Origin of the sequence: Thalassospira lucentensis (assembly GCF_001613805.1) — a bacterium.
In the GTDB taxonomy this organism is placed as follows: domain Bacteria; phylum Pseudomonadota; class Alphaproteobacteria; order Rhodospirillales; family Thalassospiraceae; genus Thalassospira; species Thalassospira lucentensis_A.
In genome coordinates this window covers 342,770-456,782 of record NZ_LPVY01000021.1, presented here as the reverse complement: position 1 = coordinate 456,782, position 114,013 = coordinate 342,770, and the positions used below count along the sequence as shown (strand labels likewise).

The following is a 114,013-nucleotide window of genomic DNA, read 5'->3' as shown; positions in this document are numbered from 1 at the left end:
GATCGAGTTGATATCAAGAACCTGCAGATCAGTAACAGCCGAGCTGTTCGAAGAGGTAACAACACCGTTCCGGTTCAACAGCTGACCGTCACGGTCAGTTGCCCAGCCCTGAACGTAGTAACCTGCCGTGTTGCGCAGGAAGCCGTCATCATCCGGCTTGAAATCGCCAGCACGGGTAAAGAACAATTCGTCATTGGTTCCAGGTGCGGCGGTATCGCGCACGATGAAGAAGCCGTCGCCGGAAATTGCTGCCGCTGTGTTGGACGAGGTTGCCTGCAACAGGCCCTGTTTGCTGATCAGGGCAGTCGGATGGAACCGCACACCCCCGGGGGTGTATCGGGTGTCGGTTGCGGATTCAGTAACAAGCGTCGAGAAACGCCCAATTGTACCCTTATAACCGATCGTGTTGAGGTTCGAGATGTTATCCGAAATGACGCCCAGGTTTTGCGACTGGGCATTAAGGCCGGATACACCGGAAATCATTGCACCAAAAAGGCTCATTTTTATTCTCCTGCACTTACAGGGTGTTGATCAAAATCCGGATGAGAGCCTTCAGGCTGCTTCGTCCTGTTCGTCAGTTCCGGGATTATTATTGTCGCCATTATTCTCACCGGTCTCGGTTCCGGTATCCGTGCTGTTCGCGCCAAGCTTGACGTTAGTCAGGGTTCCAAACGGCACAGAAACGTCACCGATACGCAGATAAATATCGTCATCACCAATATCGACACTGTCGACATTGCCAATGATGCCAATCGCCATCGAGGCGGGTTTGCCTTTTTCGTCCTTGAAGGTATCACCGTTGGCAGCCATCGGTTTAAGCACAAGGGTGTAGGCTCCCTCGGCCTGTGCGACGCCACTATTGTTCTTGCCGTCCCAGGTAAAGTTCTGGAGACCGGAAACGTCGGTGAGATCTTCGGAATAAACCGTCTTGCCGCTTTGATCCTGGACCTGCAATTGCAGGCGCGGAACTTCCGGCGAGATGTTGTATTTGTATTTGAGCTCGCCACCATCTTCGAGCCAGTTGGTGTCGCCAACCGCTTCGATCTCTGCCCCAACATATGACAGGGCGGAAAGCTGACGCTGCTGGCTTTGCATCGCAAGCAGGTTTTCAAGGTTCTTGTTGCTCTGAATCCCTTGTTCGACCTGGGCGAACTGGCTCAGCTGGTCAGTGAATTTGTCACTTTCCATCGGCGAGGTCGGATCCTGATTCTTGAGCTGGGTGGTCAACAGCGTCAGGAATGTGTCGAAGTTCTGGGCCAGCTGGCTGGCGGAGCTGCTGGAGGCAGCATTCGTATTGTTTCCAGCCACGCCAATATTGGTAGTTGATGAAACGGTCACAATCCTGTTCCTCTACCTTTCCTAAATCCGGATATCAACGAGGCCGTTGGGATTGATCCCGTAGCCAATCGCGACATGTTCTGCGAGTTCGGCACCGCTCATGACGTCACCTTCGTCAGGCGTGCTGCCAGAATTGTTTGCCATACGGGATTGGCCGTTGCCTTCTTGGCTTTGGCCACCTTCGTTCCGATGTTCGAAGGTAAAGCTTTGGCTATCCGCATTCAGACCTGCATCTTTGAGGGCCTGCTGCAAAGCACGTGAATCCTGTCGCAGCATATCGAGAGTTTCACGGGTATCTGCCTGGATAACTCCCTGAACGCGACCGTCATGGCTGATTTCCAGTTTCACATCGACCCGGCCAAGATGTTCAGGGCGCAGTTGAACAGAAATTTTGTCCACACCCTCGCTGGCGGCATTGCGGATATGCACCGCGACCTGCTGCTGCACCTGTTGGGCGGGGGCATGGCGTGCTGTATGTGCTGTCTGACCAGCGGCATTGCCCTGGGTCAGGGTGTTGTTGCCTGCAAGCTGGCCATTACCAGCCTGCACAGTGCCATCGGTCGTCCCGGTTGCACTAACGATGGACGTTGCCTTGCCGGTGGTTGCAGTTTGAGGTTGGGCACCTGGCTGCATGTTTTGCAGATTGGCCGCGCCGGCCATGGCCTGCTGTGCTGCCTGATTGGTTGTGGCTGTCGGGTTTGCATTCGCCGAGGTTTGGTTGCCGGTACCTGAATTGGCATTCGCAGTATTGTTACCGGTCGTACCCTGTGCGGTTTCGCTAACCGATTTAACGGTGCGTTCACCACTCATGGAGTCAACGATCTTCGAGAGGAAACTGTCGTTATCTCCGACACCTTCGGTGCTGCCATCAACGCCGTTCAATGCCGACTTCGCTGCTGCACCTGCCGCCGGTTGGGAGAGGGCCGTAGAACTCATCAGGCCGTCGGTTGTTCCGTCGGTATTCTGTGCGGGCGTAGCAGAACCAGGCTGAGTAGCAGCCTGTGCTGCCGAGGCTACGACCGCGCCAGTTTGAGTTGCCAAGTTCGGATTGGCTTGCTGAGCCGCCGGATTTATAACGGGGATAGCTGCCAAATCAGGATCAGCGGCTTTATCACCTTGTGGTGTTTCTACTGCGGTATCATCTTTCACTGCAATTTGTTCACCGGAGGTGACTTCTTCTTCCGGACTTTGGGCAGATTCGGAATGATCATTCGGGGATGTCATATCACGTTCGTTCCGGTCATCCATTGCCGGATCGCTATCTGCCACGTCAGCACTGTCTTTTGTGTCATACGCATCGTCATGCTTGTCTGCGGCATCCCGGTGATCATAATGGTCATCGTGATCGGTGCGTGTCTCGTTCCGCGGGCTATCGGGCTTGCTGTAATTGTCGCGCGATGACGAATTTGCTGTGTCGCTGCGCTTTGCATCCTCGTCATGACGGATTTGTGTCTGGGCAGTTTTTGCCGCGTCATGACGGATTTGGGAATTGCGTTCTGCCCAGTTGTCTGTGACCTGATCCATCACGTCGCCAAAGGACACATCGCTGCTGACAGACGCGGTCTGGCCCGGGATGGATATGGTAGGTGATGCCGATCTGATAATCGCAGAGCTGTTCATGACATGGTCCTTCTCAAAACAGTGTCAGAACATTTGCAAAAGGCGGGCCAGTTTTGAGTGTTCCGGATTCATGCAGGGAATCAGATGTTTAGTTAGTCGGTTTAGTTTAAGGGTATTTTTTGCCGAGTAACTAATGGAGAAACACTCTATTTAACCAACGGCCAAGAAAAACCCCCGCTGCTGCGGGGGGGATTGTTAAGCTAGAACCATCAGGCAGATATAGATACCCCAGGTTTCGTAGGCTTGTCGTCGGTTTCGAAGGAACCATTGGTATCTGACGGAGGTGATTTGTATGTCGAACTATTCTGAGTATCTTGAGCAACTTGTATTGCCTGGCGCAATTCGCTCTCGCTTTTTTCAGACAGTCTGGCCCAAGAGTCCCGCAGCGGGCTTAGCAAGTCGATAACCTCTCTCGCCGCCTCGGCATTGTTATGTCGGTCGACATCCATCAATCGGATCAAAGAAAAACTGTAAATGCTCTCAAGATTTGCAGCAATCTGGCCACCCTGTTTCATATCCAAAGTATTTGCCAGATGCGCAATAATTTCTTGGGCTTTGCAATTAGCATTACATCGTGCCTGAATATCACGCTTTTCGACTGCGTAAATTGCTTCCTGCAGGCAGGAAATGGTTTTCTCATAGAGCATGAAAACCATTTTAGCCGGTGAAGCCGTGTTTACCTGCTGGTTGCCATATGCACGTGCTGCATGCTCGTTCATGCTACACTCCTTGGTATAAAATACGTCCCACCAGTGTGCATGCTTAGCAAGAAAAAGTTAACTATCCTCTTTGCCTGCTGCCATCAATTCATCGAGAGAACTCTGTATGTTCTTCATTCTAGCCAAAGCTGTTTCCATGGCAATGAACTTGTCCATAAGAGTTTCCCGCTGGCCGACCAGACGCTCGTCAATTCGATCAACTTTATCCTGATAGGCTGTATTTTGCTGCTCTAGCGTCGAGATTTCTTGCGTCAATGTACCTGTGTCGGTATCGAGAGCTTTATTCAGTTCAAAGAAAAACTGTGCGCCAACACCAACACTTGTGTTCACAGTCGCAGTTTCATTCGTGTTGCCTGAGCCACTGTAGAACAGTTTGAGGCCGTTTTCAGTAGTGATATAGTTACCGCTTACGGTTGCTGCAACATTCTGTGCGCTTGCATCACCGGTTATAGAATATGTTACACTGGTAATTGTTCCGCCAGATGCCTGAATATCGAATACGTACTCACCTGCTTTAGTATTGTTGGTGAAGTTTGTCATCGACACATTGGGATTGTCGCTGCCCCCTCGGAAATTGAACAATTCCATCACTTCGTCCGGCTCGGTCAGAAGTGCCTGATTCAATTTTGCATCATCAATTTTCAGAGTGTTAAGCAGTTTAGGGTCTGAGACTTCAGCATTCGGAAGAAAATTGATCCCGATTTCAGCAAGCAACGAATAGTCAGTTTTGTTCGCTATATCAGTGACGCCGTTAGCTGGTGTGCCAATGAGTTGACGTAATGCGGACTCGACGCTTTTAACTGCAGAGTTACCAAGCAGTATCGCATCTTCGGATGCCTTGCTCGTGGCTGAATCAACATAGGTCTTTTCGTTGATGAAGGTTTGCAGAGCGTTATATGCATCAACAAAACCTACAATTGCTTCTTTTGCTTGGTTTAGATCCTGTTCGACTTCCAGTGCGATCGTAGTCCCAGGTTCTGCAGCAAACAGACTGAAGGTGAGACCATCGACGAGGTCTGTCACCTCGTTTGAGCTTCGTGTAATTGTAACTCCGTCCAATTTGAATTGCGCGTCGTTACCAATATCCACTTCATTTGTCACATTAATGGTTGTCGCATCACTGAGAATTCCGAGGTTTTGCAATACTGATCCACTGTCATCAGACAACGTCATTCTGTTTGCTGCACCCTCTTTGGTCGAAGTCAGGATCAGCGACGTTTGGCCATCTGCTACCTTGACTAGTGAAGCTTGAATCCCTGTGTTTCCCTTAAGAGCATTTATTTGGTCTCGGATGTCCTGCAACGAATCACCGGCTGAGACGGTAATTTGTGCGCTGCCGATTCCTCCGCCGATAGTAAATTGTCCGGTTCCGATCACACCCGTTGCATCGTCAGCTGGGTTAGCTGCAATCACATTCCCGGCAACTTTATGTTTGGATGCGATTTGATCAATTTCGAGACTGTAGCTACCAGCTGCGGCTGCATTTGTCGCCGTAACTCCGACGAGCTCCGCTGCTGAAGATGCGGATCCGCCACCGTTTGAAGATGTGGCGTAGACCTGTTTCGATTCAAATATGTCTTTGGATTTATCGAAGCTTGTTGCACCGTAGAGTTTCGACAGAGAGTCTTTCATGGCTGTTACGAGGTCTTGCATCTCGCGAAGCGCTGCAAGTTTCTCGTCGTTTTTCTCGATACGGTCTTCAAGTGTAACGGCCGGAATGCGGCGTGCCGCAATCATCTTGTCGACAACATCGACGAAGTCAATGTTTGAAGATCCACCCGAAAGTTGAATCCTGCCATTATCTCCGACATAGATATTGTTAAGGTTCACGCCGCTCATTTGTCTAGCTCCCTGGGCACGTCGGTAGGCAAATATTTCACTGCTTGCCGTGACTGGAAATCATTACGCAAGAAGCATGCCTTGTCCGGAAAGCCCAATCGCTTGATTAAACTTCTTCGTCAACAATACTGCCTAGATATTCTCGGATTTGAGAGAATAAGTGCTGCAACTCTTTTGACGGAATCTCACGAAGAACTTCACCATTTGAACGATCAGTAACTTTAGCTATAACGCGACCTGTTTCCTGATTGAAGTTCAGTTCAATACGGGCATTACTGTCCGCGAGTTCAGGAATGTCAAGTTTTGCAAGTGCTGCTTGAAGTCTGTGACCTGCATCAGCTTGGTCTGCGCTGCTGTCGCTTTTGGATGAAGATTTTACAGAAATTTGTGAGCCAGCGGCATTGCTTGACGTAGACGATGCGGAACTTGTTGTAAGTCCGGTTGCCTTTTGACTTTGATATGCGCTTACAATTTCCATCTGACCCTCCTATGCCGCTTTTGCGGCAAAGGATAATCCGGATGAAGGATGGGAGGCTAACTCCCATCCTTCCTCGGATATCCGGATTACTGCAGGAGACGCAGCAAGTTCTGCGGCATCTGGTTTGCCTGAGCGAGCATTGCTACGCCCGACTGAACCAGAATCTGCTTCGAGGTGAAGCTGGTCATCTCGGCAGCAACGTCAAGGTCCATCAGCGTAGAACGAGCCGCTTCGTTGTTTTCCTGCGAAGATGCCAAGTTCTGAGCTGCGAAGTCAAGACGGTTCTGACCTACACCAACGTTGGAACGTGCGGTCTGCAAGGTATCAATTGCAGTGTCAATACCTGCAATTGCAGCCTGTGCACCTGCCAAGGTGCTGACATCAAGTGCCGCGACACCAAGAGCAGCCGAACTTACAGAAGTCAGGCTGAAGGAAAGACGGTCAACTGCGGCCGAGTTGCCCGAGCCAATCTGGAATGTCAAGGAGGTCGGGCCGGCAGTTGCCAGAGCATCAAAAGTGTTGTTGGCGGTGATGTCCGTGCCGAAAGCAAACGCCGAGTTCAGAGTAAGAGTAATACCCAATGCGCCGAATTCAACGTCCGCGGTTTCCGCACCGGTCAACGCGGTAATACCGAGATCATCAAGGTCAACTGACTGCGAGAAGTTCGCAGCGTTGGTGTTCGTCAACGTCATCGTGTTGGTGGCGTTGTCAAACGTGATGCTGATAGTGTCGTTGGCCGTCAAGCCAGCGTCATTTGCTATCTTGATTGATGCGAAGCCATCTGCGGCTTCGATGTTGGTGCCAACCGCTGCCGGGTCAACGCCAAAGGTGGTCTGTCCAGAGAGAAGTCCGATACCGTTGAAAGTGGTCGAAGACGCAACGCGATCAATCTCGGCATCAAGTGACTGGAATTCGTCGTTCAGGAACCCACGTTCAGTGGTGGACAAGTTGTCCGAAGCAGCTTGAACTGCCAAAGTCTTCATGCGGGTCAGAACGTCGTTGATTGTACCAAGGCCGCCATCTGCAATTTGAAGCATGGAATTGGCCTGGCCAACGTTCACCGTCGCAGTTTTAAGTGCCTGAACCTGAGAGTTCAAACGTGCACCGATTGCCATCGAGGCGGCATCATCACGTGCAGAAACAACGCGAGTACCGGACGACAGTTTTGCAAGGGAACGGGTCGCCATCTCATCCGAATTGCTCAGGTTACGGTGAGCAACGTTAGCGGCGTAGTTGGAAATGATATTAAGAGCCATGATGTAATCTCCTACTTGGATAGCTCAGAATGGCATCCTGCCATTCACGATCTGGCAATATCGCCAGCTTTGCCTTTCGCATTCATCCTGAATTAGAAAGGCGGTTTTCACTAAGTAAAAATATACATACGTATGGTTTTTCTGTCTAGCGAAATTTGCAGAAAATTAAATTGTTTAAAAACATGCATTTAGTTTATGAGGCGGAGTTTTTTGAGGCGAATATTTTCAACTTCTGTGCGATTAATTGGTTCCGATAGCAGGATTCGGACCTTCCATTTTGGAATCGGAACGGCGAGCGGATTTAAGGGCCAGACTAAAAATGGGTAGCGAACTGATTGTGTTCGCTACCCAAACTTTCATGATGTACTTGGAATTCTATCCTTGAAGTAGTCTTAGCAAGTTCTGCGGCATCTGGTTGGCTTGCGCCAGCATTGCCACGCCAGATTGAACAAGGATCTGCTTGGAGGTGAAGCTGGTCATTTCGGATGCGACGTCAAGGTCAAGAAGTGTCGAGCGTGCAGCTTCGTTGTTTTCTTGGGATGAAGCCAAATTCTGAGCTGCAAAGTCTAATCGGTTTTGGCCAACGCCAACATTGGAGCGAGCTGTCTGCAGGCTGTCAATGGCAGTGTCAACTGCGTCAATACCTGCTTGTGCGCCCGCAAGTGTACTAATATCGATCGCCGCAACGCCGAGGGCGGCTGAACTTACAGATGTAAGATTGAAGGTCAGGCGGTCGACCGCTGCCTGATTGCCTGCGCCGATTTGGAAGGTAAGGGAGGTTGGACCGTTTACCGCTAGTACGTCAAAGGTGTTGTTGGCGGTGATATCGGTACCAAATGCAAACGCCGAGTTTAGAGTAAGCGTAATCCCTAGTGCGCCGAATTCAACATTTGCTGTTTCTGCGCCAGTCAATGCGGTGACGCCTATATCGTCGAGGTCTATTGACTGGGCAAAGTTTGCAGCATTGGTATTCGTTAACGTCATAATATTGGTGGCGTTATCGAACGTAATGCTGATGGTGTCGTTGGCTGTGAAGTTGGCATCGTTCGCAATTGAAATTGCAGCAAAGCCATCTGCAGCCTCAATGTTTGCGCCAACCGCTGCCGGATCTACGCCAAAACTCGTTTGTCCAGCAAGCAGTGCGACACCGTTGAAGGTTGTTGAAGATGATACTCGGTTTATCTCGGCGTCTAGTGACTGGAACTCGTCATTGAGAAAGCCGCGTTCCGTTGTGGAAAGGTTGTCGGAAGCTGCCTGAACCGCCAAGGTTTTCATACGGGTCAGAATATCATCTATTGTGGCTAGGCCACCGTCGGCGATTTGGAGCATCGAGTTCGCTTGGCCAACGTTGACTGTGGCTGTTTTCAGCGCCTGAACTTGGGAATTCAAGCGTGCGCCAATTGCCATTGACGCGGCATCATCCCGCGCGGAGACGACGCGTGTACCAGAAGACAGTTTTGAGAGAGAGCGGGTGGCCATTTCATCTGAGACGGCCAGGTTACGGTGGGCAACGTTTGCCGCGTAATTGGAGATAATATTTAGAGCCATGTCATACTTCCTGCATCAGTTGCTCGTGTCGGCATTCCGCGCCTGTGCTGGAAATGCCAGGGAGCCTCTCCAAGATCCCACTTGAGTCTTCCAGATTAGAAAAGTGGTTCCCTGGCGGGCTAATACTACCAAACTCTTGAGCAAAAGGTATGCCAATATGACTGATTGAGTATTAAAAATAGTGCGTTATCTCTGGTTGTTGCTGTCTGGTTTTTGGCACCAAAATTGGTACATGCCCCGAAATGTTTCAGGAAAACGCGCTTCGTAGTCGTTCCAGCGCTTTAATATCAGAGACTCTGGGCAGCCTGCATTCTCATTCCGGAAACGTGTGAGTGTTTGGGGGCTTTGAGTTTCGAAATCGATGAATTTTAGATTCAACTTCTTTAAAGCGTCCTCAATCTGAGGGATGGTGAAGCGATGTTCTTGAATGTGAAATATCAGATCTCTGCATGGGCTCAAACTATAGAAGTCGGCTCTCATGCAAAGTTGAATCAGTGCCTGATCTCCTGTTTCTGCGGCTGAAATGATTTCTTGCCTGCATCTGCGCATGTCATCGGCCGAAGTTGTGTAACCGTGCTTTTGAATAAAGCTTCTCGCAGCTATTACATCAGGGCGTCCAATTTCACTGTAAAGTCCGATCTTCATCAGTCCACCTGGTTTGAGCAGTCTGTTCAATACGGTCCAGCCTTCTAAGGGATCAGCCATATGATGAAGTACACCGCCACACTCAATAATGTCGAACTGCCTATCAAGCAGATCCAGTTTGAGAATATCCCCTTGCAGATACTGAATGTTTTCAATTCCCATCTCTTGCGTTTTACGCCAGGCATAGGAAAGGCTGCTGCGGCTGAGATCAACGGCGATTACTTTTGCATTTTTGAATCTGGTTGCGGTTTGTAACGCGTGTTGACCGGTTCCACAGCCTGCTATCAGGATTTCTGGAATTTCAGGTGACGAGTAATTGCCCAAATTAAAGTTCAAAGGTGCCGAAGTTAGTACATCTTTGATCGTTCGAGAGTCAGTGAAAACCCCTGCTCTGATCCAGCGAGGGTAAGGGTTTTCCTCATATTGTGCCTGTACAGCACGGGACGTGGCATCTTGCACGCCAGTTAGGGCGTGAATTGCCTTTCGTAAGATAAATTCTTGTTCTGGGTCTGTAATTTGGCGTTTAATAACATCGGCAATTTCTTCCGGGTCTATCTTTTCTATGGCAGGCTTTGCCCAGTCAAACTGGTGGAGAGGCAGATAACAACCAATCAAGCTCAGCAAGTAAGGAGGTATTGTTTTTTCAGCCTGAGTTGCCTTTTGAGAAAAGTCGGTCATTTGCCTGAGGAGATATTCCTCTTCCGGGCTCACCGCGTAGGCATATTCGTTGGCGTAGCATTGAAGGGCTAGAGAATTTAGAAAGCCTTGCAACTTTGACAGTTCATTTCCTGCTGCTGCGTAGATCAACAGGTTGCTACGTATATTGGTTAACATGCGCTCAATGCGAAGGTCAGCAACAGGTACAAGTTCGAGCAGGCTTAGAAATAGAGGCAATTTCGATAGTATTTCAGCTGCTTCTAAACAGGCTTTAGTGTCGTCTGAGATTCCTCCGCCAAGCTTGTTAATTATTTCAGAGAAATCTTTACGATGAAGCAACGCGCTAATTATTGGAAACATAATTGACGCCGGGCGATTGTCGCGGCGATTCATTAATTCCAACAGAGCGGTTTCGAGGCTTTCATTCGTGCCTGAGAATGACATGTTTTTTACGCAGTCGCCAAATGCAGTCCAGTGCCTGTTTGCTCCCGGAGCCATGCTAATGGCGCGGCTATGATAAGTTAGCGCTTCATGCCAGCGAGATAGATACTGCAGCGCGATTCCTGTGTCGGTCTGAAGGTCGGCATCAAATGGTTTCAGAGCCAGTGCTTTCAAATAGCTTTCAATTGCGACGTTTGGTCTTTGTTGATTGATCAGAATGTCGCCAATTGCCTTATGAGCTTCAACATTGTTTGGGTTGAGCATTACTGCTTGGCGATAGCAGTCCAGTGCGTCATTGAAATTTTCGATTGTGGCAAGGATTGCGCCAAGGTTTTTATGGGCTTCTGCATATTGGGGATTGTTCTTAATCGCTTTGCGGTAGCAGGAAATGGCGTCTCCAGTACGTCCCTCGGCATTAAATACCACACCAAGGTTGTTGTATGCTTGCGCATAATGCGGAGCAACATTGACGGCTGTTTCCAAAAGTTCAATAGCTTTTGAGTTGTTGCCAGTTTGGTGGAAGACCATTCCCAATAAGTGTAGGGCGATGGGCTGATTTGGTACTTCGGTCAGGATTTGGTGGTATATGGCTGCTGCATCTTGCAGACGACCTGCCCCGTGATGTGTTGTCGCTAGTTTAAGTGCATTTTGCAATTCGTGGGGGAGTGGTGATTCGGGAGTTTTACCGTCAAGAAGATGCTGCTTCTCAGAAAGCGGGGTTTTCTTCATAATTCGGTTATTTTTTCTGCGTTCCGACCTGTTAGCCACCCCAGCATTCCCCGTCAAAGTTTAACGCTTATCCAGTTTTGCCAAGCAACTAAGTTTTGCAGACAAATGTTTTTTCTGGATGTGATGTTTTATATCTTTGTGTATTCAAATTCTTTGATGTCTGGGGCGCGTTAAATATCTTGTTGTACTGGATATTTATCATTTCTCATTATGTATTGCCACGCTACTTGACGCTCAGTATCAACAATTATTGGAGCTTGTAGATTTACGGACATTTTGACGCCACCTTCCCCGTTTGATCGAATGGTTACAACCAAAAGAATTGTCATATGCTCTATTGGGACGGCCACACCTTTGGAGGCGACTTCCAAGTCGTGGTCAGAATACACCCCACTTCTAAGGTCGTAAGGTGAAATAATAAAGGACATGTGTGCATCAGTTAAACTTTGGTAAAGTTTGAACTGAACGTCGGTTTGCCCGGGTATATTGGCTAGTCCAAATACATGATGCTCTGCAAAACCCAACAGACCGATGGGCATGTAGATTGCCTTGTCCCAAGCGAACTCTATATCTCCAAACCGCGTTTCAACTATTACGTTTTCCGGTTGGTTTTCTTGCGCGTTTTCGCTCTCAGTCATATTATTTCCCCGAAAGGCTCTATCAGTAATTAAACCGATGTAACGTTGTCTTGATAAAAATATTCTAAATTCACGAGCCTGTTAGCGCAGGAAGTTGACAAGTGACAACTCTGAAGAGCGTGAAATTGACATAAAGCTCGCCTGAAGTGCTGTTTCATACTGGGAAAGTTCTGCCAATGTCAGGGGTACGTCAACTGTTTCAATGTTCGAAATCGCATTGGCGGCAAAAACGGCAAAATCCTTATGCTGGGTCTCTTTGCGTTCAATCGTAGAAATATCAACGCCAATTTTTGCTTGAATGTTTGGAAGCTCGTCCGTGGCTTCGTTAATTAAGCCCAAAGCAATGTTTAAAGAGGTTGAGTCCTGCGTGGTGGACATAATTTTGAGGCTGCGGATCAGTTTTTCAAAAGCAGGAGCATCAGCTCTTACGCCATATTCAATAGAGTAATCGTCATCTATTCTAGCGGTTAACTGCTGTTGGTCGCCTTTGTAATACGAAACGTCTGCGCGTGGATTTGGGGCATTGAGAGGAGCAAGGACGTTGAAAAGATTTCCTGTAGATAGACCTCCTTCAGCAAACGCGAGTGTTCCGCCAGAAAGATCTTCAACTACGAGCCTGATTGTGCCCGTCCCTGGGTCTGAACGCAGTGACGCGTTAGCGGGAGGGAAGCCGTTAATTGCGGCAATTAGATCATTAACTGTATCGGTTGTCTGGTAGTTGACAGTGTTCCCGTTTACGTTCAAATCACCATTCGCAGTGACGCCCAATGACGCTAGGGTCGCCGTACCTGTCATTGCACTGTTCGTCGAATAATAAGTGTCTGGGATTTCCATGGACGCAATATCAACTGCATTTTGGTTAGTGCGTCCACCTGAAAACAGCGATCTGCCGTCAAGTTGAGTGTTCAGAAGTGACTCAACTTGAGCCAGAGCTTGATTGGCTTCGTTTGCCAGATTGATGTCACCAGCAAGATTGTTGTTTTGTGCCTGAATCAACAGTGATCTCATCTTCACTGTCAGATCACTCATGGTGTCGACGGAAGCTTCCATGTTTTCCAGGCGCAATTTTGCTTGTGTTGCGTTGCTAAGATATTGGCTCGTTTTTCCGTATTCGGACTCAAGGTTCAGAAGTCGTTGCGTGCTATCGGATATACCTGCATATTCACGCGACTTTTGACCGCTTGAGGCTTGGGTCTGCAAATCGGTCACCTTTGCTGCGTTTTGCAACGCTAGGTTTGAGAGCAGCGAGTGGCTGGTATATGTAGCAACGCGGGTTACCATTTTTTCGTCTCCGTGTTCTGCGTCACTTTAAACTGCATTCAGCAAAGCATCAAACAGTTCATCAACGGTCGAAATTACACGTGCTGACGCGCTGTAAGCACGTTGGAAAATTATAAGATCTGACATTTCTTCATCAAGGTTCACTCCTGCCTCATTCTGAATCCTGGTCGATAGATCTGTAACTAGGTTTGTTTGGAAAGAACTGTTGTTCTCCGCGACTGATGCTTTTGTTGCTGCGGTTGCAACAATACCCGCTGCAAAGTCAATCAGCGATGTTCTTTCGGGAGATAGTCCTCCCGCAGCTTCGAACCCAATGTCGGTTCGCGAGAAAGTGTTGCTAAGCGCCAACGCTGCACTATTATCACCCTCGTGAACGCCATAATTGATGCCAAGCCCAAGAACTGTGCTTAAGCTATCTGCTGCATTGCCTCCGCTATCCTGGAAGAAGAAAGCGTCGCCATCAGAGTCTGTTACACGTAGTTTATAGCCACCAAAATTGCTATCAAACACAACCTCGGCTGTGATGTTATTGTCGGTCAAAGTTGCACTATTGTTGATCGCGTTCACGATGTCCTCTAACGAGGAGTTACTGTCATAATTGATATTCACACTTGTAAAATCGCCTGAAATTGTAAGGGTGTAATTCAGTGGGGGCGGAACAAGTGGACCGAGATTTGGAATATCGGTAGCAGGATCGCCAATCGCAGAAGATGATTCATACACATCAGCATTGAGCTGTCCTCGAACAATGCGTGCAGGATCATTCTGAATATTATTAGCGACTGTCATGTTTCCAGCAAGTGTTGGCATATCTTCGGTCATGCCGATTGTACTGGCCATGCTGCCGGAGTCGGTAATGCTCATGTTCGCGGTGTAGCTTATGACAAGCCGAAACCGGTCGCCATCTTCAACCAGATATGCTGTTTCGGCGGCGTCGGCGGCAGTCATGCCTGCGCCTTGCAAAGCCGTCCGTATCGCATCACGAACATCAGTCAGGCTATCTGTTGCTGTATAATTGACCGTTATGCCGGGGGGCGTCAATACACCGCTACCAGCACTAATCACCATGGAACTCGCTGTGACTCCGAGTGCTGACGTAGCGCTACTTTGGGCGGAAGATGTCAAAGTGTCCGAGCGTTTTACTGTAGCAATAAAATCGTTTAACCCAAAGTAATGCGACATGCCTTGACTTCGCCCATCACTGGTGGTGATAGAGCCTGTCATTTCGTTGATTGAAACGCGATTGCCATCAGTACCTTCGATTACAAGTTTGTCGTCAATAATTGATGCAGAAAGATACGAGCCTGCATCCGAAGCGTTAATTGCATCTACAATCCCCTGAACTGTAGCGGGGGTTGTTGGTAAAGCAATATCAGACCAGCTATCTGTGGCTACAAGTTCGCCAGCAGCATTCAAGGCGGCGATACGGAATGTGCCGTTAGCTGTAATTGGATCAGAGCCGTTGATTATGCGATTTCCAGATAAGTTTGCAGGGGGCGGATAGGCCGTCCCTTTGTTGTGTTCTGCATTTATGGCATCGCGCAATTCTCCTGCAAGCTCGACGATTTGATCGTTGAGTTGTGGCAGCTCCGTGTCCCGCATCTCAAAAAGACCTTTCAAAGTCCCTGTTTGGAGAATATCGGTGATATCCTCTCCATCGAGAGTAACGCCCGACCCACCTGTGCCCGGTTCAAAACCAGAAGTCTGATTAAATGCAAGTGTGGCAGGGGAACGGTCTAGCAAAGTGCGGTTGCCATTTGCGGTGAAAAGAACCATCGCACCATCGCTTCGGGTATACGTGGTCACATTCATGATTTTTGACAGGTCGTTAACACGCTGATCACGTTGATCAAGCAACTCTGTCGTTGGCTGATCAAGATTTTTCAGTCGAATAATATTCGTATTGAGTTCAGCGATCTCGCTGAGAAGAGTGTTTGCAGATGCTACTTGCTCAGTGATCTGATCGTCGATGTCATCGCGCATGTCTTGAACCTGGCGTGATAGATTCTTGAAAGAATCCATTACTTGCAGTGCGCTCTCGATTACTTCGACTTTAGGAGAATTTTGCTCGGGGCTGTTACCCATTTGTTCGAAGGCATCAGCGAGATCGCTTATGCGCTGACTGATCGCAGCATCAGATTGGGGGGTGCCAAAGAGAGTCTGAACGCGTTGAAAAAACTCGAAACGTACTTCTTCGCGGCCAGCTTTACCCAATTCATTGCGCATTTCACGCACGAGACCATCATTGACGTTGCGATAAATATCGCCAATTTGCGTACCTGCACCAACCCCGTCGAGCACCAGAGTTTCCTGGCCAGCGATCTTCTTCGAATAGCCGGGGGTATTCACGTTCGAGATATTCGAAGAGGTGATGGAAATGCGGGCCTGTGCGGTATTGAGGCCGGAAATTGCGCTGTTAAGTGCCTGGGTCAGTGACATGATCTTCGCCTTTACCCCTAGAGCGTTTCGTTAACGCTGTAAGACGTGCCGGGTTTGCTGGTCGGGCGGCCGTAGCCACCAAGGGATGCCTTGCCGGTCTGGCCAGAACGGTTATAGGTCGTGCAGTCTTCCTTGGCCTTATCGTTCACCGCACGAACGATGGCATTGACCATGCGTTCGTTGGTGGCCTTGGCTGCCTGGAGGGCGGTCATGTTGCGGCGGGCGGCCTGCTGAAATTCGGCTTGCAGGTCTCGAAGCTCAGCCTTGTCGTCCTCGGGCAACTGGCGGAGCTCTGACCCGCGTGCACGCAATTTGACGACAAGCTGTTCGTACTGCATCGACAGGGCAGATTTTTCCGACACGAATTGCTCATACTCGGCAATTTCGAGCTTGCGCAGCCCCTGGGTTTCACGCTCCAGCAGGGAAATAAGGTCATATGTGACGCTTTTAAGCTCGATAACCATCTGTTCGGTGGTCATGGTCATTATCCTTCCTGCACCTTGAGAATTTCGCGTGTAACGGCATCTGCAATTCCGATGCCACCTGCGCGGGTCATTTCTTTGGCGTATTCGTCAACCAGCAGGGAGCGCATCATGGTCTCGCCGTGACCGCCACCAAACATTTCGTTGGTTTCGATCCCGGCAAACATGTGGCTAAGCATCTGGCCAAGAAACATGGACTCAAATTCTTCACCGGCTTTACGGGCCTGTGCTTCGGTTTTGATGTGACCATCCGTCAACTGGCTGGCACGGCTGGTTACGTTATTCTGTGCGCCATACTGGGCGGAGGCCTGGGCTTGCGCCATCAGGGCGCTGGTGCTGTCGATCATCATCACATCACCTCGATTTCGGCCTGGAGGGCGCCGGACGTTTTGATCGCCTGAAGGATGGTGATCATGTCGCGCGGGCCAACACCAAGACTGTTCAGGCCGTTGACCAGTTCCTGCAGGCTGACGCCACTTTCAAGCACGCCAAGCTGGTTATCCTCGCCTTCATCCACTTCGATATTGGTCCGGTCGACAGTTTCGGTCGTGCCGGTTTGGGAGAACGGGGAAGGTTGCGATACCTGCGGGGTCTCGGTGACACGGATGGTCAGATTGCCCTGTGCTATTGCAACGCGGTTGATGCGTACATTTTCGCCCATCACGATCGTGCCGGTGTTTTCGTCAATGACGACGCGTGCGATCTGATCCGGTTCGACGCGAAGCTGCTCGATGTCGGTCAAAAGAGCCACAACATCCTGATTGTAGCGTTCCGGAATGTTGATGCGAACGGTGCCCGGGTCGCTTGGACGGGCTGCGACTTCACCAAGATAGGCATTAACGGCTTCGGCGATGCGGCTGGCCGTTGTGAAATCTGGGTTGCGAAGAACAACGGACATGTTCTGCATGGAATTCAGGTTGAAGTCGATTTCGCGCTCAACGATACCGCCATTGGCGATGCGTGCTGATGTCGGAACTCCCTTGACCACAGTCTGCGCATTGCCGCCGGCAGAAAATCCACCAACTGCAAGATTGCCTTGGGCAACAGCGTACACTTCGCCATCGGCGCCCACCATTGGGGTGACAAGAAGCGTTCCGCCCTGAAGACTTTCGGCGGTGCCGATTGCACTGATGGAAACATCAAGGCGCGAACCCTGACGAGAGAAGGGGGGCAGGGTGGCGGTGACCATTACTGCCGCGATATTTTCTGAATCAATGTCGTCGATCTGACTGCGTACATTGATACCAAGGCGTTCAAGCATGGCCACAAGGCTTTGGCGGGTGAAGTCGGCATCGCCAAGGTCGTCACCTGTGCCGTTCAGGCCGACAACAAGGCCGTAACCGACCAGCATGTTGTCACGAACGCCTTCGAAGTCCGCGATATCCTTGATACGCGACTGGGCATTCGCCGGAGCAACCTGCATCAGGGCAACCATGCCAAGAATGCCAAGTACTGCTGCCTTCACTACATATTTGCCAAGACCTGTGATCATATTCTTTGTTCCGCTTCCGGGGATGGGAGCCATCCGATACAATTCGGAAACCACTTCTGCGAAAACCGTGCCAGATGACAGAAAGCGGTCGCTTTGGATCGTGGATTGCGCAAGTTGCCGGAAAATCGGTGCTTGTTTGATGCGCAGAAGAGCTGCACGGCGATAGAAGCATGACGACCCGGCATTTTTTTCCCGTTGCGCCAGGCTGCGCTTTGGGGGAGACTCGATCCGGCCCGGTTCACTGCCAAAAGGCTATCCGGATCGGGCCTACGAGCTTTGCAGTGTAGATTGACATTATCAAGGCTGCAGGTTCGACCCGGGAAAGCTTACCACATAGCAGGCGGAAGTTAAAAATGAAGGTCAGCGGATCCAAGGCAACAGGTACAAACAGCACGTCACGCAAGAAAACATCTGGCGGTGGCGGTGCTGGTGGTTTTGCCGATGCCATTCGCTCCCTCGATTCCAGCGGCGGAGCAAGCGGAGCCGGTGGTGTGCATAGTGCGGGCACTGTCAGTGCGCTTGATGCCCTGCTGGCTTTGCAGCAAAGTGGTGATGCGCTTGACTCCCCGAAAAAACACGCGGTTCTAAGGGCTGAAAGCCTGCTTGAGCAGCTTGAGGGAGTGCGTGACGCGCTGCTGAGCGGGGCTCTGCCTGCCAACCGGTTGCGCCAGCTTGTCGGGCTGCTGGATCAACAACGCGAAAACATTTCCGATCCTGCTCTTTCTTCTGTGCTGGACGAGATTGATCTGCGTGCGCAGGTGGAACTGGCAAAGCTTGAGGTTTCGGGATTAGCTTGAAATCAGCGGTTTCGAGAATGATTTTGGTCGTGAAACCCAAGGTTTCGAAGGCTTTCTCACTAATTCAGATTTATTTGTTCAATCAGCTTGCACCCATTGCGCGCGCCCTCTATATTGCCGCGCGTTCGATGAGTCCTGTATAGAGGGCGTACATGACTATCACGCTACCACCAGACTATCGTCCTGCTGAGGACGAAGAGTTTATGAACCCGCGCCAGCGGGAATATTTCCGGCAGAAGCTTTTGGCCTGGCGGGCTGAACTGCTGCAAGAATCTTCGGAAACATTAGCGAGCCTGCAGGATGGCGGGGGACTTCAGGAACCGGATCTGACCGACCGTGCTTCGGCCGAAACAGATCGGGCCTTGGAACTCCGCACTCGTGACAGGGCGCGTAAGCTGATTTCAAAAATTGATGCTGCTTTGCGTCGAATTGAAGACGGATCATATGGTTACTGCGAAGAAACCGACGAGCCGATCAGCCTTAAAAGACTTGAAGCTCGTCCGATTGCGACCCTGAGCATTGAAGCCCAGGAACGCCACGAACGGATGGAGCGCACTCGCCGCGACGACTGATCGCGTCGGGAACAAACAAGGGTCGCGCTTGCGTAGATCCGGCCAAAAGGCAAAAGCCAAGGCTCTGTGGGGGAATACTGGTTAGGGATAACCAAAATCAAAGGTCCGGTTGCGATGCGCAGCCGGACCTTTTTTCTTTTCGGCATGTCTGGGAACAATAAAACCGGCCTTCGGGAAGGCCGGTTTTGATTGATGGTGACTGCCTGCGGAAACCCAGGAAAATGCAGGCGATCAGGTTTGGTCAGAAGGGCAGGATGACATCCATGATTTCGCTGCCGTAGCGCGGCTGTTGAACATCGGAAATCGTACCGCGCCCACCGTAAGAAATACGTGCTTCGGCGATTTTGTCATATTCGACTTCGTTAGCTGAGCTGATGTCGGCTGCGCGGATAACGCCCGCGATCTGAACTTCGCGAACTTCGCTGTTCACCCGGATTTCCTGACGGCCATGAATGACATAGTTGCCGTTCGGAAGAACCTGAATAACGATGGCTGCTACACGCAGATCAATTGCTTCGTTACGGTCAAGCGTGCCACTGCCCCTGTTGGATGTCGCGCTGTCCATATCAAACATTGACGACGGGTTGATCGTTTCCGGCAATACTTTGGTGAATTCAGACTCGAGGCCGAAAAGGTTCGGTACTGCAAGGTCCTCGCTATTGGTGCGCGACCGTGCGGTTGTGTTGGCCAAGGCGGCACTATCCTGCATGTCTACGACAACTGTCAGGATGTCACCGACCTGGTTGGCGCGCTGATCCTTGAAGAATGAGCGCGCACCGGACCGCCAAAGCGAGTTCGGGTTGCTTTCCGCGACCTGCGGGGCCGGCATTGGCAGGCTCACCGGTCGGTAGGTCTCGGATTGGGTCGGGTTATCGATTGCCGACAGTTTTGGTGCTTCGCCAACTTCGGAAAGACGCTTCATGGCATTGCAGCCGGAAAGCAGCGCTGTTGCACCAACCAAACTGGTTACGAGCACCAGACGGCGCATCGAAATCTGGAAATGATTACCGGGCATTTATTCCTCCTGGGATTCCTGTCGGTAATTACGCAATCCTCATGCCAGATTTCTTGGGTGATTAGGGCAAAGCTTGCCGGGTGTGCAAGTCTTTGAATTTGATTGGGATTGGTTGGTAATTATCTCGTTACTGCGACATTGCGGGCAGGGCGCGAACCTCATTCTCGGCAACAACTTCCACCTGAATGGTTTTGTTGCTGGTCATGTTCATGACGCGAATGACTGATCCTTTTGCACCATCTTCCAAGGCCTTGCCCCGCGCCGTCAGGGACATATTTTCTGTCACCAGCCGGATTGTGACCAGTGCCCCGCGCCTGACCAGGATCGGGTTGGAAAAATCGCGAAACATCAGGGGTTCGTCGGGTTTGACCGGGCGTAATGCTTCCTTGCCGACGACATCATCAATGTCACTGATGGTACCGGCGGGAAGACGTTCAGTCCGGATATTCCTGTATTCAACCTGATCGGGGCGAACGACAGCGCCCCGCCGGATTGGTTCCACAACAACCGGTATCTGGGCCAGCGGGAAATATCTGCCGCTCATACGGTAGGTACGGCGCTGTGCGGTTTGCGAACCGGTTGTGACATTCGCGATAAACCGGTTGGTTCGCTGATTGACATCCAATCCGGTAATTTCGACTGCGGCCGGGACGTCAACAGGCAGGTGGATTTGAAATGTTTCGCCCGAGAGGTCAACATTAAAGGGGGGCTTTATACCGTGATCAACGAGGGCATCTTTGATGGCATCGGCAATCTCGTCTATCGAGATTGTCTGGCTGGCACGTGTGATCACGATCTGGTCGGCTGCTGTGCGCGGGCGCCATTGCACCTTGTGCCGTTGGGCAATTCCATAAAGCCAGCGATAATCAAGAACGGTTTGACGTCCCGGTTGCGGAGAGTGGGCGACAGGAATGTCGCTTTGTTCAAGGTCGATGCCGCTGAAAATATCCCCCAGGGTTACATATTGCCCCTCAACGATCGCATCCGGACGCAACAGGATATTTACATCCATTTCCCGTGTGCCAGATGATGATTGTGCGTGCGGCTGTCCGGGATTGCTAAGCAACACCGGGAGCAGCAATGCAAGGATAGGGAATATTTGCTGTATTTTCATGCGACGACCATAGCACGGAACTGTGTAAATCGCGTAAATGCAGTTTGCGGGCAACCGGTTTTTCGGTAACCCGCGCAATTTCTGTCCGAACAGTCCTGTTATCCCTGAGACGAACCGAATTAACGCAGGTTACTGACCGCGCTCATCATTTCGTCGGTGGTCGAAATCGATTTCGAGTTCATTTCGTAAGCGCGCTGTGCCTTGATCAGGTTGGTGATTTCCTGAACCACGTTGACGTTTGACGATTCCAGATAACCCTGTTGGAGGGTGCCAAAGCCAACCCCGCCGGGAACACCGGTTGCCGGGTTACCGGAAGCCTCGGTTTCAAGGAACAGGTTGTCACCCAAAGCATCAAGACCTGCCGGATTGATGAAGGTGGCAAGCTGGATCTGACCTAGGTTCTGAAGTGCAACCTGACCATCGATTTCTGCAAATACTTCGCCAGATGTATTGATTGTGACAGAGGTTGCATTGTCCGGCACAGTGATGCCGGGCTGCACGGCAAAGCCGTCTTTGGTGACGAGCTGGCCATCGGCGTCGAGTTTCAGTGTACCATCCCGGGTATAGGCCGTTTCACCGCTTGGCAAATCAATCTGCAAATAGCCGCGGCCCTGAATGGCAACATCAAGTTCGTTTTCGGTGAGTGTCAGTGTGCCTTGTCCCATATAGCGGCCAATTGCGGCAGTTTTTACGCCGAGACCAACCTGGATGCCAACGGGTACAATTGTACCGGTATCCGACGATGGAGACCCGGCGCGACGCAGGTCCTGATAGAGCAGATCCTGAAATTCGGCGCGCTGGCGTTTGTAGCCGGTTGTGGTCATGTTGGCGATGTTGTGCGAGGTCACATCCACGTTGGTGGACTGTGCCTGCATGCCAAGGGCTCCAATATCAAGTGACCGCATCTTCTGTCTCCTGGGTCTGCGCCGATGGCGCATTTGAATTCTTTATTTCGGGGCGAGGTGCCCGGTTAATCAGGCGCGAACATCGCCCAGTTTGCTGATCATGTTGCGTTGACGCTCGTTCTCGCTCTCGAGCGACCGCGTCACTGACTGATAGGTGCGCAACACATCAATCATCTGGGTCATCGAACTGATCGGATTGACGTTGGATTTTTCCAGAGCACCCTGAACTACGCCGGGATTGTCAACCGGCTGGGCGCCATCGGGATCATTCGGATTGTCCTTGACGACGCTGTAAAGCGAGCTGCCGGTTACATTCATTTCCTGAACGTTGTCGAAAGTAACGACCTGCAGCTTGCCAATCTGGCCGATATCGGTCGAGATGCTGCCGTCACCTTTGATTTCGATCAGATTGTCGGCTTCGTTAAAGAAGATCGGTTGACCGGCATCACTCAGGACGGGGTACCCTTCATTGGTAATCAGCTGACCGCCCGGATCGAGGCTGAAATTGCCATTCCGGGTATATTGGGTTCCGCTTGGTGTCTGGACGGCAAAGAACATATCTGGCTGGCTCAATGCGACGTCCAGCGGCCGTTCGGTATTTTCAATGTTACCCACGCGTGTATCGCGGAATTGCGCGATATCCTGGACAAGCGAGATTTCACGCTCGCCCCGGAACGGCGCATCCTTGTTCTTCGCGATCCAGTCCGTGAACATCATTTTCTCTTCCTTGTACCCGGTCGTGTTCATGTTCGCCAGGTTCTGGGAGATGTTGTTCATCATGCTGCGAAGCGTCTTTTGGCGCGACAAAGCGATGTAGGTAACGTTTTCCATATTCTCAGTTTCCCAAATCGGGTCAGTGATCTGGGCAAGCTATTTGCGAAAGGTGTGCCAGTTGATATAACATGTTGAAATTATGTAAATAATTTGGGGTCGGCATTTGTTGCCCTGCGGAAAGGTTGGGCTTTTTGGAAGAACTTGCCGTGCTATCAGGTCGGGTTGGTCCCCTGAAGGGGTGGCAACCCTAGGTCCGTATATTAGATTGATAACTATGCCCGCTATTCTGTTGGATGCGGGAAACGGAATTTTAACGTCGAGGCGTTATGCCTCATCATTCCGGCATAGTGTTTGCTGGACATTGTAACGGGTGTGAAGACGGGATAGTGCAGGCCGATGGGTGATGATGTCGACGAAATAGAAATGGATGGTGGCGGCGGGCGCAGTAAAAAGCTGCTCGTTGTTGTTATCTTGCTGGTATTATTGCTTTTGGGTGGTGCTGCGGCTGCGTATTTTACCGGGCTTTTGCAGCCGGTGATTGATATGCTTACCGGTGGTGGAGGCACGCAGACCGAGGAAGTCATTTCGGAAAGCGCAATTGAGGAAGCACCGGGAGTTCCGGAAAATGTTGGCTTTGTTGATCTTCCTGAAATTCTGGTGAACCTCAATGCCGGTGGTGGCAAGCAAAGCTATCTTAAAATACGTGTCAGTCTGGAAGTGGCCGATCAGGCCATGTTGCCGCAGATCGAACAAATGATGCCGCGTATTGTCGACAACTTTCAGGTTTATCTTCGCGAGTTGCGCCCGGAAGACCTGGCCGGATCCGAGGGGATGTTCCGCCTGCGCGAGGAATTGCTGATCCGGGTTAGTGCCGCCGCCAAGCCGGCAAAAATTAACGACGTTCTGTTCAAGGAAATGCTGGTACAATAGGGTGCCGGCGACAATGCCAGAGCTACCATCAAGAAGGCAACGGGCCAAAGAGCCAGGGACAAATCGCCGATGGCAGATGAAGATGATGATGATGCACTCGCCGCCGAATGGGAAGCCATGGCCGGTGGTGACGAGGATGGAGATGACGGCGGCGAGGATATGGCCGCCGAATGGGAATCCATGCTTGGTGACGAAGATGGCGGTGGCGAAGACGAAGATGTCGGCCCCGGATCCGCGCGTGTTCTGAACCAGGACGAAATTGACAGTCTTCTGGGCTTTGATGACGGATCAGGCTCAGGCGACCAGTCAGGTATTCAGGCGATCATCAACTCATCAATGGTCGCCTATGAACGTCTGCCGATGCTCGAAGTTGTTTTCGACCGGCTGGTCCGCATGATGTCAACTTCGTTGCGTAACTTTACATCGGATAACGTCGAAGTGTCGCTCGATAACATCCTGTCGCTACGCTTCGGGGACTATCTGAACTCGATCCCGTTGCCCGCGATGCTGGGTGTTTTCAAGGCCGAGGAATGGGATAACTATGGGCTGCTGACGGTCGATTCTGCGCTGATTTATTCCATCGTGGACGTGTTGCTTGGCGGGCGTCGCGGGACCGCAGCAATGCGTATCGAAGGCCGTCCCTATACCACGATTGAACGCAACCTTGTTGAGCGCATGATTCATGTGGTTCTTGGGGATCTGTCGGCTGCGTTTGATCCGCTGAGCCCGGTGACGTTCCGGTTCGAACGCCTTGAAACCAACCCGCGTTTTGCGACCATTGCACGACATGCCAACGCCGCCATCGTGGCGAAGCTGCGCATTGATATGGAAGATCGTGGTGGTCGTCTGGAGCTGCTGATCCCATATGCAACACTGGAGCCGGTTCGTGAACTGCTGCTTCAGATGTTCATGGGGGAAAAGTTCGGTCGTGACTCGATTTGGGAAAACCACCTGGCGAACGAGTTGTGGCAAACCCACGTCAACCTTCTTGCCGTACTTGATGAACAGATCATGTCGCTGGGTGATGTGATTAATCTGGAAGTTGGCAACCGTTTGGTTCTTAATACCAGCCCGACGTCGCCTGTCGAGGTACGGTGCGGCGATGTGCCCCTGTTCAAGGGGATGATGGGGCGCAAAGGGGACAGGATCGCGATCCAGGTACGTGACCGGGCGCGGCATAATGAGGAAGACAGTTGATGGACTATGCCATCTATCTTGATCTGGTAATGATTGTCCTGCTTGTGGCAACAATCATATATGCCATGATCCTCAGCCGTCGTTTGGCGGCCTTCCGCCGTAATCGTGAGGAAATGCAGAATTTTTTGACGGCTTTCAACGCTGCCAACGAACGTGCCGAAATATCGATCCGCGCATTAAAGGAAATGGCAGAGCAATCCGGTGAAAAACTGCGCGAGGATATTGAAAAGGCAAATGCGCTGAACGAAGATCTTTCTTTCATGGTCGACCGTGGAGAAAGCATTGCCAACCGGCTGGAAAAGGCGGCAAGCGATGCCAATGCAACCCGGCGTGGCGGCGGCGGGGCAAAGTTTGCCGGGGCAGGAAATTCCGCCGGACATGAACGCAGTGATATGGTTGACGACCGGCAGGGTGTCGAAACCCGTGCCGAAGAACTTGCCGCCCGTCTGATGCGTGATGTCGAACGCGGCACGGGGCCGACAGCGTCTTCGCCAGCCGAACCGTCAGGTGACAGATATGGTTCAGGTGCGCGTTCTGGCGGATCATCCGTACCGGAAACTGAGACCGATCCTTACGGGCAGGATGAGGATGCGGGGCGGTCGGAAGCCGAACGCGAACTTCTTGCAGCGTTGCGTTCTGTTCGGTAAGGGCGCATCTGTGTCGAGAAACGGATAAGATCGTTATGTTTGCTGAAAAACAGGATTGGCGTCTTTTTTCGACAAATTTGGTACCTACCTGTTAGTATATGATTTGAAATTCAATGTGGACGCGAAAGCGTTCCGTCTACCGGGTGAATGAATGTCTGCTGTGCGTATCCTGCCGTTGGTGGTCGTAGTCGGTTTTATCGTTTTGACGGTCAAAATCGTCGGACTGTTTTCGGATGAACCGAAAGGCAATGATGCCACTGATGCTTCCGGTGTCAGTGTGATGCAAGTTGCGCGTGCGCAGGCCCAGGAGCAGCCGGCACCAGCAACCGACCCGGCGACCACGGAAGGGACTCCGGGCCCCGGACTGGACGATCCTCTGGGGATGATGGAAGGCGACGATGCTTCCGGTCTGCCTGAAGATGCGGGTGATACTCCGCCGATGCTTGGCGGGGACCCGACCCTGTTTACCCAGGAAGAGATCGATCTTTTGCAGAACCTGTCCGTCCGGCGTTCAGAGCTAGATCGCAAAGAGCAGCGCCTTGATGAACGCGAGAGCCTGCTGGCAGCCGCCGAAGCCCGGATTGATGCCAAGATCGAGGAAATGAAATCGCTGAAAACGGCCATCGAAGGTCTGGTCGAGACGAAGGAAGAGCAGGAAAACGAACGGATCACCAAGCTGATCAGCGTTTATGAAAAAATGAAACCAAAGGATGCCGCTCGCATCTGGAACGATCTTGATATGGATATACTGTTGCAGGTCGCACTTGGCATGCGCGAGGCAAATACTGCCGCTGTTCTTGCTGAAATGTCCGCAGACCGCGCCCGTGCCCTGACAACAGAACTGGCCTACAAGCAGGATATCAACATGTTGCCGCTTCAATAATACCTAATATGCAGCTTCGGGTAAAATCCCGTCTGTATCAAAGGCTGTCAGCCGGGGGATTATTCAAGCATCATCAACATGATGGACGTTATTAGGGAATTGTGAAAAGCCTTGATTAACCATTGTTAAATAGGTACATCACGATTATAGGGGCCTTACCCTTATGCACAGGGAATACAGGGGTAAGGGTGAGAGATTTGATAGCATGATGGAGTGGTGAATGGCCGTCGATCCGAATATGCCGATCCTGATTGTGGATGACTACAAAACCATGTTGCGTATCATCCGCAATCTCCTGCGGCAGCTGAACTTTACCAATATCGAAGAAGCGACGGATGGCAGCATGGCGTTGCGCAAACTGCGCGAAAAGCCGTTCAGCCTTGTGATTTCCGACTGGAATATGGAGCCGATGACCGGTCTTCAGCTTCTGAAGGAAGTTCGCGCTGATACAAAGCTGAAGGATCTGCCCTTCATCATGATCACCGCTGAGGCGAAAACCGAAAACGTTGTCATGGCAAAAAAAGCCGGCGTTTCGAATTATATCGTCAAGCCGTTCAACGCAGAGACGTTGAAGGGCAAACTCACCACCGTTATCGGTGAGTTCTGATTAGGGGCGCGGGGCATTAGTCCCGCGATACCATGATGTCCAAAACGTCCAAAGACGAACTGCGGCAATTGTTGCTGGACCTGAAGGCGCGCCTTGATGGTGACGAGCTTAAGGTCGAACAATTGTCCGATCTGATGGATCAGCTTTCCCGCTTTGTGTCGGAAGGTGACAAGCCATCGGATGACCAGAAACGCCTGTTTGGTGAACTGGATGAACTTTCGGGCATCATTCGCAAGATGAAATCCGAAATCGCATCTTTGCGGCCGGACGATATCAAGGCGGAATATATCCCCAATGCCACGGACGAGCTCGACGCGATTGTCGATGCGACAGCCGGGGCAACGCATGAAATCCTTGATGCGATGGATACGCTTGAGGAGTTCGCGGCAACTCTCCCCCCCGAGCAGGCGGAAATCGTTACCAGTGCAACGATGCGTGTTTACGAAGCCTGTAACTTCCAGGATATCACAGGTCAACGTACCACCAAGGTGATCAAGGCCCTGAAATCTATTGAGGAACGGGTCGAAGGACTGGTCAAGGCATTTGGTGACGAGATTGCCAAATACGCCGCGTCCAATCCCCGGAAGAAGAAGGAACCCGAAGGCGAAGCGGCCTTGCTGAACGGGCCGCAGCTCGACGGTAAAGGTGTCTCGCAGGCTGACATCGACGCGATGTTTAGCTAAATGGGACGGTTATGGCGGAAATAGAGGACGACGGACCAAGACCCCCAAGCCCGCCTACAAACGGGGCGGTTGCGCTGTTCCTCGCTCTCTATCTGCTGCTGCTGGCTTTCTTTATTCTGCTTAATACCATTTCGACCTTCGAGGAAGTCAAAACCCGCGAAGTTCAGGAAAGCCTCTCTTCTGCCTTCGCCGCCATTCTGCCACCGACCACCAGCCTGCAAACCGTCACCTCAATCGAGGGACCGGTTGTTGCGGCCGAAGATACCCAGGACAAACTGGGTTCCCTGTTCCAGACTGCAATCAAGGTTGTTCGTGTTCAGGTCATCCAGCCGGGCACGCTGATGGAAGTCATCATGCATGTCGAACAGCTGTTTGATCCAAATTCCATTTTGATCCGAGAACGTCAGAACGAATTCATGGACCAGCTTGCAGAAGTGCTGGCCGATGAAAGCGGTTATGCGTCTTATGAGATGGAAATGGTGATGGGCAGCGAAGTCGGGTCAAAGGGGACCGTCGAGATTGAAAACAATCTTCAGATCGGTCGCGCAGGGGCGTTTGCCCGGGACCTGATTGATCGCGGTGCACCTGAAAACAATCTTTATGTCGGTATTGATCCCGGGGCTGATCCGTTCATCGTCACCTTCCGCTTTTTCTGGGATTTCGGCCCGAAAGAGCCACCTGTTCCGATCACGACACCGGCGCAATCGGATAGCACGGATAACGGCGCGATACCTGCACCGGCATCAAGTGGCACGGGGAATGGAAATAGTGGCAAAATGCTGATCCCGCTTCCGGGGGGCAATCGACCGGGAATTAATGCGCCCATTCCGTTGGCCCCGCAAACGGGGGGGAATGGCTGATGGACGAGATGAAGCGTAATGATAGTCCGAAAGGGCCGCCGCCTTGGATGCTAAGCCTTGCGGATCTGATTTCGCTGTTGCTGACATTCTTTGTGATGTTGTTCGCCATGTCCAAGGTCAAAATTGACCGTTGGGACGAGGTCGTCGACTCTTTGTCGCAATCAATCAAGCCATCCCCGGTCGAAGAGAGTGATGAACCAACCGCGCAACTGAACATTCCGCGGGTCTATCGCAAACCTGCGATGAACCTTGATTACCTCAGCGCCGTGATTGATGACGCGATTGATGACAACGATGTTCTGGGTGACGCCACACTTAGTCGTGATGCTGACAAACTTGTCATTTCTTTGCCGGGCGATATCCTGTTCATCAGTGGTAGTTCCGATATGACGGATAAGGCCCGTCAGGCTTTGTTTGTTCTAGGTGGTGTCCTGAGGAATATCGGAAACCGGATTGGCGTTCAGGGGCATACTGATCCCCGACCGGTCAGCGGGCGGGGCCTTTATGCCTCCAACTGGGAACTTTCCCTTGCCCGTGCTGCTGCCGTTGCCAACGAACTTAAAAGATCCGGTTACACGGATTACATAAATATTTACGGATTTGCGGCATCAAGATACGACCAGCTTCCGATTATGGCAGACGAGCAAGCACGTTTTACAATGGCTCGTCGGGTCGACATTGTGATTGAACCCCATAGCGGAAGCGGGATCGGAGGTTCGTAAGAATGCTTTTGGTCGTAGCGCGTCTCCTGCTGGCTGCCGTTATTGTGGTAGCCGGTCTGGCAGTATTGCCGGTCATGGTAACGCGCCCCGCACTCGCCCAAGCGGCAGATCCGGTGATCATCCGCTCGGGCGCACATAGTGGCTATGGACGTATCGTTCTGCAATGGAACAAGCCCGTCAATTACACCGCTGAAATCATCGGTGACCAACTTGTTGTGCGTTTTGACCAACCGCTTGTTGCCTCAATGCGTGGGGTTCTCGGACCCGTTTCCGACTATGTGAGTGACGGTTTTTTTGATCCTGACGGACGTACTGTTGCTTTTGTTCTGCGTGACGATTTTGAAGCCAGGGTTTTCAATGTCGGGAACAATGTGGTTCTTGATATTCTGGATAAACCATCCCCAGCCCCCGTACAGCCTGCATCGTCGGAACCGACACCACCCCGTCCGGCACCCAATCCCCCGGCCGAAGTTGCATCCGAACCGTTGCCCACGCCGCAAGCCCGACCAAACACGTCATCGGCACCAGAGGCTGCGGTCACACCGGCTGCCGCCACACCTGACCTTGAAGTCCGGGTCGGGCGGCATCCAACATTTTATCGACTGGTCTTTGATTGGCCCAATCGTACCGACTACGCGTTAAATGGTGATCAGGGTAACCAGACACTGGCCTTTACCAGTCCTGCCCGTATTGATGCGACTGGCGTGACACGCCGTTTACCCGAAGGGGTCACGCTTCGCCAAAGTGCAACAGATCCCTTATCTGTTGGTATCGAGACCAATCCGCCGCGCGCGTTAAGGCATTTCAGGTCCGGCAACAAAGTCGTCGTTGATTTGATGGGCGTTCAGGGTGATCCCGCCGATACGGGAGGCCCCGGAACAACGACGGCGACCCGGTCTGCCTCCCCGACGCCATCTGCCCCGGTGGCACCTGCGGCACCACCATCACCAAGCCAAACTGCATCCGATGCACCATCATCCGTTGGTTCACCGAGTTCCGGCGCGGCTTCAGAAAGCGCATCGGTACCTTCGCCGACCGCACCAACGGATGACCCGATTGCACGCGGACTTTCGGAGCAGGCCGGTACCCCGGTTTCACCAGAGGCCGTTGCACCGGCGCGCGAAAGCATCGGGACTTTGGAAGTCACGGTGACACAGGACCCGACGAGACTTACACTTGGCTTCCCGTTCGGGCAGCCGGGTGGAGCCGCAATTTGGTCGCGTGCCGGTTTCCTGTGGATGGTGTTTGATGTGCGGGCAAATCTTGATCTTGATGCCGTGCGTCAGGATGCAGCCCAAATCGTCGGGGTTATAGAGCAGATCGACAGCCCCTATGCGACGGTGTTGCGCATGACCATCCCGGAAGGGATTGGGCTTTACACCACACCTTCTGAAAACGGCGACTGGAACGTCACCCTTCAGCAAGGAACCATGCAGCCGATAGAACGGTTAGGCCCGTCCATCGAACTGGATAATCAAACACGTGCCCGTCTTGTCGTGCCGCTGATCAATATCAGCCCGACAATTCCAATCGAAGATCCGGAAGTCGGTGATTCGCTGCGTGTCGTGCCAACCCGCGAGATGGGTTACGGTATCGAGACAGCATTGCGCTATCCCGATTTCGAAGTTCTGCCGTCCGTCCAAGGGGTGGTTGTTGCTCCGGTCAACGAAACCGTCCAAGTTACCAATCGCGATGATGGTCAGGCTGTTGTGGTGACGGCGGCGGATGGTTTGAACATTTCGCCGGAAGGTGCCCGTCTACTGGCTTCTGCGACCGGTGTGCGTGCCCGTGCGGGAGAGGGCCGCGAAGGTCTGATTTTCGAGCTTGATGACTGGCGTCGCGGTGGTCTTGATAATTACAACAAGGCGATCCATCAATTGCGTCGGGAACTGGCGCAAAGCGGTGACGAACACCGCAACAAGGCCCGCCTTGAACTCGCGCAATATTACATGGCCAACGGGTTGGGCCCCGAAGCCGATGCGGTTGCTTCGACCATGGAAGATGACGACCCGCTGATCGCACAGAAACTGCAATTCCGCGCCCTCAAGGCGGCGATCAAATTCCTTGATCGAGAATATGATGAGGCAGCTCGTCTGCTGGAGGACGATCGCCTTCCCGCCATTCCCGAAATGCAATTGTGGCGAGCGGTCACATCGGCCGCACGCGGTCGACCGAACGATGGTGCGCGGGACCTTCTTGAAAGCGTGCATATTCTTGATAATTATCCGCCGGAACTGCTGTCGCGACTGGGGCCACTTGCTGCGGAACAGGCTCTGATCGTCGGCAATCCCGAAGCAGGCATGGACCTGATCGAAAAAATGCTTGTGGCCAAGGGGCTTGGTGAAAACAAGATAAAGGATGTCGAATATCTGAAAGGCATCTTTGAAGAAGAAGCCGGCGAGTTCGAGCAGGCCGTCGCTACCTGGGACGAGGTTGCCGAAGGCGACAATCGCAAGGCACGCGCGCATGCCATTTTTGATCGCACCGAACTTTTGATGCGTCTTGAACGTTTGACCCTTGATGACGCCATCGAGCAACTGGAAAAGCTGCGCTTTGCGTGGCGCGGGGATGGCTTCGAAATGGCGCTGTTGCGCCGTTTGGGCGAATTGCAGATCAAAAACAAGCAATATCGCGAAGGGTTGAATACCTTGCGTCAGGCGGCAATTTTCTTCCCCAATAGTCCATCGGCGACAGAAGTTACCGACATGATGCATGACACGTTCGAATCGATTTATCTTGGTGACGAGATCAACAATATTTCAGCTATCAAGGCGGTTGCACTGTATGACGAGTTCCGCGAACTGACACCGGCGGGTGAAAAGGGTGATGAACTGATCCGTCGGCTGGCCGACCGTATGGTGGATGTTGAATTGTTTGACCGGGCTGAAACCCTTTTGGAACATCAGGTTGATTTCCGCCTGAACGGCACGGAAAAGGCGCGTGTCGGGGCCAGACTGGCGCTGGTGTATCTGCTTGACAGTAAGCCCGAAGAAACCATTCGCGTGCTTGATAACAGCGAGGTGGCTGGCATGTCTGACGAGCTGGAAACGCAACGCCGGCATCTGCGCGCACGTGCCTTGCTTGATACTGATCGCGGTCCCGAAGCCATGGCATCCCTTGAAGGCGATCTTTCGAAGGATGCGGAATTGCTGCGTGTGGAATATTACCGGGACACCCGTGATTATCTCTCGGCGGCCGAAACCTTCCAGCGTCTCGTTGGTGAAGATCAGGGCAATATGATCGAGAATTTTGGCGACGAACGTGCTCGCTATGTCCTGAACTGGGCAGTTAATCTTGCGATGGGCGGGCAGGAACGAACGCTTAATATGCTCAAACGCCGCTATGGCATTGTCATGGCGCAAAGCCCTTATGCCGAAGCATTTAGTCTGATCACGTCGAGTCCGTCTCAAGGTTTGATCGACTACCGGACCCTTGCAAGCAAGGTTGACGAGGTCGAGAGTTTCCAGGGATTTTTGGGCAATTATCGTGATCAGTTGGAAAAGTCGCAGCTTAGTGCTATAAACTAACAGTCATATTTATGTTTTGATTGGATTGGTGCGCCTTTAAGGTGTGAAAATTCAGTCTTTTTCTATTGGTGGAAGCAGTGCTGTGATGGATCGTGCACTTAAAATGGTCTATTACGATGAGGCGAAGGTTGAGCGTGATATCTTCGCGCAGCTTTCGCTTGCGCTCAGGCATTTTCGTGGCGTTGGCATGCCGCGGGATGAGGGCGCCACGCGCAAGATACTTGACCAGATTCACCGTCAAAGCCGAGCCTTTGCTGCCATCTGCTATGGCTTCATGCGTTCCAAGGGGATCGGTGTTGCCGAGGATCAGGGCGAAGGTGATCAGTGGTACCGCGAGGCAGCCTACTGGTTCCGCGAAGAGGCACTCGGCGGCGAAGGTATTTCGGCCAACAATCTCGGCTATCTATATGCCAAGGGGCTGGGGGTGCCGGAAAACCCGGAAACTGCGGCCGAATGGTTTGAGCAGGCATCTGAAAACGGATCAATCGCAGCCCTTTATAACCTTGGGGTGTGTTACCTCAATGGATGGGGCGTGGATCAGAGCGACGAGATGGCGGTGGAATATCTGCGCCGCGCGAGCGAAGCGAATGATCCCTCTGCTGCCAGTGTACTTGCCTATCTTTACCTTGAAGGGCGCGGTGTAAAACGCGATCCGTCAAAATCGTTTGAATATAATCTGCGCGCGGCCCGTGCCGGCAGTGTCGAAGCGGCATCTGCTCTTGGCTATGCCCTTGGTGTTGGCTTGGGGGCAGAACGCAATATTGCCGAAAGCATCAGCTGGTTTGAAATGGCAGCGAACGAGGGCGATACCTATGCCCAGGCCAATCTGGCAATGTATTTCTGCCATTCATCCGATTTGAAGCTGTTTAACCGCGGCTGGACAATGTTGATGAATGCGTGTGATCAGGGCGATATTTCTGCCAAATACCAGATGACGCAAATTCTGATCTTTGGTGTTGCGCATCGCGAACCCGATTATGCTGCGGCACTCGATCTTGCGATGGATTTGGCCGAACTCAGCCATCCGGGCGGATATCACCTGATTGGTGTGATGTATGAACATGGCCTTGGCGTGCCGGTTGATATGGTCCGTTCAGCAAGCTGGTATGAACGGGCGGCGCGTAAGGGATCAGCCAATGGACAGGCTGCCCTGGGACGGCTTTACGCGATTGGTAGCGGGGTCGATCAGGACAATATCATGGCCTATTACTGGCTCAGGATGTCAGCGCCGTCGGCGGGAAGCCAGGCATACCGAGAAATGGAAGCTGTGCGGGCACGTATGAATGACCGTGAACGCCAGCAGGCCGATCGTTATGTTGCGGATAATCCTGCACCACGTCGTGGCGGCTTTGGCCTGAAGCCGCTTGAAAAGAATGTTTTCAAGACGGGTAGAAGGCCAGTCTGACCTGAAAGCCGTGATAATCAGAAAAGCCGCCTGCTTATGCAAGGCGGCTTTTATTTTTGGAGTTTGCGCTAAAGGTCGCTAACCGCCGAAACTCTCTACCAGCGATCCGGATATCAGATACCATCCATCGACCATCACAAAGAAAATCAGTTTGAATGGCAACGAGATGATCACCGGTGGCAACATCATCATACCCATTGACATCAGGATACTGGCAACCACCATGTCGATGATCAGGAACGGGATAAACAGCAGAAAGCCGATTTCAAACGCACGGCGCAATTCGCTGATCATGAAGGCTGGGATCAGTGCGCGCAGCGGGATGGTTTCCGGGCCGGTTACCTCGACATTGGCAAGATTAACGAACAGCTCAAGATCGCGGTCGCGCACCTGCGTCATCATGAAATCATGAACCGGTCTGACGGATCTTTCCATGCCTTCGAATTCGTCGATATCACCGTTGATCATCGGCTGCAGGCCTTCGTCCCAAACGCGTTCCATCGTTGGCATCATAATGAACAATGTCAGAAACAGCGCCAGACTGACCATGACCTGGTTGGGCGGTGATTGCTGAATGCCAAGGGCGGTGCGCAGCAGGCTGAGTACCACAACAATCCGGGTAAAGGACGTAACCATCATCAGGATGGCAGGGGCAAGGCTCAGTACCGTGATCAGGCCAATAAGCTGGATCATCCGACCCGATGAAGTCACGCCGGGTCCTTCGCCAAGATCGAAATTGAATGTTTGGGCATGGACAGTGTCGCCGCCAAATCCGATAGCGATCAGTGGTACCAGCGACCACACAGCCGATAGTACCAACCAGCGCGGCACGTTACCATTGTGCGCGGTTTGTTTATGCCTGACCTGTTCTTGTCGGGAATGTGAAGCGGGCGCGATGCTCATGCGGGTTGTTTCCCGGTGGTCGAAAGCGGTGTTTCTTCGGAGAGGCCATCATCGCCGTGAATGCGCATATCGTTACCAAGTACTTCGGAAAAATGTGTGCCGATATTGCGCTCTATCACGCAATCGCCGGCAGGGCCCAACAAAACCAGATGTTCCGTATCGTCACGTTTGAAAAGAACCAGTCGACGTTTGGTATCAACCGGAACGACTTCGACGATTGAAAGTCGGCGTTCCTTATTGCGGCGATTGATGTTTCGCGCGCCGGGAATAAAACGCCGTGCAACCAGCGCTAAAACCCCGATCATGCCCAAGACAAAGACAAGGGCAGCCACAAACCGGAAATAAGCGCTAAATTCCATCAGGTTACCTTCCCCGCGACGGACCTGTGATGTTGCCCGGTTTTATGATCCGGACCCCGTTCTGTTTACCGTGCACAGGCGATACAGGCAAGCCACCATCCGATTTCGCGATCCGGCGTTGCGCCGCAAAACGGTGTGACGGAACTTGCTCAGCGGGTGGTCCGGGCTGCATGCGCATAGGCATTGGTTGCCTGTGCGTTATTGCTAAGACCGCGCAACTGGCGTTGCAGTTCGGAATATTCCTTGTGCATCGTGGTTTCGAGACGTGCCAGATCGTCGGTCAGAGCCGCCAGAAGTGGTGCGACCTCGCGGCGCTGTTCACCATTCATGGCACGTGCCTGCACACACAGATCGGAAATTTTGGTTTCCAGTGTATTCAGCTCGACCACTTTGCCGTCATCGACAAATCGCTGACTGGCCGTGATCAGGGATAAAACACGCTTGAGATCTTTTTTGAACTGATCGGGTTTGAATTGTTCAGGGCTCATTTGGATCTTCCCGGTTGCGATCTGCAAAACTGTTTGCCGACACTTGGTCGATATTCGACGTTGTCGGTCGTTTCTTCGCCGGATCACCGTAAATCCGGTTGATACGGTATATATAGTTCAGAATCTCGGCGACGGCAGCGAACGCTTCGAGCGGTATCTCGCTATCGACGTCCACAGCCATCAGAATTTCTGCAAGATCGCTGTCTTTGCGGACTTTGATCCCGTTGGCAAAAGCGAGTTGCAATATCTGTTCCGCAACACTGCCTTCGCCCTTCGCGCTTAATATCGGCGCGTTATCCCTGCCATGGGCATAGCTTAACGCCACGGCTTTTTGGTCGTTGGAACCGGGCGCGGCAAGATTTTCCGTGCGGATTTCGCGCGGATCGGTGATGTCGACCTTGGGTCGGTTACCGGTCATTCTTGCCCATCTCGTCAAGTTCCCGCGTTTTGTGCGGCTCTATCGCCCTTCACAAGCCTCGACCATAGCCAGAAGATGGTCAACAAATCGTTGCCGTCACCTGCAACCGGTCAGAATGTTGATGATGCTGTAACGGAGCAGGTAGGGGCCGGCACATGCAAATCCGACAGATGGGGTCAATATCCCGGCTACCTGCCAGGAGGATGACGAGATTGCCTGTCGTATGTCGGTGGTCTTGCATCCTCGGCCCATGCCGGTGATTGCGCGACCGAAAAATCAGTCTTTACCGTCGTCTTTGTCGGCGTCAGGACTGTTTTTCATATTGTCGGCAACCGCATTGGCCACCTGCCCCAACTGACGCACAAGATCCGCACTGGCCGCAGCCGAACGGTTTTCTTCCTGAATGCGATCATAAAGTTCGCGCCGCAGGACCTGCACATCTTCGGGAAAGGTGAAGCCCAGCTTCACGGTTTTGCCGCGAACCTCAACGACGGTAACTTCGATGTTGTCGTCAATAACAACGGAGTCGCCAACTTTTCGTGTGAGATAGAGCATGAAATGTCCCGGTTTCGATAGATGGCGAAAGAAATTCGCCAGACGCGACACAATATGCCCGCTTTGTCCGTCGCGGTCCAGTGCCACCGATAGTAACCCGGCCCGGCATTGTAATTTAACGCTTTTCCGGCTTTTGGCACGCCTCATGCAACGTAGTTTTCAGGATCGAGCCGGGCGGCAAAAATCACCTTTCGCGAGATCTGGGGCCCGATCCGGGCACGGCGTTAACTTCGACTTTACCGGCCCGCCCAATACTGGGGTCGCGATAACAGGAGCAGGCAATGGATATCGGCAAACTTGGCATGTTCGCCAATCTGAAAGAAAAGATGGATTGGCTGACGCAGCGTCAGGAAGTCATCGCGCAGAATATTGCCAACTCCGATACGCCGAATTACCGCGCCAACGACCTTAAAGAATTCGACCCGAAGACCATCGGTCGCGACCGCCAGTTCATTCTGGCGATGCAGGCAACCGCACCGGGTCACAGTCAGGGCCTGCACAAACCGCAGAACTTCAAGGACGAGGAAGTGCGCAAGAACTATGAGGTCGCGCCCGGCAAAAACGCAGTCATCCTTGAAGAGCAGATGGTCAAGATGAACGAAAACCAGGTCGATTATCAGACCATGACCCGACTTTATGCCAAGCATAAGTCAATGATGATTTCGGCTTTGGGCCGCGCATAAGCAGCGTTGAAGGAATAAGCGATCATGGAACTTTACAAAGCTTTTAAAATTTCCGCTGCCGGCATGCGTGCACAGGGTACCCGACTTCGTATCGCGGCTGAAAACGTTGCCAACGCAGACAGCCTTCCGACCGCACAGGGGCAGGACCCGTATCGCCGCAAGCTGCTGACTTTCAAGAATGTGATGGATCGCGAAATCGGCGTCGAGCTGGTCAAGGTCAATAAAGTCATGACGGACAAGTCCGATTTTGGTATGAAATACGAACCGAGCCATCCGGCCGCCAATGATCAGGGTTATGTTCAGACCCCGAATGTTGAAACGCTGGTCGAAATGATGGATTTGCGCGAAGCACAGAGAAGTTATGAAGCCAACCTCAATGTGATACAGTCTTCGCGCAGCATGCTGCTAAAGACCCTTGATATTCTGCAGTAAGTCACAAAATATCAGGTCTGCGAACGCCGCTTTAAGGATACGAACCGATGGTTGCCAGTTTCAACGATGCCATTTCTGCCTACCGTAACGCTGCAAGCGGTAAAACCGCGAGCGTGGCCGAGCGTGTTGGCGGTAACGGTCAGACCGTCAACCCGGGGGAAAGTTTTGCCGACATGGTGAAGGGGGCGGCAATTGATGCCCGTGCAACCATGGTGAACAGCGAACAGATGACCCAGAAGGCCATCGTTGGTGACGCAGAACTACATGAAGTGGTGACCGCTGTTTCGGCCGCCGAAGTCACGCTTCGTACTGTGGTCAGTGTTCGTGACAAGGCCGTTGAAGCCTATCAGAGTGTATTGAGCATGCCGATCTGACGGTTGATTGAATTGTCAGATGGATGTTTTGGACAAGCCGCACGATATTCGTGCGGTTTTTTGTTTTTGCGGCGACCGAATTGAAATTGCAGGAAATCATGGCCCATCACCGGTCTTATCCTGTATGAATGATGTAACGTGACGGAAGACGAGGCAGGAAGACCAGATGGATCAAGCGGAAATCATGGACGTGGCCTATGATGCCGTATGGACTCTTCTGAAGGTCAGTACACCCTTGATGCTGATTGCATTGGGGGTTGGTTTGGTTATCGCGCTGTTTCAGGCTTTGACCCAAATCCAGGAAATGACCCTGACTTTTGTACCCAAAATCCTCGTGATTTTTATCGCGCTGCTGGTGCTTTTGCCGTTCATGATGACGGAAATGACCGAATTCATGGGACGAATGGTCGATCACTTTATTGGCCTGCCGAATTAGCGAAACAAACCCAATAACAGGACATCCTGAAAGAAGATGAATCTCGATGATCTTCTGACACTTAATGTCTATGTGGTCCTGATGAGCTTTGCCAGGGTCGGGGCGGCCTTTGCCTTTATGCCTGGAATCGGGGCAAGGGTTGTACCCGCAAGGGTTCGGCTGGTTTTTGCTTTTTGGGTGGCAGTGGTGATTTCACCGCTGGCGGGTCCGTTGATCCCCGAACAGCCTGCTGATGCGCCGACGCTTTTTGTACATCTGGCCTATGAACTGACCATCGGAGCATTTTTTGGTTTGTTTGGGCAGGTCATGATGGCGGGTTTGCAAACGGCCGGTTCGATTATTGCCTATAGTTCTTCGATGGCAAACGCCTTCAGCGGTGATGCGCTGTCGGGGGCGCAAAGTGCGGTAACAGGCAACTTCATTACGCAGATCGGCATGGTTTTGATTTTTGTAACCGGCCTTGATCATCTGATGATACAGGCCGTGTTTGAAAGCTATTCCCTGTTTCCGCCGGGTGGCGCCTTGCCGGTTGGTGATATGAGCGAATTTTTCGCACGTGCGATCAATGAGAGTTTTGTCATCGCGATGAAAATCTCGGCTCCGTTCCTGATCGTTGCGATCGTGCTGCAGGTGGCGTTGGGTATTTTGAACAAGCTGATGCCCCAGTTGCCGGTGTTCTTTGTCGCCATGCCGGTTCAGATCGGGTTGGCTTTTGTGCTTCTGGCACTGGCATTGCCGACCATGATGATGGTATTTTTGGAATATTACGAGAACGGGTTGGAAAGTTTCGTCAACCCCTAGGGACCGCCAACCTTTCGGCATAATGCCGGGCAATCCGGAATGGTATGGGAATGGCCGACGAAGACGACAGCCAAAAGACAGAAGACCCCACAAGTAAAAAGCTTGAGGACGCCCGAAAGAAAGGGCAGGTACCGGTTTCCAAGGAAGTCGGTAACTTCATGTTGCTATTTGGTGGTGGTCTGGTGATGACCATGATGGCGCCCGGTATGGCGCAGTCCGTCCGGGATCTTGCGGTTGGATTTATCGAACATCCGCATATGTATGATGTCAGCCAGGCAGGCCTGCCGGTGCTTATGAAGGATGTGCTGTTGGGAATGCTTTATGTGTTGGGCATTCCTTTTGTTCTTTTGATGTTTTTTGCTGCTGCCGGGCATTTGCTGCAAAACGGCCTGGTCATCGCCGTTGAGCGTATTTCTCCCAAACCGGATAAACTTAACCCTCTGAATGGGGCGAAGAACCTGTTCTCGATGAAGAACATGGTCGAGTTCGTCAAAAACGTTTTCAAGATTGTTCTGGTCGGTGCAGTCTTGGGGTTTGTGATTGTTCCCGAACTGATGGATGTTGAGCTTTATCCTCAGATGCCGATCGAAATGGCGCTGGAACGGCTTTACGATATGATCATTATTCTGATGATCGCTGCCATTTCGCTGACGGCCGTGATTGCGGGGCTCGATTTTGCCTATCAGCGCTATGAATTCACCAAGCAGATGAAAATGTCCAAGCAGGAGATCAAGGACGAATACAAACAGACCGAGGGCAGCCCGGAAATCAAGGCCAAGGTCCGCCAGATCAGGATGCAGCGCGCCCAGCAGCGCATGATGCAAAATGTGCCCAGTGCCGACGTCGTGATCACCAACCCGACGCACTATGCGGTGGCGCTGAAATATGATGTCGGTGTAATGGAGGCCCCGATGTGTGTCGCCAAGGGGCAGGACAATATCGCGCTTAAAATCCGTGAAGTGGCTGAAGAAAACAACGTCACCATTATGGAAAATCCACCAGTTGCGCGTGCCCTGTTTGCAACAGTGGAAGTCGATCAGGAAATCCCGCCCGAACATTACAAGGCGGTTGCCGAAATTATCTCGTTCGTTTTCCGCCAGCGCGGCAAGAAGCTGGGCTGAGTGCAGGCCCAGATGGCCACTCGCAAGTTCGACCTTTCGACATTATTGCGCCAAAATTCGGCCGTTAATCCCGGTAACAAGCAGCCTGCCTCGTTATCTGTTTGTTTTTGTTTCCGGGAAGTCTGCAAAATATGTCTGCGTTTAAAAAAGCCGTTCTGGTAACTGCTACCGTTCTATCGTTGCAGGTGCCGTTCGGGATGCCGATGGCTGCATCGGCTAATGATCGCCTGACGGATGCCATTCACGCGGTTGAAACCCGGCTTGATGCGCGGGTTGGCGTCAGTATTCTGAATGTGGAAAACGGCCGGGAATGGCAATATCGTGCAGATGAACGTTTCCCGCTGACAAGCACGTTCAAACTTCTTGCCTGTGCGGCGATACTCCACAAGGTCGACCTTGGAACAGAAACGCTTGATCGCCGGATTATCTACGGCGTCGAAGATCTGGTGACTTATTCACCGACAACCGAAAAGCACGTTGATAGCGGGATGACGATCGGGGAATTGTGCGAAGCGACCCTGCATCTGAGTGATAATACAGCAGCCAACCTGATCCTTGATGCTTTGGGCGGGCCGGATGAACTTACCGCCTATTTGCGTGATATTGACGATGATGTGACCCGACTTGACCGGATCGAACCCGATCTGAATACCGCAAAACCGGGCGATCCGCGCGATACCACAACCCCCGATGCCATGCGCGCTTCGCTTGCCTATCTATTGCTTGGCGATGCCCTGTCTGCAGATTCCCGGCAGCTTCTTGAAGACTGGCTAACGGGTAATCAGGTCAGTGGTCCGTTGCTGCGGGCCGGTTTACCCGACGACTGGAAGATTGCGGACCGAACAGGGGCAGGCGGGTTCGGATCGCGTGCGATTGTGGCAGTGATCTGGCCGCCGGAACAAAAGCCGGTGATTGTTGCGATCTATATAACCCAAACATCTGCATCAATGGATGAACGCAATGCTGCGATTGCCGATTTGGGGCAGGAAATTGCGGCTGCGATCATGCGCTAGGCCTGGGGTCCGGGCAGAGTACATTATGTCTTCCGACTAATGTAAAACTTGCCGGTAGCCAGTCAGCCCAATAGCAGCTAAAAGTATAGAGCAATATTGTAAGTTATTGGCGTTAAAGGCGGTCGCGTGCTGTTTCGGGGAATTATCCTTGCTGTAAGTGTCGCATTTGTCGCTTTTGTTTATGTCCTGTTGCAGGTCATGGCAAAGGCTGGCCTTGATGTGCGTATTATGTGGATCATCGGGTCCATGGTAACGGGGGTGGCGATCGTTGCGGTGGCCGCCCTGTCACTGTCTGCACGCTGGCGATCTGCCGGAGATCGTGGTCTGGCACCATTACTGAATGGTCTGGCGCATTCCGATATTGGTGTTGCTCTGATCGATGCCTATGGCCGCACGCTTTATGCCAATCCTGCCTTTCCCCGCAAACTCGGTATCGAACCGGGCGAAGACATGCTTGCCGCACTTGAGGCACGCCTGAGCTATCTGGATGTCGGCAGTTCCGAACTGGCCGATTTGCGTACGCGTGCAATGCGCGGCGAGGCCGGTGAGATTTATGTCGATTTTTCCCAGTCCAAAAAGCCCGAGCAACTGGCGCTTGCGGCTCCTGCCGAGCCTGCGGACAGTGACGCAATCGGGAATGATACCGGTAACGACGACGCATCGTCAGAACACATTGCTGAAGAAACCTACGAAGCCGGAACGGCCTGTCTTCGCATTTCAGTGACGGCGGCAAATGCCCGTGCGGGTCAGATGCTTTGGACTGTTGACGGTATTGATCCCTCCGCCATGCCAGAACCGGGTCGTTCACTTGTTATTGCAGAACAGTCTGCTGCTTTTGGTACGTTTGTTACCGGTTCGGATGATGAAATGACCGTCGGCGGAGTGGCCTCGCGGATGGCTGATGGTGCCGGAAGCGAACAGGCCGACCAGATGATTGAACGTCTGCCTGTCGGTGTCTGCGGTCTGGATGAAGAAGGCCGCATTCTTTACCTGAACCGGCGTCTGGCAAGCTGGCTTGGCGGTGAACCCGAAGATTTTGCCAGCGGCACGCTGGAACTGGCTGATCTTATTGTCGGCGATGGCATGAATGGCGAGGTAAAGCTCAAGGTCAAGGGGGGCGAGCCCATCAAATGCTTTGTCACCCATTCGATCAATGCACCCGGCACCGGCCCGATCCGAAGCCAGGCGGTGGTCTTCCCTGATCCGATGCCGGCTCATGAATGGGAACATGCGCTTGCGGAAACAGAACGGCGGGTGCGCTGGTTCTTTGATGACAGCCCGCTTTCGATTGTTCTGGCTGATATGTCCGGTACCGTCACCGACGCCAACCGCGCCTTTATCGAGACGGCGGGGCAGCGTCATGAACGGGTGATCGGTCGATCCATTCTTGAACTGATCGTTCCCGAGGATCGTGACGAGGTCGCGCGCTATCTGTCCAAGGCTGTCATGGGTATGGGCAAGGGCGGTCAGATCGAGGCCCGTCTGCAGGGTTCGCGCGGGGTGGCCGCACAGATTTACCTGCAGCGTGTGGCCGGACGCTCGGGCGAAGCAGGTGCGCTTCTGCTGAACTTCCTTGATACGACCGAACAAAAGAACCTTGAGGAACAATTTGCCCAGTCGCAGAAAATGCAGGCCGTCGGCCAGCTTGCGGGCGGGGTTGCGCATGATTTCAATAATCTGCTGACTGCGATGATCGGTTTCTGCGATCTGTTGCTGTCGCGGCATGGGCCGGGTGACCCCAGCTTCGCCGACATCATGCAGATCAAACAGAATGCCAATCGTGCTGCCAATCTCGTCCGGCAGCTTTTGGCGTTTTCGCGCCGTCAGACATTGCAGCCGAAAATCATCAATATTACCGATGCACTGGCAGAAATGTCGAACCTGCTGCGTCGCCTGATTGGTGAAAAGATTGATCTGAAGGTCAGTCACGGGCGCGATATCGGGTTGGTAAAGGTTGACCCGGGGCAGCTTGACCAGGTGATTATCAACCTTGTCGTCAATGCGCGCGATGCCATGGCGGCCAATGGTGGGACATTGACGGTTCAGACCGGTACCGAGATTGTCGACGAGGCGCGTAATACCGGCACCGAACTGATCCCGCCGGGGGATTACATCCGGATCGAGGTTTCCGATACTGGTATCGGTATTCCCAAGGATAACCTGACGCGTATTTTCGAACCCTTCTTCTCGACCAAACAGCGCGGTGAAGGAACGGGGCTTGGTCTTTCGACCGTTTACGGGATCGTCAAACAGACCGGTGGTTTTGTGGCCGTTCAGTCGGAACCCGGTGTTGGCACGACCTTTACGATCTATCTGCCGCGCTACGAAGCAACCGAGGAAGAACTGGCCGAAACCCGTGCGGTGGCCGAAGAAGCCCCGTCACGCGATCTGACCGGCACCGGTGCGATCCTTCTGGTCGAGGACGAGGATGCAGTGCGGACATTCGGCGCCCGCGCACTTCGCGGCAAGGGTTATGACGTGCTTGAAGCCAATAATGGCGATAACGCGCTTGAGGTTCTGGCCAAAACCGACAAGACCATCGATCTGGTCATTTCCGATGTGGTGATGCCGGGGATCGATGGCCCGACATTGATCCGGATGCTGCGCGAAAAGCGTCCGGATTTGCGGGTCATCTTTATTTCGGGCTATGCCGAAGATACCTATCGTGACGAACTTGACGAAGAAAACGGTGTTCACTTCCTACCCAAACCCTTTTCGCTCAAGGATCTTGCGACCAAGGTCAAGGAAGTCCTGTAATCGATATTCCGTTGGCTTGTTTACACAGTCTTTTGGTCTCAGAAGTGAACAGCTGAGTATTCCTCGGCGACCATATCGGTGAACAGGCGTACTTTTGATGACAGATGCCGGGTCGGCGGATAGATGACCTGCAGGCAAAGCTTCGGCAGTTCGTAATCCTCAAGCAGCTTGACCAATCTTTTGTATTTGAAAGCATCGCGAAGGGCATATTCCGGAAGCACGGATATGCCCAGACCGTTTTCGACCCAGACCATCAATGCTTCCATATTGTTGGTCTTCATCGCAGATTCTGCTTTGATTTCGACCCGGCCATTGGCTGTCTGATAGACCCAGTTCCGCATGCGATTGCGGTTTGCGTAGACAATCAGCTTGTGATTGCGCAGATCGGCTGGGGTTTGTGGCATTCCGTATTTTCGAACATACATCGGCGCCGCACAGGTGACATATTTCAGCGTCGCAATGCGGTGATCAACAAGATTGGTTTCTTCATCCGGGCGGGCGATTCGCACGATCAGGTCATAGCCTTCCGATACCGGGTCGACCAGTCGGGTTTCCAAATCCATTGAAACCGTCATATCCGGATAGACTTTTACAAAATTCGCCACGGTTTGGGCGAAGTTGATGCCCTGAAAGGGCAGGGGCGCACTAATGCGCAAATGTCCTGACGGTGTCGAAGACGTTGTCGTAACGGCAAGGTCAATCTCGTCAAGATCATCAAGCACCTGCCGGGCACGTTCATAATAAACCTGACCCGTGCTGGTGGTTGCGACACTTCGTGTCGATCGCTGAAGAAGCTGCGTATTCAACCTTTCTTCAAGACCCATGACCAATCGGCTTACCGTAGACCGGGGCAGGCGTGATGCCCGTGCCGCTGCGGTAAAGCCGGAATTCTCAACCACTGCGACAAAAGCGCGCAGTTCAGCAAAACGATCCATCGTTAATTTGTCTCAAATTTGGGATAATTTGTCTCAAAATAACAGAATTGTTCCATTTTTAAAAGATGTCATTATCTCCTCATCACCCGAGCACAGATGAAAACGGGTGGGGATCAACAGGCAAGACTTACGTCATTAACAGGAGAATTATCATGTCAAAGCTCGAACTTCTTACTCCGAAAAATTCGCAGATCATCTTCATTGATCACCAGCCGCAAATGGCATTCGGTGTTCAGTCGATTGACCGCCAGGTTCTGAAAAACAACACCGTTGGTCTGGCGAAGGCTGCCAAGATTTTCAACATCCCGACTACGATCACGACCGTCGAAACCGAAAGCTTCTCGGGCCATACCTATCCGGAACTTCTGGCAGTATTTCCTGAAAATCCGCTTCTTGAACGTACCTCAATGAATTCCTGGGACGATCAGAAAGTACGCGATGCACTGGCGGCAAACGGCCGCAAAAAAGTGATCGTTTCCGGCTTGTGGACCGAAGTCTGTAACAACTCCTTCGCGTTCTGTGCAATGCTTGAAGGCGGTTATGAAATCTATATGGTCGCCGATGCATCCGGCGGTACGTCGGTCGATGCGCATAATTATGCGATGGATCGTATGGTTCAGGCCGGTGTCGTACCGGTCACCTGGCAGCAGGTTCTGCTGGAATGGCAGCGCGACTGGGCACACCGTGAAACCTACAACGATGTAATGGCACTCGTGAAAGAACATTCCGGCGCATATGGCATGGGCGTCGATTATGCCTACACCATGGTTCACAAGGCACCGGAACGTGTCGAACACGGTCCGCGCCTCGCACCGCAGGCTGCTTCCTGATGTGAGGGCACGACGGAAAGGGGATCTCCGTCGTGCCTTTTCTTTTTGGCAGTGGACCGGTCAATCGCTTGTCTCAGGCTGCCTTTTTTGCAGGGATCAAATCAATGAAACGCCGGACTTTCGTGAAAGGTGTTGCCGCCACGGCCGCCTTGTCGACTTTGCCGATTACAGGGATCAGGAGCCAGCAAATGAAAGACACCGCCGACACCATCATTTACAACGCCAAGGTCACGACACTCGACCCAAAGACCCCGGAAGCCGAAGCCATCGCAATTGCCGATGGCAAGGTTCTTGCGGTCGGTGACGAAGCCGGGATACGCAAACTGGCCGATCGCAAAACCAAAATGATCAACGGCGCGGGACGCCGGATTATTCCGGGGCTGAATGACAGCCATACCCACCTTATTCGCGGTGGTCTTAACTTCAACATGGAATTGCGCTGGGAAAACGTACCGTCCGTTGCCGACGCGCTACGCATGCTTAAAGCGCAGGCGGCTGTCACGCCAGCCCCGCAATGGGTGCGCGTTGTCGGTGGCTGGTCGGAATTCCAGTTTGCCGAACGCCGGATGCCAACCCTTGATGAAATCAATGCTGCCGCACCAGATACGCCGGTCTTTATCCTGCACCTTTATGGGCGTGCTTTATTGAACCAGGCCGCAATCAAGGTTCTTGGTTTTGATAAGAACACGCCAAACCCGCCCGGTGGCGTGATTGAAAAGGATGCCAAGGGTAATCCGACCGGACTCCTGGTCGCCAAGCCATCCGCGCTGATCCTTTACTCCACGCTGGCCAAGGGTCCCAAGCTTCCGATTGAGGATCAGATCAATTCCACCCGTCACTATATGCGCGAAATGAACCGGCTTGGCATCACCAGCGTCATTGATGCTGGCGGCGGCGGACAGAATTATCCTGAAGATTACGATGTCATTCGCCGTCTGCATGATGACGGGCAGATGACCGTCCGCATCGCCTATAACCTGTTTGCGCAAAACGCCGGGAACGAGCTTAGCGATTATGAACGCTGGGTCGGAATGACCGAACCGGGTGCTGGCGATGATATGTTGCGGATGAACGGCGCCGGTGAAAACCTTGCCTGGTCGGCAGCAGATTTTGAAAACTTCCTTGAACCGCGCCCCGATCTGGCGCCGGTCATGGAAAGCGAACTCGAACCCATCGTCGAATTGCTGGCTGAACGCGAATGGCCGTTCCGCATTCATGCGACCTATGACGAAACCATCGACCGTTTCCTTGGTGTGTTCGAACGGGTGAATGGCAAACAGCCGTTCAAGACGCGGTTTATCATTGATCATGCCGAGACCGTTTCCGAACGCAATATCGAACGGATCAAGGCACTGGGCGGCGGGATCGCGATCCAGCATCGCATGGCATTCCAGGGCGAATATTTTGTCGACCGTTACGGCAAGGATGCCGCCATGGCGACCCCGCCTGTCTCCAAAATGCTGGAATATGGTCTTCCGGTCGGGGCGGGAACGGATGCGACCCGCGTTGCATCCTATGACCCGTGGGTCGGTCTTTACTGGCTTACTACCGGCAAGACGGTTGGCGGTATGTCGCTTTACGACAATGACAACGTTCTTGATCGTGAAACTGCGCTCATGCTGTGGACAAAAGGGTCGGCATGGTTCTCGGGCGAGGCGGATGTCAAAGGTACGCTGGCACCTGGACAATATGCCGATCTGGCCATCCTTTCCGCTGACTATCTAAGCGTCCCGCCCGAAGAAATCCGCCGGATTAACTCGGTCATGACCATGGTTGGCGGAGAAGTGGTTTACGGCGAAGGAGGGTATCAGTCCCTGTCGCCGGAAATCCCGCCAGCATCTCCGTCGTGGAGTCCGGTTTTGCATCAACAAAGCCCCGGACAGCGCCCGGAATCCCATGCTCATCACGCGGAGCGCGCATGCCATGACGCATGTAATCATGGTTGCGGTGTCCACGGACATGATCACGGGATTGCCTGGAATAATCCTGTGCCGGTTGCGGATGCTAAATCGTTCTGGGGCGCGCTGGGTTGTTCCTGCTTTGCAGTCTAGCGCCGTTATGGGCCGGGCGGGTCACGTTACCCGCCCGGTTCACTGAAAGACAAACAGGCAGGGCTTCGATGGGCCGGATGCCGCAACGGATTGAAAACCATGAAAATCGTATTTGGGCTTTTGCTGGCGATCCTGATTGGCATCGGTTGCCGGGTGATCGATATCCCGGTTCCTGCCCCGCCTGCCATGACAGGTGCGCTTCTGGTACTTGCCATGACGATTGGCTATCTGGCGGTGGATCGCTGGTTCCCGCATCGTCGCTGCGACAATCGTAAAAATTGCGCTGGTCCGATTGGACACGTGCCCAAGGCTGGAGAGTAGGACCATGTGGCAACTTCTGACCGGGATTGGACTGGGACTTGCGATTGGTGGCGGATGTCGCTGGCTTGATTTGCCTTTGCCGGCTCCTCCGAAAATTGTCGGCGCACTTTTGGTGGTAGCGATGACGGCTGGGTTTGTGATTACCGATCACATCCTGACCGTGCAATAGGGGAAGCTTAAGATGAATACGCAAAAATCAGAAAACACCCCCGGAACCGCAGCGGGCCCGTGGTCGCCTTTCCGCCATCGTGCTTTTGCCTTCCTCTGGATCGCAACCGTTGTTTCAAATATCGGAACATGGATGCACGACGTTGGTGCGGGTTGGTTGATGACGGAACTTTCGCCATCCCCCTTCGTCGTCGCACTGGTACAGGCGGCAACCACCTTGCCGGTGTTTCTGTTCGCGATATTTGCCGGTGCTCTGGCGGATCTGATGGATCGTCGCAAGTTGCTGCTTGCGGTCAACCTCGTGATGGCGGGATTGGCGGCGGCTTTGTCATCACTTGTTTATCTGCAACTGGTAACGCCGTCGATCCTGATTGCCTTTACCTTCATGATGGGAACCTGCGCGGCACTTATGGCACCTGCCTGGCAGGCAATTGTCCCGTCGCTGGTTGATAAATCGCGTTTGGCACCTGCTATCGCGCTGAATTCGATGGGGATCAATGTCAGTCGTGCAATCGGTCCGGCATTGGCCGGCTTCCTGATTGTGTCTGCCGGGCTGGTTGCACCTTTTGCACTTAACGCGATCAGCTTTGTCGGCATTCTGGTTGTGTTGTTCTTCTGGAAACCGGCAAAGCCCGAACAGATTATGCCGCGTGAAAAGGTTTTCGGGGCGATGCGCGCGGGGCTTCGTTATGTATTTAACAGCCCGCCGGTCATTGCGACGCTGGTGCGCGCGGTGGCGTTCTTTGTCTTTGCAAGTGCCTATTGGGCGATGCTGCCGCTTATTGCGCGTGAAGTGTTGTCAGGCGGCCCGCAGCTTTATGGCATCCTGCTTGCCAGTGTCGGTGCCGGGGCGGTTATCGGGGCCGTTGTTTTACCCCGGATCAAGGCGCGTCTGGGGGCTGATAAAACCGTCATGGCCGGAACGGTTGGCACGGCGTCGGTTCTTGTTGCCTTTGCCCTGATCCAGCAGCCGGTTGTTGCGGTGATCGCATCCTTTATTGCCGGGGCATCGTGGATTGCCGTTCTGTCATCCTTCAATGTTTCCGCACAGACGGCATTGCCTGATTGGGTTCGGGCGCGTGGTTTGTCCGTCTTTCTGACGCTGTTTTTCGGTGCGATGTCGGGTGGCAGTATCCTTTGGGGTTGGGTTGCCGACCAGTTTTCGATTGAAACGGCGCTATTATGTGCGGCGGCCGGGGCGATTGTTCTGATGTTTGCCACCATGCGGTTTGCCCTTAATCAGGGGGCGAACCTTGATCTCGCACCATCGATGCATTGGCCCGAACCGATAATCGGTGAGGATGTCGAACATGATCGCGGCCCTGTCATGATCCGGATTTCCTATCGCATTGCCGATACGGATCGTGAGACTTTTGGTGATCTGATGAAAGCCATGCGCAAGGCGCGCCAGCGTCATGGTGCCTATCATTGGAACCTGTATCAGGACAGCAAGCAGGCTGATCTGTTTACCGAGGTCTGGTCTGAAGGCTCATGGATAGAACATCTGCGCCATCACAAGCGGGTAACCGGCACCGATCGCGTCCTTCAGGAACAGGTCAACAAACTGCATCAGGGAGAAGACAAGCCGCTGGTCGAACATCTGATCGCCGCACGGTGAAACCAATGGGATGTGTGCTTGTTTTCGAAATCTTGAATTCCCCCATGCCCTGAATTTGAAGTAAGTATCATGATAACAGGCCGGGCCCTTATTGTTGGGTGCCCGGTCTGTTTGATTTGGACGCCGTTGGCGTCCCGGGGTGCTTTGGGAAAGTGGTGATGACGTTTTGCGGAAAGTTCAGGTCAGGTGCATCCGGCCTGACCATTTTGATTTCGATCCTGAGCCATTCGACATTAGCCGGTGCCACTGAAAAGTGCCTGATTATTGCCATGCCCGAAGTCCGGATGACCGGGGATGGGATCGAACCTTATCGCGATGCCATGCAAAAGGCGGGTGTATGCGTCAAACCGATACGTATGCCGCTCGCACGGGTTGGACAAGCCTTATCGCATGGTGAAATTGATGGTGCGTTCGCCGAACTTGAAGGATTTCAACAAGGCGTTGACCGCCCGATCATAAGGGGAAATGTCCGCGTTGGACTGGTTGACGGAATGCTGGTGGTGCGGTCCGGAAAGATATCGAGGATAAGCGATCTGACAGATGAGAGTGTTGGTGTCTGGCTTGGTTCCGACTGGTCTGATGTACTATTGGCTGATCATCCCAAAGTCGTGCGTGTTCCGCGCGGGCCCGAAATGATGCAGAAGATGCTGCAGTACGGGCGATTGGACGCAATGCTGCTGGATAGCTATTCGTTGTCGGTCACTGGTGGCACCCCGGACGGATTCCAGGCAATTCCCGTTACGAGCCTTTCGGTCTACAGCTGGCTTGCCGTCGACCATGCTGATTTGCTTCCTGCCTTTGATGAAGGCACGTCATTGTTTTTGAAAATGATTATTGAGTGGCGCCAAAAGTAGGGGGACTTGCCCGGTGTTATCTGCGGCCTATCCCGAAAGATAAAATATCGACATGCCATAAAGGCACAGGATTGAAACGCTTTCCCAACCGATATTGGCAAGCCCCCTGCGTTCGCGGTTGAGCATCCCCAACAGAAGGATGCCTGTCATCAGGATGACAAGGGCGATGGTAAACAGGTGCTGCGGACTGAATGCGGCGTAAATCGATCCATCGCGATAGGCGAAGTCCGATGCGGCCAGAAACAGAACATCAAACGCATTGCCACCGATAATATCCCCAACTGCCAGATTGACCGCTCCCATGCGGACAGCTGCAATTGCCGAAACAAGTTCGGGCAGCGATGTCGCAATCGCGGTCAGGAAGGTGCCAACTGCTGTCTCGCTAATGCCGGTTTTATCGACGATGGCCAGTCCGCTTTCGCCAATAGTGTAACCGGCGACGGCTGTTATCGCGGCAAAGGCCAGAAACTCTGCCCACAGACGAAGCGTGCTTTCGGGATGATAATCTGCGTCATCTTCCTTGGCATCCTCGTTGGTCAGGTCGGTTTTGCGCGGTCGCCACATTGGCTGATGCCTGATTTCGGCGAGCAGTGACAGGCCAAAGCCATACAGAATGAACAACAGGATCGATACCGGATGGATATGCAATATTGTCCAGTCTGGACCAGCATAGGCCAGAAGCGGCAGGGCAAGCATGCTGACCAGCAGGGTTGCCTGCGCCAAGCCGGTTGCGCTGGCCGCGGCATGTTCCAGATTACCCTTGCGATACAGAAAATCGGCGATTGCCAGAAAGGTCGTCTGGGCAGCAATGCCACCCAGCGCATTACCGATGGCAAGATCGGTGTGTCCTTGCCACGCCGTCGTTACCGAAAGCACACTTCCGGGCAGGCTGGTCGACATGCCGACAAAAACCGCACCGGCTATGATTTGTCCCATGCCGGTCCGTTCGGCGAGCTTGAGAGCAATCGTTGCCAACCGAGTTCCGGCGAAGCCGATCACCACAGCACAGATTGAAAACAGTCCGATAATGGACCAAAGCGGAAGGGTTGCAATTGCAGGCAGCATCAAAACGTCTTTTGTTCGGATCTGGCCGCATTTGCACCGGGGCGGCTTTACCTGCCCTTTATGACGCATCGGGTGCCGTCATGTTCCCTGATTGTGAAAAGTTAAAACACTTCCCCTTCCGGACGTGCCAGCGGCTTGTTTTTGTTGTGTTCAATCGCTTCTTCACGGGCGCGATGCGTGATATCAATCGGCTCGCCGTTACGATTATCGGGGCGGACACGGCCAAAGAAATCGGAAAGTTCCTTTGCGACGGTTTCCGGACCTGTCACCTGACGCAGCGTAAAGCTGTGCCCCAGCCGGTCGGTAATATGCAGATCACCATAATCAAAGATATTGCCGATTACACTTTTGCTGATCTGGGTGCTTTTGATGGACTCAAACCCGCGATCATCCTGATCTTTTCGCAGAACGCCACTGCGTGTGACGATCCGGTTATTGGTTATGACACGTTCAAAGAAAAACAGATCGCGAATGGCCGTAAGCGGCAAAAGAATGCTGTCGCGTGCAGCGCGCGTTGAAACGCCAAGGGCACGTTTCAAAAGTTTCCAGACAATCGAAATCAGCGCAATGATCACCCCGAACAGGGCAATTGAAAACACGAATTCATATTCTTCCCAAACGCGATCCAGCGCGGCAAAGGCTTCGGGACCGGTCAGAAGGGCGCGTGCCTGCGGCATCAGGAAATCGTAAATTGCTCGCCAGTGATAGGATGCGTAAATCAGAAGCGCAATCCAGATGATCTTGATGAAACCGGGGACAAGGATCGAAACCGGTGAAATCGGCAAATCCATGATGACCACCTCGCCGTCATGCAGATGGCGGCGGATGCCCTTGAAGGGTTTGCTTTCCGCATTGGTGTCGTTTTTCCGGCTCATGCAGTCTGTCCTGTTTTATGCAATCGGTCCAACATAGGCCGCGATCCGAAATTGGCAAGATACAGAAGGATTTACCCGGTCAAAAGGCACCGTCTGTTGCAAAATATTCTGCGAGGAACGTATCGCGTGCAGCAAAACCGGGCGATTTTGCCGGGCGTGTGCTGTCATGGGTCAGTCTGGCAAATGTGATGGTTTGCTCGCCGCTGGTTGCCCAACCCACAAACCAGCCCCACGGTTGCCCCTTGATCGTGCGGCCATCGGCATTTTGCGACAGGCCAGCACCGGTTTTGCCAAATACATGCCAGCCATTTGCCTGAACACCCATGTCAAACAGCCCCATTGCCATTTCGCGGGCCTGTTTGCCGATGGGCAACTCGCTCCGGATCATTTTTGAAATGAATTCGACCTGTTCGGCAGGCGAGATTTGCAAGGACGAGCTTAGCCATGATCGCGTCAGGCCGTTCTGTTTTCCGGCATCCCCGGATACATCGGCATTTCCGTAATCAAAGGATGTGACATAGTTGCGAAACCTTGCCTCTCCCAGTCTGATATTGATCTGTTGCGAATACCAGACGACGGATTGTTCGATCCAGTATTGCGGATCCGTATCCTCGCGCCATGCGGTGCGCCAGTCTGGATAGCCTTCCTTGAACGACCATACGGGATGATGGGCATCGGTCAGGATGCCACTATCAAATCCCATCAGACTGATGGCGATCTTGAAGGTCGAGGCCGACGTTGCGCGGGTTTTACATTCGCCTTCCTCAACAATGGTCTTGCCGGTTTTGGTATCCGAAATCAGGGTACAAACCGTTTTGGTTTCCGCCGTGGCATTGAAGGGGGCGAACATTACGCCAAGAAGAAAAATCAGGCTGGTACGTTGCAAAACGCGATCCTTGTGGATGGGTAAAGTTCGAAGGGTAGGGACGAATGCTGAAGGTTCATTTAATCGCTTAATCCATGTTGTCCTGGCCGTTATCTGCGGGAGGAAATTCAGATTGCCAAAATGCGGCAAAGCGGGTTTATGTTCCCGGTCCGGTTGCGCCACAATCCGGCAGCCAAAAAACAACAACGTCCAAGCAAGAGCCCCGCATGATCCCGTTCTTCGGTGAAGCCGCCGCCTTTACTGCCGCTATGGCCTGGGCGACGTCGAGCATGATTTTCTCCAACATTGGTGGTAAGGTCGGTGCGCAGACAGTCAATCGCGGGCGTCTTGCCTGCTCGATCACCTGTCTGACATTGCTGCACTGGCTGCTTGAAGGGCAGCCATGGCCAAATGCTGTGACATGGGAACAGCTTGGCTGGTTGTCGCTGTCTTCGGTTCTAGGGCTTGTGATCGGAGATGCCATGCTGTTTCAGGCTTTTGTGACCCTGGGGGCGCGGCTATCGATGCTGATGATGTCGACCGTGCCGATCATGGGGGCGGTGTTGGGTTGGGTTCTGTTTGACGAAGTCCTCAGCCCTCAGGAAATGTCGGGTATTGCGCTTGGCATTGGTGGCATCCTTTTGGTCATCATGATGAAAAAGGGGCGCCCTGTCGGGTTGGAGGGACGCAATTATCTGGTCGGTATTCTGTTTGGACTTGGCGGCGCCATTGGACAGGTTGCCAATCTGGTGACGGCGAAATATGCACTGATCGGCGGCTATTCCGCACTGTCGGCAACATGGATCAGAACTTTTGTCGCGGTTGTGATCATGTGGGGAATTGCGATTGCCATGGGGCGTGCCCGACGCACGATTGTGGCGTGCAGCGCGCCGGATGTCGGGCGTTGGCTATTTCTTGGTGCCTTTATCGGTCCTGCTTTGGGGGTATGGCTTTCGATGGTGGCGGTTCAGAATGCCAATGTTGGCATTGCCTCGACCCTGATGGCGTTGCCGCCGGTTCTGCTGATTGTTTACGAAGGTCTGATTTTGCGCCGCCCGGTCGGCCCGCAGGCCATCATCGGGACCTGCATGGCCTTTGGCGGGGTTGCCCTTTTATTCCTGCATTGATCGTTGTTTTTGCCGCTGTCTGAACCAGATCGGGATGAATGCCAGATTGGCAATCAGGCTGATCCCGAACAGGATTGCTGCCCATAGCGGAAGATCAAGCAAGGCTCCTGTGCCGCCAAGGCCCGGCGTTGACTGTTCGGGTGTTGGTGATGCGTCTATTGTGTTTGGCGTATCTGTCATATCTGACGAATGGGTCAGGGTGACCTGATGCCCCATGCCGTCCGACACCAGGATTTTCCAATGCGAACCGGTTTGCCCGTCACGTGGCTGGGATGGCGTTGCAAGGGCAAAACGACCTTCACGATCCGTCCGGCCCTTTTGCCAAACCTTGCCATCCGGACCGGTTATCGTGACTTCGGCAAACATCATTGCCGTGCCATCGGTATATCCGAACTGATAGACGGTGGCGGACTGGCTTTGGTCGATTTGCCATCCGGCACCGTGGGCAAACGCAGGCAAGGGCCCCGCCAACAGCAGGGCCAAAGCCAGAAGTCTGGGACGAATAAATGCCATCATGACGGAATGTTATTGCGCAATGTCAAAGGTCATCGTGGCACGCAGATTGTGCACGCCCACACCTTCCTCGACATCGGGAAGATCAGCGGCAACACGGACCATCCATAGACCCGGCGCACTGATGCGGATTTTGGCAATGCCGCTGCCGCGATCGTCGCTCATGGTTTCGGTATAATAAGCATAGGAAGACGGTGTTTCGGTAAATCCGGCATAGGTTGCCAGAACGCTGGTCGAATAGGGCTGCCCGTTCAGCAGGACCTGAACATCGATATCATCCCCGATGCCTGTCGCGCGCAGATCGCTTAGGGGCACGATCTCAAGCGTGTGGCCGAGTGGTGTTGAAACAAACGCTGCATTTCCGTCACCGCCGGTCAGGTTTTTGGAAAACTTTTCAAAGCGCGAGGATGCAACGGCATCCGGGTTCACATCCGACCCGCCTTCTTTCCAGCCATCGGGTGTCTGTGACCAGATCACCGGAAGGCGATGTCCGACAATCCATGCCGGTTCGTCGGAAAGGGTAAAGGTACCGGTCAGATTGGGGGCATCAGGATTTTCGCTAACATCAAGATCGGTGGCGGCCGAGGGAGTGATTAATTGTGCGGCTACATGCTTTGTGGCTTCGGCTTCTTCGGCGGAGCCGAAAACATGGGTCGAATCGAGGATGAATACAGCAGTGTTTTTGTCATTTGCGGGGTCGGTTTTGCTGCTGGCGATGAATTCGTGGGCCGTTGCACCATAACCAATCAGGCACCCCAGCGCGGCAATTGCAAGCGGGGTTGTGAACTTTGATTGAAACATCTGCTATCCTTTGGGAGATTAAGGGAGTTGAAAGGCTGTGTGAACTTTTCAAAATTGTTCATACGAGTCAAGCTGATGATTCTGAAAGGGAATTCGTATGACCCGCGTGACCGTATCGATCGAAGACGATTTGATGGAGGCATTTGATGCCTTCCTTGAACATCGCGGCTATACCAACCGTTCCGAAGGTTTTCGTGACCTGATTCGGGAAAAGCTTCAGAACACCAAGCTTGACGAAGACACTGGCGGCGTTGGCATTGCGGTTCTGAATTACGTGTATGATCATGAAGAACGCATGCTGGCGTCACGCTTGATGAGTGCGCAGCACGAACATCATGACCTGACGGTCTCGACCGTGCATTTCCACATCGATCATGATACCTGCCTTGAAAGTGTTACCCTGCGCGGCAAGCTTGCCGATATCCGCAGATTTGCCGATCAGGTTCTGGCGCAGCCGGGGGTTCGCCATGGGCAGCTTTATTCCGTTCCGGGCGAACTGCATGTCGAAGCCCATCACCATGGCGATGACGATCATGGTCACGCCCATCGTCACGAACACCTGAAAATAACCACCTGAAACAGGATTTCGGCTGAATTGTTTTCTGAGGTGCTGCGCGGGTGTCGTGATCGTTCCTGTTCGCTGTGTATGAATTCTCTATCGCTGAAATGAGAACAAACTTGCAACATCCATTTTTTTATGAGAGTGTTCGCATTATGTTCTCAATGCGTTTGCCGGAAAATGGTTGGCGTGATGCCAGTTATCCGGCGGGGCACCTAGCGGTGGCGTTCCGCATTTAGGACCGGGGAACCGCCTGCGTTGCATCCTACCCGGCCCTGTGGAATAAGAGAGTTCGGAAAATGATTCAGACCGCGCTGCATTTGGTGGATAAAGATACGATGGATAAGCAGAAGGCACTCGAAGCCGCCCTTGGGCAGATCGAACGCGCATTTGGCAAGGGCTCGATCATGAAGCTCGGCCAGCGCGATAGTGCGGTGGATATTTCAGCCATTTCGACCGGATCACTTGGCCTTGATATCGGGTTGGGGATTGGCGGTCTGCCGCGTGGCCGCATCGTCGAAATTTACGGTCCGGAAAGTTCGGGTAAAACCACACTGGCCCTGCACACCATTGCCGAGGCACAGAAACTTGGCGGGACCTGCGCCTTTGTCGATGCCGAACACGCGCTTGACCCGGGTTACGCCCGCAAGCTTGGTGTGAATACCGACGAACTTCTGATTTCGCAGCCCGATGCCGGTGAACAGGCGCTTGAAATCGCCGATACGCTGGTGCGTTCCGGTGCGATTGATGTTCTGGTCGTCGATTCGGTTGCTGCCCTTGTGCCGCGTGCCGAACTTGAAGGCGAAATGGGTGACACCCACGTTGGTTTGCAAGCCCGTCTGATGAGCCAGGCCTTGCGTAAACTGACCAGCTCGGTCTCGCGTTCGAACTGTATGGTCATTTTCATCAACCAGATCCGTATGAAGATCGGTGTGATGTTTGGCAGCCCGGAAACCACCACGGGTGGCAACGCGCTTAAATTCTATGCGTCGGTTCGTCTTGATATCCGCCGTATCGGTCAGATCAAGGACCGTGACGAGGTCGTTGGCAACCAGACCCGTGTGAAGGTTGTCAAAAACAAGATGGCGCCGCCGTTCAAGCAGGTCGAGTTTGACATCATGTATGGTGAAGGCGTTTCCAAGATGGGTGAAATCCTTGATCTTGGCGTCAAGGCCGGGATCGTTGAAAAATCCGGTTCATGGTTCTCGTATAACTCGACCCGTATCGGTCAGGGCCGCGAGAATGCCAAAACTTTCCTGCGTGAAAATCCGGAAATGACCGCCGAAATCGAACGCAGCATCCGCGAAAGTGCCGGCCTGATCGCCGAGGCAATGACCAGCATGAGCGAAGATGAACCGTCAAACGATGACGACGTGTAATTAAAAGCAGACTGAATAATCAAACGGGCGCTTTGAGCGCCCGTTTTTGTGTCTGATCCGTTTTGTTGGCTGCGTGTGTAACGCAGGCAGGCAAGGATTTCGCGATATGGCGCGAAGCGGCGTCAGGGTTGCTGTGTTTCCTGTTGCCATTGGCTGGGCGTTTTGCCGGTTATCCTTAAGAATTCCCGATTGAAGTTCGACTTGGTGTTAAAGCCGCTTGTTAGCATGGTGGCTGTCACCGTCTCACCCTTGTCCAGCTCACGGCAAGCATGTTCAATCCGGTACTTGTTGATAAAGCGCGAGACATTTTCACCGGTCGTGGCGTTGATCGCGGTCGAAATCTGTTTCAGCGGCACGCCCATACGTCGGGATATGCGTGCAAGCGTCAGATCCGGGTCAAGATAAAGCTGTTCGCGTATCTGCAAATCTTCAAGCCGGGCCATTATGGTCCGATGTTCCGGGTTGCTGGGTGTTGCCGGCACGTGATCGGAAGGCTGATTTTGATCCCCTGATTGGACATCCACATCAACATCAATTGCAATGTCGGGCGACAGAGACAGAAAGCCGATGGTCAAGAGTGCCAGGGATGATGTGATGCTCAGGATCAGGCCGACAATCTGATCGTTTCCATCAATCTTGGCTACGATGATCAGCATGTCGCTGAGGGCTGACGCGATCAGGGCGAAGGCGATGAAGCGCCACACCAGTGCCGGGATATGGCCCGAGGTCAGACGCATATGGGCAAAATCCCCGCCCTGACGATGAAGCATCACCAGAATTGCCGCTCCGTATCCGACAAAAAGGCTGCAAAGGACAACGTCAATGATGGCCGGTAAAACAAACACGCATAAGGCAATGATCGCTGGTACCGAGAAATGTACCCAATCCCGTATTTGCAGGCGTGCGCGAAGACTTGATTCAAGAAAGGCCAGCCATGCCATTGCCGGGATAACGGATGCGGTGATGGGTTGAAGCCATCGCAGGTTGGTAAAGCCATAATACTGAACAAGCCCGACCAGAATGCTTTGCCCGGCAGAGGCCAGCAGCAGTGCCATAAGCATCCTGGGGGTTCTTTCTCCCACAACCGCGCGGACAAATAGAAACCCCAAAACCAGGGCAACAATAATAGGGACGGGAAGGACAAGCATCAGACGGTAAATTCCCGACAAAAGGTATCAAAACCGGTTTTGGGACGTTCACAAACCCGTTTGAGGACGCAGGAAATCCTATTTTGGGCAAAAACGTTCTGGCACGCTTAACTTAGGACAAGGATCCTGATGATGAAACCGATATATCTTGCTGTCGCCTTCTTTCTGGCCGCGGGCCTGAAGACATCGCCTGTCTTGGCGGAACCGCAAACCGATTATGCCGGATATGACCGTTTTGATGTGCGCGCAGCCCATCGTTCCATGCCAATCGCGGCCTCGGTCTGGTATCCGGCAGATACCTTTATCTATCGTGCGCCGGTCGGCAGCAATATTATCTGGAAAGGAACTGATGCGTATATCGGTGCGGCAATTGCACCGGGGCAACATCCGTTGGTCATTCTTTCCCATGGCTCGGGCGGCAACATGGATGGCCTTGGCTGGTTGTCCTCGCAACTGGCTTTGCGCGGGGCGGTTGTTGTTGCCGTCAACCATCCCGGTACTACATCGGGGGATTCGTCACCCCGGCGTACTCCGATGATTGGTGAACGTGCCGCGGATATCAGTGCCACCCTTGATCAGGTCCTCTCCAATCCTGCTTTTGCCCCTTACATCAATCGCCAGAATATTTCAGCGATTGGGTTTTCGCTGGGCGGCACGACGGTCTTAAACCTTGCAGGGGTAAGGTTCGATCAAACGCTTTATGCGCAATATTGTGACAAATTCGGCAGTGCTGCCCAGGATTGCGATTTTTTGCGCAAAGGAGGTGTTGATCCTGATCATCTTCCCGATGATTTCGCAGCTTCAAGCCGTGACGACCGGATTGTTCGCTCTGTTGCAATAGAGCCAGGTATGGGGTTTGCTGCGACACAAAGTAGTCTGGCAGAGGTAACCTCTGCCATGCTCTTTATCGGCCTTGGCGAAGAAAACAAATGGGTGGCCGCTGATTTTGGCCCGACCGGTAGTAATCTGGTCGCGCGGATCAAAAACGCATCTTCAGCAACGTTTGCACCAGCATATCATTTGACATTTCTTGGTGAATGTATGCCGGGGGCCGCCGAGATACTCAAAGAAGAGGGCAGCGAGCCAATCTGCTCTGATCCTCCCGGTACGGATCGTGCCCAGATTCATCAAAAGATTGTTTCGGCGATTGCGGCATTCCTGAATTTGACCGGTTCCTGACCAGGGAAATATAGATGCGGTTGCGGAAAAAAAGGACCAAAGCGTCCTCTTTTCCGCTTGCCCCAAAATGATCACGATTGGCTGCAGCGCGCAAAAACACAGGTGTTTGATCTGCCTTAATTGCGTCAGATCAGCAACTTGGCAGCAGGGTACGGAACTTTGTCTTTTCGGCTCCGTTATGGATGGTGTGAACAAAATCACGTCGAGCAAACAGGAGAAACCGAAATGTCCGACTTTTGGAAAAAGATTTTCGCCGTTGCGATGATTTCCGGCATGGGCCTTGGCCTTGCCGCTTGTGAAACCGCCGAGGGTTTTGGCCAGGATATGGAAAATGCTGGTGAAGCCATTCAGGATGAAGCCAGCGAGTAAGGCATCATCGCGGATTTTCGTTCGCTGACGGGATTTTGGGATCAACTCCATCACCCGCAAGCGGCCAAAACCGAAAAGGAGATAACATCATGTTGGGTTGGGCAGTCTTTTGTCTTATTCTGGCGCTTGTCGCCGCCGTCCTTGGTTTTGGCGGCTTGGCAGGTACATTTGTCGGGATCGCGAAGATCCTGTTCTTCGTCTTCCTCGTACTGTTCGTTGTTTCGCTTCTGGTCAACGCACTGCGTGGTCGTCGTCCACCGATCTGATCGCGGTATAGACAATAACACGAGCAAACGGAAACGGGCGTGCTGCGACACGCCCGTTTTTCTGCGTGACTTTTAAATCGTCGATGCAGGAAAGAGTTGCCAGCCGGACGTGACCCCGACAAGATAGCAACCGATTTCGGAAGCCATATGCCTTGCGTCAGAAGCAGGCCGCGGCCGCCTTCAAAATCAACATGTCGTTAAAGGCAGGAGCATTCAAACGATGACTATTTTTGTGAAACGTATTCTGGCACTGGCCCTGATTGCGGGCTTTGGCATGTCGCTTGCCGCGTGTGAAACCGCCGCCGGATTTGGCCGCGATGTTGAAAAACTTGGCGAACAGATTCAGGAAGGCGTCGACAAATAACCATCACGCGTTTCGGAATTTACGAAAGCTCCCGCCGTGATCACCTGTTATCTTAAATATATTGTCGACATGCATAAAATCCCTGAATTCGAGGATTATGCCCGTCGCTGGATTCCCATCGTCAACCGGATGGGCGGGACGCATCACGGCTATTTCCTGCCCCATGAGGGGGCCAGCAACATTGCATATGCCCTATTCAGCTTCCCAAGCCTTGCGGCATACGAGGATTACCGAAACCGCATGGCGAATGATCACGAGTGTGTTGCTACACTCGAACTTGAAAAACGTAACCGCAGCATCATCAGTTACGAGCGCAGTTTCATGCGCCCGGTTCTTGATTAGGCAGGCATATCCGATCATGCCGTTGTGGTGTTCCGGTGCGGTGCCGGATGCAGAAATCGTCACTTAAACACCGCAAAGCCTTTCCCCGACTGGACAGCACAGAGCCGAGCCGCTAAATAGGGCAGTCGCGCCGTAGGTTTGCGGCAGCGATTGTTCCGCGTTTTCCGGGTTGGAGAGAGATGCAGACCGTTAACGATATCCGCACCACGTTTCTGGAATTCTTCCGCAAGAACGGCCACGAGGTCGTGTCTTCCAGCCCGCTGGTACCGCGTAATGACCCGACCCTGATGTTCACCAACGCAGGGATGGTCCAGTTCAAGAACGTTTTTACCGGTCAGGAACAGCGCGATTATTCACGCGCGACCACCTCGCAGAAATGCGTGCGTGCCGGTGGCAAGCATAACGATCTTGAAAATGTCGGTCATACCGCCCGTCACCACACCTTCTTTGAAATGCTCGGCAACTTTTCGTTTGGCGATTATTTCAAGGAAAACGCGATTGAATTCGCCTGGAATCTGATCACCAGGGAATACGGCCTCCCGGCAGACAAGCTGCTGGTCACCGTCTATCACACCGATGACGAGGCCCATGGTCTTTGGAAAAAGATCGCCGGTCTTACTGATGACCGTATCATTCGTATTCCGACCTCGGATAACTTCTGGTCGATGGGCGATACTGGTCCTTGCGGTCCTTGTTCGGAAATCTTCTTTGACCATGGCGACAAAATCTGGGGCGGTCCTCCGGGCAGCGCCGACGAAGACGGCGACCGTTTCATCGAAATCTGGAACCTCGTCTTCATGCAGTACGAGCAGATGGCGAATGGCGAACGCGTCAATCTGCCAAAGCCGTCGATTGATACCGGCATGGGCCTTGAACGTATTGCCGCCGTCCTTCAGGGCAAGCACGATAACTATGACATCGACCTGATGCGCGCGCTGATCGAAGCATCGGCGGATGCCACCAGCACCGATCCCGATGGTCCGCATAATGTGTCGCACCGCGTGGTTGCCGACCATCTGCGTTCGACCAGCTTCCTGATTGCGGATGGTGTTCTGCCGTCCAATGCGGGCCGTGGTAACGTTCTGCGTCGTATCATGCGTCGCGCCATGCGCCATCTGCACATGATCGGCACGCAAGACCCCGTGATGTATAAACTGGTCCCGGCACTGGTGCGCAAAATGGGCGGTGCCTTCCCGGAACTGGTCCGTGCCCAGGCATTGATCGAAGAAACCCTGAAGCTTGAAGAACAGGGCTTTAAAACCATGCTTGATCGCGGTCTCAAGATGCTTGATGACGCGACCGATGGCATGGCCGAGGGCGCGACCCTTTCGGGCGATGTGGCGTTTAAGCTTTATGATACTTACGGCTTCCCGCTTGATCTGACGGCTGATGCGCTTAAACCGCGCAAGATTGGCATCGATGAAAGCGGTTTTACCTCGGCTATGGAAGAACAGAAAGCCAAGGCCCGTGCCGCATGGTCGGGTTCGGGCGAAGCTGCAACCGAGGAAGTCTGGTTTGACATCAATGACCGAGATGGCGCGACCGAATTCCTGGGCTATGAAACCGAAAATGCCGAGGGCGTTGTCACGGCCCTGATCAAGGATGGTGCGGAAACCAAAACCGCAACCAAGGGCGATGAGGTTGCCATCGTTGCCAACCAGACCCCGTTCTTCGGGGAATCCGGTGGTCAGCAGGGCGATGCCGGCATGATCAAAACCGAGAAGGGTGCCGTGATTGAAATCACCGACACCCAGAAGAAACTCGGTGCGCTTCATGTGCATCTGGGCAAGGTTGTCGAAGGTGATGTTTCGGTTGGCGATGCCGCCGAATTCCGCGTCGATCATACCCGCCGTTCGTCCTTGCGTGCGAACCATTCGGCGACCCATCTTCTGCATGCGGTCATGCGCAAGCATCTGGGTGATCACGTCACCCAGAAAGGATCGCTGGTTGCCAAGGATCGTCTGCGTTTCGACGTATCGCACCCCAAACCGATCACCGCCGAAGAAGCCGCTATAATCGAATTCGACGTCAACCGTCTGATCCGCGAAAACAGTGAAGTCACCACCCGTCTGATGACCCCGGACGAGGCGATTGAACTGGGGGCGATGGCGCTGTTTGGCGAAAAATACGGTGATGAAGTCCGCGTTGTTTCGATGGGCCTGCCCGAAGCAAACGAACATGCCTATTCGCTTGAACTTTGCGGTGGTACGCATGTCAAACGGACCGGCGATATCGGTATGTTCAAGATCGTATCCGAAGGTGCGGTTTCAAGCGGTGTCCGCCGTATCGAAGCCCTGACCGGTTCGGATGCCGCAAGCTATATGGCGGCCCGCGATCAGCTTCTGCAAACCATTTCGGCCGATCTCAAAGCCGTTCCCGAAGATGTTCCGGCACGTGTCAAAGCCTTGCAGGATGAACGCCGGAAGCTTGAACGCGAAGTTTCCGACCTGCGCAAGAAACTGGCAACAGCCGGTTCGGGCGGGGCATCGGGTGTTGACGCGTTCAAGGAAGTCAATGGTGTCAAACTGGCCCTGCGTGTTCTGGACGGTATCCCGGCCAAGGAACTCAAGGGCATGGTTGATGAATTGCGCGATCAGATGGGATCGGGGATTGTTGCCCTTATCTCGACCGATGGCGGCAAGGCATCAATCGTTGTCGGCCTGACCGAAGACCTCGCCGGTAAATTCAGCGCGGTCGATCTGGTCCGTGTCGGTGTCGAAAAGCTCGGCGGTAAAGGCGGCGGTGGTCGCCCGGATATGGCACAGGGCGGTGGCCCCGACGCCGATCAGGCCGACGCGGCACTTGCCGCGATTGAGGCGACGGTTGCTGGCTGAGCAGTTGCAGTGCGAATTAAAAAAGGGCCCCACAAGGGGCCCTTTTTACTGGCGCTGTGATGAGTTTCAGCCTTGCAGTATATGCTTATTGAGTTGTGCAAGTTTCTGCTGCTTTTCCTCGTCCGTCATTTCTTCATCTTCGTTTACTGTCAGAAGCTCCTCTGCCGATGTTGGCAGCGTGGATTTGGAGGCTTCATCCTGCTGGCCGATCAGTTGGGTTTCGGTTCGTGACTTGGCACCTGCATTTGCCGCAAGCGGGTCAAAAGGCAAAGTATCCGATAGTGGTGCGGCTTTGCCTGAGCTGGCATCGTCTCCCTGCCGTTGGCGCATGAAGGCGATGGTTTCTTCGGGGACCTGTTTGTTCGCAACGTTGATCCCCAGCTTTTGAAACGATGCAACATTGAACTGGGACGGATTAATGCTGGTCATGCAGTGTTTTCCAAAAGTTTTACCCTGAAAAGTTGCAAGCAATAATCAGACCACCCGTTCATCTATGTGCCGTTGGATTTAACTGTCGTATGATCATTTCTGGATAGCGGCATTTCTTGCCGGGTTGCGTTTTCCACTACGCCAGAGCTGCCAGCCAAGATTCATGCCGGTTGCGGCAATCACAATCGCCACTACCCCGATGATCTGGGCGGTATCCGGGCGATAGCCAAACGCAATCAGATCGACAAGAATGGCGACGACTGGATAGATGAAGGACAGCGACCCTTGCAAATGGGTAGGTAGTTTCTGAACCGCGCCATACATCAACACATACATGATCCCGGTATGAACCACGCCAACCATGACGAGCGCGCCCCAGCTCGATGGCGTATCGGGCAGGTTATCAAGATTGGCAAAGGGAGCGAGCAGCAGAATACCGACACAAACCTGGATGAGCGCGATCAGATGCGGCGGGGTACCTTTCAGCTTTTTGGTAATGATGGCAGCCACCGCCCAGAAAAAGGCTGCGACCAATGCCATCGCGATGCCGCCTGCATAATTGGTGCCGGTAAAGCCGCCATCGGGCTTGCCCGATATGATCAGGAGCAGACCGCCAAATGCAATCGCAAGCCATGCAAATTTATTGGCTGTCAGTTTTTCACCAAACAGCAATGCACCGAACATCACCAGCATGAAGGGCTGGGTATTGTAAACGGCTGTTGAAATGGAAATCGATGCCATCGAATAGGACTGGAATAACAGGAACCAGTTTATCACGATGGCAACACCACCAAGCGCGGCCCAACCCAATATCCGCAGGTTCAAAAGTCCGCGTAAAAACCCCATGCCAGCGCAAACGACAAGCAGGGCCCCAGCCCCGAATACGCACCGCCAGAAAACAACATCAAGAGCGGATTGCCCCGACATCACAACGAACCAGCCAATTGTGCCCAGGATCGTCATGGCCGCGGTCATTTCGACCGTGCCGCGCAGTTTTTCATCCATCGGAATGCTCCGTTAAACTGATTTTATGGATGAAATTTGCGCCTTTTTTCGGCTTTGTTCCATGGTTTGAGATTGAAAATGTCGGCTCTTTACTTAACTATATAAAGTTTATGTCGAATATTTATAGGAAAAGTAAAGTGATCGATGAAATCGACCAGAAGATACTGAAAATCCTGATTGGTGATTCGCGTATCTCGCAAAAGGAACTGGCAGCCCGTGTCGGGCTATCATCCCCCGGCGTGGCGGAACGGGTCCGGCGTCTGGAGGAACGCGGCGTTATTCGGGGCTTTACCATTGATGTAAATCCCGAAGCACTTGGCTATCCGCTGCAGGCGATCGTACGCATTCGTCCGCTGCCGGGCAAATTGCATATCGTTCAGCAGATGATCGAAGAAATTCCAGAATTCGGGGAATGCGACAAGGTCACGGGCGATGATTGTTATATTGCGCGGCTTTATGTCCGCTCGATGGGGGAGCTTGATACATTGCTGGATCGCATTGTCGACAAAGCGGAAACCAACACATCTATCGTGAAATCGAAGTCGGTTGAACGACGCATGCCACCGCCGGTCATGCGTTGATGGTTTCCGGTTATCGGTCTGCCGGGTTTTGCGTGGCAAAGGCCACCAGTTCATCTATGAAAACACGTTGGCGTTTGGGCATGAAATCGGTTTCGGGCCAAACAGCAAAGATATCGCGCTGTTCGGTTTCCCAGTCGGGCAGAAGCGCTACAAGTCGTCCAGCCCGCAGCCTATTGCTGATAATGCTGTGTGGTACAAGGCCGATGCCGTGGCCTTCTTCTATCATAAGTGATGCCAGTTCGATCTCGTCGACGTCAAACCGGCCATCAACGCTAAATACCTCGTTGCGTCCTGTTTTGCGGTGGGTCAACCGCCAGGTTCGAAGCGGACTTGCGACAATCATCGCATGATAACGCAGTTCTTCGGGCGATGTCGGTGTGCCGAATTTCGCCAGATATTCCGGGGCGGCACAGGCAACCAGATAGGTGTCACACAGCTTGCGCAGGACGAGAGATTGCTGGGTTTGCTTGCCGACGCGGATGGCGACATCAAAATTGAATTCGCCAAGCGGCAATACACGATTGGACAGGGTCAGCCGCAGATCGATATGGGGATGTTTACGAAGAAAAGTGCTGAAAAACGGGGCGAGCCAGCTTCGGGCGAGATTGACAGGCAAGGCGATCTTCAAAATCCCGGCAGGCTCGTTATGGCGTGTGTCGATACTTTCAAGCGTTCTGTTCATTTCGGTGACCAGAGGGCGTAACTGGTCGAAATAGGTATGCCCGGCATCAGTCAGGGCGAACCGTCCGCTGCCGCGTAGCAGCAGTTTGCAGCCCAGCTTTTCCTCCAGCTTTTGCAGGCGTCGGCTAAGTGTCGCCATCGGAACCTCCAGGGCAATCGATGCCTGCCGGAGGCTACCAAGTTCGGCTATGCGAATGAAAAGGGCGAAATCGTCCAGTTGCGCATGTTCCATATGTGGAAACTCAAATCCCGAAAATATCCACTATTCCCAAAAATGAGATTATCGCATTGTCCGCTCCATGCCCACCGTAAACGGGAACCAAATCAAAGGAGCCTCACATGCTTCCGGCACGTTTTTATCGTTTTGTATTTTCCGGTCTGATGTCGATCTGGCTGTCGACCCTGATGACCGGGCTGGTGACACTGATCAATACTGGTATCGACCCCGAATTTCTGCTGCGCTGGGGGCGGGCATTTGTCATTGCCTGGCCTATTGCCTTTTCGCTGGTTCTGATCAGTGGCGGCACGGTGACGCGCATCGCAAATAACCTGACCCGCCATTCACGTGTTCAGGCCGCTGAATAATCGTCTTTGGCCTGTTGCTGTCGCAGGACACGGTTGACGGCACGTTCAACCGCCCTGCGATCAGCCGCCTCGGCGATGTTTCGCGCGGCCGTCCGTCCGATAAGGCGCGCATGATCGCGCAGGGTGTCCTGCTGTTTGGCTGTTTTGGCCTGTCCGATCAGACTTTCAAGAACTTCTGCCATTGGCAACAACACATAGGGCTTGGTGCTTGCCGATTGTCGGATCTGGTTAAATGCCGCGTCCAGCATCTCGCCGAAATCCGAAAGATGGGCACATATCCGTTCCTGTCCTTGCTCGTCTCGCCAAAGGCCCAACGGGGAATGAAAATTCATCGCCTGTGGCATGGCCCGGCCCAGACGATAAATCACCGCAATTGCGGTAAACGGGTCATTGATGCCCGGTGACAATGCGCGCAGGGCGACCTCGACGAGTTGGCGCAGGGCGAACTCGATATCAAGCATCGCGGTGCGCTGATTGCCAATCAGTATCTGTTCGGTAATGAAATTCCGGTATTCGTCGATGTCGTCTGTTGCATTGGCGGCATTTATGCTGATTTCTCCGATAATGTCTTCGGCAATCACATGCTGTCCGGCATGGATTGTCAGGGCGATATGAATGTCTGCCTTGGTCGCAACCTCCAGCAAACCTTCATAGTCGATGCCCTGCACATAACCAGATTTTGCGGCCTTGATGGCTCTGTCAGGGTTGATTGTTCCCGCATCAGGCAGGGTGCATCCGGCTTCTGCTGCATGGTCGATTGGTTTTGAAAGCGTTTCCAGCGACGATGCAATCGTTTCTTCCAGATTTCCGCCGACTTTCTGGATGACTTGATCCGCTACAATGGATCGACCCAGATGATGCACAAACAGAATCAGGACAAACAGGCTTACGACAAAAAGGATAATCCCGGTTATGGCGGCAATTTGCGGGACCTGATCCTCCTTGCCCTGGCCCCCCATGATGACAAGGGCAGTGATCAGAAACAGAATGGATCCGACAAAACTGCCCAGTGCATTTTGTGTTTTGGGATCGCCCATGAAATTGCGAATGGTGCGTGGGCCCAGTGATCCGGCGGCAAGTGTCAGAACCACCATGGTTACGGACAGGGCAAAGGTGGTCATGGTCACAAGGGTGGCAAGAAGGGTCGATGTCAGGTCCTGTACCGTTTGAACCGTTCCGAAACGCGGCCAGAAATCCGGTAGGCTGGCAATCATCTCCTCGCCCGGGAGGCGAATTGCCAGCAAGGCAACAGTGGCACCGCCAATTGCATAAAGCAGCGGAATAAACCACAAGCTGTGACCAAGAAATTCCCATATCCGGATAAATCGGTGAAACATTTACTGCGGTCCTGTTCTTGCCGTGTGCTTTGCGTGGCGACAAATGCCGCCCGTTGGCAAAGCCGAAACCGGGACAGCGATCCAGTGTTAAACGTATGAGGTTAAAGCCGGTTCCCTGTTTTCTGCGTTTGGGTGCATCCGTTGAGTGTTCGGATGAATGCCACCCATGCAAAATTCGCGATTGTTTGGTGTTAAAAAATGAACCAAATTCGATTTTACGTCATTTATTGAAAGGCAGGGATATGGCAACCCTGAACGACCCGGAAAAGCAACCGCTGAGACAGCGGCCAAACCGCATTGAAAAACGTCAGCAGCGCGAGGAACTGATCCTTGAACGCGCGGGCGAGCTGATTGCGGAATACGGGTTTTTCGAACTGAAGATGTCTGATCTGGCCCGCGCCTGCGATATTTCGGTTGGCACACTTTATGCCCATTTCGCCAGCAAGGAGGACTTGCTGCTTGGGCTTGCGATTCTGGCGGGGCAAAAACGCGCCGGGTTTTTCGATTATGCCCATGCTCATGACGGCAGTGCGATGGAAAAGTTCATTGTCGCAAGCCTGCTTGATATCCGCTTTTCCATTGATCACCCGCAATGGTTTGAGGCCGAATATCTCGCTCTGGCCCCTTCGATCTGGCAGCGCGCAACCCCGTCGCACCATCAAAGCCAGCTCGCCGGGATCGGACGTATCACCGAAATGTTCCAAAGCTTCCTGTCCGATGCTGCCAATGAACTGGGGGTATCGGGCGATGTGATCGCACAGACCCGCAACCTCAATCTTGGCAGTTGGGGGCTTTCATTTGGCATGAATGCCCTGGCCCTTTCAGAAATAACCGACCGCCATTATGGCACTGAATTGCGCAGCAATGCGATTGACATCTTCTGCGACAGTCTGGCCGATCTTTTGGCCGGGGCGGGATGGTATGTCGATGACGCTCGCCAGATCGTGCGCGACCTTGCCGCCCGCTATGCCGATCTGAAATAGCCACTGGCGACGCTATCAATTAACCACCACCACCAAAATGCCCCACGGAGTATTCGCCCCATGTCCCAGGAAACCAAAACCATGTCCGCGGTCTTTTTGACCGTGCTGTTCGGTTTTGCCGGGTTCAGCCTGCCTTATCCTGTTTTCAGCCCGATGTTTCTGAAACCCGAACTGGGTTTTCTTGATCCCTCGGTGCCCACAGAATACCGCACGATGCTTTTGGGTGTCGCCATGGCGCTTTATCCCATCGGGCAGTTTATCGGTGCACCGTGGCTGGGGCGGGTATCGGACAAGCTTGGCCGCCGTCCAGTTCTGATGGCGTCGCTGACCGGTGCGGCCCTTGGCTATCTGGTGACCGCCTATGGGGTGGCGACTGCAAATTTGCCGTTGGTTTTGATTGGACGTTTTGTGTCGGGCCTGTGCGAGGGCAATATGGCGATTGCCCAATCGATTGCATCGGATATCAGCCGTCCGGAAACCAAGGTGCGCAATTTTGGTCTGATCACGGTCGCGATCAATGTCGGCTGGATCATCGGCCCGCTGATGGGCGGCTTTTTCTCCGACCCGACCATTCATCCGTCCTTTAACGTTTCCTGGCCGTTCTATTTTGCCGCAGGTATGTATGCCTTTAACCTGCTGGTGGTATTCGTAATCCTGCGCATTCCTGAATATGCGCGCCGTCGCGGCACGCCAAAGGGTATGACGCCACCCGCTACCCGCACGGTCTGGGCGACGATCAAGGACCCCGACCTTTTGCCGGGTTATGTGATTTCGTTCTTCAGCTATATCGCGGTTTATATCTTCTTTGCCTTTTTCGGGGTCTATCTGGTACAGAATTACGACGTCACCAGCAGTTTCCTTGGCATGTGTTCGGCAATCATTTCGATCCCGCTGATCCTTGCCGGATTGACGGTTGATCGTGCGCAGAAGATTTGCGGCCTGATCGGTGTGGGGACCCTTGGTCATCTGTTTTTGGGGATCGGCCTGATCACGTTCCTGATCCCCGATGGGCTGGTGTGGATATTTGTGCCGATGTGTCTGGCGGCATTCGGTATTGCCTGGTGCGAGGTGACGACCAGCCTGTTTATTTCCAACGCAGCCGGATCACATGAACAGGGGCAGGCGCTTGGCGTTTACCGTTCTGCCCATGTTCTCGCCGAAGCCGCCGCCGTGCTGATCGGTGGGGTTCTGGCCGGTATCGCCAGTTACGCGCCCTTCTTCCTTGGCTTTATCGCCGCAATGCTATGCGTGATCGGCATTCTGGGATGGCTGCGCATTCGTCAAACGACGGCAGAGGCAGATGTGCCGGCGGTTTAAGTTACCCGACGTCTTGTCTTTCAGATATCAATCGGTGCATGGGCGGCGCGTGCAATCAGCTCGGCCGCCTTTTTGCTGTCTTTGCGGTTCTTGCCCGGCAGTTTTGCAAGATCGTCGGCAAGCACACGGGTTTCTTCGATTCCGTCCAGATCGGCACTGATTTCCATGACCCGGTCCCAGATCGCCTTGTCATCCATACCGCCCATTACGGTCAGCGTGATAGCGCGGTTAAGGGCGGCTTCGGCATTTTCGGGATCATGGCTCAGGATCAGTTCGAACGCTTCAAAGGCTGCAATCAGATGCCCTTCGCGCAGATTGATCACACCCAGATCATTTGATGCGACCATCGATGCCGGATCAATCCGCAAAAGCTGCTCGATCGCGCGGCGTTCGCTTTCGATATCGTCATTGGCGCGATGTGCTGTTGCGATCAGCCGGTGGATATTGGAATTGCCCGGCTGGTGATGGGCGGCGTTCTGAAAGGCGCTTAACGCATATTCGGGCTGCTCAAGTTCCAGAAGGGCCTGTCCGCGTAAAATCAGCAAATCGGGATCGGTCGGATGATGACGCAAAACGATATCGACATGGTTAAGTGCCGAACGGGCATCCCCGTTTTCAAGCAGCGCGCGTGCAATGTGATGCACGCATTCTTCGTGGCCTCCATCAGATTGCAGCACAGTACGGTATTCACCAAGTGCTTCGGTTAGTGAACCTCTTTCATGAAGGGCGCGGGCCAACCCGAACCGCGCTTCAAGATTATCCTCATCCTCGCCAAGTGCCTGGCGCAACATATTGATCGCAGCGTCATATTGGCGGCGTTTAAGCGCGGCAAGCCCCATATCCGCAAAGGACATAGTGGTCATGCAAATTCTCCCAACCTTGGTGTCATTCTGTTGCCCGGAACATCAAATTTATCGAATTTCGATGGGATTATAGGCGGTGGGGCAATCATTTCCATCCCCGATCTGCAGAAAGTCAAACCTGCCCGGGACGGCAGGCGGAGATCACAAATTAGTGTCGCTTGCGCAGGGTTTCAGACGGTAGAACACCGAACTGCCTTGCATAGCTTTGCGAAAAGCGTCCGGCATGGGCAAAGCCCCATTTCATCGCGATTTCGGCAACGCTTGCCCCATCCTCGCTGTCAAGAAGGTCTTTATAGGCATGGCTTAGGCGCACCGATTTTAGATACGCCATCGGCGATATGCCATAGGCGGCATTAAATGCCGTTTGTAACGTCCGATAACCGCAATCCGCATGCTGTACCAGAGTTTCAAGTGTGATCGGTGTATGGGCGTGGGCGTGGATGTAATCGCGTGCCCGTTTCACATAGTGCGGAACCGCGTTGGATTTCGTTTGCCAATGCAGAAGTTCCGAACAAGAATTCGGAAGCATCATCAGGATATTTGTCAAAAGCAAATCCTGAAGACCGCTCAGAACAATGGAATTGTCGGAATTGAGCAGAGGACCATCAAGGGCCTGTGCGATGTAATTCAGGGTATTGCATACATGCCGACCCGGTGCGGAGGCCAGATCAAGGCTGATTTCAAAGCCTGGATCCGTGGCTGAGCCATCATTGCCCAAAAGCATCCGGCAATGTTTGGAGAGAATATCTTTTGGCAACCGGACGCCAAAGCAGGCAAACCGGTCTTCGTCCGCGAAAAGGGGCATGCGCATGTCGCGGATCAGTCCGCGTCTGGTCGAAATCGTGTAATCCCGCCCCTGATGCTGGACCGTGCCGCCGCCTTCGGTCGGGATGATCATGAACAGTGCATCATTATCGCTTTCTGGTGTCCGAAGCTGGATGCGGCAATCGCCAAAGGACGAATGCAAAACCTGCAAATCGCCCAAGGCAGTCACCCGAACCGCGACATCGAAAAATGCAGGTCGTTCGATCAGGTCCAGTGAATCAATGGAATTCAGATCAGCCAAAAGGGCACGTGTCTCGTTCAGATCACGTGATGATAAAACCTGATGATTCTCAAGATATGTCACACAAGCTTCCCCCTGACGCACTGCAAAATCGCAATCGAGCAGCTTTGTAACTCCCCCGGGCACCAGAACTTTATAACAGTTTGGAATTTTTATGATTTTCAATGATGGTAAGCTATTGGCTGTAACGGCACAAGCTCGTTGAACCGGGCGGCTCGTGAACTCGTCCCTTGCCCTGCGAGCGGCAACATCCTAGGTTAACGTAAACGTCAACTTATGTTGCAGGGCAAAATGAAATTTCAGGGTACGGAAAATTACGTCGCGACCGAGGATCTGATGGTGGCAGTCAATGCCGCAATCACCTTGCAGCGGCCGCTTCTGGTCAAGGGCGAACCAGGAACCGGTAAGACCGTTCTGGCCGAGGAAATTGCAAAATCGCTTGGCAAGAAACTGATTACCTGGTCGATCAAATCAACCACGCGTGCGCAGCAGGGGCTGTATGAATATGACGCGGTTTCGCGCCTGCGTGACAGTCAGTTGGGTGATGCGCGTGTGCACGATATCGCCAATTACATTGTCAAGGGCAAGCTTTGGGAAGCGTTCGAGGATGAAAGCGCACCGGTCCTTTTGATCGATGAAATCGACAAGGCCGATATCGAGTTTCCCAACGACTTGCTTCAGGAACTCGATCGGATGGAATTCTTTGTTTACGAAACACAGGAAACCATCAAGGCTGCCAACCGCCCGATCGTGATCATCACATCGAACAATGAAAAGGAACTGCCCGACGCGTTCCTGCGCCGGTGTTTCTTCCATTACATCCGCTTCCCCGATGCCGAAACCATGGCCGAAATCGTTGCGGTCCATTTCCCCGATATCCAGAAACGTCTGGTGTCGGAGGCATTGAACCTGTTTTACGACATGCGCGAAGTTGGTGGGCTTAAGAAAAAACCGTCTACCTCCGAACTGCTTGATTGGCTTAAACTTCTGATGGCCGAGGACTTGCCGCCCGAAGCATTGCGGGCCAAGGATGCCAAAACTGCCGTGCCGCCACTGCATGGGGCGCTTTTGAAAAACGAGCAGGATGTTCACCTGTTCGAACGGTTGGCCTTCATGGCGCGGCGCGAAGGGCGTTAGAGCATCATGTTCACCGGCTTTTTCTTTAAGCTGAAAGAGGCCCGCGTTCCGGTCAGTTTACGGGAATATCTGACGCTGCTCGAGGCTGTCGAAAAGGGCCTTGCGAACTATGCGGTCGAGGATTTCTATTATCTGGCACGCGCAGCACTGGTGAAGGATGAACGCCATCTTGACCGGTTCGATCAGGTCTTTGGTGCCCATTTCAAGGGCGTGATTGATCTGATGGACGGCATGGATGAAGTTGCCGAGGCCGATATCCCCGAAGAATGGCTGCACAAGCTTGCCGAAAAATTCCTGACCGACGAGGAAAAGGCCGAGATCGAGGCGCTGGGCGGTTGGGAAAAGCTGATGGAAACCCTCAAACAGCGGCTTGAGGAACAGAAAGGCCGCCATCAGGGCGGCAATAAATGGATTGGTACTGCCGGGACATCGCCCTTTGGGGCCTATGGCTATAACCCCGAAGGGGTGCGGATCGGGCAGGACAAATCCCGCCATCGCCGTGCGGTCAAGGTTTGGGATAAACGCGAGTTCAAGAACCTTGATGACAGTGTCGAAATCGGCACACGCAATATCAAGGTGGCTTTGCGGCGTTTGCGCAAATGGGCCCGGACCGGGGCCGCCGATGAACTTGATCTGCCCGGCACCATTACATCAACCGCCCGTCAGGGATGGCTTGATGTGCAGATGCGGCCCGAACGCCATAACGCGGTCAAGGTTCTGATGCTGTTTGATATCGGCGGGTCGATGGATGACCATATCAAGGTCTGCGAGGAACTGTTTTCCGCGGTCAAAACCGAATTCAAGCATCTTGAATATTATTACTTCCACAATTGCCCCTATGAAGGGCTGTGGAAGGACAACGCGCGCCGCCGTACCGATCAGGTTTCAACATGGGATGTGATCCGGACCTATGGTGCGGATTACAAGCTGGTGATTGTCGGTGATGCCACCATGAGCCCCTATGAAATCACCTATCCCGGTGGTTCGGTCGAACACTGGAATCAGGAAGCCGGGGCGGTCTGGATGCAGCGGTTGCTTGATCATTTCGAACATGCCGCCTGGATCAATCCGCAGGCGGAAAACTGGTGGCAGTATCATGGCTCGATCCAGATTATGTACAAGTTGATGGAAGGCCGTATGTATCCGCTAACCCTTGAGGGGCTTGACCGTATGACTGGTGCGCTAAACCGCTAAATGCCCGTAGCCCGTCTGACATTTCAGGCAGGCCCGAGAAACAGATAGCTTTCGGTTTTGGCGATGCCTTCCATGGCGCGTACGGTCGTGACCACCTGATGAAAATCCGAAAGGGCAGGGACCTGAATTTCCGCGATCAGGTCCCATTCGCCATTGGTGGTGTGAAGGGCGGCAAAGCCAAGATTTTTCCGCAGGCTCGCGACCAGCGTTTTCACATTCTTGCCCGATAGCTCGATCATCATCACGCCCCGGATGGTGCCATCGGCGGCATCGTCGCGCAGGCGCACGGTAAATCCGGCAATCACGCCCTGATCGATCAGGCGGTCCATACGGGTTTTAACCGTCCCGGCTGCCACCCCCAGAAGTTGTGCCAGTTTCGGGACGGAAGCACGTGCATTGACGCGCAGTTCGGCAAGAAGGCGACGGTCAAGATCATCCATGATTTCATCCTGATTTGACGATTTCGTCAATTATCCTGATGAAAACATCAATTTCCAATCGAAAATTGTATCAAACTGGGATTTTAACTGATTTCGGCAAAGCTTATCCTGCTGCCAAATCATCAGGGAGCAAATAAATGACCATGCCGGAAGATCGATGGGCCCCTTATGCCCGCACCACTGAAATCGCCGACCGTCTGACCCGTTTTGGCAGTGTCACCGGCAGTGCCGGGGAAGCCGATATCACCGGCTTGATCGTCGATATCCTGCGCGAAATTCCCTATTTTCAGGACAATCCCGACAATATCGCGGTGATCGACAGCCACCTTGTCGCGGGTGGCAGCCGTATGGCCAAAAGCGTTGTCGCACTTGTGCGGGGAACCGGGCGCAAGACAATGGCAATGGCCGGGCATTTTGATGTGGTTTCGATTGAAAATTATCACGACCTGAAACATCTGGCTTTTGAGCCTGATGCACTGTGTGAGGCCCTGATTGACGATCTTTCGAGCCGGGAAAATCTTAGCGATGCCGAGGCACTTGCCCTTCGCGATTTTCAGACCGGCGATTTCATCCCGGGGCGCGGGTTGCTTGATATGAAAAGCGGTGACGCGGCGGGCATCGCGTTTCTGGAACATTTCAGCCAGCAACCAGATCGGCAAGGCAATGTCGTCCTGTTCCTGACCCCTGATGAAGAACGCAATTCATGCGGTATGCGCAGCCTGCGTAACGCGTTGCCGGACCTGATCGCACGCTGGAGCCTAGACATTATCGGTGGGGTCAATCTGGATGCGAGCAGCGATACCGGCAATGGCGAGATCGGGCGCGCAATTTTCCATGGCTCGGTCGGAAAGCTTTTGCCCTTTGCCCTTGTTGCCGGTTTGCCAACCCATGTCGGTTATCCGTTTGACGGCATTTCAGCCCATGCCATCGCATCGGAAATCATGCAGGCGATCGAAGCCAACAGCGAACTGTGTGATCGTGGTATGCGTGAAACCGCACCACCCCCGGTCTGTCTTGAGGCCCGCGATGTCCGCGACATTTACGAAGTCACCACGCCTGAGCATGTCTGGATGGCGTTTAACTGGCTGGTGATGGGGAAAAGCTGTGCTGAACTGATGGGCGACTTCACCAACATTGTAGAGGATGCCGGAAACCGAGCGCTTGAACGGTTCACAGGTAATGCTGCCCGTTATGCCAAAGCCAACAGGCAAGCCGCCCCGGCAGCTTTGCCGCCCTTGCGCATGGTAACGGTTGCCCAATTGCGTGACATGGCGTTTGCATCCGGGGGCAGCGATGCGCTTGACCGGATTGAGGCGGTCGACCTTGAAACGGCACAGGATAACAATCCCCTGAACCGCACTCGCGTTCTGGTGCGTGCCATGCTGGCCGAGGCGCATTTGCGCGGCCCCGCGGTGATAACCGGAATGGCCGGTCTGCATTACCCGGCCGTGCATGTCGATATGGCAAAGGATATGGATCGGGAGTTTTTGGATGCGATTGGCCGGGCCCGCACTACGATAGAGGGCCGTCACGAAACGCAAATTTGTGACCGTGGTTATTTCATGGGTATATCGGATATGAGCTTTTTCGGCCATGCAACCGATGCAGGCGATACCGAAATCATCGCTGCCAGCACCCCGATAGCTGAACTGGTGGATCGTCCGGTTGACAATGCCCTGACCTATCCGGTGGTCAATATCGGCCCGTGGGGCAGGGAATATCATCAACGTCATGAACGGCTTTATGCACCATACGCCTATCATGTGCTGCCCGATTTTCTGGCCGAAATCGCGGGCGAGCTTTTGGGCTGAACAACCCGTTTCAAAGCAATCCATGGAAGGCGATCAGGCGTAACAGTTTCAAGAAACTTTGCGCTATCGCCTTCTGCCTTGTTCCTGCCGCATCGTTTCGTCACTATGCTGGGCAAAACTTATGCGGAAATAAGGAGTTATGGGATGCTGATGAAATCTGCCCGTGCGGCCATTCTGGGAACGGCACTTGCCATTCTGCCTTTGTCGATTACACCGGCAATAGCACAGGACAGTACCCTTGAACGGGTTGTGATCGCCCATCGTGGGGCATCGGGCTACCTGCCCGAACATACCCTTCCGGCAAAGGCGCTTGCCTATGGCATGGGGGCGGATTTCATCGAGCAGGACGTGGTGATGTCCAAGGACGGTGTGCCGGTTGTCCTGCATGACATCCATATCGATACCACGACCGACGTTGCCAAGAAATTCCCCGACCGCAAACGTGAAGATGGCCGGTACTACGCCATCGACTTCACGCTTGAAGAACTCAAAAGCCTGAATGTTACCGAACGGTTCAAAGCCGATACCGGCGAGCAGATATATCCGGATCGCTTCCCCGGCGAATATGCGATTTTTAAAATTCCCACACTGGAAGAAGAAATCGCCATGATCCGGGGGCTTAACAAATCAACCGGGCGCGATGTTGGCATCTATCCGGAAATCAAGGACCCGGCCTGGCACAAGGTCGAAGGGCAGGATGTGACCGCTGCGGTCATCAAGATCATGGAACATTGGGGATATGGCACTCCGGAATCCAATTCCTTTGTCCAGTGCTTTGACTGGGCTGAAACCAAGCGTATTCGGAATGATCTGAAATATCAGGGCAAGCTGGTTCAGTTGCTGGGTGAAAACAAATGGGGTGCGCCCGAAGGCACGGATTACGATTATCTGAAAACCGATGACGGTGTCGCGGAAATGGCAAGCGTCGTCGATGGTATCGGCCCGTGGCTGCCGCAAGTCATCGAAGGTCTTAGTGCGGATGGCAAGGCGATCATGACGCCAACCCTGATCGCAGCCCAGCGCGCGCAGTTGAAAGTCCATCCCTATACCCTGCGCGCGGATCAGTTGCCTAAATGGGCGGGGGACATGGATATCGCGCTTAAGGCGATTTTTGACGATGCGGGGATTGATGGCATCTTTACCGACTTCCCCGATCAGGTTGTCGAATATCTGGCGGCAAGACCGCAACAGGACTGACCGGAAGGATCAAATACCGCTGCCCCGGAACAGTTTCGGGGCAGTATGCGTTCTGACCCGGACAGACGGGGCGAAATAGACTGTTTCCAATGTGATCGTTTTCGTAGGGCGGCAATTGTCGCATGCTGGAGGCGACAGTTTTTTTAATCAAGGAGGCAAAATTGGCCAAGGTTCTGGTTCTTTATTATTCAATGTACGGGCATATCGAAACCATGGCGAACGCGGTGGCCGAAGGTGCGCGTGGTGTGGCGGGTACACATGTCGATGTCAAACGTGTGCCCGAAATCATGCCCGAAGATGTCGCCAAGGCTGCGGGTGCGAAGCTCGATCAGGTTGCGCCGGTTGCTGCGGTTTCGGATCTTCCAGAATATGATGCGATCATCTTTGGCGTGCCGACACGCTTTGGCAATATGTCGGCCCAGATGCGCAACTTCCTTGATCAGACCGGCGGCCTTTGGGCCAAGGGCGCATTGATCGGCAAGATCGGTTCGGTCTTTGCCTCGACCGGAACCCAGCACGGCGGTCAGGAAACCACCATCACGTCGACCCATACCACGCTTCTGCATCATGGCATGGTCATCGTTGGCGTACCATACAGCTGTGCGGGATTGACCAATATGGACGAAATCACCGGCGGTTCGCCCTATGGAGCAACAACACTGGCCGGTGCCGACGGTTCGCGTCAGCCATCGCAGAATGAGCTTGATATCGCCAAATTCCAGGGAAAACACGTCGCCGAGCTGGCCGCCAAGCTGGCCGTTTGACAGATTACAGTATTGATGAAAGGCCGCGCAGATAGGTCTGCGTGGCCTTTTTGTTGACCAGATTGGGGTGAATACGGAAACAATCAGATGCCTGATTGATTATTGTTTCGCGACAGTTTTCTGCCAGATTGAGGGATATGGAAGTTTCACGGATCGCAGCCGAACGCATTTCCGGTTGCTGACAGGAGGACCCGATGTCTGAACAGGGTAAAACCCCGCGTGGCGTTGCCCGCGTACTTCGCGCGATGGATACATCCGATGGGGCAGGTGTGTCGCTTAAACGATCGGTTGGATCGCCGCAGCTCGATATGCTTGATCCGTTTTTGATGCTCGATTCAATTTCGACCGATAATGCCGACGAATATATTGCCGGTTTCCCCGAGCATCCGCATCGTGGCTTTGAAACCGTGACCTACATGGTCGAAGGTGCCATGCGCCACAAGGACAACATGGGCAATGAAGGTGTCCTGCGTTCGGGTGGTGTGCAATGGATGACCGCAGGCAGCGGGATTTTGCATTCCGAAAGTCCGGAGCAGGAAAACGGTCTTTTGCAGGGTTTCCAGCTTTGGATCAATCTTCCGGCCAAGGATAAAATGGTCACCCCGCGTTACCAGAATATCGAAGGTAGCGACGTCGCCGAACTCAGCCCCGAAGACGGTGTTGATCTGCGGCTTGTTGCGGGTGAATTCATGGGTAAAACCGGCCCGGTTAATGGCATTGCTACCAAGCCGGTCTTTATCGATGCCAAACTGGCGGCTGGTCGCGAGGTAACCCTGCCGGTGCCCAAAGGCCATGCCGCGATGGTTTATGTCTTTATCGGGGACGCAATTGTCGCCGATCAGGCTGTCACCACACATCATCTGGCCGTGCTGGAAGATGGTGATAGCATCACGCTTAAAGGCGGTCCCGAAGGCGGCCGGATGCTTTTGATCGCGGCCCGTCCGTTGCACGAACCAGTTGTTCGCTATGGCCCGTTCGTCATGAGCAGCAAACAGGAACTGATGCAGGCCTTTGACGATTACCAGCGTGGCCGTTTTGTCCGTGCGGCGGCTGTTTCCTGAAAAATATCTTCATGAAATTCTCAAAACCCCGTCAAACTTTTGGCGGGGTTTTTCTTTTGCGAACATCCGTCGATACTGTGGCATGGGCATTTCAATAGCTTACGTGGCTTGAAAGAAATACCTGCGCCCCTAACCTATAAGATGCAGGGGGCAGTAATGCTCTGCGGAGTGGGTCGGGAATGAAAAAACAATGGGTCATGATGCTGGTGTTGACCGCGTCGCTGATGATGGCGACGCAGGCAAAAGCCGATCATGTCCGGATCGTGACCGGGGATTACTTTGCCCCCTTTACCGGTCGTGATCTGCCCGATGGCGGTATCATGACCGAGATTGTCCGCCGCGCATTCGAGATTGCCGGATATGATCATGCTGAAATTATCTGGCGGTCCTGGCGTCAGGGCTATGACATGACGGTAAGGGGCGAGGTTGAAGGCACTTTCCCTTATGCTTATACCCCGTTCCGGGCGCGCTCGGTCTTGTTCTCCGAACCGGTTGCCAGCCTGTCGGCGTTTGGCTGGTATGCGAAATCTCGCCAGAATTTTGAAACCATCGATGATTTGAATGGTGCGGCACTTTGCCTGCCGCTGGGGTATGCCGAACTGGGCAGGACAAGCCAGATGCTGGCAACCGGGCGGGCAACCCGCCATGCACCGCCCGATATGCGCACCTGTTTCAAACTTCTGGGAGCCGGGCGGGTCGATATCGTCGTGGCCCCGCGCTCGGAAGCACGCGATTCCATGCGGGCCGCCGGGTTGGAACTGGATCATTTCGGGCATATCGACGAGCCGCTGTCGACCATGCCATTGCATTTCGTGGTCGGCCTGAACCATCCCAGGGCAGGCAGAATCATGCAGGATTTCAACACAGCCCTCAAGGAACTGGACGAAAGCGGCGAACTGGCCGTGTTGCTAAGCCGCGCGCAGTATTGAGGCATCAAAAGCGTGTGTTTTCCACGCGGTTGCAGGCAAAACAAAACCCCGCCAGTTTGCACCGGCGGGGTTTCATCATTCTGGCAAAATGCCGGGCAATCAGCCCATGGCAACTTTCAAGCCTTCGTCAAGTTTGTCGAGGAACTGCGTGGTGGTCAGCCATTTCTGGTTCGGACCGATCAGCAGTGCCAGATCCTTGGTCATGAAGCCGGCTTCGACGGTGTCGACGCAGACTTTTTCAAGGGTTTCGGCAAATTTCACGACTTCCGGCGTATCATCGAACTCGCCACGGTATTTCAGGCCCTGCGTCCAGGCAAAGATCGACGCAATCGGGTTGGTCGAGGTTTCTTTGCCCTGCTGGTGCTGGCGATAGTGGCGGGTGACGGTGCCGTGTGCTGCCTCTGCTTCAACGGTCTGCCCATCCGGCGTCATCAGAACCGAGGTCATCAGACCGAGCGAGCCAAAGCCCTGTGCGACGGTGTCGGACTGAACGTCGCCGTCATAGTTCTTACAAGCCCAGACGAAACCACCATTCCACTTCATCGCGCATGCAACCATGTCGTCGATCAGGCGGTGTTCATAAGTGATGCCGGCTGCTTTGAACTTATCTGCAAATTCGTTCTGGAAGACTTCCTCGAACAGATCCTTGAAGCGGCCGTCATAGGCTTTCATGATCGTGTTCTTGGTCGACAGGTAAACCGGCCAGCCAAGAGCAAGGCCATAGTTCATGCAGGCGCGTGCAAACCCGATGATGCTTTCATCAAGGTTGTACATCGACATGGCAACGCCCGAAGACGGGAAGTCAAAGACTTCGTGTTCGATCGGCTCGCCGCCGTCTGCCGGCTGGAACTTGATGGTCAGTTTGCCTGCACCAGGAACCTTGAAGTCGGTCGCGCGGTACTGGTCACCAAAGGCATGACGACCGATAACGATCGGCTGCGTCCAACCCGGAACCAGACGTGGAACGTTCGAGCAGATGATCGGCTGGCGGAAAACGGTACCGCCGATGATGTTGCGGATGGTGCCGTTCGGCGACTTCCACATTTTCTTCAGGCCGAATTCCTCGACGCGCTGCTCGTCCGGGGTGATGGTCGCGCATTTTACGCCAACGCGATGTTCCTTGATGGCATTTGCCGCATCAATGGTGATCTGGTCGTTGGTCTCGTCACGTTTCTGAACCGACAGATCGTAATATTTAAGATCAATCTCGAGATACGGCAGGATCAGCTTGGTTTTAATGAAATCCCAGATGATCCGGGTCATTTCGTCGCCGTCGAGCTCGACGACGGGATTCTTCACTTGAATCTTGCTCATGGAATACTCCCTTTCTGGCCGCGGCCAGGATACAGCGCGGCTGCCATTTGACATGTCATCCGGCGCGCGAGGGAGCGCCCTGGCCGCGTCGGGAGCCCGCAACATACAGGATGAAATCAGAAAATCAAAGAGGGCGGCGCAACATCGTTGTTAAGACTTTCGCGCAAGGCGGAAACTGGCGGGTTTTTGCACTTTGACCGGTTGCGAGATGGCCCGGAAAAACGCTGGTTTGTCCGATATTTACACCATTGCCTGAATTAATATGCAAAACACGGGCAAGGGGTATGTCATGTAAGGCGGCATGATCCTGATCAAAGAAAGCGGTTATGGAATGGGTCAAACTCGCATTTGTCGGGTTCAAGGGGGAAGACTCCGGCATTGCCAAACCGGAAGCGCATGGGGGATACCATGAACCTGCCTTATGAAACCAATATCATCATCGCGTTGTGTATTGTCGGCTTTTGCCTTTTGGGCGTTGGATACAGCTTCCGCGACCGGGGATGGGGGCTTGCCCTTGTCTGGATCGGGGTGATCACGATGATGGGACCGATTGCCTATCGTCTGCTGATCATGTTCTGAGCCAGGGAACCTCTGGTGCGGCAGGCTTATGCCTGCACCGGGGCTTTCTGGTCGACGGTTGCCGGATCAATGCCATATCCGCGTAGGAACATATCGACCGCGGCAATCACATGGCTATGCAAATCCTTTGCATGCGGTTCCCAGCCGACATAGGTCATCTGCCGGAAATCGTAATCGGCCTTAAGCAGGCTTGTGAAAAACACGGCCGCCTGTTTTGGGTCGCTCTTCGGGAAATTGCCTTCTTCCATCTGGCGTTCGAAATAGGATGTGATGATCCGGCGTCCGGTCATCAGGCCGCTTTCATAAAACACCTTGCCCAGATGCGGGAAACGCGGAACTTCGGACAGAAACAACCGCATATAGCGGATGGTTTCCGGTGTCGTCAGAAGTGTCATCAGTGTTTCGCCAAAACGGATCAGGGCGGCGCGCAACGGCATCTGCGACAATTCCAGATCGGCCATGACCGCAACCACACGTCCCGTGCAATCGCGAATCACCGCTTCGAAAACGCCGTCCTTATTGCCAAACAGCTCGTAAATTGTCCGGCGGGACCCGCCTGCCTCGGCCGTGATCATTTCAAGTGTCGTGCCCGAAAGGCCGTGCTCACAGAAAAGTTCACGGGCCGCATCGATAAGCGCTTCGCGGCGTTTCAGGGTTCTTGGGTCGATATTTCGCATCTCGGACAAGCAACTGTTCCAATTCTGCACTTGACGTTTGGTACTGATTGGTACCATAAGGGATCAAATGGTACTGATCAATACCAAAAGGATCAAACGGACGATGAGTGTGAAAAAAGTCATACTGCCCCTGATCGCTGCGGCGATTATCGGTGGCGGCGGTTATTACGGGTTCTATTGGGTGACCGAAGGTCAGTTCCACGAATCCACCGACAATGCCTATCTGCAGGCCGATGAAGTCGCGATTTCGCCCAAGGTTTCGGGCTATGTCGGCGATCTTCGGGTTGCGGAAAACCAGCCCGTCCGCAAGGGCGAACTGATGTTGTCCATCAAGGACGAAGATTATCGTGCCGAACTGAAACAGGCAGAGGCAGCACTTGAGGCGCGCCGTGCCGCGGTTCAGACCATGGACGAACAGATCACCCTGCAGATGGCGGCCATCGATCAGGCTAAAGCCAACCTGCGCATCGCCAAAGTCGAACTTGATCGCACCTCCGAGGATTACGCGCGTTACGAGGATCTGGTGAAAAAGGGTGCGGCCAGCCGCCAGAAATTCGATTACGCCAAGGCCGACCGTCAGACTGCACAGGCACAGGTTGCCGCCGCCAATGCGACCCTTGCAGTCGAGCAGGGCAGGATCGGTGTTCTGCGTGCCCAGAAGGTCGAAGCCGAACGTGCTGTGTCGCAGGCCGAAGCATCGCGCGATATCGCCCAGCAGGCTCTTGATGATACCCGTATCTATGCCCCCTTTGATGGCGTGATCGGCAACCGGTCGGTTCAGACCGGCGCACTGGTCCAGCCGGGTGAACAGTTGCTGGTGCTTGTACCGTTGCCCGGCGTTTATGTTGTGGCAAACTTCAAGGAAACCCAGATCGGCCATATGGCACCGGGCCAGAAGGTCAATGTTGAAGTTGATGCCTTTCCTGATGCCGATATCACCGGCCGGGTTGAAAGCTTTGCCCCGGCCACCGGCGCGCAGTTCAGTTTGCTGCCGCCTGAAAATGCCACCGGCAACTTCACCAAAATCACCCAGCGCGTCCCGGTGCGTATCGCCCTTGATAACAGCGACCTTGCCAAGGCCCTGCGTCCCGGTCTGTCGGTTGTTGTCAATGTCGATGTCCGCGATGACGATGGGGCAGAACATGCCTCGGGTACCGGCCTTGCGAGTGTCGTAACACCGGCACCGGAACTGTCGGAGCGTAACTGAAATGAGCAGTGCCGCCACCAGCCCCGGTTCCATAGCCGGGCCCGATGATCCGGTGCAGCATGTCGATACCACCAAGTTTATCGGTTGGGTCGCGATGGTGGTCGGCATGTTTCTGGCGATTCTTGATATCCAGATCGTCGCAAGCTCGCTAGAAAATATTCAGGCCGGTCTTTCGGCAAGTCCGGATGAAATCGGCTGGGTTCAGACCAGTTATCTGATTGCCGAAGTCGTAATGATCCCGCTTTCGGGTTTCCTGTCACGCCTGATCTCGACACGCTGGCTATTTGTCGCATCCGCCATCGGCTTTACGATTTTCAGCATCGCCTCTGCCTTTGCCTGGTCGATCGAAAGCATGATTTGGTTTCGTGCCGCGCAGGGGTTCCTTGGCGGGGCGATGATCCCGACCGTCTTTGCCACGACCTATATCATTTTCCCGGCGGATAAACGTAATACCGCCTCGGTCATGATTGGTCTGATTGCCACCATGGCGCCGACCGTTGGGCCGACGCTTGGCGGGTATCTGACGCAGTCGTTTTCGTGGCATTGGCTGTTTCTGATCAACGTTTTGCCGGGGATGCTGATTGCGCTTGTCGTGGCCGTCATGCTGGACGTGGATCGTGGCGACCGTTCGCTGCTAAGGGGCTTTGATCTGCGCGGATTGCTTGCGATGGCGGCATTCCTCGGCAGTCTGGAATATGTTCTGGACGAAGGGCCGAAAGATGACTGGTTTGATGAACGCGCCATTGTTTATGGCGCTATTATCTGCATGATTTCGGGGCTCTATTTCTTCCGGCGCATGTTTACCTATGATCATCCGATTGTCGATCTGCGTTCGTTCAGGGATCGCAACTTTGCCATGGGCTGCATCTTCAGCTTCACACTGGGCATCGGGCTTTATGGCAGCGTCTATATCCTGCCACTGCTGCTAAGCCGTGTGCGCGGCTATGACAGTCTGGAAATCGGCACCATCATGGCGGTAACCGGCATTTGCCAGTTCATATCGGCCCCGATTGCCGGGAAACTGACGGCGAAACTGCCCGCACGCGTCGTTCTTGGCTTTGGCCTGGCGCTGTTTGCGGTGGGGGTTGCCCTGAACGGTTTTCAGAACAGTCAGGTATCGTTTCACGAACTGATCCTGCCGCAGGCTGTGCGTGGCTTTGCCCTGATGTTCTGCATGCTGCCGATCACCAATCTGGCACTAGGCACCTTGCCACCGGAAAAGATCAAAAACGCCAGCGGCCTTTATAACCTGATGCGTAACCTTGGCGGGGCGATTGGTTTGGCTGCGATCAACACGATGCTCGATAAACGGACTGACCTGCATTTCGCGCATCTGGCCGAGCATATCAACACGGCCAGCACCGGTTTCCAGAATTATCTGGCGACGATGACAGCACGATACAGCGCCATGGGGCTGCCCGATCCGCAGGCAAGTGCCATGAAATCCATCGTCAATATCGTTACCCGCGAGGCCAGCATGATTTCATTTAATGATGTGCAGCTTGCCATGGCGGGCATCTTCATTCTGGCTTTGCTGCTTTTGCCACTGGCGCGCCCGGCAAGATCGGGCAAACCATCCGCCGACGCACACTAAAAACAGGATACAGCGCGATCAGACAGAAAAGGCCGCACATGTTCCCCCGACCCCGCAAGCGAAAGCTTGAGTGCGGCCTGGCCGGTCCCCGTTCCAACGGGGACCGGCTTCTTTAACTGACCAGCTTGATCACTTGTTGCGTGACACTTTCCGATCCGGGTTCGGCCCAGTAAAGGGTCGCGCTCAGTTTGAAATCGTTGTCGCGACAGTCGGCATTGATGATGGCGAAATTGTTGTCACCGGCAAAGCGGAACATCTGTTCAAATCGCCCACCGTCAAACCCGTCAATCGCGGCTGATTTCTGCATGGCAGCCGTGGCAATGCCCGGTGCCGGTTTGCGCGAAATCGCACTTGAGGTCACATTGAACAACCGCGCCTTGGGATAGGTGGTGCAATGGGTGATCTGAAACGCGCTGGCGCAGTGGACGTCGCCGCTCAGGATCACGATCGGGATGTTGCTTTCAGCCGATCGGGCCAGAAGCAATTCAAGCATCGCATTGCGTTCCTTATGGTTGGTTTCATGGCCCCATTCATCCATGAAATCATCCTTCTGGCCACCAAAGTCGAGGGTGTTGACCGCACTTTCCGTCCAATGAACGACAGGAACAGGTGAACAGATAAAGATCGCCTTTTTCTTTTTGATTGAGGCTGAATTGATCCACTTTTTGAAACGCCTGAACTGTTCCGCGCCAAGCAATCGCTGCCCGTCAGGCAATTCACAATCATGATGGCCGCGCACATCAAGCATGTAAAAGCCATAGGCTCCCTGATCGAAATGATAATCCCATTCACTGGCATCGGGATCGCCATTGATGATCTTGCTGTCAGGATTGTGGGCGTGCTGATATTCCAGATAAGCCTGTGCTGCGGCCTTGAACATCAGCATCACAAGTTCGTAATTGGCGTCTTCGTCGTCATCCTGAAAGAAATTGCAAATCTTGGCCTTGCGTTCCTTGGCAGTTAACGACCCCCAGCCATCCATGATCTCGTGATCGTCCCAGATCATGTATTGCGGGAACCGGCGATAGACATATCGCAGATGTTCGAACTGCCAGTAAATCCGGTAATAGGTGCGGTAAAGTTTGGTGAAATAGTCGATGATGGCGGGTTCCTTGAGGCTTCCGTCAGGCTTGCGATAGGTCGCGAGCAACGCGTTTTTGTTATTCTTAAGCCACACCCAGACATCCTGGATTTGCGATTTATGGTTGGTGTCGCAATAAACCTGATCGCCGCCGCCAATCACGAAATCGGCCCTTCGTTCGTTCAGCACGTCATAAAACTTATCCCATGCGCCTTCGCTGTTGGGTTTGACGCTGAACGGGTCGTGGCAGGAATAAAACCCGAATTGCAGGGATTGCGGGTTTTTGGCAAGGGTCCTGAACCAGTATGCGTGATCGCCACCCATCTCGATGCAGCGATCAAGACCAAGCTTGTCAGACGCCAGATAATAGTAATAGCGCGTATCGGGTTTAAGGCCGCTGACCTCGAATGTCATGGTCAGGTCGGTCTGATGGGTGAAATTGCGTTCGGTCATGAAGACGATATCAGTGTTTTCATCCTTCATTGCAGCAAGGCTTTTGCCCGACAGGTCATAGGCATCCTCGGGCAGCTTCTGGGCACTTACGATCAGTGTCCATAGGCCGTCCCTGTATGCCCGAACCCAGATTTTCGCGGTGCTGTCGGTGGTGTGACCGACAATGGCAGCCGTACTGATCTTGGCTTTGAGTGTTTCGTAATTGTCTGGCTGTTGCAGGCTTGTCATGGATAATCCCCGCGCGTTTTGCGGCCCGTTTTCAGGCGCTTGTTGTCCCTCTTGCCCCTTTTCGGGGTGCAGGCAGTTTAGGCGAATTTGTGCACGTATCAATTTCAAGTTTCAGATGCGATGGTTTGGCAATTTTATCGGGAATAACGCCGCATCCTGAAACAGAAAACGCCCGGTCGGGGAAACCGGGCGTTTCGGTCCATCCGGAAGGGAGACTAACCGGATGGAAACAGGGTCGAACGGCCAATTTTTTGGGAGGCTGGCCGTTTGGGATATGCCCTTACGAGAGGGGGCTCGTTGGGGGCGTGGGCGACCCTGCATTGGTGGCGCGAGGGGACGCGTCTTGTTCGGTCATCTATCTGTCTCAGGCCGGGGCCGGATCGGTTGTGCCAGATGTCTTGAGCCGCTTGGCATGGCGGCGTTTCGAATAGGTGATCTGCATGATACCCAGCATCACCAGAAGGGCCGAAATCCAGAAAACACTGTCATGTGTCGGCGCCGGTGTCAGGTCAAACCGTGCGGCAAGCATTTCGAGCCCCAACAGGATAAAGGGCAGGATACTTGTCGCCAGGATGTATTTCTCCATCCCGGCTGTCTTGATCGACCGCAATGTCAGGACCATGGCAGGGCCGCGCAACAGCGTTCCAAGGATCAGACCGGCCAATATGGTCTCGATCCCGAAGAACCCGTCAAGCGAGGTGTAGGGGATCGGAACCGGGCTGATGGCGCCGATCAGCGGTGGGAAGATCAGAAACACCGAGGCGGTAATCAGCAGCAAAACCCCGGTAAAGCGCAAATGCGACCATGCATCCCTGATCTGGTTATCGGGGTGTTTTTCCGCCAGAACCGATGATGAAATCGCCGTAACCTCGGATGCCAGCATCAGCCACACCGCCGGATTGGCAAAGCCGTCGGGCAGATGCCAGGCAAGGAAGCCAGCCCCGGTAAGCAGGATTGCATGGCCGAACCATTCCGATTTGCCCGGTGCGCGGCCAAGGATGAAGGCTGCGGCAAGGGCTGCCATCGGCATGCCGGTTTGCGATAAGATTCCGCTTTCAGGCGCGCTGATATAAACCAGTGCCGCGGTCCAGCTGACCCCGGTCAGGACACGCAAAATTCCATAGGCCCAGTTGATCCGCAACGTGAATTGTCGCCACGGAATGGTCCGACCGGGGGCAAGCAACACCAGCGCCAGCCCGCCAAAGACGAGTTGCCAGCACGTCATGGCATAGACATCGACATCAAACGCCGTCAATGCGATCCGGTTGCACACCAGAAGCATCGCCCAGACGAAAGTCGTGCTGACAAGCAGGATCAGAACCGGCATATGAAAAAACTTTAAAAGTTATGAACAATGACAGTCTCTTGGATTCAGGAATGAATAGCCATGCCCGATATTTAAGGGGTGCTATTCATATTTGTATCGCGGGGCAGGCTGCCGCCAGCCATGCGGACTTCCACAGGCGGCGGCTGTTAACCCGTGACACCAGGCCGTATGATCAGCTAAAAATCAGCGACTGATGCGCACCCACCCCGGCCAGAACACCGGCTGCGGATGCCAGCGTCGCATTATGCCGTGCGGTGGCGGCATCCCCTGCGGCAAAGACGCCAGGGATACTGGTTTCCTGTGATGCATCGACTTTGATAAACGGTCCGGCAAAGCCTTCTTCGAACGCGCAGCCGAGCATTTCGGCAAGTGGGTTGGTCATGGAAACGGTGGGTCCGGCAAACAGGGCCTGAATGGGCATGCTGCGCCCGTCAGCCAGTTTAACGGCCTCAAGGTCGGGGGCTGCGCCGATCAGTTCGACAATCGGGCTTTGTTCAATCGTGATCCCGCGCGCATCCATCTGGGCACGGATTTCGGGTTCCGGTTCGTATTTCCCCTGCGTGAAAAAGGTCGTGGGACCCCAGTCGGGGATCATCATGGCCTGATGGTTGGACATCGGCCCGGTTGCCAGCACGCCCAGAGCGCGGTCGCGCACTTCATAGCCATGGCAATAGGGACAATGCAGCACCGTTTTGCCCCAGCGCGGCATCAGGCCGGGGATATCGGGCAGGGTATCGACGACCCCGGTGGCAAGGATCAGGCGACGCGCCTGAAAGCGGCGGCCGTCATCAAGCGACACTTTGAAACGGTTGTTGTCTTCGTTCCCGGTTCCGGCGGCATCCGGTTCCAGTCGGTTCGCCGCTTTTGCCATACCGTGCACAATGCTGACGGTGGGGTAGGCCCTGATCTGGCCAATCGCAAGTCGCGAAATTTCATCCGGGCTTTTGCCATCAAGACCGAAAAATCCGTGTGAGGCCGCGGCAAACCGGTTGCGCGGTAGTCCTGCATCAATGATGCATATCTGCTTTCGGGCGCGCGCCAGTTGCATCGCGGCGGACAGGCCAGAAAAACCGGCACCAATGATGATCACGTCATAAAGTTTTTCGGAATCAGGCATCGAAACCGGTTGGGTTGCGGACGGGGTGGGGATGGCGTCAGACATGATCGGAACTCCTGTGATATCTCAAAATCAATCATGTAACTTTATAAGTATCGTAACTTTCTGGAGTCAAGCATCTTGAAACTTTTGGTGTTGCGAATATGCGCCAAAGCCCGATAGTCTGGGATATGATGAATGCCAGCCCCAAGGAAACCGTTGATGCGCCGTGACAGCCGCCTTTCCCGCATGTTGCATGTCCTGATCCACATGGACCGGTTTGGCGGCGCGATGACATCCGATATGATTGCCCGGATGCTTGACACCAATCCGGTGGTGGTTCGCCGAACGATGGCAGGGCTGCGCGATGCCGGTTATGTGCGGTCCGAAAAGGGGCATGGCGGCGGATGGGTGATCATTCGCCCGCTATCGGAAATCACGTTTCTTGATATCCATAACGCGCTTGGCAATCCGTCGATCTTTGCCATGGGGGTTGCGGTCGAACATCCCGAATGTCTGGTCGAGCAGGCGGTGAATGCTGCCCTTGGCAGTTCGTTTGACGCGGCCGAGCAACTTCTGCTTGAACGGTTCGCATCGGTCACGCTGGCCGATCTTGCTTCCGATGTCGATCAACGCTGGCCGACTGAACCCGATGGTAAATGGACCGGACCGGGCAGCATTTTCGAACATCTGCCCAAGTCCAAAGATTCCGAATAGTCATACTTTACAGGTGCTTGCGGTTTTATGGAGGTACCCGTGCAACCGTGACTTGCGGTGCGGGTAGTGATCCAATAATGAATAACGATAGGGTTGTTTGATGATCCGTTATTCAATCCTGTATCGCGCCCCACCATCAGCCGAGGCCCCGATGACGACCAAAAAACCCGATTGGGATCATATTCGCGTGTTTCTGGCGCTTGCGCGTACCGGCAGTCTTAGGGCGGCCTCGCAGGAGCTTGGCGTCAGCCAGCCGACATTGGGGCGACATTTATCCGCTCTTGAAGACGTTGTCGGTGTCGTGCTGTTTGATCGCCTACCCGAAGGATTGCGCATGACAGAGGCCGGGCGCGATTTGCGCCCGCGCGCCGAGGCGATGGAAGAAGCCGCCTTTGCCTTTCACCGGCAGGGTGACGCGATATCGGGCATTCGAGACCGGCAGGTCCGCCTGACCGCCAGTGCGTGGTCGGCACTGTTTCTTGCTGGCCAGATCAATAGCAAGCCCGACGGTCTTTACCTTGAAATCCGGCAATCCGACGATACGCAGTTGCTGACCAAGCGCGAGGCGGATTTTGCCGTCCGGCATGGTTTGCCCCTGACCGGGGATTTTATCACCAAGCGGCTTGGGACGATTTCCTGTGCGATCTATGCGACCGAGAGATTGGCGTATGATATGCGTGGCATGGGACCGGATCGGGTGTTTTCTGATGCGCCGTGGATCTGTTTTTCCGAGGAATTTGACCTTTATGAAAGCCAGCGCTGGTTGCTGGCCCATATTGACGGTAACAAGCCGCTGTTTCGCGCGGGCAATACCGCGATGCTGCAAAATGCGTTGCGCACCGGGATCGGGGCGGGGATTTTGCCGTGCTTCCTCGGGGACCACGATCCTGCATTGGCCCGGGTTTCGCGCCCGATTGAGACGCTGGATTCCGATATCTGGCTGATTGTTCATCGCGATCTGCGGGCGGCCGAAGGTATCAAGCAGGCGACCAATTGGGTTGCTGATATTTATAAACGCCGGGTGATGCAGTTATCAGGTGCACGCGCCTCTGGCGGTGAGGGAATGGAACTGAAATAGGCAAAAGAAATGCCGCCCGGGTTGTGTCGGGCGGCAGGTTCGCAAAGGGCGTGTCGGGGTTCGCATCTTTGCAGGTATTTTCTGCTTTTCCACACCCCTGTGGGATCAGTTTGCGACCATTGCGGCCGGTTTGGGTGTGGTTTTACTGCTGACCGGCAGGATTGGGTATTCCACGCGCGGTGCTTCCCCGGTCAGGGTCATGAGGAAGGCGGTAATCGCCTTGATCTGACTGTCATCAAGTTCGGCACCAAGCTGGCTGGAACTCATGATCGCGACGGCCTGTTCCAGATTCCAGACCTTGCCAGAATGGAAATAGGGAGCCGTCAGCGCGATATTACGAAGCGGCCCGGCGCGGAACACATAGTCATCCGTCGCGGTCTGGGTGACGGCAAAACGGCCCTTGTCATCGGGTGGCAGGATTTCGGCACCCGGCTGTTCAACAACGCCGAACGGATAATACCCGGTCCCGCCGACATTCACCCCGTTATGACATGATGCACAACCGGTATCGATGAACAGTTCAAGCCCGGCCATTTCTGTTTTGGTCAGGATGGCATCGTTGCCTTCCAGGAACTGGTCAAACCGTGATGCCGGGGTAATCAGGGTTGCTTCAAACGCCTCGATTGCTCTGGCCATGTTATCAAACGTTACCGGATCTGCTTCACCCGGGAAGGCGTGGGCGAATTTCTGTACGTAATCGCCCATGCTTTTCAGCACTTCGACAACACGTTCGGGGGTGCTGGCCATTTCGACCCCGGCCTGAACCGGGCCTTTAGCCTGTGCTTTGAGATCCTCGGCGCGGCCATCCCAGAACTGCGCTTCGTTGAACACGGCATTCAGCACCGTTGGGGCGTTACGGGGTCCTTTCTGCCAGCCGTGGCCGATGGATGTTTCAAGGTTGTCATCCCCGCCCATGCCCAGGTTATGGCAGGTATTACACGAAATCAGCGCACTGGATGACAGGCGCGGATCAAAAAACAGCATCTTGCCCAGTTCGACTTTTTCCCGGGTAACGGCATTGCCCGAAACGGCCGGCACCATTGACGGAATGACTTCGAAATGTTCAAGGGCGGCTTCGCGCAGATCGGCAGGCGATGGCGTTTCTGCTGCAAGAACGTTCCCGACGATCCCCAGCATGGCAGTAACCGAAACAAGGCTGCCCACTAAACCACGATATGATTTCATTTGCTCTCTCCCAAATGATGGTGGTTCGGGAAGTAAAGCAGGAGGTATATGCAGCGACGCTGATATATATCAAAGTTCTAAAATAAACGTGATATCAGTATGTTGATTTGAATTTGACAAAGAAAAATCCGCAAGACGCGATATCTTGCGGATTTGATGGATTGGCCGGAAAAGCGGGCTTAGAGAAGCTTTTCGCGCGGGTCGAATTTCGGGGCGGGTTCGGCTTCAAGCTGTTCGAAGACCTGATCAAGGGTTCCGGCAACCGTAAACAGGTTGCGGTTGCTCTCACGCGCAAAGCCGTCCTCGATGATGCCATCAATCATATCAAGGCATTTGTCCCAGTATCCCAGCGCATTGAGGAATACCAGCGGCTTGTCATGGATGCCAAGCTGGCGAAGGGTCAGTGCCTCGAACGCTTCGTCAAGGCTGCCAAGGCCGCCAGCAAGCGTGACAAAGGCGTCCGAACGCTTGAACATCTCGACCTTGCGCTCATACATCGATTTGCAGACGATCAGTTCGGTCAGGCCCTTATGGCCGACCTCGATATCGTCAAGATGAGCGGGGATGATGCCGATGACCTTGCCGCCGTTTTTCATCACCGCGTCGGCAACCGCCCCCATGAGGCCGATGCGCCCGCCGCCGTAAACCAGCGCAATACCGCGTTCGGCCATCATTTTGCCAAATGCAATCGCGTTTTCCATGTGCTCGGGGTTTTTGCCGTTCGAAGCGCCGCAAAAAACACAGATCGATTTTACTCTTGTCATGGCAACCTGCCTCTTTGTTGTTATCTCGCAGGTAACTTTCGCCCGGTCACGACGTATGCAACGCGCCGTACCGACCGGCGATGTGGCCCGTCTAGGGGGCAAGCATAGCCTATTGCGCCATTGTCGGGTCAATAGTTTCCTTTGCGAAGATCCTGTGACAGCCCGTATTGATACCATGTGAACCCTGCCGCATTTTTGCCTTGGCAATCGGCATGATCGGGCGCGATAAGCCGGGGCGAATTTTTCGCCGATGGTTAACAGGTTCTGAACCTGATTGTGGGATGGATATCAGCGCCTGCGTGCTCAATGCCGTTCCCTCGCAGGTTTGAAAACGAAACAACAACAAGGCAGGATCGCCCAACGTGTTTGTCGACAGCCCCTTTTGGCTCGCCATTCTGGTGTCCGGTGTTATCGCAACGGTTTTGATGCTCGCCCTTTGGTTGGGGCTTGAGCGGGCAATGGCCCGGCGTATGGTGCTGGCCGCTGTCATCCCGGCGGTGGCGGTGGCTGTTCCGGCGGCCATCGGTTTGCCGGAAACCGCGCGTGGCGGTGTGGGTGCCGCACTTCTTATGCTGGTGCTGGGCGGGGTTTGTGGCGCAATCCTTGATTTTGCACATCTGCGTGCGCGGCCTTGCGCGATTGTTGCGGCCATTCTGATGTTGCTGGGCGGTTGGCTGGTGCTGGCGGCTCCTGTTACCGGGCTTCTGTATCATCCAGGCGGGTTGGTGACGCTGGTATGGGGTGCCTATATCCTGATCGGGGCGTCCTTCCTGTGGGTCACACGCCCGAATTTTGACGAGGACGAAGATCCGGGCGCGGCCAAGGGCAGGGGTAAAAAGAACGGCAAATCTGCAAAAGCCGCCAAAACATCGACAAAATCCAATGTCACAAGCGACGAGGATGTCGCACGACCGGCACCGGTTGCGACCTTTGTGGCGCTTGCGGTCGGGCAGGGGATTATCGCCGCCCAGTTCGGCCTGCGCGATCAGGTGGTTTTTCAGGCTGGTCTTTCGATCGCCCTTATGGTGGCGCTGGTTTCCGAAAAGGCCGCCCCGCAATATCGTGCCGCGTTGTGGCTGGCGATCAGTACCGCGCTGATGGCAAGTGCATCGGGTGTGATGCTGGCAGCACCGGCGTCAGCATTTGCCATGGCGGTTCTGGTTCTGGTGGTGTTTGCCGGATCGGGTGCAGCGCGGATTGCAGCACTTTTGCCAGCCGATATCGGTGCGAATGCCGGGCCGGGCGGTGCGGTTCTGGCGATGCTGGTGCGGGTATCGGTTCTGGCATTGCCGGTGTTGGTGGCGGCACTTGTGGCCTATATCGGGGCGACAATGCAGTCAATTCCTTAAGGAATGCGGGACAAGGCTTGACCAAAAGCGCTGATTCTATTCATCTTTGCCTAACTGTTGCACTGTAATCTCGGTTTGTTACGTTATGGAAACTGTGTGCCGAAAGTAGTACAAGTTTCGAATTAACGCGTCGGGTGGGGCGTTTGGGGGACTTAATGACTGCCAGTTACAAGGTTTCGACGCCACCCGTAATAATCATAACCACCGTTCAAGGATATTACCGGTGAAAAGACCTTATATCCTCGTCATCATTGGCGTTTTGCTGATTGTTGCCGCGATCTCGTTGAATTACATGCTGACACAGTCGGTAGACGAAACCGATACGCCGGCACGAACAACAGCTCCGCCCGCCGTGACACCGGATGCCGGAAACACGCAGCAGGCCGCGCCGGAACAAACCGACGCCGCACCCGAAGTTCGTACGCCGAGCTTTGACGTCGTGCGCATCGGCCCGGATGGCAATGCCGTGATTGCTGGCCGCGCTGCCCCGAATAGCACCGTGCGCATCCGCGAGGGTGACGAAGTTATCGGACAGGCAACCGCCGATGAACGCGGTGAATGGGTGGTTTTGCCTGAGAAACCGCTGGCAAGCGGTGATCGGGAACTGTCACTTGAATCCGAAGACAGCACCGGTGAAATTCACAAGGGCGATGATAATGTCGTGGTTCTGATCCCGGAAAAACCGGCTGCCGGTGACACCGCAACTGCCGATCAGACATCGGGTGATGATGCCGCCAAAAACGATGATGCGGCAGAACAGCCGATCATTGCCATGCGCGTGCCCAAGGAAGGCGGCGCTGCCACCGTCCTGCAGGGACCGGCTCCCGAAGATATGAGCAAGGAAACCGCCCGCGAACTGGCCGAAGCCATGCCGCAGGGATCGGAAATGCCTGCCGCGACCGCCGAACAACCTGCAGCCGCCATGCCACGCCTGTCGATTGATGTTGTCGATTATGACGAAGAAGGTCGTGTTGCCATGTCTGGCAAGGCCGATGATGACACCAGCGTCCGTGTTTATCTTGATAACAAATTTGTCGGCAGTGCAACGACCGGGGAAGATGGCAACTGGGCTCTGACAATTGGTGAGCCGATCGAGCCGGGCCAGTATCAGTTACGCGCCGATCAGCTTGATCCGTCTGACAAGGTGACCGCACGCGTCGAATTGCCGTTTGAACGTGCCCGCCCAGATCAGATTCTGGAACCGGGGTCGCGTTATGTTGTGCAGCCGGGTAACAGCCTGTGGCGGATTGCGCGCCGGACCTATGGCGATGGCCTGCAATACTGGGTGATTTACAACCAGAATCGCAAACAGATCCGTGATCCGGACCTGATTTATCCGGGGCAGATTTTTGCGCTTCCGGAAAATGGGACCGCACAGCAGTAACTGCATTTCTTTTCCGGGGGCAAAACACGTGATAATGGTGTTTTGCCCCTTTTTATTTGCAGGTTGCGTTGCCCTTTGTCATCACTAGATGGTAGTAACGCGGCCGACCGGTAATCATTGCCGGAATTGTTATGCCCGTACCCATGGCAACCAGGGAATAAAGACTTTGAAATCCGTTCTTGTGCCGATCAATCCCGAAGGCTGGAAATTCGTGGCGATTTTCGCGGCGATCACCGTGGTTCTGTTTCTGATTGCCGAACCGCTGGGCTGGATCGGTGTGATCCTGACACTCTGGTGTGCCTATTTCTTCCGCGATCCGGACCGTATCACCCCGGTTGACGAGAACCTCGTCATTTCGCCGGCGGATGGCCGTGTTTGCATGATTTCCAAGGCACCACTGCCCAAGGAACTCGAATTGGACGATAAAACGCCGCGTACGCGTGTTTCGATCTTCATGAATGTGTTCAACGTTCATGTGAACCGTTGTCCGGTCAATGGCGAAGTCGTTGGCGAGGCCTATGTGCCCGGAAAATTCGTCAATGCGGAACTCGACAAGGCATCGGAAAACAACGAACGCCAGATTCTTCTGGTGCGTGACAAGGAAGGCCGCGAATTTGGCGTTGTCCAGATTGCGGGTCTTGTGGCGCGTCGTATCCTTTGTGATGTCGGTCGTGGTTCGCAGCTGAAAGCTGGCGAACGCTTCGGCCTGATCCGTTTCGGATCGCGTGTTGACGTGTACCTTCCCGAAGGTGTCGAACCCAAAGTCATCGTTGGTCAGACCACGATTGCCGGTGAAACCATCCTTGCCGATATTGCGGCCAAGGGGGCAGAAGCCGCAGTCGGGGAGATCCGCTAATGGCAGGCGGCATCCGACAGAGCCGCCCCCGGCGGTTCAAGGCATTGTCACTAAGCCGTCTGGCGCCGAATGTGGCGACCCTGATGGGGATGTGTGCTGGTTTGACATCGATCCGCTTTGCGATGCAGGATCGATGGGAAGCTGCGGTTGCCGCCATCCTGATCGCCGGGATCATCGATGGCCTTGATGGCCGTCTGGCGCGGATGCTGAACGCATCCAGCCGCTTTGGTGCCGAGCTTGACAGTCTTTCGGATTTTGTCTGCTTTGGGGTCGCCCCGGCGATGATGCTTTATTTCTGGTCGCTGCATGAATTCGGCCCGATCGGCTGGGCCTTGTCGCTGCTGTTTGCGGTGTGCATGGCGCTGCGTCTGGCGCGGTTCAATACCCAGATGCTGGGCGAACCGGAATTGCCGACTTGGGCCTATCGTTTCTTTACCGGGGTTCCTGCCCCGGCGGCAGCGGCGCTTGCGATGTGGCCGATTGTGCTGACTTTCCAGTTCGGGCGTGGTGTGTTTGACAGCCCCTACATCGTTGCACCTTACGGTGTGTTGATTGCCGGTCTGATGGTGTCGCGGATGCCGACCTATTCATTCAAGAAGGTCAAGGTTCCGCGCGCATGGGTTCTGCCGCTGATGCTGGCATTCGGCGCTTCCGTCGCGTTTCTGGTGTCCTCGCCGTGGCTGACGCTTTCGGTGATTGCCGCGGTCTATTTTGCGACCTTCCCGCTGTCATATCGTTCGTATCGCCGCATGGGGGTCGAACATCAGCAGGACGAAGTTCGTGCCGAGGAAGAAGACGATGACGGCGAACCCGATGACGATCCCGAAGAAGGGCTGAACCGGGTTCATCAGAATTGATCCTATTCGACCGAAATTCTTTGGCAGGCACCGTTTTGGCGGTGCCTGTTTCATTTGGGGGCGATGTTATTGTCCGACGGGAAGATCTCGTGACTGTCTGAATTCTTTCAGGGCGTCAAGGAAACGGGCGCGGTCCTCGTGGCCAAGATAATCGATATAATATTCAAGCCACGGCATAGCGGGATGGCTGGCAAGGATGGCGTTGATCTCGCTGACAGCCCCGATACCGTTTTCCGACCGACTGCAGGCCACGCTGATATTCATCAGACGGGGTAGCCCCTGAATGGGCAACGACAATGTGTCGGATGCATCCTTTGCCTGACGGCGATGGAACTCGATTTCAACCGGATAGGCCAGCATCCAGTCAATGCGACCTATTTCCAGCATCATCGGAAAGCTTGACTGGTTATCAGTGCGCAAAACATTTGGCGCATTAATCGCAGTTGCCAGAATGCTGTCAACTTCCGGTCCATAAGACCGGGCCTTTGCCAGTGCTGTATAGCGCGATGTATCGCCAAGCAGCGCGGCCAGATCGATCGTTCCGTTTGCCAGCATGTATGGTCGGAAGGAGTGGCGGGCGCTGCTTAGAACGACAACCGAAAGCGGCAGCAATGGTGCGACGGTGCCACTCATGGCGAAATCTTTTGCGCGTTCCGGGGTATGTTGGGTTCCGGGGATACAGATGGTTTTACCGCTTTCTCCCGCCGCGCGCATGGCATCATAGGCACTGCGCCGCGGCAGGATCTGCACCAGATGGTTATATTCGGGCATACGCGCGATAAACCAGTCCAGCATTTGCGCACCATAGCCGTTCAACCGACCCTCGACCTTTATGAAGCCCGGCGTGATGGCGTCTACGGCCCAGACAATATCCGTTCTGGTTTTCGCTGTTGATGGGGTCACGGGGGTAACAAGCAGCGGCAAAGTTTCCTGCGCTATTGCCGCAGGTATTTGCGAAACCAGCATTGCCGAAATTCCGGCAATTATGAGGGAACTGAAATAGCGACTGCACATACCAATATACCCGGTCGCCAATATGCGCGGGTCCGTGTTTTCATCCATGCTTATCCAAAAGTGGTGGGTCATCAGCATAGATCAATAGTCATACAATGGAAAATCGTGTTGCAGTCCGATTTAACCGAGGCAAAGGGGCTTGCATGTTGGATATCAGAAAGCGGATAGGTTTGGAAAACGGCCCGCAACACCCGGGCAGGCTTAGTCACTTTAGGATAGGGTGTTGTTTGGGGAGACATTGGGACGTGGTTTATTTTCTTGGCGTCAGAAGTGCCTCGAACTGTTTGGGGTCGATATAATGCGCCCGTGCCGCCACAAACCATTCGCGATCCTGAGGGGAAAGCCAGGCAGCATAAAAGTTGGTCCATGGCATGTCGGGATTGGTATCGACAATCTGGTTGATCCGGGAAATCGCCTGTTGGCCAGCCGGTGTTTTCGCACAGCCGATGGTCGCTTCAAGCAGGTTGGTATTGCCACGGATCGGCAATGATTTGATCATCTGGTTGGGTGCGATTTCCCGCCGGTAAAATTCCGCTTCGGACGGGAAATAGAATGTCCAGTCGATCCGGCCCAGTTCAAGAAGTTTCAAAAGCTTGCTATCATCGGCCACCGGCATGATTTGCGGGGCGTTGCGATATCTTTCGACATAATTGTCAATCAGTGTCCCGTAAGATCGCCCGATCCGAAGGGCGGTGGTCATATCCCCGTTCGCCATCAATTGGCCAAGCTGGATATGTCCTTCTTCGTCAAGGAAGGGTTTGAAATTTGCCTCGTCCTCCGCGCGGATGACGACGGAAATCGGCAGATGCAGCAGAATGGTCTTGGCAAAGCTGATATATTCGCGCCGTTCGTCGGTCGGGATCAGGGTCGTACTGCAACGGATATGACCGGGATGGTCATCGGCCGCCCCGTTGCGCATTTCCGCCAGAAGCCGCGCCAGAGGAACTTCCATGATTTCGTGCTGATAATCGTCAAGCCGCGCGGCAAACCAGTTCTGGGTATCGGAGGCATAACCGGTAAGTTTTCCATCTTCGGAAATGAAGGCTGGAGCGAAAGGCGGGACAGCCCAGGTCAGGATGCCCGGGGCATCAGCGTTAGCGACCGCTGCCATGAAGGGCAGGGCGACAAGTCCGATCAGACCGGATACGGCGCGATATTGGCGCCAACGCATCATCCGCAATCCCATGTTTTGTTCCCGAATATACAAGGATCGTTATTGTTTTGTGATCAGGATAGCGCCGAATTTATTAGCAAATTATGTAGGCTCTGCTATCCGAACGAAGGATTTCCCCTATCACTAGGTTTGGTCTTGAAACAGAAATTGCACTACCTCATGTGCAATAAGACCATTAGAATTTTCGATAAGGGAATCTGAGCGGAATTGCTGTTTGGTGATCCGTATGTTCCTCGCTACGATGCTGCTGACGGGGATAACGAAAAACAAGACGGCTTTCATTGCTATGAGGCGGTAATGACCTTTGACAGACGTCCGCCATGGCTCGTTGCCATTTTATCCGTTCCGGCCGCTCGTCTTGTGGCGATGGTGTTTGTCTTGTGCGGGCTTTCGGCATGGAAGCAAAGCCCCGCTCATGCGCAAACTGTCGATATCGTGACAACGCCGTTCCCACCCTATGTGGTTGTTAGCGAAGACAGCAATTATGTCTCTGGCCCTGCAGTCGATGTTGTAAGCCAGATCTGCAATGACGCGAATATAGAATGCCGGATTACTGCGCAACCTTGGGCACGCGCCTTTGCCGCAGCACAGGCCCAGCCCGATACCCTGATTTTCTGTATCGCCCGTCGTTCCGATCGGGAAGGCCTGTTTCGATGGGTTGGTACGGTTTCTCCGTATCATGTGCGACTATTTTCACTACGCGGTAGCGACGTGCCGGTGGGAACCAACTGGGACGCCTTGAAAACCTTCCGGATTGCCGGTCAGCTTAAGGACGTCAAGGCCGAGTTCCTGCAAAATCAGGGTTTTGACGTTGATTTCGTCCCTTCGGCCGAGGCGACCCTCCGGCTTCTTTATGCCGGTCGGGTTGATCTGGTGGCGGGGGATGCGCTTTCGCTGCCTTATCGGGCTGGAAGCCTTCAATACAATGTCGATCTTTTACAGGTCTCAGCCGAAATACCCGAACTTTCCAGCGAGCTTTATCTTGCCGCCAGCCGGTCAACCGATCCGAACATCGTTACCCGATTGGAAAATGCTTTGGGTGAGTTGAAGAAAAGCGGTGTTTATCAAAAGATATGGGCGCAATCCCTGCCCGAAGGTGTTCCTTCGAACTGATACATTCCGCCTTGTTGTGGCTTATGATCTTCCCTGTCTGTTCCCCCAAAAAGTGACCGGCCCCCAATGCGTGGCTGGGGGCCGGTCAAACCGCGCGGCGGGGTCGGGGGGGAATGTCGCGCGGTTTTTTCTGTTATGCCAGAGGTCGCCGGGTTTTACGCCCCGTGATCGGCCGATTGCGGTGTACCATCCCGGCCAAATTTTTCTGCTATTCGTACTTTCAGTTTCCGCCAGCCGATCCCCGCCTTGTGACGCATCATCAGCGCACAGGGGGTAAAGACCAGGGTCAGGACGGTGGCAAATGCCAGGCCAAACGCGATGGATGTCGAAAGCTGGACCCACCATTGAGTAGAGGGCGCACCAATCGACATCGAACGTTCGGCAAAGTCGATATTGATCTGCAACACCATCGGTACCAGACCAAGGATCGTGGTAACAGTGGTCAGCATCACAGGACGCAAACGCTGTGCCCCGGTTTGCAGGATGGCGGTTTCGATACTGTCGGCACTGTGTTTGAGCCGGTCAAACGTATCGATCAGAACGATGTTGTTGTTTACCACAATGCCGGCTAGTGCCACGACCCCGATCCCGTTCATGACAATTGAAAACGCCTGTCCGGTGATCATCAAGCCAAGGAACACACCAGCCGTTGACATCACAATCGCGATCATGATGAGAAGCGAACTGGATATGCTGTTGAACTGGGTTACAAGAATGACGAACATGATGAACAGAGCGACCGAAAAAGCGTTTTTCAGGAAGTCTGCAGATTTTTGCTGTTCTTCGTCCTGCCCCTTGAATTCGACCGAAACCCGTGGATCGATATCAAGGGTTTTCATCCATTCCTTGACCTCCTGGACCTTGGTGTCGACCAGAATGCCTTCGGCAACGTCGGCCTTCACCGTCAGGGCACGGCGGCTGTCAACGCGTGACAATGTGCCGGTTTTGGGCTTTGCCGTGCGTTTGACGAAATTCGCCAGTGGTACCAGACCCTTGTCGGTCACGATCTGAAGACTTTGCAGTTCTTCAAGCGATCTGTGTTCAGCCGGATAACGCCCGACAATGTCAATTTCCTCGGTCGAATCATCCGGACGATAGGTCGAAAAATTGATCCCGTTGGTTACCAGTTTGATCACATTGCCGATCTGGGTGATATCCGCCCCAAATTTCAAGGCCTGTGCACGGTCGACAGTATATTCCCAGTCAATGCCCGGGGGCGATTTGCCGTCTTCGAAATTGTAAAGACCGCCCATTTCCTGCAATCCGGTCATCAGCATGGTTGCGGTTTCATCCAGCGCGTCGGGATAAAGCGAGCGCAACTGGATCTGGACATCCTTGCCTTGTGGCGGGCCTGCTTCGGCGGCGCGAATTTCGATCTGTAATCCGGCGAGATCGGCCGTTTCTTCAAGGATGCGATGTTCGATCTCGGTCGCTTTCGGGCGCGATTGCCAGTCGGCATATTCAAGCTGGATGACACCGATCACGTCTTCGGGGGTATCGTTGCCGCCGCTGCTTGCACTGCGGCCCGAGCGGGCATAGACCGTATCAAACCAGTGTTCGCCTTCGTGCTTGGCATCAAGGCCCAGAATGCGGTCCTCGACTTCTTTGAGCAACGTATCCTGTTCATAGTAGGACATATTGCCGCGTGCACGTACCTGAACGGCGGCGACTTCGGGCTCGACCGCGGGGAAAAACTCCACCCCGCGACCAAATACCCCAAATGCCGCCCACACACCGATCAGGATGACAAATGCCATCGGCACAACCAGCCAATGCAACCGCAATGAACCTTTAAGCAGCCGGACATAAAAACCTGTTCCGCCCTTAAGGTCGCGCAAACGATCCATCCGGCCTGCGGCAACCGCGTCCAGTGCCTCGCTTGATGCCGAACCGGGCTTGCCAAACCATGCGCCCACCGTCGGCACAAAGATCAGGGCCATAACCAGCGATGCCGACAGGGTAAACAGAACCGTGATCGGCAGGAATTTCATGAACTCGCCGACGATATCGGGCCAGAATGCCAGCGGCAGGAAGGCCGCAAGCGTTGTTGCTGTGGATGCAATGATAGGCATCGCCATGCGTTTGGCCGCCAACGGATAGGCCTGCTTGCGCGGCAACCCGTCCAGCATCTTGCGATCAGCATATTCGGTTACAACAATTGCACCATCCACCAGCATCCCGACCGCAAGGATCAGACTGAACAGAACGACGATATTGACCGTCATGCCCAGAGCCCAAAGGATCAGGATAGCCGTCAGGAACGACCCCGGAATGGCAAGCCCTACCAAAAGTCCCGACCGCCAGCCCAGCGACCAGATCACCACCACCATCACCAGCAGGATCGCAAGGATCACACTGTTCTGAAGGTCGGTCAGCATGGTGCGGATATCTGATGATTTATCCTGCGAATAGCTGACGGTGACGTTGGGCGGGAAGGATTGGGCGGCGTCGGCGGTGACCGATTTGATGTTGTCAATCACATCAATGATGTTTTCGCCAACACGTTTGGAAACCTCGATTGCGATGGCCGACTGGCCGTTCAGACGGGCAAAGCTTTCGGCATCCTTGAAAGTCCTGCGGACTTCGCCGATATCGCGGAACCGGATGACGGAATCCCCGTCGACGACCAGCGGCATATCAAGGATATCATTGACCGTTTCAAACAGGCCGGGAACCTTGATGTTGAAACGGCCCGATCCCGTATCGATGGCACCTGCCGCCACCAGTGCGTTGGAATTGCGGACCAGCGAAACGATATCGACACCGTTCAGGCGATAGGCCTCGACCTTCATCGGGTCGATGACAAATTCGACCAGTTCCTCGCGGTCACCGGCAAGGTTGGCTTCAAGGACCGCAGGGATGCCTTCGATGTCATCTTTCAGATCGCGCGCCAGACGCAACAGGGTGCGTTCGGGCACTTCACCGGCAAGTGTCACGACCAGAACCGGGAACAGCGACAGGTTGACCTCGTGAACTTCGGGGTCGTCGGTTTCGTCGGGCAGTTCGGATTTGGCAATGTCGACCCGTTCACGCACATCGGCAAGCGCGTCGTCAATATCGACATCTGAATAGAATTCAAGCGTGACCGATGCGCCATCCTGATAGGATTGCGACGTCATTTCTTTCACACCCTCGATGGTGCGAAGTTCCTGTTCCATTGGACGCAGCAAAAGCCGTTCGGCATCTTCGGGCGAAATACCGTCATGATGCATCGACACATAAAGGACCGGAATCTGCACATCCGGGTCGGCTTCTTTGGGGATCGCGTTGTACCCCACCCAACCGGTCACCAAAAGCAGGATCAGGGTCAGGATAACGGTGCGCGAACGGTCAAGCGCAATATCAATGAGGGACATTCTTCTGTCTCCGGTTCCTCAATGCCACGCTTATCGCGCGACCGTTTCCTTGGGGGCTGCTGCCATGTCCTGCATCCCTTCGGACCCATTGTCTGCCTCAAGGCGGCTGACATCGACAGTCGCACCCTCCTTGACCCAGTCATGGCCGACAACGATCAGGTCGATCTTTTCTGGCAATCCGCCGATCCAGATACCGTCACGGTTCCCGCCCTGAAGCTGCACCGGATAAAACGCAACCTTGTCCTCATCGACAATTCCGCGCACGCCGACCTGGCCTTCGTCATTGAGTGTCAAAACCGACGGGACAACACGATGGGCCATCTTGGTGCCAATCGGGATTTGCAATTCCGAGGTCATGCCGTCAGGGATGCTCAGATCGGTGTTCTCGATTTCGACCTCGACCCGATAGGTCCGGGTTGAATTGTCTGAAACGCGGGAAACATACCGCACAACGCCATCGGCCTCGCGACCATCAAACAGCGTGATATTTGCGAGCTGTCCGTTCTGGATATCGCCAATCGAATGTTCGGGAACATGGGCAACTACCAGCATCGGGTCCGCCTGGATCAGGGTCGCGACCGGATCGCCAATCGACAGAAGATCACCGATTTCCGCCGGGCGGTCTTCGACGACACCGTCGAACGGGGCATGGATTTCGGTATGGGTCAGTTCGATCTGTGCGAGTTTCAAATCCGCGCGCGCCTCTTCCAGAAGCGCCTTGGTTTCCGCAACGCCGGTTTTCGAACGGTAATTCTTTTCTGCAAGGCTTTTGGCTGCACTGTTTTCAAGTTCGCGCTGGGCCACAAGGGCGCGCGCCTTTTCAACACGGGCCAAACGGTCTTCAACCGCCAGCTTGACCAGCAGGTCTCCTTTCTTCACCCGTTGTCCCTTGACCGCGCCGATCTGTTCGACGGTTGCATCGATCTGGGCACGGATTTCAACCGACACAACGGCTTCGGTGCGTCCCGAAATACGCAGCATATCGACATGTTCGACGGCTTCGCTGGTTCTGACGCGGACGGCGGCACGTGGGGCGTGCCCGGCTGATGGTGATTCCGTCGGAATCGGGGCGGCATTTTCGTCCATGCCGGATGCGGAAGTTTCCGCCGTCTCGGCCGGTTCGTCCCCGGCCAGTAATCCCGATCCAACCCAAAGTACAGCCCCAAGTGCAAGTACGATGGCGACAAGGCGTGAAGCATTCATGGTTCAATTCCCTCAGATATGCCCAAACGGAATGCGTGTGGCACTTGATACGGTGGCGCGTTCAGAGTGACCTTGCGGTTCTTGTTGTTGTTGTTTCTGGTATTGTTTTTATTCTTATCGACAGGTCAGGCTTTCTTGTCTTTGCGAGTTCGCAATTCCTCGATCAGTCCTGCCTTGTTCTGGCGGATGAAGTTAAGGGTCGCTTCGCACATCGCTTGTCCAAGTCCGGCAACAAAGCGGCACCCGGGGGTTGGTTGGCCGTCTTCATCGCGACCATGGGCGAGCGGACATTCATCCTTTCGCGGATTGTCCGGATCAATATCGATTTTCATCATTTCGTGACGGGCGGCGAATTCATCGATCAGGGCCTCAGTGAGCTCGATCGGCAATTCCTCGGCAAAGGTCAGCATGAACAGGATGTCGGACCGGTAACGATCCTCGCCCGGACGGGTCTGCAAAAGTGTCCGCAGGAATGTCCGGCGGCCTTCACTGGTCAGCTGGTAAACCTTTTTGTCGGGACGATTTTCCTGTTCGCGTTCGACAAAGGTTACCATGCCGTCCTGCGTCAGCTTGGTCAGGGCCGGATAGATCGAACCAAGAGACGCGATCTGAAAATGGCTGAAAGTACCATCTTCAAACATTTTGCGAATCTCGTATCCGGTTGCTTCACCACCCATCAGGGCGCCAAGGCACAAAGTGCGTACATCCATATTCTGTCCGGTATCCATCCTGTTATGCATCTCGATCCGATTGCCATTCCGGCGGGGGAAGATGCTGGAATGACTATATCAGTTCGATATATATCGATTCTTAGTATATCGAACTGATATAGTCAATTTAATACGCGTTGTAGTTTCATGACGATCGATGCAGGTGGTTTGTTACAAAACTGACGAATGTTTAATCATCCGTTTTGGGGTAGCCATACTGGTCCAAGAAGCAAACTGTCTGATTTCGCCTGTTCGGGCGTCCGGCTGTGCATTGTCGGACGCCGATTGTGTTTGTTTGTGCATATTGAAACGATATAGGACGATAATTCTTCATCCCGGCAAGGGGGCAATGCCGGGCTCCGATCAAACGGGATAAGACAGGTTCATGAACGACATATATGACTATCTTGATCTGATTGTGGCTGTAGCTGGCATCGCGCAGGCAGCATTCCTTTGCCTGCTGTTGCGTTCCGAGGGCGCGCGCGCGTTTCGCGCCAATCGCTGGATGATGCTTTTCCTGACGTCCGTGGCGTTCAACCTGTTCGAAGATGTCGCCGAGGTATTCTTTTCCCCGCAGAGCTATCAGGTTGTCGAAATGATATTCATTCCGGCAAATTTCCTGATTGCCCCGGCTGTTTATCTTTACTTCCGCGAAGTTTCGGGCGTCCCGTCACGTCAGCCTTGGGTACATTTTGTGTTGGCAGGTGTGGTTCTGAACCTCATGGCATGGTCGATCACCAATGGCATGCCCATTTCTGATAATTTCCAACATAGTTTTACTGTTCCTGCCGCCATCAGCAGTTTTTGCTGGTTTGCGATTTTCGCGCAGGCGGGGACTTATGTTTTGCTGATCTGGAAGGTGGCACATCGGTATTTTCGTCAGGCACAGGAACAGCTCGGAGCGGATCGCAACGCGATGCGCCGCTGGATGGCGGTCATTCTCGGTGGTGTGAGCCTGATCTTCCTGACGGCCCTTATGGGTAAGATTGCGGCATTTTTCTATGTTGAAGACCTGGCGATGTCGGGAACCGGGGTGGCATTTTTGCTACTGCTGTTCGCGCTTAGCTATGAGATTGCGACCCAGCCGGTTTTGTTTGTCATGCCCGATTGGCCGGGCGACGGTGAGGTGGATGAAGAGGACCTGACCGAACCAGTACACGGCTCGGAAAGCAATGCTGTTTCTGCGGCGGTTCCTGCTGCGCCTTCTCTGCCGGGTTCCGAGGTGGAACCGATTACACGGCCGTTGCTTGACGATGACGGTGTGGCATTGGCGCGAAGGCGGCTTGATGAGATTCGCAAGCGCGGAGATCTGCTGCTGGACCCGCTGGTTTCCCTTCCGAAGCTTGCCCGTGCCATCGGGGTTTCACCCAATCAGTTATCCTATGTTTTGAACCATCATATCGGGCAGAATTTCTTTGATTATGTCAATGGTGCGAGGATCGAGGAAGCCCGTGCAGTACTGATTGCCGAGCCGGACCGCACCATCCTGGATGTGGCGCTTAGTGTCGGTTTCAATTCGAAGTCGACCTTTAATCTGGCGTTCAAAAAGCTGACCGGGGATACGCCAAGTGCGGTGCGGGCGAACGCGCGGGCCGTCGCAGAATCGCAAGCGTCCGGAGTGACACCGGACGGGCCGGATGGGCAGGGCCGGACGTCGGACGCAGCGCAATAGAGCAGGGTTGGCAGGATTTCAAAACAGGAACCTGCCGACATGATCCAACCAAAAAACCATTTCAAGCCCAGCCATAATGCCAGTAGCAAACCCTGCGAAAACAATGACCGAAACACGGTCGTTCGAGACGGCAACGTCATAAACGCCGCCGAGCGCCATGATGATGGTCTTCGGAATGTGCAGCGTATCCGCAAGGGAACCTTGCGGATCGGCGGTCTGATGATGCTTCTTTTGGTGATGCTCGCACAGGCAAGCTGGCAACGCACAACAAACATCCATGATGTGATCGAGGCCACCGGGATTATCGCCATCATGATCTGCATCGTTGGGCGTGGCTGGTGCGTACTTTATATCGGCGGGCGCAAAAAGACCGAACTTGTGATGACCGGTCCCTATTCCCTATGCCGCAATCCGCTTTATCTGTTTTCGATCATCGGTGCATTCGGCGCAGGGGCGCAAAGCGGCAGCATTGTGATTGCCGGACTGTTTGCCATTGTCTGCTGGATTGTCCTGCGCGAGGTGACCCTGCGCGAGGAGGCGGTGTTAAAGCAGAGTTTCGGCCCGCGATATTACCGTTACCTGATTACGGTGCCACGATTTCGCCCGGCAACTTTCCGATGGCGCGATGAAAGCCCGCTGGTCTGTCAGCCACCCGTTTTCCTGCGCACCATTCGCGATGGCTGCTGGTTCCTGATCGCCGGGCCGCTGCTGGAGGGGGTAAAAGTCATGCAGGAACAGGGCTGGATCACGCCGCTGGTGTATTTGCCCTAATGCTGGCTGGCGCCACCATTGGCAATCGGTGGTTTGGCGGGGGTGCCCGGCCTGCCAAGAAGGGCTTCGCGTTCTTCCTCGCGCAGCGGATCGGCATCAAGAACCAGTGCCGCATCAAGGGCGGCGGGATCGACAATCAGGATTTCTTCCTCCATGTCGCGGCTGCCTTCGACCAGAACCGGCATGCGGCATTCGATCTTTTTGTAGGACCGGGTGGCGGCCATCGCATCAAGTTCCTCAGTGGTTTCGACCTCGTAAATGCCGGGTGGAAATAGCCGGTCATGCCCGGTCAGACGAAACGGGTGATAGAAGGTAACACTGCGATGCGTGGTGCGGGTGATCGTCATGATCATGGCTCCTTCGGGCTTCCGGAATGGACCAAAGGCCAAGCTTCCGGCAGTTTCGCGCGACCGTGTAACGAGCGGATCTAATCCGCTCCTGCTCGCCCCAAAACAGCATGATTGCCGGTCTTTATGTGCGTCCTGCGCGAGAAGTCAAACCGGCTTTCTCTCTTAAATATGGTGAGTGCCCCGCAATTTCGCAAATGGGGGGCTGTTTGGCGGGATATGGGGGACGAAATAAGAAAAAATGCGGCAGGCATTCAGTTAGTGATCTGGCGGGTTCACATCCATAGGAGAGCAATGTGCCCGCCCTATTGCATAAAGCGACAGCTGCAAATCACACCCCGCGCAGGTTGCCCCAGACATGGACGTGCCATTGCGGCAGGACACGGATGTTAAACCAGCCGCGTTCTGATACCTGATCCACCAGCCAGCGATAGCGTTCCGTCAGTCCCGCAATATCAACGCCATTCGCCCCGTCCGGGTGTGGCTCGGCAGGTGTGGTATTGACCGGTTGCAGGCAGACCGGGATATCGGGGTGCAGTTTGCGGACATGGTCGGCAAACATCAGATCGGCATCATCGCGGACCGGGAATTTAAGCGTGATCGCCGGACCGTCAAGCACGCCGTTGGCGCGCGCAGCATTAATGCAGGCGGCAAGGGCGCGCGGGTCAAAATCGGTACTGCTGCTTGGTGGTTTGGGGCTTAGCGTCAGGTAATCAAGATCGGCAAACCAGTCACGAGCGATGCTGCCCTGGGTTTCGATGGCAAAGGTAAAGCTATCGCGTTTGCCAAGCGCAATCAACCCGCCTAACGGCTGGATCGCCGGGTTGCCACCCGAAAGGGTCACAAGGATCGGCTTGCCACCCGAAAGGGTGCGGACGCGATCCATGACCTCGGCCGCCGTATGCGGTTTCCAGTCGGCGCGAAAGGCCGGATCGACGGCATAAAGCGTATCGCACCATGAACAGCGAAAATCGCATCCCCCGGTGCGGACAAACACCGTCGGCATGCCGATCAGCGCCCCTTCGCCCTGCACGGTCGGCCCGAAAATTTCCGATATGCGGATTTTATCGGATGCCAGCTCCGCTCCAAGCTCTGGCGCAAGTTCCGTCCCGCTCATGGCCGGTATTCCGCCCAGGTTTTCGGGGTTTCGGAAACCCGTACCGCGCTGACTTCGGGCCAGCGGTCATGCGCCCATTCGTAAAAGAAAAGGGCAAGCCGTTCGGCGGTGGCGTGATCGTGGCCAAGGACCTCGTTCAGGTGTCGGTGATCGAATTCATCATCGATCATTTTCTTGAGCGGGCCGAGTTCACGGTAATCGCGCACGAACCCCCGCGCATCAAGCTCCGCACCGCGAAGCTCGACTTCGACAATGTAATTATGCCCGTGCAGGCGCGCGCACGGGTGATCGGCATCAAGCCCGGCCAATTGATGGCTGGCGGAAAAGGCGAATTGTTTGGTGATGGTAAACATCATAATGGCTTTCGATACGGCGCGCCCGTGCCCGCGATACGACGGAGGGCTTGCGGCCGGGTTGTGTCTGTGAGTCTGCGGTGCGAAAGACTGGGCTCCCGCCTGCGCGGGAGTGACGGTTTTGGGGGGATTACCTTACCTTCGTCATGCCCGCGAAAGCGGGCATCCATCGTGCCCCACCATGCTTGGTCCAGCGGCTTTTAGTCCCCGGAAGGTTGCACTTCCGCCTCTGTTCCAAGGCTGCGCGCCATATGCTCCGCCCTTGCCTGTTTCCAGTAATCGCGATCGACATAAACCGTCGGATCGGGCACACGGGCAAGTTCAAGCGCCTCACGCCGCTCGACACAGGTGCCGCATCGCCCGCAATGGGTTTCACCCCCCTTGTAGCACGACCATGTGCGATCAATCGGCACGCCAAGACGCGCGGCTTCGGCGGCGATATCGGCCTTTGATCCGCGGAGGAACGGGGTATAAAGCGACACGTCGCGCACACCCTCAAGGGCGTGGTTCTGCATCGTCTGGAACGATTTGATGAAATCGGGACGGCAATCGGGATAGATGAAATGATCCCCGCCATGAACGGCCGCTGCTACTGCATCCGCCCCGGCCGACGCCGCAGCCCCGAACGCAACCGCAAGCATGATGGCATTGCGGTTGGGCACAACGGTGATGCGCATGGTTTCTTCGGCATAATGGCCGTCGGGCACATCGATATCATCAGATGTCAGTGACGACCCGGTCAGGAGTGCGCCAACCGGTGTCAGATCAACAATGTGATGTTTGACGCCAAGATCGCGTGCGGCACGCGCCGCGTAATCAAGTTCCTTTTTATGGCGTTGGCCATAATCGAACGAAATCAGGGAATGCAGTTTATGCTCGGCCGCAACCTTATGGGCCAGCGTGACGGAATCCAGCCCGCCAGAACAGACGACAATCGTCTTCATATGTCATGTCTTTCGTGTTTTTAACCTGGTGCTACGACAGGGGAAGGAAACATCCCTTCCAAGGCGCGCG

The 114,013-nt window shown here is 53.9% G+C and carries 112 protein-coding genes (1 of these 112 only partly in view); 58 read left to right on the top strand and 54 right to left on the bottom strand.

The annotated features are described in order from the left end of the window. The 15 genes from AUP42_RS17785 to AUP42_RS17720 all read right to left on the bottom strand — a co-directional run. Positions 1-501, bottom strand: the 5' portion of a protein-coding gene (locus AUP42_RS17785) for a flagellar hook protein FlgE (RefSeq protein ID WP_062952905.1). It extends 1,209 nt beyond the left edge of the window; 501 of the gene's 1,710 nt are visible here — the first part of the coding sequence; the start codon lies at positions 499-501; the stop codon falls past the left edge of the window. 51 nt (positions 502-552) lie between these two features. Continuing rightward, on the bottom strand, positions 553-1,338 hold the full coding sequence (locus AUP42_RS17780; RefSeq protein WP_062952904.1) for a flagellar hook assembly protein FlgD: 786 nt from the start codon (positions 1,336-1,338) through the stop codon (positions 553-555). A 21-nt stretch (positions 1,339-1,359) separates the two neighbouring features. Continuing rightward, positions 1,360-2,958 (bottom strand): flagellar hook-length control protein FliK, encoded by a 1,599-nt coding sequence (locus tag AUP42_RS17775; protein WP_062952903.1) that lies wholly within the window; start codon positions 2,956-2,958, stop codon positions 1,360-1,362. A gap of 209 nt (positions 2,959-3,167) precedes the next feature. Continuing rightward, entirely contained in the window at positions 3,168-3,677 is a 510-nt protein-coding gene (gene fliS, locus AUP42_RS17770; protein ID WP_062952902.1) for a flagellar export chaperone FliS, read from the bottom strand. Between the two features lie 57 nt (positions 3,678-3,734). Continuing rightward, positions 3,735-5,516 carry a flagellar filament capping protein FliD gene (fliD, locus tag AUP42_RS17765; protein WP_062952901.1) on the bottom strand — a complete coding sequence of 594 codons (1,782 nt, stop codon included), beginning with the start codon at positions 5,514-5,516 and terminating at the stop codon, positions 3,735-3,737. A 106-nt stretch (positions 5,517-5,622) separates the two neighbouring features. Beyond that, a complete protein-coding gene (locus AUP42_RS21260; protein WP_082824834.1) occupies positions 5,623-5,994 on the bottom strand; it encodes a flagellar protein FlaG in 372 nt (123 codons plus the stop codon). An 86-nt stretch (positions 5,995-6,080) separates the two neighbouring features. Beyond that, complete coding sequence (locus AUP42_RS17760) at positions 6,081-7,250, bottom strand: flagellin (RefSeq protein ID WP_062952900.1); 1,170 nt, start codon at positions 7,248-7,250, stop codon at positions 6,081-6,083. A gap of 375 nt (positions 7,251-7,625) precedes the next feature. Then, a complete protein-coding gene (locus AUP42_RS17755) occupies positions 7,626-8,798 on the bottom strand; it encodes a flagellin (RefSeq protein ID WP_062952899.1) in 1,173 nt (390 codons plus the stop codon). Positions 8,799-8,984: 186 nt separating this feature from the next. Continuing rightward, positions 8,985-11,270 (bottom strand): tetratricopeptide repeat protein, encoded by a 2,286-nt coding sequence (locus AUP42_RS17750; protein WP_062952898.1) that lies wholly within the window; start codon positions 11,268-11,270, stop codon positions 8,985-8,987. A gap of 170 nt (positions 11,271-11,440) precedes the next feature. Continuing rightward, on the bottom strand, positions 11,441-11,908 hold the full coding sequence (gene fliW, locus AUP42_RS17745; protein ID WP_062952897.1) for a flagellar assembly protein FliW: 468 nt from the start codon (positions 11,906-11,908) through the stop codon (positions 11,441-11,443). 81 nt (positions 11,909-11,989) lie between these two features. Then, positions 11,990-13,189 carry a flagellin gene (locus tag AUP42_RS17740; protein WP_062952896.1) on the bottom strand — a complete coding sequence of 400 codons (1,200 nt, stop codon included), beginning with the start codon at positions 13,187-13,189 and terminating at the stop codon, positions 11,990-11,992. A 27-nt stretch (positions 13,190-13,216) separates the two neighbouring features. Continuing rightward, positions 13,217-15,628, bottom strand: coding sequence for a flagellar hook-associated protein FlgK (flgK, locus tag AUP42_RS17735; RefSeq protein ID WP_062952895.1), 2,412 nt, complete (start codon positions 15,626-15,628; stop codon positions 13,217-13,219). Between the two features lie 17 nt (positions 15,629-15,645). Next, positions 15,646-16,107, bottom strand: coding sequence for a flagellar protein FlgN (locus tag AUP42_RS17730; RefSeq protein ID WP_142994479.1), 462 nt, complete (start codon positions 16,105-16,107; stop codon positions 15,646-15,648). A 5-nt stretch (positions 16,108-16,112) separates the two neighbouring features. Continuing rightward, positions 16,113-16,460: a rod-binding protein gene (locus AUP42_RS17725; RefSeq protein WP_062952893.1), complete on the bottom strand. Its 348-nt coding sequence runs from the start codon at positions 16,458-16,460 to the stop codon at positions 16,113-16,115. Next, the gene (locus AUP42_RS17720) at positions 16,460-17,602 is read right to left on the bottom strand and encodes a flagellar basal body P-ring protein FlgI (protein WP_062952892.1); all 1,143 of its coding nucleotides are present in this window, start codon (positions 17,600-17,602) and stop codon (positions 16,460-16,462) included. Before AUP42_RS17720 ends, AUP42_RS17725 begins: the two co-directional genes overlap by 1 nt. Positions 17,603-17,955: 353 nt before the next feature. Here AUP42_RS17720 and AUP42_RS17715 point away from each other — a divergent pair, with 353 nt between their 5' ends. Both AUP42_RS17715 and dksA read left to right on the top strand, forming a co-directional pair. After that, a complete protein-coding gene (locus AUP42_RS17715; RefSeq protein WP_062952891.1) occupies positions 17,956-18,399 on the top strand; it encodes a flagellar assembly protein FliX in 444 nt (147 codons plus the stop codon). 152 nt (positions 18,400-18,551) lie between these two features. Further along, positions 18,552-18,971, top strand: a complete 420-nt coding sequence (dksA, locus tag AUP42_RS17710) for an RNA polymerase-binding protein DksA (RefSeq protein WP_007092332.1) — start codon at positions 18,552-18,554, stop codon at positions 18,969-18,971. 241 nt (positions 18,972-19,212) lie between these two features. Here the strand turns inward: dksA and flgH are convergent, their stop codons facing one another. The 4 genes from flgH to flgF form a co-directional block, all read right to left on the bottom strand. Beyond that, positions 19,213-19,986: a flagellar basal body L-ring protein FlgH gene (gene flgH, locus AUP42_RS17705; protein ID WP_082824833.1), complete on the bottom strand. Its 774-nt coding sequence runs from the start codon at positions 19,984-19,986 to the stop codon at positions 19,213-19,215. A 127-nt stretch (positions 19,987-20,113) separates the two neighbouring features. After that, positions 20,114-20,998: a flagellar basal body P-ring formation chaperone FlgA gene (flgA, locus tag AUP42_RS17700; protein ID WP_231858337.1), complete on the bottom strand. Its 885-nt coding sequence runs from the start codon at positions 20,996-20,998 to the stop codon at positions 20,114-20,116. 221 nt (positions 20,999-21,219) lie between these two features. Then, positions 21,220-22,005 carry a flagellar basal-body rod protein FlgG gene (flgG, locus tag AUP42_RS17695; protein WP_062952889.1) on the bottom strand — a complete coding sequence of 262 codons (786 nt, stop codon included), beginning with the start codon at positions 22,003-22,005 and terminating at the stop codon, positions 21,220-21,222. A 69-nt stretch (positions 22,006-22,074) separates the two neighbouring features. Beyond that, positions 22,075-22,836, bottom strand: a complete 762-nt coding sequence (flgF, locus tag AUP42_RS17690) for a flagellar basal-body rod protein FlgF (protein ID WP_062952888.1) — start codon at positions 22,834-22,836, stop codon at positions 22,075-22,077. A 339-nt stretch (positions 22,837-23,175) separates the two neighbouring features. Here flgF and AUP42_RS17685 point away from each other — a divergent pair, with 339 nt between their 5' ends. The 10 genes from AUP42_RS17685 to AUP42_RS17640 all read left to right on the top strand — a co-directional run bounded on the left by AUP42_RS17685 (position 23,176) and on the right by AUP42_RS17640 (position 34,240). After that, the gene (locus AUP42_RS17685; RefSeq protein WP_062952887.1) at positions 23,176-23,709 is read left to right on the top strand and encodes a flagellar basal body-associated FliL family protein; all 534 of its coding nucleotides are present in this window, start codon (positions 23,176-23,178) and stop codon (positions 23,707-23,709) included. A gap of 69 nt (positions 23,710-23,778) precedes the next feature. Continuing rightward, positions 23,779-24,906 carry a flagellar motor switch protein FliM gene (fliM, locus tag AUP42_RS17680; protein ID WP_062952886.1) on the top strand — a complete coding sequence of 376 codons (1,128 nt, stop codon included), beginning with the start codon at positions 23,779-23,781 and terminating at the stop codon, positions 24,904-24,906. Then, on the top strand, positions 24,906-25,553 hold the full coding sequence (locus AUP42_RS17675) for a DUF6468 domain-containing protein (protein ID WP_062952885.1): 648 nt from the start codon (positions 24,906-24,908) through the stop codon (positions 25,551-25,553). Before fliM ends, AUP42_RS17675 begins: the two co-directional genes overlap by 1 nt. A gap of 151 nt (positions 25,554-25,704) precedes the next feature. Continuing rightward, entirely contained in the window at positions 25,705-26,436 is a 732-nt protein-coding gene (locus tag AUP42_RS17670) for a MotE family protein (RefSeq protein WP_062952884.1), read from the top strand. Between the two features lie 220 nt (positions 26,437-26,656). Continuing rightward, positions 26,657-27,043 carry a response regulator gene (locus tag AUP42_RS17665; protein ID WP_062952883.1) on the top strand — a complete coding sequence of 129 codons (387 nt, stop codon included), beginning with the start codon at positions 26,657-26,659 and terminating at the stop codon, positions 27,041-27,043. Positions 27,044-27,078: 35 nt separating this feature from the next. Continuing rightward, positions 27,079-27,726 (top strand): protein phosphatase CheZ, encoded by a 648-nt coding sequence (locus AUP42_RS17660; RefSeq protein ID WP_062952882.1) that lies wholly within the window; start codon positions 27,079-27,081, stop codon positions 27,724-27,726. Between the two features lie 11 nt (positions 27,727-27,737). Beyond that, a complete protein-coding gene (locus tag AUP42_RS17655; protein WP_062952881.1) occupies positions 27,738-28,586 on the top strand; it encodes a flagellar motor protein MotB in 849 nt (282 codons plus the stop codon). Further along, complete coding sequence (locus tag AUP42_RS17650) at positions 28,586-29,308, top strand: OmpA/MotB family protein (RefSeq protein WP_062952880.1); 723 nt, start codon at positions 28,586-28,588, stop codon at positions 29,306-29,308. The genes AUP42_RS17655 and AUP42_RS17650 overlap by 1 nt, the downstream gene beginning before the upstream one ends. 2 nt (positions 29,309-29,310) lie before the next feature. Then, the gene (locus AUP42_RS17645) at positions 29,311-32,835 is read left to right on the top strand and encodes a tetratricopeptide repeat protein (RefSeq protein WP_062952879.1); all 3,525 of its coding nucleotides are present in this window, start codon (positions 29,311-29,313) and stop codon (positions 32,833-32,835) included. Between the two features lie 85 nt (positions 32,836-32,920). Continuing rightward, entirely contained in the window at positions 32,921-34,240 is a 1,320-nt protein-coding gene (locus AUP42_RS17640) for an SEL1-like repeat protein (RefSeq protein WP_062952878.1), read from the top strand. Positions 34,241-34,318: 78 nt separating this feature from the next. Here the strand turns inward: AUP42_RS17640 and fliP are convergent, their stop codons facing one another. The 5 genes from fliP to csrA all read right to left on the bottom strand — a co-directional run bounded on the left by fliP (position 34,319) and on the right by csrA (position 37,050). Next, positions 34,319-35,143 carry a flagellar type III secretion system pore protein FliP gene (gene fliP / locus AUP42_RS17635; protein WP_062952877.1) on the bottom strand — a complete coding sequence of 275 codons (825 nt, stop codon included), beginning with the start codon at positions 35,141-35,143 and terminating at the stop codon, positions 34,319-34,321. After that, positions 35,140-35,502, bottom strand: a complete 363-nt coding sequence (locus AUP42_RS17630; protein WP_062952876.1) for a FliO/MopB family protein — start codon at positions 35,500-35,502, stop codon at positions 35,140-35,142. The genes fliP and AUP42_RS17630 overlap by 4 nt, the downstream gene beginning before the upstream one ends. 149 nt (positions 35,503-35,651) lie before the next feature. Beyond that, positions 35,652-35,990, bottom strand: coding sequence for a hypothetical protein (locus tag AUP42_RS17625; RefSeq protein ID WP_062952875.1), 339 nt, complete (start codon positions 35,988-35,990; stop codon positions 35,652-35,654). Next, on the bottom strand, positions 35,980-36,408 hold the full coding sequence (locus tag AUP42_RS17620) for an EscU/YscU/HrcU family type III secretion system export apparatus switch protein (protein ID WP_062952874.1): 429 nt from the start codon (positions 36,406-36,408) through the stop codon (positions 35,980-35,982). The genes AUP42_RS17625 and AUP42_RS17620 overlap by 11 nt, the downstream gene beginning before the upstream one ends. Before the next feature lie 276 nt (positions 36,409-36,684). After that, on the bottom strand, positions 36,685-37,050 hold the full coding sequence (gene csrA, locus AUP42_RS17615; RefSeq protein WP_231858336.1) for a carbon storage regulator CsrA: 366 nt from the start codon (positions 37,048-37,050) through the stop codon (positions 36,685-36,687). Positions 37,051-37,244: 194 nt separating this feature from the next. Between csrA and flgB the strand changes: the two genes are divergently transcribed. The 8 genes from flgB to AUP42_RS17575 all read left to right on the top strand — a co-directional run bounded on the left by flgB (position 37,245) and on the right by AUP42_RS17575 (position 44,580). Continuing rightward, positions 37,245-37,646 (top strand): flagellar basal body rod protein FlgB, encoded by a 402-nt coding sequence (gene flgB / locus AUP42_RS17610; RefSeq protein WP_062952873.1) that lies wholly within the window; start codon positions 37,245-37,247, stop codon positions 37,644-37,646. A 24-nt stretch (positions 37,647-37,670) separates the two neighbouring features. Then, entirely contained in the window at positions 37,671-38,078 is a 408-nt protein-coding gene (flgC, locus tag AUP42_RS17605; RefSeq protein WP_062952872.1) for a flagellar basal body rod protein FlgC, read from the top strand. Between the two features lie 47 nt (positions 38,079-38,125). Further along, the gene (gene fliE, locus AUP42_RS17600) at positions 38,126-38,452 is read left to right on the top strand and encodes a flagellar hook-basal body complex protein FliE (protein WP_062952871.1); all 327 of its coding nucleotides are present in this window, start codon (positions 38,126-38,128) and stop codon (positions 38,450-38,452) included. Positions 38,453-38,618: 166 nt separating this feature from the next. After that, on the top strand, positions 38,619-38,888 hold the full coding sequence (fliQ, locus tag AUP42_RS17595) for a flagellar biosynthesis protein FliQ (RefSeq protein WP_062952870.1): 270 nt from the start codon (positions 38,619-38,621) through the stop codon (positions 38,886-38,888). Positions 38,889-38,924: 36 nt separating this feature from the next. Then, entirely contained in the window at positions 38,925-39,689 is a 765-nt protein-coding gene (fliR, locus tag AUP42_RS17590; RefSeq protein ID WP_062952869.1) for a flagellar biosynthetic protein FliR, read from the top strand. A gap of 50 nt (positions 39,690-39,739) precedes the next feature. Beyond that, the gene (gene flhB, locus AUP42_RS17585; protein WP_062952868.1) at positions 39,740-40,810 is read left to right on the top strand and encodes a flagellar biosynthesis protein FlhB; all 1,071 of its coding nucleotides are present in this window, start codon (positions 39,740-39,742) and stop codon (positions 40,808-40,810) included. Positions 40,811-41,007: 197 nt separating this feature from the next. Next, complete coding sequence (gene bla / locus AUP42_RS17580) at positions 41,008-41,823, top strand: class A beta-lactamase (protein WP_231858343.1); 816 nt, start codon at positions 41,008-41,010, stop codon at positions 41,821-41,823. Between the two features lie 126 nt (positions 41,824-41,949). Then, on the top strand, positions 41,950-44,580 hold the full coding sequence (locus tag AUP42_RS17575; RefSeq protein WP_062952866.1) for a hybrid sensor histidine kinase/response regulator: 2,631 nt from the start codon (positions 41,950-41,952) through the stop codon (positions 44,578-44,580). 38 nt (positions 44,581-44,618) lie between these two features. Here the strand turns inward: AUP42_RS17575 and AUP42_RS17570 are convergent, their stop codons facing one another. Then, positions 44,619-45,515 carry a LysR family transcriptional regulator gene (locus AUP42_RS17570; RefSeq protein ID WP_062952865.1) on the bottom strand — a complete coding sequence of 299 codons (897 nt, stop codon included), beginning with the start codon at positions 45,513-45,515 and terminating at the stop codon, positions 44,619-44,621. 152 nt (positions 45,516-45,667) lie between these two features. Here AUP42_RS17570 and AUP42_RS17565 point away from each other — a divergent pair, with 152 nt between their 5' ends. From AUP42_RS17565 to AUP42_RS17540, 6 genes are all read left to right on the top strand, one after another. Continuing rightward, positions 45,668-46,345, top strand: a complete 678-nt coding sequence (locus AUP42_RS17565; protein ID WP_062952864.1) for a hydrolase — start codon at positions 45,668-45,670, stop codon at positions 46,343-46,345. Between the two features lie 188 nt (positions 46,346-46,533). Beyond that, entirely contained in the window at positions 46,534-48,396 is a 1,863-nt protein-coding gene (locus AUP42_RS17560) for an amidohydrolase (protein ID WP_062952863.1), read from the top strand. A gap of 99 nt (positions 48,397-48,495) precedes the next feature. Continuing rightward, a complete protein-coding gene (locus AUP42_RS17555; RefSeq protein WP_062952862.1) occupies positions 48,496-48,717 on the top strand; it encodes a DUF1427 family protein in 222 nt (73 codons plus the stop codon). A gap of 4 nt (positions 48,718-48,721) precedes the next feature. Then, positions 48,722-48,886, top strand: a complete 165-nt coding sequence (locus AUP42_RS17550) for a DUF1427 family protein (RefSeq protein WP_062952861.1) — start codon at positions 48,722-48,724, stop codon at positions 48,884-48,886. Between the two features lie 12 nt (positions 48,887-48,898). Then, entirely contained in the window at positions 48,899-50,503 is a 1,605-nt protein-coding gene (locus AUP42_RS17545) for an MFS transporter (RefSeq protein WP_062952860.1), read from the top strand. A gap of 158 nt (positions 50,504-50,661) precedes the next feature. Then, positions 50,662-51,357 carry a hypothetical protein gene (locus AUP42_RS17540; RefSeq protein WP_062952859.1) on the top strand — a complete coding sequence of 232 codons (696 nt, stop codon included), beginning with the start codon at positions 50,662-50,664 and terminating at the stop codon, positions 51,355-51,357. Positions 51,358-51,384: 27 nt separating this feature from the next. Here the strand turns inward: AUP42_RS17540 and AUP42_RS17535 are convergent, their stop codons facing one another. From AUP42_RS17535 to blaOXA, 3 genes are all read right to left on the bottom strand, one after another. Then, positions 51,385-52,422, bottom strand: coding sequence for a sodium:calcium antiporter (locus AUP42_RS17535; RefSeq protein WP_062953010.1), 1,038 nt, complete (start codon positions 52,420-52,422; stop codon positions 51,385-51,387). Between the two features lie 101 nt (positions 52,423-52,523). Next, the gene (locus AUP42_RS17530) at positions 52,524-53,297 is read right to left on the bottom strand and encodes a PH domain-containing protein (RefSeq protein WP_062952858.1); all 774 of its coding nucleotides are present in this window, start codon (positions 53,295-53,297) and stop codon (positions 52,524-52,526) included. Between the two features lie 79 nt (positions 53,298-53,376). Beyond that, the gene (gene blaOXA / locus AUP42_RS17525) at positions 53,377-54,183 is read right to left on the bottom strand and encodes a class D beta-lactamase (protein ID WP_156484648.1); all 807 of its coding nucleotides are present in this window, start codon (positions 54,181-54,183) and stop codon (positions 53,377-53,379) included. 206 nt (positions 54,184-54,389) lie between these two features. Here blaOXA and AUP42_RS17520 point away from each other — a divergent pair, with 206 nt between their 5' ends. After that, the gene (locus AUP42_RS17520; RefSeq protein WP_062952857.1) at positions 54,390-55,289 is read left to right on the top strand and encodes a DMT family transporter; all 900 of its coding nucleotides are present in this window, start codon (positions 54,390-54,392) and stop codon (positions 55,287-55,289) included. Here the strand turns inward: AUP42_RS17520 and AUP42_RS17515 are convergent. Then, a complete protein-coding gene (locus AUP42_RS17515; protein WP_062952856.1) occupies positions 55,275-55,805 on the bottom strand; it encodes a hypothetical protein in 531 nt (176 codons plus the stop codon). The two genes, AUP42_RS17520 and AUP42_RS17515, sit on opposite strands and share 15 nt — an antisense overlap. A 9-nt stretch (positions 55,806-55,814) precedes the next feature. Beyond that, positions 55,815-56,603 carry a DUF4198 domain-containing protein gene (locus tag AUP42_RS17510; protein WP_062952855.1) on the bottom strand — a complete coding sequence of 263 codons (789 nt, stop codon included), beginning with the start codon at positions 56,601-56,603 and terminating at the stop codon, positions 55,815-55,817. 97 nt (positions 56,604-56,700) lie between these two features. Here AUP42_RS17510 and nikR point away from each other — a divergent pair, with 97 nt between their 5' ends. After that, positions 56,701-57,180, top strand: a complete 480-nt coding sequence (gene nikR, locus AUP42_RS17505; RefSeq protein ID WP_062952854.1) for a nickel-responsive transcriptional regulator NikR — start codon at positions 56,701-56,703, stop codon at positions 57,178-57,180. A gap of 281 nt (positions 57,181-57,461) precedes the next feature. Continuing rightward, positions 57,462-58,541 (top strand): recombinase RecA, encoded by a 1,080-nt coding sequence (gene recA, locus AUP42_RS17500; RefSeq protein ID WP_062952853.1) that lies wholly within the window; start codon positions 57,462-57,464, stop codon positions 58,539-58,541. Positions 58,542-58,663: 122 nt separating this feature from the next. Here recA and AUP42_RS17495 read toward each other — a convergent pair whose 3' ends face one another. Beyond that, the gene (locus AUP42_RS17495; RefSeq protein WP_231858335.1) at positions 58,664-59,596 is read right to left on the bottom strand and encodes a helix-turn-helix domain-containing protein; all 933 of its coding nucleotides are present in this window, start codon (positions 59,594-59,596) and stop codon (positions 58,664-58,666) included. Positions 59,597-59,818: 222 nt separating this feature from the next. On the opposite strand from AUP42_RS17495, the gene AUP42_RS17490 reads away from it, so the two are divergent. The 6 genes from AUP42_RS17490 (at position 59,819) to alaS (ending at position 65,043) form a co-directional block, all read left to right on the top strand. Beyond that, positions 59,819-60,868: an alpha/beta hydrolase family protein gene (locus tag AUP42_RS17490; RefSeq protein WP_231858334.1), complete on the top strand. Its 1,050-nt coding sequence runs from the start codon at positions 59,819-59,821 to the stop codon at positions 60,866-60,868. Positions 60,869-61,093: 225 nt separating this feature from the next. Continuing rightward, on the top strand, positions 61,094-61,237 hold the full coding sequence (locus AUP42_RS17485) for an entericidin A/B family lipoprotein (RefSeq protein WP_062952851.1): 144 nt from the start codon (positions 61,094-61,096) through the stop codon (positions 61,235-61,237). An 89-nt stretch (positions 61,238-61,326) separates the two neighbouring features. Continuing rightward, complete coding sequence (locus AUP42_RS21255) at positions 61,327-61,503, top strand: DUF1328 domain-containing protein (protein ID WP_082824831.1); 177 nt, start codon at positions 61,327-61,329, stop codon at positions 61,501-61,503. Positions 61,504-61,723: 220 nt separating this feature from the next. Continuing rightward, positions 61,724-61,867 carry an entericidin gene (locus AUP42_RS17480; protein WP_062952850.1) on the top strand — a complete coding sequence of 48 codons (144 nt, stop codon included), beginning with the start codon at positions 61,724-61,726 and terminating at the stop codon, positions 61,865-61,867. A 36-nt stretch (positions 61,868-61,903) separates the two neighbouring features. Further along, positions 61,904-62,209, top strand: coding sequence for an NIPSNAP family protein (locus tag AUP42_RS17475; RefSeq protein WP_062952849.1), 306 nt, complete (start codon positions 61,904-61,906; stop codon positions 62,207-62,209). Positions 62,210-62,388: 179 nt separating this feature from the next. Next, on the top strand, positions 62,389-65,043 hold the full coding sequence (gene alaS, locus AUP42_RS17470; RefSeq protein ID WP_062952848.1) for an alanine--tRNA ligase: 2,655 nt from the start codon (positions 62,389-62,391) through the stop codon (positions 65,041-65,043). A gap of 66 nt (positions 65,044-65,109) precedes the next feature. On the opposite strand, the gene AUP42_RS17465 is transcribed toward alaS, so the two are convergent. Then, entirely contained in the window at positions 65,110-65,472 is a 363-nt protein-coding gene (locus AUP42_RS17465; RefSeq protein ID WP_062952847.1) for a hypothetical protein, read from the bottom strand. Between the two features lie 93 nt (positions 65,473-65,565). Next, complete coding sequence (locus tag AUP42_RS17460; protein ID WP_062952846.1) at positions 65,566-66,477, bottom strand: DMT family transporter; 912 nt, start codon at positions 66,475-66,477, stop codon at positions 65,566-65,568. A gap of 137 nt (positions 66,478-66,614) precedes the next feature. Here AUP42_RS17460 and AUP42_RS17455 point away from each other — a divergent pair, with 137 nt between their 5' ends. Continuing rightward, positions 66,615-67,058 (top strand): Lrp/AsnC family transcriptional regulator, encoded by a 444-nt coding sequence (locus AUP42_RS17455; RefSeq protein ID WP_037990281.1) that lies wholly within the window; start codon positions 66,615-66,617, stop codon positions 67,056-67,058. A gap of 10 nt (positions 67,059-67,068) precedes the next feature. Here AUP42_RS17455 and AUP42_RS17450 read toward each other — a convergent pair whose 3' ends face one another. Next, positions 67,069-67,971: a LysR family transcriptional regulator gene (locus AUP42_RS17450; protein WP_037990241.1), complete on the bottom strand. Its 903-nt coding sequence runs from the start codon at positions 67,969-67,971 to the stop codon at positions 67,069-67,071. Positions 67,972-68,078: 107 nt separating this feature from the next. Between AUP42_RS17450 and AUP42_RS17445 the strand changes: the two genes are divergently transcribed. Beyond that, a complete protein-coding gene (locus tag AUP42_RS17445) occupies positions 68,079-68,324 on the top strand; it encodes a DUF2798 domain-containing protein (RefSeq protein ID WP_062952845.1) in 246 nt (81 codons plus the stop codon). Here AUP42_RS17445 and AUP42_RS17440 read toward each other — a convergent pair. Continuing rightward, positions 68,309-69,661, bottom strand: a complete 1,353-nt coding sequence (locus AUP42_RS17440; protein ID WP_062952844.1) for a DUF2254 domain-containing protein — start codon at positions 69,659-69,661, stop codon at positions 68,309-68,311. The two genes, AUP42_RS17445 and AUP42_RS17440, sit on opposite strands and share 16 nt — an antisense overlap. 242 nt (positions 69,662-69,903) lie before the next feature. Between AUP42_RS17440 and AUP42_RS17435 the strand changes: the two genes are divergently transcribed. Beyond that, a complete protein-coding gene (locus AUP42_RS17435; protein WP_062952843.1) occupies positions 69,904-70,644 on the top strand; it encodes a TetR/AcrR family transcriptional regulator in 741 nt (246 codons plus the stop codon). 60 nt (positions 70,645-70,704) lie between these two features. Further along, positions 70,705-71,961, top strand: coding sequence for an MFS transporter (locus AUP42_RS17430; RefSeq protein ID WP_062952842.1), 1,257 nt, complete (start codon positions 70,705-70,707; stop codon positions 71,959-71,961). 20 nt (positions 71,962-71,981) lie between these two features. Here AUP42_RS17430 and AUP42_RS17425 read toward each other — a convergent pair whose 3' ends face one another. Both AUP42_RS17425 and AUP42_RS17420 read right to left on the bottom strand, forming a co-directional pair. Continuing rightward, a complete protein-coding gene (locus tag AUP42_RS17425; RefSeq protein ID WP_062952841.1) occupies positions 71,982-72,824 on the bottom strand; it encodes a tetratricopeptide repeat protein in 843 nt (280 codons plus the stop codon). Positions 72,825-72,972: 148 nt separating this feature from the next. Continuing rightward, positions 72,973-73,953 carry a helix-turn-helix transcriptional regulator gene (locus AUP42_RS17420; RefSeq protein ID WP_062952840.1) on the bottom strand — a complete coding sequence of 327 codons (981 nt, stop codon included), beginning with the start codon at positions 73,951-73,953 and terminating at the stop codon, positions 72,973-72,975. A gap of 228 nt (positions 73,954-74,181) precedes the next feature. Between AUP42_RS17420 and AUP42_RS17415 the strand changes: the two genes are divergently transcribed. Together AUP42_RS17415 and AUP42_RS17410 are read left to right on the top strand one after the other, a co-directional pair. Next, a complete protein-coding gene (locus AUP42_RS17415) occupies positions 74,182-75,027 on the top strand; it encodes an AAA family ATPase (RefSeq protein WP_062953007.1) in 846 nt (281 codons plus the stop codon). A 6-nt stretch (positions 75,028-75,033) separates the two neighbouring features. Beyond that, positions 75,034-76,221 (top strand): vWA domain-containing protein, encoded by a 1,188-nt coding sequence (locus AUP42_RS17410; protein WP_062952839.1) that lies wholly within the window; start codon positions 75,034-75,036, stop codon positions 76,219-76,221. Positions 76,222-76,244: 23 nt separating this feature from the next. On the opposite strand, the gene AUP42_RS17405 is transcribed toward AUP42_RS17410, so the two are convergent. After that, a complete protein-coding gene (locus AUP42_RS17405; protein ID WP_062952838.1) occupies positions 76,245-76,661 on the bottom strand; it encodes an Lrp/AsnC family transcriptional regulator in 417 nt (138 codons plus the stop codon). A gap of 137 nt (positions 76,662-76,798) precedes the next feature. Between AUP42_RS17405 and AUP42_RS17400 the strand changes: the two genes are divergently transcribed. From AUP42_RS17400 to AUP42_RS17380, 5 genes are all read left to right on the top strand, one after another. Next, positions 76,799-78,472 (top strand): M20/M25/M40 family metallo-hydrolase, encoded by a 1,674-nt coding sequence (locus tag AUP42_RS17400; protein ID WP_062952837.1) that lies wholly within the window; start codon positions 76,799-76,801, stop codon positions 78,470-78,472. Between the two features lie 144 nt (positions 78,473-78,616). Continuing rightward, a complete protein-coding gene (gene glpQ, locus AUP42_RS17395; RefSeq protein ID WP_062952836.1) occupies positions 78,617-79,669 on the top strand; it encodes a glycerophosphodiester phosphodiesterase in 1,053 nt (350 codons plus the stop codon). A gap of 161 nt (positions 79,670-79,830) precedes the next feature. After that, entirely contained in the window at positions 79,831-80,433 is a 603-nt protein-coding gene (gene wrbA, locus AUP42_RS17390) for an NAD(P)H:quinone oxidoreductase (protein WP_062953006.1), read from the top strand. A gap of 194 nt (positions 80,434-80,627) precedes the next feature. Then, on the top strand, positions 80,628-81,494 hold the full coding sequence (locus tag AUP42_RS17385) for a pirin family protein (RefSeq protein ID WP_062952835.1): 867 nt from the start codon (positions 80,628-80,630) through the stop codon (positions 81,492-81,494). Between the two features lie 179 nt (positions 81,495-81,673). Beyond that, a complete protein-coding gene (locus AUP42_RS17380; protein ID WP_062952834.1) occupies positions 81,674-82,423 on the top strand; it encodes a substrate-binding periplasmic protein in 750 nt (249 codons plus the stop codon). 99 nt (positions 82,424-82,522) lie between these two features. Here the strand turns inward: AUP42_RS17380 and AUP42_RS17375 are convergent, their stop codons facing one another. After that, complete coding sequence (locus AUP42_RS17375) at positions 82,523-83,737, bottom strand: NADP-dependent isocitrate dehydrogenase (protein WP_062952833.1); 1,215 nt, start codon at positions 83,735-83,737, stop codon at positions 82,523-82,525. Positions 83,738-84,133: 396 nt separating this feature from the next. On the opposite strand from AUP42_RS17375, the gene AUP42_RS17370 reads away from it, so the two are divergent. Beyond that, positions 84,134-84,316, top strand: coding sequence for a hypothetical protein (locus AUP42_RS17370; RefSeq protein WP_062952832.1), 183 nt, complete (start codon positions 84,134-84,136; stop codon positions 84,314-84,316). 26 nt (positions 84,317-84,342) lie between these two features. Here AUP42_RS17370 and AUP42_RS17365 read toward each other — a convergent pair whose 3' ends face one another. Next, positions 84,343-84,993 carry a TetR/AcrR family transcriptional regulator gene (locus AUP42_RS17365; protein ID WP_231858342.1) on the bottom strand — a complete coding sequence of 217 codons (651 nt, stop codon included), beginning with the start codon at positions 84,991-84,993 and terminating at the stop codon, positions 84,343-84,345. Between the two features lie 103 nt (positions 84,994-85,096). Here AUP42_RS17365 and AUP42_RS17360 point away from each other — a divergent pair, with 103 nt between their 5' ends. Further along, positions 85,097-86,200, top strand: a complete 1,104-nt coding sequence (locus AUP42_RS17360) for an HlyD family secretion protein (protein WP_231858333.1) — start codon at positions 85,097-85,099, stop codon at positions 86,198-86,200. A 1-nt stretch (position 86,201) separates the two neighbouring features. Further along, positions 86,202-87,794 carry a DHA2 family efflux MFS transporter permease subunit gene (locus AUP42_RS17355; protein WP_062952829.1) on the top strand — a complete coding sequence of 531 codons (1,593 nt, stop codon included), beginning with the start codon at positions 86,202-86,204 and terminating at the stop codon, positions 87,792-87,794. Positions 87,795-87,906: 112 nt separating this feature from the next. Here the strand turns inward: AUP42_RS17355 and AUP42_RS17350 are convergent, their stop codons facing one another. The 3 genes from AUP42_RS17350 to AUP42_RS17340 form a co-directional block, all read right to left on the bottom strand. Beyond that, positions 87,907-89,556, bottom strand: coding sequence for an alkaline phosphatase D family protein (locus AUP42_RS17350; protein ID WP_062952828.1), 1,650 nt, complete (start codon positions 89,554-89,556; stop codon positions 87,907-87,909). 364 nt (positions 89,557-89,920) lie between these two features. Beyond that, entirely contained in the window at positions 89,921-90,883 is a 963-nt protein-coding gene (locus tag AUP42_RS17345; RefSeq protein WP_062952827.1) for a DMT family transporter, read from the bottom strand. A 172-nt stretch (positions 90,884-91,055) separates the two neighbouring features. Further along, positions 91,056-92,045: an NAD(P)/FAD-dependent oxidoreductase gene (locus tag AUP42_RS17340; protein WP_082824828.1), complete on the bottom strand. Its 990-nt coding sequence runs from the start codon at positions 92,043-92,045 to the stop codon at positions 91,056-91,058. Positions 92,046-92,201: 156 nt separating this feature from the next. On the opposite strand from AUP42_RS17340, the gene AUP42_RS17335 reads away from it, so the two are divergent. Both AUP42_RS17335 and AUP42_RS17330 read left to right on the top strand, forming a co-directional pair. Then, positions 92,202-92,696 carry an Rrf2 family transcriptional regulator gene (locus tag AUP42_RS17335; protein WP_062952826.1) on the top strand — a complete coding sequence of 165 codons (495 nt, stop codon included), beginning with the start codon at positions 92,202-92,204 and terminating at the stop codon, positions 92,694-92,696. Positions 92,697-92,796: 100 nt separating this feature from the next. Continuing rightward, positions 92,797-93,774: a LysR family transcriptional regulator gene (locus AUP42_RS17330; protein ID WP_062952825.1), complete on the top strand. Its 978-nt coding sequence runs from the start codon at positions 92,797-92,799 to the stop codon at positions 93,772-93,774. Between the two features lie 105 nt (positions 93,775-93,879). On the opposite strand, the gene AUP42_RS17325 is transcribed toward AUP42_RS17330, so the two are convergent. Both AUP42_RS17325 and AUP42_RS17320 read right to left on the bottom strand, forming a co-directional pair. Further along, entirely contained in the window at positions 93,880-94,959 is a 1,080-nt protein-coding gene (locus AUP42_RS17325; protein ID WP_062952824.1) for a cytochrome-c peroxidase, read from the bottom strand. 179 nt (positions 94,960-95,138) lie between these two features. Then, positions 95,139-95,723: a TIGR00730 family Rossman fold protein gene (locus tag AUP42_RS17320; protein ID WP_062952823.1), complete on the bottom strand. Its 585-nt coding sequence runs from the start codon at positions 95,721-95,723 to the stop codon at positions 95,139-95,141. A gap of 362 nt (positions 95,724-96,085) precedes the next feature. Here AUP42_RS17320 and AUP42_RS17315 point away from each other — a divergent pair, with 362 nt between their 5' ends. The 4 genes from AUP42_RS17315 to pssA all read left to right on the top strand — a co-directional run bounded on the left by AUP42_RS17315 (position 96,086) and on the right by pssA (position 100,169). Next, the gene (locus AUP42_RS17315) at positions 96,086-97,072 is read left to right on the top strand and encodes a hypothetical protein (RefSeq protein WP_062952822.1); all 987 of its coding nucleotides are present in this window, start codon (positions 96,086-96,088) and stop codon (positions 97,070-97,072) included. Positions 97,073-97,295: 223 nt separating this feature from the next. Continuing rightward, positions 97,296-98,456: an Ig-like domain-containing protein gene (locus AUP42_RS17310; protein ID WP_062952821.1), complete on the top strand. Its 1,161-nt coding sequence runs from the start codon at positions 97,296-97,298 to the stop codon at positions 98,454-98,456. A gap of 88 nt (positions 98,457-98,544) precedes the next feature. Further along, positions 98,545-99,312 carry a phosphatidylserine decarboxylase gene (locus AUP42_RS17305; protein WP_269451400.1) on the top strand — a complete coding sequence of 256 codons (768 nt, stop codon included), beginning with the start codon at positions 98,545-98,547 and terminating at the stop codon, positions 99,310-99,312. Beyond that, a complete protein-coding gene (gene pssA, locus AUP42_RS17300; RefSeq protein WP_062952820.1) occupies positions 99,312-100,169 on the top strand; it encodes a CDP-diacylglycerol--serine O-phosphatidyltransferase in 858 nt (285 codons plus the stop codon). Before AUP42_RS17305 ends, pssA begins: the two co-directional genes overlap by 1 nt. A gap of 66 nt (positions 100,170-100,235) precedes the next feature. On the opposite strand, the gene AUP42_RS17295 is transcribed toward pssA, so the two are convergent. After that, the gene (locus AUP42_RS17295; RefSeq protein WP_062952819.1) at positions 100,236-101,135 is read right to left on the bottom strand and encodes a hypothetical protein; all 900 of its coding nucleotides are present in this window, start codon (positions 101,133-101,135) and stop codon (positions 100,236-100,238) included. Between the two features lie 298 nt (positions 101,136-101,433). Next, the gene (locus AUP42_RS17290; RefSeq protein WP_231858331.1) at positions 101,434-102,357 is read right to left on the bottom strand and encodes a transporter substrate-binding domain-containing protein; all 924 of its coding nucleotides are present in this window, start codon (positions 102,355-102,357) and stop codon (positions 101,434-101,436) included. A 297-nt stretch (positions 102,358-102,654) separates the two neighbouring features. On the opposite strand from AUP42_RS17290, the gene AUP42_RS17285 reads away from it, so the two are divergent. Then, complete coding sequence (locus AUP42_RS17285; RefSeq protein ID WP_156484647.1) at positions 102,655-103,470, top strand: substrate-binding periplasmic protein; 816 nt, start codon at positions 102,655-102,657, stop codon at positions 103,468-103,470. Between the two features lie 155 nt (positions 103,471-103,625). Here the strand turns inward: AUP42_RS17285 and AUP42_RS17280 are convergent, their stop codons facing one another. From AUP42_RS17280 to AUP42_RS17270, 3 genes are all read right to left on the bottom strand, one after another. Next, positions 103,626-106,826, bottom strand: coding sequence for an efflux RND transporter permease subunit (locus AUP42_RS17280; RefSeq protein WP_062952816.1), 3,201 nt, complete (start codon positions 106,824-106,826; stop codon positions 103,626-103,628). 30 nt (positions 106,827-106,856) lie between these two features. Next, complete coding sequence (locus AUP42_RS17275) at positions 106,857-108,029, bottom strand: efflux RND transporter periplasmic adaptor subunit (protein WP_062952815.1); 1,173 nt, start codon at positions 108,027-108,029, stop codon at positions 106,857-106,859. 125 nt (positions 108,030-108,154) lie between these two features. Further along, on the bottom strand, positions 108,155-108,739 hold the full coding sequence (locus tag AUP42_RS17270) for a PadR family transcriptional regulator (protein ID WP_231858330.1): 585 nt from the start codon (positions 108,737-108,739) through the stop codon (positions 108,155-108,157). A gap of 385 nt (positions 108,740-109,124) precedes the next feature. Between AUP42_RS17270 and AUP42_RS17265 the strand changes: the two genes are divergently transcribed. After that, positions 109,125-110,411: a helix-turn-helix domain-containing protein gene (locus tag AUP42_RS17265; protein ID WP_062952813.1), complete on the top strand. Its 1,287-nt coding sequence runs from the start codon at positions 109,125-109,127 to the stop codon at positions 110,409-110,411. A gap of 39 nt (positions 110,412-110,450) precedes the next feature. Further along, positions 110,451-111,182, top strand: a complete 732-nt coding sequence (locus tag AUP42_RS17260; RefSeq protein WP_082824827.1) for a methyltransferase family protein — start codon at positions 110,451-110,453, stop codon at positions 111,180-111,182. Here AUP42_RS17260 and AUP42_RS17255 read toward each other — a convergent pair. From AUP42_RS17255 to queC, 4 genes are all read right to left on the bottom strand, one after another. Next, positions 111,179-111,529 (bottom strand): hypothetical protein, encoded by a 351-nt coding sequence (locus AUP42_RS17255; RefSeq protein WP_062953002.1) that lies wholly within the window; start codon positions 111,527-111,529, stop codon positions 111,179-111,181. The genes AUP42_RS17260 and AUP42_RS17255 overlap by 4 nt on opposite strands. 331 nt (positions 111,530-111,860) lie before the next feature. Next, a complete protein-coding gene (gene queE, locus AUP42_RS17250) occupies positions 111,861-112,646 on the bottom strand; it encodes a 7-carboxy-7-deazaguanine synthase QueE (protein ID WP_062952812.1) in 786 nt (261 codons plus the stop codon). Then, on the bottom strand, positions 112,643-113,002 hold the full coding sequence (gene queD / locus AUP42_RS17245) for a 6-carboxytetrahydropterin synthase QueD (RefSeq protein ID WP_231858329.1): 360 nt from the start codon (positions 113,000-113,002) through the stop codon (positions 112,643-112,645). The genes queE and queD overlap by 4 nt, the downstream gene beginning before the upstream one ends. 197 nt (positions 113,003-113,199) lie before the next feature. Next, positions 113,200-113,943 carry a 7-cyano-7-deazaguanine synthase QueC gene (gene queC / locus AUP42_RS17240; protein ID WP_062952811.1) on the bottom strand — a complete coding sequence of 248 codons (744 nt, stop codon included), beginning with the start codon at positions 113,941-113,943 and terminating at the stop codon, positions 113,200-113,202. Positions 113,944-114,013 lie beyond the last annotated feature (70 nt).

Bases quoted from the DNA above. Each gene is read 5' to 3' on its own strand.
- AUP42_RS17775 (WP_062952903.1), bottom strand. From the start codon at position 2,958: ATGAACAGCTCTGCGATTATCAGATCGGCATCACCTACCATATCCATC.
- fliS (WP_062952902.1), bottom strand. From the start codon at position 3,677: ATGAACGAGCATGCAGCACGTGCATATGGCAACCAGCAGGTAAACACG.
- fliD (WP_062952901.1), bottom strand. From the start codon at position 5,516: ATGAGCGGCGTGAACCTTAACAATATCTATGTCGGAGATAATGGCAGG.
- AUP42_RS21260 (WP_082824834.1), bottom strand. From the start codon at position 5,994: ATGGAAATTGTAAGCGCATATCAAAGTCAAAAGGCAACCGGACTTACA.
- AUP42_RS17760 (WP_062952900.1), bottom strand. From the start codon at position 7,250: ATGGCTCTTAATATCATTTCCAACTACGCCGCTAACGTTGCTCACCGT.
- AUP42_RS17755 (WP_062952899.1), bottom strand. From the start codon at position 8,798: ATGGCTCTAAATATTATCTCCAATTACGCGGCAAACGTTGCCCACCGT.
- AUP42_RS17750 (WP_062952898.1), bottom strand. From the start codon at position 11,270: ATGAAGAAAACCCCGCTTTCTGAGAAGCAGCATCTTCTTGACGGTAAA.
- fliW (WP_062952897.1), bottom strand. From the start codon at position 11,908: ATGACTGAGAGCGAAAACGCGCAAGAAAACCAACCGGAAAACGTAATA.
- AUP42_RS17740 (WP_062952896.1), bottom strand. From the start codon at position 13,189: ATGGTAACCCGCGTTGCTACATATACCAGCCACTCGCTGCTCTCAAAC.
- flgK (WP_062952895.1), bottom strand. From the start codon at position 15,628: ATGTCACTGACCCAGGCACTTAACAGCGCAATTTCCGGCCTCAATACC.
- AUP42_RS17730 (WP_142994479.1), bottom strand. From the start codon at position 16,107: ATGACCACCGAACAGATGGTTATCGAGCTTAAAAGCGTCACATATGAC.
- AUP42_RS17725 (WP_062952893.1), bottom strand. From the start codon at position 16,460: ATGATGATCGACAGCACCAGCGCCCTGATGGCGCAAGCCCAGGCCTCC.
- AUP42_RS17720 (WP_062952892.1), bottom strand. From the start codon at position 17,602: ATGATCACAGGTCTTGGCAAATATGTAGTGAAGGCAGCAGTACTTGGC.
- AUP42_RS17715 (WP_062952891.1), top strand. From the start codon at position 17,956: ATGAAGGTCAGCGGATCCAAGGCAACAGGTACAAACAGCACGTCACGC.
- dksA (WP_007092332.1), top strand. From the start codon at position 18,552: ATGACTATCACGCTACCACCAGACTATCGTCCTGCTGAGGACGAAGAG.
- flgH (WP_082824833.1), bottom strand. From the start codon at position 19,986: ATGCCCGGTAATCATTTCCAGATTTCGATGCGCCGTCTGGTGCTCGTA.
- flgA (WP_231858337.1), bottom strand. From the start codon at position 20,998: ATGGATGTAAATATCCTGTTGCGTCCGGATGCGATCGTTGAGGGGCAA.
- flgG (WP_062952889.1), bottom strand. From the start codon at position 22,005: ATGCGGTCACTTGATATTGGAGCCCTTGGCATGCAGGCACAGTCCACC.
- flgF (WP_062952888.1), bottom strand. From the start codon at position 22,836: ATGGAAAACGTTACCTACATCGCTTTGTCGCGCCAAAAGACGCTTCGC.
- AUP42_RS17685 (WP_062952887.1), top strand. From the start codon at position 23,176: ATGGGTGATGATGTCGACGAAATAGAAATGGATGGTGGCGGCGGGCGC.
- fliM (WP_062952886.1), top strand. From the start codon at position 23,779: ATGGCAGATGAAGATGATGATGATGCACTCGCCGCCGAATGGGAAGCC.
- AUP42_RS17675 (WP_062952885.1), top strand. From the start codon at position 24,906: ATGGACTATGCCATCTATCTTGATCTGGTAATGATTGTCCTGCTTGTG.
- AUP42_RS17670 (WP_062952884.1), top strand. From the start codon at position 25,705: ATGTCTGCTGTGCGTATCCTGCCGTTGGTGGTCGTAGTCGGTTTTATC.
- AUP42_RS17665 (WP_062952883.1), top strand. From the start codon at position 26,657: ATGGCCGTCGATCCGAATATGCCGATCCTGATTGTGGATGACTACAAA.
- AUP42_RS17660 (WP_062952882.1), top strand. From the start codon at position 27,079: ATGTCCAAAACGTCCAAAGACGAACTGCGGCAATTGTTGCTGGACCTG.
- AUP42_RS17655 (WP_062952881.1), top strand. From the start codon at position 27,738: ATGGCGGAAATAGAGGACGACGGACCAAGACCCCCAAGCCCGCCTACA.
- AUP42_RS17650 (WP_062952880.1), top strand. From the start codon at position 28,586: ATGGACGAGATGAAGCGTAATGATAGTCCGAAAGGGCCGCCGCCTTGG.
- AUP42_RS17645 (WP_062952879.1), top strand. From the start codon at position 29,311: ATGCTTTTGGTCGTAGCGCGTCTCCTGCTGGCTGCCGTTATTGTGGTA.
- AUP42_RS17640 (WP_062952878.1), top strand. From the start codon at position 32,921: ATGGATCGTGCACTTAAAATGGTCTATTACGATGAGGCGAAGGTTGAG.
- fliP (WP_062952877.1), bottom strand. From the start codon at position 35,143: ATGAGCATCGCGCCCGCTTCACATTCCCGACAAGAACAGGTCAGGCAT.
- AUP42_RS17630 (WP_062952876.1), bottom strand. From the start codon at position 35,502: ATGGAATTTAGCGCTTATTTCCGGTTTGTGGCTGCCCTTGTCTTTGTC.
- AUP42_RS17625 (WP_062952875.1), bottom strand. From the start codon at position 35,990: ATGAGCCCTGAACAATTCAAACCCGATCAGTTCAAAAAAGATCTCAAG.
- AUP42_RS17620 (WP_062952874.1), bottom strand. From the start codon at position 36,408: ATGACCGGTAACCGACCCAAGGTCGACATCACCGATCCGCGCGAAATC.
- flgB (WP_062952873.1), top strand. From the start codon at position 37,245: ATGGATATCGGCAAACTTGGCATGTTCGCCAATCTGAAAGAAAAGATG.
- flgC (WP_062952872.1), top strand. From the start codon at position 37,671: ATGGAACTTTACAAAGCTTTTAAAATTTCCGCTGCCGGCATGCGTGCA.
- fliE (WP_062952871.1), top strand. From the start codon at position 38,126: ATGGTTGCCAGTTTCAACGATGCCATTTCTGCCTACCGTAACGCTGCA.
- fliQ (WP_062952870.1), top strand. From the start codon at position 38,619: ATGGATCAAGCGGAAATCATGGACGTGGCCTATGATGCCGTATGGACT.
- fliR (WP_062952869.1), top strand. From the start codon at position 38,925: ATGAATCTCGATGATCTTCTGACACTTAATGTCTATGTGGTCCTGATG.
- flhB (WP_062952868.1), top strand. From the start codon at position 39,740: ATGGCCGACGAAGACGACAGCCAAAAGACAGAAGACCCCACAAGTAAA.
- bla (WP_231858343.1), top strand. From the start codon at position 41,008: ATGCCGATGGCTGCATCGGCTAATGATCGCCTGACGGATGCCATTCAC.
- AUP42_RS17570 (WP_062952865.1), bottom strand. From the start codon at position 45,515: ATGGATCGTTTTGCTGAACTGCGCGCTTTTGTCGCAGTGGTTGAGAAT.
- AUP42_RS17565 (WP_062952864.1), top strand. From the start codon at position 45,668: ATGTCAAAGCTCGAACTTCTTACTCCGAAAAATTCGCAGATCATCTTC.
- AUP42_RS17560 (WP_062952863.1), top strand. From the start codon at position 46,534: ATGAAAGACACCGCCGACACCATCATTTACAACGCCAAGGTCACGACA.
- AUP42_RS17555 (WP_062952862.1), top strand. From the start codon at position 48,496: ATGAAAATCGTATTTGGGCTTTTGCTGGCGATCCTGATTGGCATCGGT.
- AUP42_RS17550 (WP_062952861.1), top strand. From the start codon at position 48,722: ATGTGGCAACTTCTGACCGGGATTGGACTGGGACTTGCGATTGGTGGC.
- AUP42_RS17545 (WP_062952860.1), top strand. From the start codon at position 48,899: ATGAATACGCAAAAATCAGAAAACACCCCCGGAACCGCAGCGGGCCCG.
- AUP42_RS17540 (WP_062952859.1), top strand. From the start codon at position 50,662: ATGACGTTTTGCGGAAAGTTCAGGTCAGGTGCATCCGGCCTGACCATT.
- AUP42_RS17535 (WP_062953010.1), bottom strand. From the start codon at position 52,422: ATGCTGCCTGCAATTGCAACCCTTCCGCTTTGGTCCATTATCGGACTG.
- AUP42_RS17530 (WP_062952858.1), bottom strand. From the start codon at position 53,297: ATGAGCCGGAAAAACGACACCAATGCGGAAAGCAAACCCTTCAAGGGC.
- AUP42_RS17520 (WP_062952857.1), top strand. From the start codon at position 54,390: ATGATCCCGTTCTTCGGTGAAGCCGCCGCCTTTACTGCCGCTATGGCC.
- AUP42_RS17515 (WP_062952856.1), bottom strand. From the start codon at position 55,805: ATGATGGCATTTATTCGTCCCAGACTTCTGGCTTTGGCCCTGCTGTTG.
- AUP42_RS17510 (WP_062952855.1), bottom strand. From the start codon at position 56,603: ATGTTTCAATCAAAGTTCACAACCCCGCTTGCAATTGCCGCGCTGGGG.
- nikR (WP_062952854.1), top strand. From the start codon at position 56,701: ATGACCCGCGTGACCGTATCGATCGAAGACGATTTGATGGAGGCATTT.
- recA (WP_062952853.1), top strand. From the start codon at position 57,462: ATGATTCAGACCGCGCTGCATTTGGTGGATAAAGATACGATGGATAAG.
- AUP42_RS17495 (WP_231858335.1), bottom strand. From the start codon at position 59,596: ATGGCACTGCTGCTGGCCTCTGCCGGGCAAAGCATTCTGGTCGGGCTT.
- AUP42_RS17490 (WP_231858334.1), top strand. From the start codon at position 59,819: ATGATGAAACCGATATATCTTGCTGTCGCCTTCTTTCTGGCCGCGGGC.
- AUP42_RS17485 (WP_062952851.1), top strand. From the start codon at position 61,094: ATGTCCGACTTTTGGAAAAAGATTTTCGCCGTTGCGATGATTTCCGGC.
- AUP42_RS21255 (WP_082824831.1), top strand. From the start codon at position 61,327: ATGTTGGGTTGGGCAGTCTTTTGTCTTATTCTGGCGCTTGTCGCCGCC.
- AUP42_RS17480 (WP_062952850.1), top strand. From the start codon at position 61,724: ATGACTATTTTTGTGAAACGTATTCTGGCACTGGCCCTGATTGCGGGC.
- alaS (WP_062952848.1), top strand. From the start codon at position 62,389: ATGCAGACCGTTAACGATATCCGCACCACGTTTCTGGAATTCTTCCGC.
- AUP42_RS17465 (WP_062952847.1), bottom strand. From the start codon at position 65,472: ATGACCAGCATTAATCCGTCCCAGTTCAATGTTGCATCGTTTCAAAAG.
- AUP42_RS17460 (WP_062952846.1), bottom strand. From the start codon at position 66,477: ATGGATGAAAAACTGCGCGGCACGGTCGAAATGACCGCGGCCATGACG.
- AUP42_RS17450 (WP_037990241.1), bottom strand. From the start codon at position 67,971: ATGGAACATGCGCAACTGGACGATTTCGCCCTTTTCATTCGCATAGCC.
- AUP42_RS17445 (WP_062952845.1), top strand. From the start codon at position 68,079: ATGCTTCCGGCACGTTTTTATCGTTTTGTATTTTCCGGTCTGATGTCG.
- AUP42_RS17440 (WP_062952844.1), bottom strand. From the start codon at position 69,661: ATGTTTCACCGATTTATCCGGATATGGGAATTTCTTGGTCACAGCTTG.
- AUP42_RS17435 (WP_062952843.1), top strand. From the start codon at position 69,904: ATGGCAACCCTGAACGACCCGGAAAAGCAACCGCTGAGACAGCGGCCA.
- AUP42_RS17430 (WP_062952842.1), top strand. From the start codon at position 70,705: ATGTCCCAGGAAACCAAAACCATGTCCGCGGTCTTTTTGACCGTGCTG.
- AUP42_RS17425 (WP_062952841.1), bottom strand. From the start codon at position 72,824: ATGACCACTATGTCCTTTGCGGATATGGGGCTTGCCGCGCTTAAACGC.
- AUP42_RS17415 (WP_062953007.1), top strand. From the start codon at position 74,182: ATGAAATTTCAGGGTACGGAAAATTACGTCGCGACCGAGGATCTGATG.
- AUP42_RS17410 (WP_062952839.1), top strand. From the start codon at position 75,034: ATGTTCACCGGCTTTTTCTTTAAGCTGAAAGAGGCCCGCGTTCCGGTC.
- AUP42_RS17405 (WP_062952838.1), bottom strand. From the start codon at position 76,661: ATGGATGATCTTGACCGTCGCCTTCTTGCCGAACTGCGCGTCAATGCA.
- AUP42_RS17400 (WP_062952837.1), top strand. From the start codon at position 76,799: ATGACCATGCCGGAAGATCGATGGGCCCCTTATGCCCGCACCACTGAA.
- glpQ (WP_062952836.1), top strand. From the start codon at position 78,617: ATGCTGATGAAATCTGCCCGTGCGGCCATTCTGGGAACGGCACTTGCC.
- AUP42_RS17385 (WP_062952835.1), top strand. From the start codon at position 80,628: ATGTCTGAACAGGGTAAAACCCCGCGTGGCGTTGCCCGCGTACTTCGC.
- AUP42_RS17380 (WP_062952834.1), top strand. From the start codon at position 81,674: ATGAAAAAACAATGGGTCATGATGCTGGTGTTGACCGCGTCGCTGATG.
- AUP42_RS17375 (WP_062952833.1), bottom strand. From the start codon at position 83,737: ATGAGCAAGATTCAAGTGAAGAATCCCGTCGTCGAGCTCGACGGCGAC.
- AUP42_RS17370 (WP_062952832.1), top strand. From the start codon at position 84,134: ATGGGGGATACCATGAACCTGCCTTATGAAACCAATATCATCATCGCG.
- AUP42_RS17365 (WP_231858342.1), bottom strand. From the start codon at position 84,993: ATGCGAAATATCGACCCAAGAACCCTGAAACGCCGCGAAGCGCTTATC.
- AUP42_RS17360 (WP_231858333.1), top strand. From the start codon at position 85,097: ATGAGTGTGAAAAAAGTCATACTGCCCCTGATCGCTGCGGCGATTATC.
- AUP42_RS17355 (WP_062952829.1), top strand. From the start codon at position 86,202: ATGAGCAGTGCCGCCACCAGCCCCGGTTCCATAGCCGGGCCCGATGAT.
- AUP42_RS17350 (WP_062952828.1), bottom strand. From the start codon at position 89,556: ATGACAAGCCTGCAACAGCCAGACAATTACGAAACACTCAAAGCCAAG.
- AUP42_RS17345 (WP_062952827.1), bottom strand. From the start codon at position 90,883: ATGCCGGTTCTGATCCTGCTTGTCAGCACGACTTTCGTCTGGGCGATG.
- AUP42_RS17340 (WP_082824828.1), bottom strand. From the start codon at position 92,045: ATGTCTGACGCCATCCCCACCCCGTCCGCAACCCAACCGGTTTCGATG.
- AUP42_RS17335 (WP_062952826.1), top strand. From the start codon at position 92,202: ATGCGCCGTGACAGCCGCCTTTCCCGCATGTTGCATGTCCTGATCCAC.
- AUP42_RS17330 (WP_062952825.1), top strand. From the start codon at position 92,797: ATGATCCGTTATTCAATCCTGTATCGCGCCCCACCATCAGCCGAGGCC.
- AUP42_RS17325 (WP_062952824.1), bottom strand. From the start codon at position 94,959: ATGAAATCATATCGTGGTTTAGTGGGCAGCCTTGTTTCGGTTACTGCC.
- AUP42_RS17320 (WP_062952823.1), bottom strand. From the start codon at position 95,723: ATGACAAGAGTAAAATCGATCTGTGTTTTTTGCGGCGCTTCGAACGGC.
- AUP42_RS17305 (WP_269451400.1), top strand. From the start codon at position 98,545: ATGGTAGTAACGCGGCCGACCGGTAATCATTGCCGGAATTGTTATGCC.
- pssA (WP_062952820.1), top strand. From the start codon at position 99,312: ATGGCAGGCGGCATCCGACAGAGCCGCCCCCGGCGGTTCAAGGCATTG.
- AUP42_RS17295 (WP_062952819.1), bottom strand. From the start codon at position 101,135: ATGCTGGTTTCGCAAATACCTGCGGCAATAGCGCAGGAAACTTTGCCG.
- AUP42_RS17290 (WP_231858331.1), bottom strand. From the start codon at position 102,357: ATGATGCGTTGGCGCCAATATCGCGCCGTATCCGGTCTGATCGGACTT.
- AUP42_RS17285 (WP_156484647.1), top strand. From the start codon at position 102,655: ATGACCTTTGACAGACGTCCGCCATGGCTCGTTGCCATTTTATCCGTT.
- AUP42_RS17280 (WP_062952816.1), bottom strand. From the start codon at position 106,826: ATGTCCCTCATTGATATTGCGCTTGACCGTTCGCGCACCGTTATCCTG.
- AUP42_RS17275 (WP_062952815.1), bottom strand. From the start codon at position 108,029: ATGAATGCTTCACGCCTTGTCGCCATCGTACTTGCACTTGGGGCTGTA.
- AUP42_RS17270 (WP_231858330.1), bottom strand. From the start codon at position 108,739: ATGGATGTACGCACTTTGTGCCTTGGCGCCCTGATGGGTGGTGAAGCA.
- AUP42_RS17265 (WP_062952813.1), top strand. From the start codon at position 109,125: ATGAACGACATATATGACTATCTTGATCTGATTGTGGCTGTAGCTGGC.
- AUP42_RS17260 (WP_082824827.1), top strand. From the start codon at position 110,451: ATGATCCAACCAAAAAACCATTTCAAGCCCAGCCATAATGCCAGTAGC.
- AUP42_RS17255 (WP_062953002.1), bottom strand. From the start codon at position 111,529: ATGACGATCACCCGCACCACGCATCGCAGTGTTACCTTCTATCACCCG.
- queE (WP_062952812.1), bottom strand. From the start codon at position 112,646: ATGAGCGGGACGGAACTTGCGCCAGAGCTTGGAGCGGAGCTGGCATCC.
- queD (WP_231858329.1), bottom strand. From the start codon at position 113,002: ATGATGTTTACCATCACCAAACAATTCGCCTTTTCCGCCAGCCATCAA.
- queC (WP_062952811.1), bottom strand. From the start codon at position 113,943: ATGAAGACGATTGTCGTCTGTTCTGGCGGGCTGGATTCCGTCACGCTG.